This is a genomic window from Flavobacterium aquatile LMG 4008 = ATCC 11947, from assembly GCF_000757385.1.
In the GTDB taxonomy this organism is placed as follows: Bacteria; Bacteroidota; Bacteroidia; order Flavobacteriales; family Flavobacteriaceae; genus Flavobacterium; species Flavobacterium aquatile.
Map to the genome: position 1 here is coordinate 173,015 of NZ_JRHH01000005.1, position 115,343 is coordinate 288,357.

The following is a 115,343-nucleotide window of genomic DNA, read 5'->3' on the forward strand; positions in this document are numbered from 1 at the left end:
TGAATTATTTCAATTGATTTTTCAAAAATGGGATAGTTCGTCAGTAGCTATTTTGGAAAATTTGAGTCAGATTTTGCTCAAAATTAAATCCAATTTGAGTTCAGACAATGAAGAAGAAAAGATTACAAATGCTTTTGTTTATTCGATTTTCAAAGTCATAAACAAAATGATTTCTTACTTTTCGTCTAATTCAAATATAGATTCTGTAGAAACTTTATATGCCATTTACAAGCAAGTAATTGATGTTGCCGAAGTGTCATTTGAAGGAGAACCTTTGAACGGATTGCAAATTATGGGAGTTCTTGAAAGTCGAGTACTCGATTTTGAAACGGTAATTATCACATCGGTAAACGAAGGCAAATTTCCTGCTGGGAAAAGTATGAATTCGTTCATCCCTTATGATGTTAAAAAGGAATACGGTTTGCCAACTTTCAAAGAAAAAGATGCGATTTATACCTACCATTTCTATCATTTATTGCAACGCGCTAAAAACGTTTATTTGTTGTATAATTCCGATAGTGAAGGTTTGGATGCAGGAGAACGAAGTCGATTCATCACACAATTGGAAGTCGAAAAACAACCCAATCACAACTTGACATTTCAAACCTACAATGCCAATGTTCCTGAAATTGCGCATCAACCACTAGTAATTCCAAAATCGGAAAAAGTGCTATTGCGATTGAAAGAAATTGCCGAAAAAGGATTTTCTCCTTCAGCATTGACAACTTATATTCGAAATCCGATTCAGTTTTATTTCCAAAGAATATTACGTATTTCTGAAACCGATGAGGTAGAAGAAAATATTGCTGTAAATACACTCGGAACCATCATTCACGGAACTTTAGAAGAATTGTATAAACCTTTTATCGGTAAGATTTTAATTGAAAATGATATTAAAATTTGCATCAAGAATATCGATGATGAAGTGTTGAAACAATTCAAATTGGTGTACAAAGAAGGCGAAATCAAAAAAGGAAGAAATCTTCTAGCTTTTGAAGTAGCCAAACGAAATGTGTTGAATTTTCTAAAATTAGAATTGGAAGCCATTCAAAACGGTGATGAAATTCAGATTATTGCTTTAGAAAAACCTTTGGGAAGAATTCTGGAACATCCAAGTTTACCATTTCCAGTAAAAATTGCAGGAAACGTTGATAGAATCGAAAACCGAAATGGAAGAATCCGAATCATCGATTATAAAACCGGAAATGTTACCAAACCAAGTGTCACTTTGAAATCTTGGAATGGCTTAACAGAAGACATTAAAAATGATAAAATCATACAAATTCTTGCTTATGCATTCATGTATGAAGAAGACGCCAAAGGTCTAGAAATCGAAGCCGGAATTATTTCTTTCAAAAACTTAAAAAATGGATTTTTACCTTTTGGATTTAAAGAAGGTAAGGAAACATTTGAAGTAATTTCACCCGAAATAATGGAAAGTTATATTGAAGAAATTGTGGTTTTATTAAATGAGATTTTGAGTGTTGATGTGGCTTTTGAGGAGAAGATTTAAATCTTTACCACAAAATTCACAAAGTTTTTTTACAAAGAACACAAAGCTTCGTGACCTTAGTGCATTCTTCGTGTCTTCGTGGTTAAACTCTCTTTAAAAACTCACCCAAAACCACCGACAATTCTTCCTTATTTTCAATATGACTCATGTGTCCATCAGGAAAAGTGTGAAGTTTTACGTTTGTTCCTTCAATTTGGTCAACGTTTTCATCGTAATTCAAAACCGGATCTTCTTTTCCTAAAATCAATAACATTGGATAATTGGCAAAATGCAAAATCACTTCTCTATCTTTTCTAATTTTCATGCCTTCTTGACAAGCAACAATACCTTGAAGTGGCGTTTTTAAAGCTTCCAACTTCACATATTCAATTTCATCCAAAAGAATTTCACGGTTTTTCTCACTGAATAAATTGGCAACACTCATTCGGATGCAAGCCACATAATTCTTTTTTACAGCAATAATCGCTCGGTCACGATTGGCTTTTCGTTCGTCGCTATCAGCTCTTGAAGTAGAGTTTAAAAGCACCAAACCTTTCATAGCATCTGGATACAATTCGGCGAAAGCCAATGCAATATAACCGCCCATAGAGTGACCAACCAAAACCGCTTTTCTAATTTTTAATTCGTGTAATACGTGATGCACCATATCGGCTTGATCTTCCATAGAATGCACGTAACCCACACATTCGGTTTGTCCGTGACCTAGTAAATCGATAGCAATAACGCGGTGTTTTTTAGAAAACTCAGGCACAAAAGCATTCCACATTTCTTTATTTTCATAAAAACCATGCAATAAAACTACAGCCGTACCTTTTCCTTGGTCGGTGTAAGTGATTTTGGTGTTTTTGTAGATGGTGGTTTTCATGGGTGCAAAACTATGACTTTAATTTTTTTCAAACACAAAAGTCACAAAAGAAAAATAAAATTCACTCAAGAAAAACTTTTATGCCTTTTGTGTTAAAAAACATTTTATTTTTACAATGTCAATTCTAAAAACAAAATCCTATGTTCACAGTTCAACAAATAAAAGACGCGCATTCTAAAACCAAAACTGGTGCCGATTTCCCTCAATATATTCAAGATATTATTGCACTTGGAGTAACTTCGTTTGAAACCTTTGTATTTGATAATCATACCGTTTATTATGGTTCGAATGATTTTCAAACGTCATCAGTTGGTTTTTTAGAAACATTGACTATTGCCGATCAAAGCAACATCGAGCAATTCAAATTGGATTTAAAAGCACACCAACAAGGAAAAACCGATTACATGACTTTCCTAAACGACTGCGCAAAATCTGGAGTAGAAAAATGGATTGTTGTGATGGATAAAATGACTTGCAGTTATTACGACAAAGCAGGAAATGAAATGGTTGTGGAAGTAATTCCTTCGGTTTAGTTTTTAAACAAAAAAAACGGCTCACCTAAGTAAACCGTCTTTTCTCTTTCTTCTTGTATCTATTTTCTAAAATTAAGAATTCATTATCGATTCAATTTCCTCAACTTCAATAGGAATATTGCGCATCAAGTTGAATGCTTCACCTTTTTCTTGAATCACCATATCGTCTTCAATACGGATTCCGAAACCTTCTGCCGGAATATAAATTCCTGGTTCAACGGTGAATACCATATTCGCTTGCATTGGTTCGTGTAATAATCCATAATCGTGCGTGTCTAATCCCATGTGGTGAGACGTTCCGTGCATGAAATATTTTTTATACGCTGGCCAATCTGGGTTTTCATTTTGAACATCAGCTTTTTCAATTAATCCTAGGCCTAAAAGTTCTGAAGTCATGATTTTACCAACTTCTACATGATATTGTTTCCATAAAGTTCCTGGAACTAACATTTTTGTAGCTTCATTTTTCACACGTAAAACCGCGTTATAAACTTCTTTTTGTCTATCAGAAAAACGTCCCGAAACAGGAACCATTCTAGTCATATCACTTGAATAATTTGCGTATTCTGCGCCAACGTCAAGCAAAATCAAATCGCCAGCATTACATTGTTGGTTGTTTTCAATGTAATGCAACACATTAGCATTATTTCCCGAAGCAATAATTGGTGTATAAGCAAAACCTTTGGAACGATTTCTTAGAAATTCATGCGCAAATTCGGCTTCAATTTCATATTCCATTACGTTTGGTTTCACGAAATTCAAAATTCTTCTAAAACCTTTTTCAGTGATATTACATGCTTCTTGGATTAAATCCAACTCTTCGCTTTCTTTAATAGAACGAATTCGTTGCAAAATAGGATTCGATTTTTCGACTTTATGCGCTGGATAATTTTCTTTCCACCATTTGATAAAACGCGCTTCACGAGTTTCGGTTTCAATCACCGCACGATAATGTTCGTTAGTGTTGATGTAAATGGTTTCTGCATACGTCATAACTTCTTTCAATGTTTTATGAAAATCTTGCAACCAAATAACGGTTTTAATTCCGGCCACTTCAAACGCTCTTTCTTTGGTAAGTTTTTCGCCTTCCCAAATTGCAATGTGTTCGTTAGTTTCTTTTAAGAATAAAATCTCTTTCAAATGCTCATAAGGTGCATCCGGAAAAAGCAACAAAATACTTTCTTCTTGATCAACGCCCGATAAATAAAAAATATCACGATGTTGTGCAAAAGGCAAAGTAGAATCCGCAGAAACTGGGTAAATATCGTTAGAATTGAAAACGGCAACACTATTAGGTTTCATTTGTGCCGTGAATTTTGCTCTGTTTTTAATAAACAAATCACGGTCTATTTGATGGTATTTCATATGTAAGTTTTTATTGTTTTTTAATGGTCATATGCAATCGCCTAATGGCTCATGTCATTTTATTTAGTAATTAGTGAATAGTAATTAGTGAATAGCTTTATTCTATACAAAATTAAGGAATAATTGAGTTTAAGTTGTAGCCAAATGGCGTTATTTTAATCAACCGCTAATTAGCAAATTAAAAGAGCAAAAATTCTCGAATTTGCGGTAAGCATTAATTTATGTTTTTACGAATACGACTCATATGTCGCGACGAAATTCCGAGGAAAGAGGATAAATAATGCAACGGAACTTCTTGAAGTAATTTGGGTTCAGTGGTTAATAGTTTTTTGTAACGTTCCTCAGGTTTTAATGTTAGTAAATCAATTCGATAATCATCGATTAAACAAATTTGTTTTTCAATCACATTGTAATAAAATTGATGAAATGCTTTGTTGTTTTCAATTAAATCTTTGAAAGTTTTCAAATCTACAATCCACAATTTGCAATCGGCAATAGCTTTAATGCTTTTTCTGGAAGGTTTTCCAAATAAAAAACTGCTTAAGGAAGATGTAACGGAGTTTCTCAATGCTAAATAGGTCGTTTTTTCTTCGTCCAATACTTCTATAGAATGCTGTAAAATGCCACTTTCTACAAAACAGAAATATTGGCAAACTTCATTTTCTTTGACAAAGAATTCGTTTTTCTTTAAATGTAAAACTTGGAAAGTTGCTCTTGCTTTTGTAATCAATTCTTCCATAGATTGCTCATTCACATCAATAAATTGACACAAATAATTTAGAAAAGCATCATTAGATTTTGGAACTGACATCTGTAAAAGTTTCAACAAAAATATCCAAATAGTTTTCAACTCAGATTAAAATCTATATTTTTATAAAAATTTTCACAATGAAAACTACATTTCTTTCAATACTTTTTCTTTTTACCATTTGCTTTCAAGCACAAGACAAAAAATCCTACCAGCTATTTGATAAAAACGGAAAAAAAGTAACTTACGATAAATTATTAAAGTCAGCATTAAAAACCCAAATTGTACTTTTTGGAGAATACCACAACAATTCGGTTTCCCATTGGTTGCAACTTGAGTTAACTAAAGACATTGCAGCAAAAACGCCAATTGTTCTCGGTGCCGAAATGCTCGAAGCCGACAATCAAAAGCAATTAAATCAATACCTAAAAGGCGAAATCGATCAAAAAAAGTTGGATTCAACAGCAAGATTATGGCCAAATTATAAAACCGATTACAAACCTTTAGTAGATTTTGCAAAAGAAAATAAATTCAATTTCATCGCAACAAATATTCCAAGAAGATATGCTTCAATGGTTTCTAAAAAAGGTTTCGAAGCCCTAGAAACACTAACATCCGAAGAAAAATCATGGATTGCGCCACAACCAATTCCGTACGATGCCAATCTTCCGGGTTATGTAGAAATGATGAAAATGATGGGCGAACACACCAGCGTAAATATGCCCAAAGCACAAGCGAGTAAAGACGCAACAATGGCGTATTTCATCAATCAAAATCTTAAAAAAGACACCATTTTCATCCATTATAACGGCACCTATCACTCCGATAATTTTGACGGAATCAATTGGTACTTAAAGCAGTACAATCGCAATATCCAAATAATTACTATTTCAACTGTGGAGCAAAAAGATATTTCTAAATTAGAAAAGGAAAATTACAATAAAGCCAACTACATTCTCGTTATAGATGAAGATGTAACAAAAACGTATTAAAATCGTCTAAATTATTTGAAACGAATGGCTTGCGCATTTTTTGTAATCCATTTTCCCGCTTTCCGTTGCAATGTTTATTGTTTTGAAAGAACAAAACAATAAACATTTTCACTGCAATCGGGGTTAAAAACCTAAACCATAGCATGAAAAAACTACTAGTTACGACATTTTTATTAGCATTGATAATTCCGTTTTTTTCGTGTTCTACTGACGATAACGAAGAACCAATGCTTATCGTAAAATTCAAATTCGATAAAGATCAAGCTAGATTAAATAATTTAGGTCAACCTTCAACAGTAGCTTCAGGAAATGCCGCGCAATCGCCAACTTTCAATTCCATTTCAGCACATTATCTAGAATTGGCACCAAACGCAACAACACAATTAGGTAACGGAGCAATTTTATATCACGCGCCAGAAACTTCAGTTGGAGGAAGCAATGCCATCGATTTTAGTCAGTCTAAAATTGTAGGTCAAGATGAAGTTTTTCTAAAAATTCCACTTAGTCAATTGCAATCAGGAAATTACGAATGGTTACGAGTTTCATTGTCTTATCAAAATTACAGCATCAAAATTAGAAACCAAGGAGTTGACTATGAAGGAACTTTAGCAAGTTTTGTTGGTTTCAATAATTACATTGGTTCACATTCCATAGGAAATAATATTTTCCCAATAAACGGAAATCGCTCACAAGGTTATTGGGCATTTGCATTAAATAATCAACCCTATTCTTCATCAGGTCAAGCACCAGCTGGAGCAACAACAGTTCCAAATCCTATTGCATCAACTTCTCCAATTCCTGCAGGTTCTTGTGTAGTAACAGGAAAATTTCCAACTAATTTAGTGATTACAGGAAACGAAACCAAAGACGTTACCATTACACTTTCGCTATCAATCAACAACAGTTTCGAATGGAGAGAAGTAATTCAGGACGGTAAATTTGAACCTTCTCAAGAAGAAAATGTCGTCGATATGGGATTACGTGGATTAATTCCGACGTTTGTAAAATAATTTTGTTTAACAAAAAATAGCGATATTTATCTTCTTAACACTTTGAAAATCAACAAGTGTTAAACTCACTTTAAATTCATTATAAATTACACCGAAAAGGTTGTAGTTAATATCAAATAGCTGTATTTTTGTGTGATTTTTTAAAATAAATTATACAATCTTATGGCAAAATCTGCACTTTTAAAGTCATCTATCGCAAAGAAATATTGGATGGCTCTTACAGGTTTATTTTTATGCTTGTTTTTGGCAGGACATTTAGCTGGAAATCTTCAGTTAATTTTTAGTGATGCATTGCATTTCAATCAGTATGCATTGTTCATGACGTCAAATCCAGCGGTAAAATTACTTTCTTACCTAACTTACATTTCAATTCTTTTTCACGCGGTTGATGGTTTTTTACTAACTTATCAAAACATCAAAGCAAGACCAATTGGTTATGCTAAAAACAACCCGAGTAAGAACAGTAGTATTTCATCAAGAAATATGGCTGTTTTAGGGACATTAATTTTAGTGTTTATTGTTACGCACATGGTTAATTTTTGGGCAAAAATGCATTTTGACGAAAACATGCCTTTGCAAACAATAACTGTAGAAGCAATGGGGCAAAAACAAGAATTATATCTTACTACAAATGAAGGATATATGCCTGTTGCTCAAGTAGCAAAAAGCTATGAAGATGCTACAAAAACTGGAGCGCAATCGTACATTGCTAACAGAACTGAGTTCTACAATACACAAGCAAAAGTAAAAATTGGTGAAGGTTACAAGGATTTACACAAAATAACAGTTGCCTTTTTTAAAGATGCTAAATTTGGTTTAATTGCCACCATTTTATATGTAATTGCAATGGCAGTTTTAGCTTTTCACTTATTACACGGATTTAGTAGTGCTTTCCAATCTCTTGGTTTAAATAATCCAAATTGGACGCCAAAAATTAAATTCTTTGGAGCTGCTTTCGCGATTATAGTTCCAATTTTATTTGCAATTATTCCGGTTTACATTCACTTTTTCTTAAAATAATCAACATCAGATATACATTATGAAGTTAGATTCAAAAATACCAGAAGGTCATATTTCTAAAAAATGGACCGATTATAAAGATCATTTAAAATTAGTTGCTCCAAACAATAGACCAAAAATTGATATTATTGTAGTTGGAACTGGTTTAGCTGGTGCATCTGCTGCAGCTTCGCTTGGAGAAATGGGTTACAATGTGAAAGCATTTTGTTACCAAGATTCACCAAGAAGAGCGCACTCAATCGCAGCTCAAGGTGGAATAAATGCTGCTAAAAATTATCAAAATGATGGTGATAGTATCTTTAGATTATTCTATGATACTATTAAAGGTGGTGATTACAGAGCTCGTGAAGCTAACGTTCACCGTTTAGCAGAAGTTTCAGGAAATATTATCGACCAATGTGTAGCTCAAGGTGTTCCTTTTGCTCGCGAATATGGTGGATTATTAGATAACCGTTCGTTTGGTGGAACTCAAGTACAACGTACTTTTTATGCCGCTGGACAAACAGGTCAACAATTATTATTAGGTGCTTATTCGGCACTTTCTAGACAAATTGGTTTAGGTCGCGTTAAGCAATTTAACCGTCACGAAATGCTAGATTTAGTAAAAGTAGATGGTAAAGCACGCGGAATTATAGCACGTAATTTAGTTACAGGTGAACTAGAAAGACACTCGGCTCATGCTGTTGTTATTGCAACTGGTGGATATGGAAACGTATATTTCCTATCTACAAATGCAATGGGAAGTAACGTAACTGCTGGTTGGAAAATTCACAAGAAAGGTGCTGCTTTTGCAAATCCTTGTTTTGTGCAAATTCACCCAACTTGTATTCCTGTTCATGGAGTAAATCAATCTAAATTAACTTTGATGTCAGAATCATTGCGTAATTCAGGTCGTATTTGGGTTCCAAAAAAGAAAGAAGATGCAGAAGCTATTCGTGAAGGAAAATTAAAACCAACACAACTTGCTGAAGAAGATAGAGATTATTTCTTAGAAAGAAGATATCCAGCATTTGGTAACTTAGTTCCACGTGATGTGGCTTCAAGAGCTGCCAAAGAAAGATGTGACGCAGGGCATGGTATCGAAGCAAACGATACTAACGAAGGTGTTTATTTAGATTTCTCTACAGAAATTCAAAGTAAAGGTCGTCAAGCTGCTTATGCAAAAGGAAATCATAATCCTTCAGCGGAAGAAGTGACTAAATTAGGAAAACAATGGTTGGAAGAAAAATACGGTAACTTGTTTACAATGTACCAAAAAATTACAGATGAAAATCCGTATGAAACTCCAATGAAAATTTATCCAGCAGTTCACTACACAATGGGTGGTGTTTGGGTTGATTATAACTTACAATCTACAATTCCTGGTTGTTTCGTTGCTGGAGAAGCAAATTTCTCTGATCACGGTGCAAACCGACTTGGAGCTTCGGCTTTAATGCAAGGTTTAGCAGATGGATATTTTGTGCTTCCTTATACGGTTTCAAATTATTTAGCAGACGAAATTAGAACAGGTAAAATATCAACAGAATCTCAAGAATTTATCGATGCCGAAAACAACGTTAAAAATTCAATCGAGAGTTTATTGAAAAATAAAGGTTCTAAATCGGTTGACCATTTTCACAAACGTCTTGGTTTGATTATGTGGAATAAAGTTGGAATGGCGCGTAATGAAGCTGGATTAAAACAAGCTATTGAAGAAATTGCTGCTTTAAAAGAAGAATTCTATAACGATGTTTACGTTCCTGGAACGGCTGACGAATTAAATCCTGAATTAGAAAAAGCACTTCGTGTTGCCGATTTTATAGATTTAGGTCAGTTAATGGCTATGGATGCTTTGCAAAGAAACGAATCTTGTGGTGGACATTTCCGTGAAGAATATCAAGATGCTGAAGGAGAAACACTTCGTGATGACGAAAACTTCTCTTTTGTAAGTGCTTGGGAATATATGGGTTATGACATCAGCAAAGAAATTCTTAATAAAGAAGAATTGAAATACGAGTTTATCAAAATTGCAGCTAGAAATTACAAATAGTAACTAGTGAAAAGTAAAGAGTAAATAGTAATTAAAAGAATTTTTAAAGCTAATCACTACTTACTAATCACTAATCACTCAAAAAAAATACATTATGTCTTCAGCAAAAAATATAAATATAAACCTTAAAATTTGGCGTCAGAAAAACGCTAAAGCAAAAGGTAGCATGGAAACTTATAAATTAGATAATGTTTCTACTGCAAGTTCGTTTTTAGAAATGCTTGATCAATTGAACGAGCAACTAATTAACGACAAAAAAGAACCAGTAGCATTCGATCACGATTGTCGTGAAGGAATCTGCGGGATGTGTTCGCTTTACATCAACGGACGCGCTCACGGACCAGATACTGGAACCACAACATGTCAGTTACACATGCGTAAATTCAACGATGGCGATACTATTTTTATCGAACCATGGAGAAGTAAAGCGTTTCCTGTTGTAAAAGATTTAGTTGTTGATAGAAGTGCATTCGATAGAATTCAACAAGCTGGTGGTTTCGTTTCTGTAAATACATCAGGAAATACTATTGATGCTAATGCAACTCCAATTCCAAAACAAGATGCGGATAAAGCTTTCGAAGCTGCAGCATGTATTGGTTGTGGTGCGTGTGTTGCAACTTGTAAAAATGGTTCAGCAATGTTATTTGTTGGAGCAAAAGTATCGCAATATGCATTATTACCACAAGGAAAAGTAGAAGCTTCACAACGTGTTTTAAATATGGTGCGTCAAATGGACGAAGAAGGTTTCGGAAACTGTACTAATACTGGCGCATGTGAAGTAGAATGTCCGAAAGGAATTTCTCTAGAAAACATCGCTCGTATGAACAGAGAATTTTTAAAAGCAAGTATTAAGTAATTAATCACTTCTCAAAATATCTAAAACGCATTCATTTATTTGGATGCGTTTTTTTATGGCGTTACCTTTCAGGTCGGGCTTTCCGTTCCAATCTTTTATGGCAGAAAAAGCCATAAAAGGATTTCACTTCAAACGAAGTTCACTGAACTCCTATGAAAATTGAAATTATGTGAAGTAATCCCTAACGCAAAATCCGTATATTTGAGAAACCTTATTTTAAAATGAAACAACTATTTACATCAGTATTTTTTGTGATTTCAATTTTCAGTTTTGCCCAAAATCTAAAACTAATCACCTATAATATTCGTTTGGATTTGGCTAGCGATGGCGAAAATGCTTGGTCTAATAGAAAAGATTATTTCTGCTCGCAACTAGCATTTTATGAACCCGATGTTTTCGGAATTCAAGAAGCTTTACCCAATCAAGTTATTGCTATTTCATCGGCTTTGCCCAAATATAGTTATGTAGGAATTGGTAGAGATGGCATCGGAAAAGGAGAATCGTCTAATATTTTTTATAAAAAAGATAGATTTGAGTTGTTACAACAAAGTACTTTTTGGTTGTCAGAAACTCCAGAAGTGATGTCGAAAGGTTGGGATGCTGCGCTGAATAGAGTTTGCACGTATGCTTTATTGAAAGACAAAAAAACCAAGCAAATCTTCTGGGTTTTCAATACGCATTTCGATCATATTGGTGAATTGGCACGAGCAAATTCAATAAAATTAATTCTTTCAAAGATTAAAACTTTGAACACTAAAAATTATCCTGTCTTTTTCATGGGCGATTTCAATTCGGAACCATCCGAAGAACGAATTGTAAATCTAAAAAAAGAAATGTTAGATACTTATGATGTTTCTATCGAAAAACCATTTGGTCCAACTGGAACTTTCAACGCTTTTAAACACAATGAAGCAGTTATAAAACGAATTGACTATATTTTTATATCGAAAAATAATAAGCTAAAAGTAAATAAATTTGCCATTTTGAGCGATTCCAAAGACTTGAAGTATCCATCAGATCATTTGCCAGTTTATGCCGAAATAAGTTTTAATTAAAACCATTTTTTTATCTTTGGAAAACAAACAAACAACACAATGAGAAAAATTCTTTCATCACTATTTCTAATCACTTCAATAGTTTCCTTCGGACAAAATTACCACAAATACGTCAACCCAATGATTGGAACTGGCGGACACGGACATACGTATCCTGGAGCAACAGTTCCGTTTGGAATGGTGCAACTTTCTCCAGATACTAGAATTGATGGAAGTTGGGATGGATGTTCGGGTTATCATCACGACGATTCTGTGATTTACGGATTTTCTCACACGCATTTAAACGGAACTGGTTGCACCGATTATGGAGATATCATGCTAATGCCAACTATGGACGAACCAAATTTCGACCCAAAAGAATATGGTTCTAAATTCTCTCATTCGAATGAAAAAGCAACTGCTGGATTTTATTCTGTAAAGTTAGATAAGCACAATATTGATGTCAATTTAACCACTTCAACTCGTGTTGGATTTCATCAATATGTCTTTAATAATACTGGTCAAGCCAATTTAATTCTCGATTTAAATCATAGAGATAAATTGCTATATGGCGATATAAAAATTATTGATAATAAAACCATTGAAATTCTAAGAAGAAGTGAAGCTTGGGCAAAAGATCAATACGTTTATGCTCGAATAGAATTTGATAAACCGATGCAAATTTCTAAAACTGAAGCCAATCAAGAAAACAAAAAAGACTTTTATTCAGGAACTGTTGTAAAAGTGAGTTTTTCGAAGCAAGTTAAAAAAGGCGAGAAAATTTCTGTAAAAGTGTCGCTTTCGCCAACAAGTTATGAAGGAGCAAAATTGAATATGTCAGAAATAAAAGATTGGGATTTCAATAAAGTTAAAAAAGAAGCTGAACAACTTTGGGACAAGCAATTATCTAAAATAGAAATTACAGAATCTGATAAAGATAAACTAGCAATTTTCTACACGGCTTTATATCACACAATGGTTCAACCAAATATCGCTCAAGATATCGATGGAAAATACCGCGGAAGAGATAACAAAGTTCACAATGGCGAAGGATTCGATTATTATTCGGTATTCTCTCTTTGGGATACTTTTCGTGCGGCAAATCCACTTTATACTTTAATCGAAAAGAAACGTACTGCCGATTTTATAAATACGTTTCTAAAACAATACGAACAAGGCGGACGATTACCTGTTTGGGAATTAGCGTCCAATGAAACCGATTGTATGATTGGTTATCATTCGGTTTCGGTTATGGCAGATGCTATGGCAAAAGGAATTACTGGTTTCGATTACGAAAAAGCATTTGAAGCGGCCAAACATTCGGCTATGTTAGATCATTTAGGATTGGATGCTTATAAAAAACAAGGTTTTATTTCGATGGACGACGAGCACGAAAGCGTTTCTAAAACGTTGGAATATGCTTATGACGATTGGTGTATTGCCCAAATGGCCCAGATTTTAAATAAAACTGAAGACTTTAATTATTTCATGAAACGATCTCAAAGTTGGAAGAACATTTTCGATTGGAATACCGGTTTTATGCGACCAAAGAAAAATGGCGGATGGGATAAACCATTTGACCCAAGAGAAATCAATAATAATTATACCGAAGGTAATTCGTGGCAATATTCGTTTTTTGTGCCTCAAGATATTCCTGGAATGATTGATGCGTATGGTGGAAACGAAAAATTTGAAGCCAAACTTGATGAAATGTTCAACAGTGAAAGCAAAACAACAGGAAGAGAACAAGCCGATGTAACTGGATTAATAGGGCAATATGCACATGGAAACGAACCAAGTCATCACATGGCGTATTTGTACAACTACATTGGAAAACCTGAGAAAACCGCCGAAAAAGTACATTACATTTTAAATAATTTTTACAAAAATTCACCAGATGGATTAATAGGAAACGAAGACTGCGGACAAATGAGTGCGTGGTATGTTTTGAGTTCAATTGGTTTATATCAAGTGACTCCAGGACAAAAATATTTTAATACGGTTGAGCCAATTTTTAAAAATAGTAGAATATTGTTAAATGAAAGTTCAATTAAAGTAATACCAAAATTTGAGAAAGGAGAATATTTTGTAGATTTTAATCTATTAAATCCAATTAAAGCTTTAGAACATAATGCTTTTGGTTATGATTACTTAATTGTACCTGTAATTCATGCAGAAAATAAATCTTTTAAAGATAAACTTACAATTTCATTAAGTAATAAAGATAATTTAGAGATGTATTATTATATAGAAGATTTGGCAGGTAATCGAACAGATCGTTTTCAAATGTATTTAAAACCTCTTACAATTTCTAATTCATCTAAAGTATTTGCTCTTACATTGCCTAAAAGATTAGTTGAGTCTAAACCAAATAGTTCTAGTCAAATGGTAAGTGCAACCTATTTCAAAAAACCAAACAATTACACCATCAACATAAAATCTACTTACAATCCGCAATATCATGCTGGAGGAAAAGATGGTTTGTTAGACGGAATTAATGGATCCACGAACTGGAGAAAAGGCGATTGGCAAGGATATCAAAGTCAAGATTTTGAAGCCATTGTTGATTTGCAAAACCTAAAAGAAGTATCCAATTTTAGTGCAACGTTTCTACAAGACCAACGTTCTTGGATATTAATGCCAACCAAAGTTGAATATTATAGTTCGACGGATAATATCAATTTCACATTAATAACTTCGGTTGCCAATGATGTTGATACCAGAAGAGACGAAAACATTATTAAAGATTTCAATTTCAAATCAGCAAAACCAATTAATGCAAGATACATAAAAGTGAAAGCTTACAATTTCGGCAGACTTCCAGAATGGCATATTGGCTATCATGACAAAGGCGAAGCATTTATTTTTATAGACGAAATAACAATAAAATAAATTATTTAGATTTCTCAAATTTGTTTAATCTGTGTTCAAATAAAATCCGCGAGAATCCGCGTTTTCACGAAGTGAATCCGTTTCATCCGCGTCTCAAAAATCATGAAAATAGCCTTAATCCAAACCGAATTATCATGGGAAAATCCCAATGAAAACAAAGCTTTACTTCAAGAAAAGATAAATGCTATTTCGCAATATGTCGATTTGATTGTTTTGCCCGAAATGTTTACATCCGGATTTACAATGAATCCGAGAAATGTAGCACAAACCATGCAAGGCGATGCTATTTCTTGGCTAAAAGAAACTGCAAAAGATAAAAATTGTGCCATCACAGGAAGTTTGGTAATCGAAGAAAATGGCAATTATTGCAATAGATTGGTTTTTGTTTTTCCTAATGGAGAAATTCAAACGTATGACAAACGACATCTGTTTACTTTAGCTGGAGAAGATAAAGTTTACACCGCTGGAAAAGATAAATTGATAGTCGATTATAAAGGATTCAAAATCTGTCCACTTATTTGCTACGATTTGCGTTTTCCTGTTTTTGCAAGAAATGTTGAAGATTATGATGTGTTGATTTATGTTGCCAATTGGCCAAAACCACGAGTAAATGCTTGGGATATTTTGCTAAAAGCACGTGCCGTAGAAAACATGAGCTACGTAATTGGTGTCAACAGAATAGGATTTGACGAAAATAATCACGAATATGTTGGTCATTCGCAAGCAGTTGATTTTCTTGGTAATTACATTCAAGAACCACAAGAAATAGAAGGTTTTTTCATAGTAGAATTAGATAAAAATGAACTAATAGAAACCAGAGAAAAACTAAATTTTCTGACTGACAGAGATGAGTTTCAAATAAAATAAAACATTCGATACCTCGTAATTCGTAATTCGTACTTTTTATTATTTCCCAACATTAAACGGTTGCTCGACATCCCAATTTTCATTGACTCGTACACCTTCTGGAAAGTAAATAACTTCTTCACTTTGCCGTTGGTCTAAATAACTTCCTGGTGTCCATAATCCGTCGTTATTGGTGTCGTAAATTGCTCTTATCGTAAAAACATTTGCTTCTAGTAGATTGAACTCAACTGTGTTTCCTTTAGAATTATCAGTTCTAATTTCAGATGCTAAGACTTTTCCGTCTTTGTCGGTAAGTTCAATAATTACAGGATAGCGTTTTACATTTTCAAGAATAACTCTTAAATTCCCATAATTTGAGGTATTTCGTGTGTCAAGTCTATAATTTAATGTATCGTTTTGTTTATCATAGAAATCAGTTAAAGCTCCGGGTAAAAGCTGAATTGAATATTTTTCTAACGGTTGTTTTTCGAAATCAAATACTATTTGCTGATTAAAATCATCATAAGATGTTGTAAATGAAACTAATGTGGAATCTTTTCTAATGAGTTTTATTTTAGAATTATCAATCTTTTCAATCGGAATTGTCGTATTAATTTTGAATTTTTCTCTAAAAGGTAAATTTCCACTCTTCTCAGCCGAAAAACTTAACGTGTCTTTTTTCTGATCTTTTAATTTTAAAACAAAACTTTGATTGAATTTATCTTTAGATACCGCAACAGTAATAGAATCATTTTTCATTGGTTTGAACCAAATTTGTAAGGAATCTTTCTTTGGAAGTTTAGAAATTTTAAATGGAAGTACTTCCTCTCCTTTTTTTAATTCAAATTTTACGTCTTTAGGAATTCCTTCATAACCTATTACGGCTCTATTTCCTGATGCTAAGCTAGGTTTGAAAGCTTTAAATGCGATAATTTCTTTAAAAAGATTTATTTCAAAAATTGTATCGTTTGGCAAAGTAATAAAGTCTTTTTTGAACCCAATTTTATCTGTTTTTGGATCAAATTTATTGTTGTTATTTTTATCTTGAATAGCAACTAATCGGTATTTTCCTTGTTTTAAATTTTCTAATTTAACTAGTTTCAAACTGTCGAGAGAATTGGTAATGTATCTTGGAGTTTCTTTGTAAATTGTTGAATCTGTGTATTTTTCATTCACCTCATACAACATAAATGATACAAAATTTGGAGATTTTTGCTCAATCGCATCTTTAAAAGTAGCACTCAAAGCCAGTGAATCAATATAAGTTCCAGTAGAAAAAACATATTTAAATTGTGGTAAAATATTACCTTCATTATTGTCTTGAATGCTTTGACCAAAATTTAAACTGTAAGTTGTATTTTTCTGCAATGTATCTTTAAATTTTACAATTATGAATTTACTCGCATTGTAAGGCAAAACTTCTGGAGCTTTTGACATTGGAGGCGAAACAATTAGCTGCTTTCCAACGTTTTTAAGTTTTACATATTCGTCAAAATAAAGTTTTATTTCGGTTCCTTTAAAGTTTACTGTTCCGTTTTCGGGTGAACTAAATCGTAATTCTGGTGCCAAAGTATCTTTTGCTCCGCCAGTGATTGTGCCTCTTTTTGCACAGCCAATAGTAGCAATTGCCAGTAAAATAAGACAGTATTTTGAAAAACGCTTCAACATTAATATAGATTTTAACTACCGCAAAATAACAATTATATTTAGTGTAAACGAAATCTTTTTATTTATAATTAACTAAAAAACGTTACTGTGTCATTGCCATACAAACAATACTGATTTTGGCACCAGGAATTTTTAGCAATTCTCTACTACAAGCCTCGAGTGTTGAGCCAGTTGTAATCACATCATCAATCAATAAAAAATTTTTGTTATGATGATTTTCATCAAATTTTACTCCAAAAACACTCTCAATAACAGTACTTCTGCCAAGAATTGATTTTGTAGTTTGCGTTTTTGAATATACATTTCTAATTAAAATAGAATCATTATATTTAACGTTTAAAGTTTGAGATAACGATTCTCCAAATGTAGTAACCTGGTTATAACCTCTTTCTTTTAATCGTTTTTCGTGAAGTGGAACTGGAATTATGAAATCTACGTTACTAATTTCAATACATTTTTTGAGTTCTTCTGCATACCAATATCCAATTGCTGATCCAATTTCTTGATGGCCTTTGTATTTTAATTTATGAATCATCTCTTGAACAATTCCTTTTTTGTGAAAATAGAAGAATGCTGAAGCAAATTCAATCGGAATTCGACCGTAAAACTTGCTGTAAGCCTCATTATTTTTTATCTTATAATGATTGGTAAGCGGAATTTCATGTCGGCATTCGGTACAAATTACATATTCATTTTTTAATAAAAACGAATTACAACCTGCACAAGATTTTGGAAAAAATAAATTTAGTAGACTTTGAAACATATGTAGGGATTTCAACAAAATGGACTTATAAATCTATATTTTATTGGTACTACAATTTTGTAGAATGTTTACGACAAAGATTCTTTTAACAAGCATAATACTCGATGAAGTGCTTGATTTTTATAAATTTATGATTTTTATAATTTTCAACTATCGCTTTAATTGACATAAAACAAAAAAATGTTTCATTCAAAAAATGTTAATTGGCACAGTTTTTATATTTTTGCATCATTATGGCAAAACAAGAAGATAATTTTAAGAATGTAATTTCGCATGCAAAAGAATACGGATTTATTTTTCCGTCTAGTGAAATTTACGATGGTTTAAGTGCGGTTTACGATTACGCACAAAATGGAGTAGAATTAAAGAAAAACATTCGCGAATATTGGTGGAAATCAATGGTTCAGATGAACGACAATATTGTTGGGCTCGATGCCGCAATTTTAATGCATCCAACAACTTGGAAAGCTTCGGGTCACGTTGATGCCTTTAATGACCCATTAATTGATAATAAAGATTCTAAAAAAAGATATAGAGCTGATGTTTTGGTAGAAGATTATGCCGAAAAATTGAATCTGAAAGCCAAAAAAGAAATTGAAAAAGCGAGTGTTCGTTTTGGAGATGCTTTCAATGAGCAAGAATTTATCACCACCAACACTAGAGTTGTAGAATATTTAGCCAAAGAGAAAGAAATTAGAGAGCGTTTAGGTCGTTCTTTAGGAAATGGAGATTTGGCCGACGTGAAAGCGTTAATTGAAGAATTAGAAATTGCCGATCCTGAAACTGGTTCTAGAAATTGGACCGATGTGAAGCAATTTAATCTAATGTTCGGAACAAAATTGGGTGCTTCTGCAGAAAGTGCGATGGATTTATACCTTCGTCCAGAAACGGCTCAAGGAATCTTTGTGAATTTCTTGAATGTTCAAAAATCGGGTAGGATGAAAATTCCGTTTGGAATTGCTCAAACTGGTAAAGCCTTTAGAAATGAGATTGTTGCACGACAGTTTATTTTCCGTATGCGTGAATTTGAACAAATGGAAATGCAATTTTTTGTAAAACCAGGTGATGAAATGAGATGGTACGAACATTGGAAAACCACTCGTTTAAACTGGCATTTATCACTTGGTTTAGGAAAAGAAAATTACCGTTTTCATGATCATGATAAATTAGCTCATTATGCTAATGCTGCAGCAGATATCGAATTTAATTTTCCATTCGGATTTAAAGAATTGGAAGGAATTCACTCGCGAACGGATTTCGATTTAAAAGCACACGAACAATTTTCTGGTAAAAAATTACAGTATTTTGATACCGATGAAAATAAAAATTATGTTCCATACGTAGTAGAAACATCTGTTGGATTAGACCGAATGTTTTTAGCCGTTTTTGCTACTTCATTAAAAGAAGAAACGCTTGAAGATGGCTCTACACGAACAGTTTTAAGTTTACCATCAGTTTTAGCTCCAACTAAAGCGGCAGTTTTACCATTAGTTAAAAAAGATGGATTGCCAGATGTTGCTCATAAAATAATTGAAGATTTAAAGTGGGATTTCAACGTTGCTTACGACGAAAAAGATGCTGTAGGAAGACGTTACCGTCGTCAAGATGCGCTTGGAACGCCATTTTGTATAACGGTTGACCATCAAACGCTAGAAGACGAAACAGTAACCATTCGTCATAGAGATACAATGAAACAAGATCGAGTGAAAATTTCTGAATTACGCTCAATCATCAACGAAGAAGTTTCAATGAGAAATTGGTTGATGAAAACAATCTAGTAGTTTTAAAACATAAAAAAATCCCATTTTGAAATAAGTCAAAATGGGATTTTCCTTTTACAATTATATTAAAAGCGGTATCCAACCGTTATTCCTGCTCTTCCTATTAATTCGTAATCTCTGTCGTCATATTGATTATTAAATAAATTTCGACCAACACCAGCATTTATTTCCAATAACAAACCTTTTTTAGTTACCCATTTTCCACCAAGACCTATTCCCAAAGCAAAATCGGTCAACGTTTTTTGTTCGTAATTATAATCTGAAGCAGTTTCTTCATAAATGAAATCATCAACGTTATTTAACATACCAAAAGCTTCTCCAAAAAATCCTGCGGCAGTTTTTTTGCCAAAATAATAACGGTAATAACCAGTTGCAGTATAATTGATATCCCAATTTTCATTGTCAAAAGGAACACCAAGTGAAATTCCTACAGCAGATTCTTCGTTTAAAATTCGTTCATAAGAAACATCAAAACTTCCTAAAATTAAATAAAGCGCGTTTACTTTAAGTTCATTTTTATTAACAATTGGAGTTGGTTCATTATTTTGACTAAATCCGTTTGTGCAAAATAAGGATACCACTAAAAGAGTAATTATTTTTTTCATTGTTTTTTTGGGTAAATCTAATTGTTTTTTTAGTTCTGAATATAATATTAACAACAAATTAAATTTAATCTTCTTTAGGTAAATTAATTTCGGATAAAACAAAATCTTTTACTTTCTCCCAAGTTTTTATATTTAGCGAATAGTAGATGTTATTTCCTTTATTTTTTCCTTTAATAAGTTTCACTCTTTTCAGCTCAGATAAGTGTTTTGATACTGTAGATTGTGCCAAAGGCAATACTTCAATAATATCACCACATGCTGATGATGGAGAATCCATTAAAAACTGGATAATTTTTAGCCTGGCTGGATTTCCTAACGCTTTCAAAATATCTGACATTTCATTGATTTTAAAGGAGAAACCAAATGTTTTTGTAATTCCCATATCGCTATATATAATATTATTTTTTTATTATGCCATTCACTGTAAATCTGATGTATTTCTTTAAATCGTAAAGATAAATAGGTTGGTTTTGAATGAATTTAATTTTGAATACTTTTATAAAAAGTAATACGATTCAAATTTATAAAACATAATTTAAACAATGACTTAGTTTTGGCAAAAAAATTTGATAAATTAAAAATACATAAAAACTCTTTAAAGTCCCATATTATCTAGTATATTGACAATTAATACTATTTTACATATCGAAATATTACCATATTTATAATTATGCTATAAATGACTCTAAATTATGGCCTTTTTTTAAGCTTTTTCATATTTATTTTTCATAAAGTTCTATTACAATCCTGAATTTTTAAAATAAGAAAAATTTGAATTATCAAATAGAAAAAATTTCGCACTTTTAAGTAAGAAAAAACTTATATAAAAGTGTTTTTAATCGGCTATTTTTTCCGTTCAACTAAAAATCATTCAAAACTATAGTAATCACCTTGTACTACTTTCAAAATAAAAAGCAAAACACTTAATTTAGTAACGTTTTAAAAGCATTATTTTCTAATGTTTTTTTTAAATAAATTAGCCCCAAGCTACTTTAAATTAACTGGAGATTTTTTTCTCAAAAACTGATGCTTTACCCCGAAAAGTAAGGCAATTGAAGAATTTTACGTTTGTAATTATCGATGACGACCATAAAAATAGGTTGAAGACTAAAGCTACGGCCGAAAGTTTTTCAAACCTACATTTTTTGGCTATGGCAGATAATTATGATGACGGAATTGACATTGTTTTAGAACACAATCCCGATTTTATCTTCCTAGAAATAGATCCTTTAGAGAAAGAGTCCAATCTTTCATTGGGATTTATCAATGAGCTTTATCGTTATCTATCTAAAGTTCCAAAGGTTATCGTAACTACTAAAAACGATGCTCTTTGCTTAAATGCCTTTAAATATGGCGTATTCGACTATTTAATCAATCCAATTGAAACAAAAGAAGTACGCAAAACTATTTTTAGATTAGACAGGGAATTACAATCTAATGCTGCGATTCCTTCAAAACCACAGAATTCAGTTCAAGTTTCTAATATTAATCCTGTAGAAACTGATAAAAATGATTTGGTTGAAGTAGTTTCGGATGAAATTATAGAAGATTCAATTCCAGAGGATCTAATTGAAAATGATTTAATTACAGATGAAAATTCAGATGATATCATCGAATCTGAAGAAGTAATTGCTGTAGTTGAAGATAAAAACACAGATGTTGATGATAAAGCGGTTACGCTACTTCAAACCGAAAACACTAAGGAAAAACCACTTATTATTTGTGTAAAGTCCTATGGTGATTACCGTTACATCGAAGCAAAAGACATTTGTTACCTTCAAGCAGACAACAATTCTACCGACATTCACCTTAATACTGGCGAAATGATTACGGCATTCAAAACGTTAAAGCATTTTGAAGGATTGTTGACCTATCCGTTTGTTAGAATTCACAACAGTTACATCGTTAATATTGATTATGTATCTAGAATTCACACTGGTAACGCCGTTTGCCATATTAAAAATACCACTACAAAACTTCCGTTTTCTAAATCTTACAAAGAAAACATCGATGCCATAATTGCTACAATTGCATCTGGAAATTACTTGGAAATATAATATAGGTGTTGATATAAATCAGTTCCTATAATCTTCTTTAAATTTGATTTAATCTATATTACATTTGTAATTTTGATTCAAAATTATAATTTAATTAATTGATTATCAATTAATTAAATGTTTTATTTCCTTCTAAAAAGCATTCTAAAACCACTAGTTTTTTAAAAACCTCCATTCACCCAGATTTGGCATTCATTCACTATCAAACGACGTCATTCTACATTATATAGGAGTAATGATAATAATGGAACTACACTAGCGTAGTACTTTTACGACATGAAAGCCCCAAACAATTGATGTTAAGTCAATTGGCTTTAAATATAAAGTCTAACAAAAACATTAAAACATTAAAACTAGAAATCATGAAAAAATCATTAGTAATATTCAGTTTATTCTCTTTGATGATGGTATTAACATCTTTTACTGCTCCAACTGAAATTGGAGGAAGAAGTCAAGTTCCATCTTTCGAAATTGGAGGAAGAAGTCAAGTTCCATCATTTGAAATCGGAGGAAGAAGTCAAGTTCCATCATTTGAAATTGGAGGAAGAAGCCAAGTTCCATCATTTGAAATCGGAGGAAGAAGTCAAGTTCCTACCTTATAAGAAATAGTAAATTATTTACACTCATAAATAATAAAAGAACTGTCAAATTGTTGGCAGTTCTTTTTTTTTGTACTTTCGTTTTTTTAACCCCATAAAAATTGAAATATTTTACATTACTAATATTTTCATTAATCCTTTTTTCTTGTTCAAAAGAAAAGAAGAAAGTCACTATTAATAAAGGTCAAGATTCTGCAAAAATCTTTTTTAATCGATACAAAAGTAATCAAGATAAAAATGTTTTAGGAAACGAGACTAATCTTGATAAATCGTTTAGTTTATTAAAAGATCAGAACAATGAATTATCTACACGAAATTTGCTATCAAATATTGTTGTTGAATTTTACACAAACAACAATGATGAAAAATTGAATAAGTCGTCAAGACTTTTACTTCAATTATCATTGGATAGTAATGACTCCATAAATCTTGGTATGGCTTATAGATCAAGAGGAAATTATTACTTTAAAATTCAGAAGCTTGATAGTTCCTATTATTGCTATGTTCAAGCAGAAAAAATTTATGATAATTTGAAAGATGATAAAAATTATTCAAACATTTTAATGAATAAAGGTATTATTCAATATTCTATTGGTGATTATTTGGGTGCTGAATTATCATTAAACAAAGCAAATACTTTATTTAAGAAAGCAAATAATTACAATAAGATCTATGGATCACTTGATCAATTAGGTTTGGTCGCTACCGAATTAAAGGAATATGATAAAGCATTTTTTTATTTTAATAAAGCTTTAGAAGCAATTAATAATTTACCTCTTGAAGAGGATAAAATATATTACACAACTATTTGTAAAAACAATATTGGATATTTATATCTTAAATCAAGAGAATATAAAAAAGCTGTCTATTACTTTGAGGAAGCATTGCAGAATAAGCTTATTAAAAATGATGACCCTTTACTGTATTCTAATTTAATAGATAATTTAGCGTATTGTAGACTTAAATCTAATAGTTTAAAAAATCTACCAAATTTATTTTTTGAAGCTTTAAAGATTAGAGAAAATTTGGATGATTACACTGTGGTTGTTGGAAGTTATATCCACCTTTCTGAATATTATTTTTATAAGAATGATTTGAAAAATGCCATTTTATTTTCAAAAAAAGCGATTGAAATTTCTAAAAAATCGAAAATACCTTCAAATTTAGTTTTAGCTTTAAAACAAGCATCATTTATAGACAAAATTAATGCTTCTAAATATACTGAAGAATACATAAGGATTTCCGACAGTCTTCAAATTGTAGAAAGAAACTCCAAAGATCGATTTGCACGTATTCAATTAGAAACAGATGAACTTCGTGAAGAGAATTTTAATTTATTAGAAAAGAATAGAAACATTCTCAACTACTTTTTTGGTACTGTACTCTTTATTGGCGTCCTGTTCTTTATTCGTACCCAACGTTCACGTGCTCGTGTATTGGCACTCAAGCAAGCCCAGCAACAAGCCAATGAAGAAATTTATAGGTTAATTATCTCGCACCAAAACCAACTAGAACTTGGTAAAGACTTAGAGAAAAAGCGATTGTCTAAAGAATTGCACGATGGTGTTTTGGGAAGATTATTTGGTTTAAGATTAAGTCTTGATGGGTTAAATAGTTTTGATGATGAACAAGCCAAGAAAGAACGATTGGAATATTTGAATGAACTTCAATTAATAGAACAAGACCTTCGCGAAATATCGCATGAATTAAATAGAGAAACTTCGTTGCTTATCAACAACTTTGTAGCAATCATCAATAGCTTAATAGAGCAACAAGCCAAAGTAAATAATGCAAACATAAAAGTTATAATCGAAGAAACTATTGATTGGGATAAAATTTCTAATATTATAAAAATCAATTTATATCGAATTCTTCAAGAAGCATTACAAAATATAAATAAACATGCTTTGGCTAAAAATGTATCAGTTCACTTTAGAAAAGATACTAAAGAAAATTTATTATTTAACATTGAAGATGACGGAAAAGGGTTTGATACTAACATCAAGAAAAACAAAGGGATAGGAACCAAGAACATGGTTTCTAGAGTACATCAATGCAATGGGTCAATTGATATAAAATCGGAAATCGGTAAAGGTTCCAAAATAATTATTATCTTTCCACTTGAAAATTCAAACTTTAAAGTATAACGTATTATGTCCCAAAACATTAATATTTTAATTGTAGATGATCATCCTTTTATTATTATTGGCTACCAAAATGCCATCACAAGATTTCCTAATAAAAAGTATTCTTTTACAATTACAAAAGCCAGCGATTGCAAAACTGGTTATGAAGCCATAATGAATCCCGAAGGAACTGTTTTTGATATTGCCCTACTCGATATCAGTATGCCAGTTTATGAGGAAAAAAACATTCAAACTGGTGAAGACTTAGCCAAACTTCTCAAGCAAGTTTCTCCAGATTGTAAAACGGTGTTACTCACAATGCACTCAGAAGGTTTAAAAGTTCAAAAAGTTATTGAAGAAATTGATCCACTTGGATTAGTTATAAAAAATGACTTAACCTACGATAATATGATTTTGGCTTTGACTACAATTTTAAAAGGCGAGCAATATTATAGCGAATCGGTGATAAATTATCTCAACCAAATGCAAAAAGAAAAAGTGTATGTTGATGTTTTTGATAAAAAAATTCTACACTATTTAAACAAAGGAATTATTGCAGACGATGTGGCACTTTACATTCCGCTTTCATCAGCCTCGGTAAGAACAAGAGTAGAAAATATGAAAGAGCTTATTGGTAAAAAAGGTTGCACCAACGAAGAATTAATTAAGGAAGCCAAAGAAAATGGCATGATGTTAAAATAAAAAAAATCCTCTTGAATGATAAATTTAAGAGGATTTTTTAGTTTTTCTATTCTTCCAAAGCATTCCATCCACGAGCTTTCAACGGAATTTTAGTATTTGCTCGAGTTATCAAATGGGTTCCTTCGCTTTCGCCAACCATATGTCCGATTACGGTAAAATTTGGATTGGCTTTTATTTTGTCAAAATCTTCCATAGCGATCGTAAACAATAATTCGTAATCTTCACCACCATTGATTGCAACAGTTGTCGAATCGATATTGAATTCCTCACATACATTTATAAACTGTGGATCAACTGGAATTTTCTCTTCATATAAATTACAACCCACTTTTGATTGTTTACAAGTATGAATAATTTCAGATGATAATCCGTCCGAAATATCAATCATTGAAGTTGGTTTTACTTCCAATTTCGACAACAATTCTTTAATATCATGACGCGCTTCTGGACGTAATTGTCTTTCTATCAAATAAGTATACGCATCCAAATCGGGTTGGTTATTTGGGTTAACCTGAAACACTTGTTTTTCACGTTCCAAAACTTGCAATCCCATATATGCCGAACCCACATCGCCAGAAACAACTAATAAATCTCCTTCTTTTGCGCCACTTCTATATACAATTTCGTCTTCGTTTGCTTCACCAATTGCGGTGATCGAAATTATCAAACCTTTTTGTGATGAAGTCGTGTCTCCGCCAATAACATCAACATTGTAAAATTTAGATGCTAGTGAAATTCCGTCAAATAATTCTTCCAATGCTTCCAACGGAAAACGATTAGAAACTGCCACCGAAACCGTAATTTGAGTCGCTTTGGCATTCATTGCGCAAATATCAGAAATATTCACAACAACCGCTTTGTAACCCAAATGGCGTAATGGCATGTAAGCCAAGTCAAAATGTACACCTTCAATCAATAAATCTGTTGAAATAACTACTTTTTTGTCTTTAAAATCTAAAACTGCGGCATCGTCACCAATACTCTTTAAAGTTGAAGCATTTTTAACGTCAAAATTTTTCGTCAAATGATCAATCAATCCAAATTCGCCCAATTGCGAAAGTGATGTTCGTTGCGGATTTTTATCTTCTATCATTTTGCAAAGGTACGAAGGATTTTTGTTTAAGGCAAAGACAAGAATTCCTGAAGTTTTTTAATTAAATCAAATTTAAAATTTCCTACTGACAAACTGTTGTCATAAACCGTATTTAAATTTGTAGTATAAACTTAAAAAACTATATTATGAACACTACAGCAACAGCTCAAGTAATTAGCAAAGAGGATTTATTAAACCATTGGCAAGGTCACCGAAATTTAACGCGCCGAGTAATTGAAGCTTTTCCTGAAAAAGATTTTTTCGAATTTTCCATTGGCGGTATGCGACCTTTTTCTAAATTAGTAACAGAACTATTATCTATTGGCGCACCAGCTTTAAAAGCAATTGTAAACAGAGATGCAAAACCTTATTCAGAAGACATTGGTGAATTAAAAACCAAAGCAGACTTTTTACAAAAATGGGATGAAGCGACAGTTGAAATTAATTCGTATTGGAATCAAATTTCTATTGAAGATTTTAGTGAAAACTTTAATCTTTTCGGACAATATGAATTTCCAATCATTCAGAATATTTTATATTTTGTTGATAATGAAATTCATCATAGAGGTCAAGGATATGTGTACTTGCGTGCTTTAGGAATTGAACCGCCATTTTTTTGGGAACGATAAAAATGTAACAATACAATTCTAATTGAAAGATCAGATTATGACTAATAAACAGCAAATTGAATTAGTAATGACAGCCTTTGTTAAAGCCGGAGATAACAGCGATATCAATCTTTTGGATGTTGTTTTGCACGAGGACTTTCGAGTAACTAGCAACCGATTTATGGGAACTTCGGGCGTTACTGTTATTGATAAAAAACAGTATATCGCCAACGTTAGAAAAGGTGTTTTTGGTGGAATTCCTCGAAAAATGAAAATAGAAAGTATTAATTATTGTGAATCAATTGCCAATGTAACTCTTCGTTTAGAAAGTGCCGAAAATCATTTTGTTTCCTATAATTCTTTGTTTTTGGATTTTGATAACAGATGGAAATTAATACATAATCTTGCTGTTGTTAATGCAAAATAAGTAAAGATAAAATCCCGAAAACACTGTTTTGATTTCGGGATTTTTTATTTTAAAAGATGTGTTTTGTAGTTTTCTAAAAGTTCCATTATTCGATCTTTTAAACGTTGCGGTTCTACGATGGTTGTGTAATCGGCAAACATCAATAGCCAACGTGAAAAACCTTCTTCTATGTCGCGACACAAAAAGGTCATTTCTATTTTTTCACCTATTGTTTTCTGTGAAATAAATCCGTGGTATTTCTTTTCATTTGCAAGGTATTTGGAGATTTTTTTATCTACCAAAATCACTACTCGTGTTGTTGGGCATTCGTTTTGTTTTTTCAGATACGTTTCCAAAGGAAGATGTTCTTTTGAGAAAGGAAATTCCGTTTTGGTTATACCTTGAATTCGGTCTGCTCTAAATTGACGGTAATCGTTGCGTAAATGACAAAACCCAAAAACATACCAATTATTATTGTCATGAAAAATACCAACAGGTTCAATCGTCCTTTCTGAAGTTTCTTCAGCTTCAAATGCTTGATACTTTAATTTTACCTGTGTTTTGTCAGCAATGCTTTTAAAAAGAATCGTCATTGCATCGGGTACATTTTCATTGAATAAATTTCCTGATGGCGGCTGAATTAAAACCTTCGATTCGATACTAGAAACCCAATCTTTATCAGAACTTTTCATAACCGATTTCAACTTGAACATTGCCGATGCATAATGTTGTCCTAGTTCTTTATCGATGAATTTTTGCATTAATTTTTCGGCGGCAATAAAACTACTAGCTTCTTCACGAGTGAACATAACTGGCGGCAATCGGTAACCATCAACTAGCGAATAACCAATTCCAGCTTCGCCATAAACAGGAACGCCAGAAGCTTCTAGCGAACGAATATCGCGGTAGATAGTTCGTAAACTAACTTCAAATCGATCGGCCAATTCCTGAGCTTTCACAATTTTTTTAGATTGCAATTGAATCAGAATAGCGATGATGCGATCAAAACGTTTTGGAGATTCGTCGAGCATAAAAAGTCATTTGTTCAAAGATAGTATTTTCTAACAAAAGGATAAAAACAATAAATTGTTGCATCTTTACAATAACAAATTTTTTCAGGATGAAAGCACAACAGATTGTAACATTAACTATAAATCCTTCATTGGATAAATCAACTCATTTTACCGGATTTATAGCCGAACAAAAAATTCGATGCGAAAAACCACGTTATGATGCTGGCGGTGGCGGAATAAATGTGTCGAAAGCTATTTCTAAATTAGGCGGAAAATCTACTTGTGTTTGTACTTCTGGTGGTTCATCAGGCGAAATGCTGGAAGATTTAATTGCTAAAGAAAAATTAGATAGTATTGTAATAAAAACCAAAAATTGGACAAGAGAAAATTTTATAGCATTCGAAAATAAAACCAAAGCACAATACCGATTCGGATTTCCAGGAAATGAATTTTCAGAAGATGAAAAAGATAAAATTCTACAAACAATAAAAGAGTTAAAAACCGATTATTTAGTCATAAGCGGAAGTTTGAATGAAGGTGTTGCAACTGATTTTTATCAAAAAATAGCAAAAATCGCGAAAGATTCAAGTATCAAAGTAATTGTTGACACTTCTGGCGAAGCATTGAAAAAAGTTTTAGAAACTGGCGTTTATTTAATCAAACCCAACATTGGTGAATTAGCAAAATTAATTGGCGTTGGACATTTAGAATTACCTGAAGTAGAAAAAGCTGCAAAAAAACTAATTGACAATAAAAGTGCCGAAATTGTAGTAGTTTCACTTGGAGCTGACGGCGCAATTTTAGTTACAAAAAAGGAGACCCATTTAGTAAAAGCACCCAAAGTAGAAAAGAAAAGTACCGTTGGCGCAGGCGACAGCATGGTTGGCGGAATGGTTTGGGCATTATCACAAAACAAAACTTTAAAAGAAGTAATACAAATAGGAGTTTGTTGCGGAACTGCTGCCACAATGAATGAAGGAACACAACTTTTTAAAGCGGAAGATGTGGTGAAGTTGCTGGAAGAAATCGAAAAGTAAACCCGAAAATATTCGTTTTTGGGTTTAGTCTATATTTTCAAATTTCGAATTTTGTGCCTCGAACATAATAGTCGCATTCTCTTTTTGCCTTTTCATTGTATATATCATCTAAATATGTATTTTTGTTTTAGTTTGAAACATCTACAAATCAAGTTTTTATTTAAATGAAAAATAGATTTCTTTTTACAGTTATTTTTTTCGTATCTGTTTTTTTTGCAAATGCACAATCAGAATTTAAACCAATAGATACTTCATCTTCTGCATTGTGCCGTGTAAATCTTGCTGAAGAATACAAAGGAAAATTTACTTTAATCAATAAAAATATTGTATCATCTACTTCGGCTCAAAAGTCAATTATTAAAGGGATTTATAATGAAATACAAGAAAGTTTCTTTGATAAAATCAATCAAAATAATTTTATTTGTGAAGACAATTTATATACTTATCTAAACGGACTGCTTCAAGAAGTTTTAGTTAAAAACAGCATTAAAGAAAATTACCGAATACTTTTATCAAAGGATGGTGATGCAAACGCCTACAATACAGGAGATGGAACTGTTGTTATTCATTACGGATTATTTTTAACACTTGAAAATGAAGACGAATTAGTTTTTGTTATCGCGCATGAAATTGGCCATCAATTCTTAAACCATGTTAAAAGCGAGATTGAAAGTTTCGCAAAACTTTCGACTTCTGAACAAGTGATAAATAAAACAAAGGAAATCCGAAGCAAGAAATATGGTAAGGCAACAATGGCTGGAGATTTCTTGAAAAACATTCAATATCAGAATTATGCCAAGCGTAGAAAAAAAGAATTTGCTGCCGATTCAATAGCAGTAGCTTTTTATAGAAAGACACTTCGTAATCCAAAAGCAGGTGTGACTATTTTAGAAAAACTCGACTCGTCTGATTCAGAAAAAGATTCCCTAACATTTGACGATTATAAATTAATTTTGAATAAAAATGATTTTAAAGTTAGAAAATCCTGGTTTGAAGTAGAAGAAAGTCTTTTTAAAAAATATGACAACGAGAAACGCATTATAGTTGATTCTTTAAAAACGCATCCCGATTGCATAAGCAGAATAAATATGATTCGAAAATATGCTGGTAGTAATTTTACTGAAAAAACAACCATTTCTAAAGATTTTTTAAGCATTAAGCAAGCAAGCACATACCAAAATCTTATTAATTTATACGATCAAGAATTTTATGGAATTTCATTTTATGAAGCACTCAAACTGTATAAAAAAGACGCCGAAAATGTTGTTCTTAAAAACATTATTTATGTAAATCTCTCTAAAATTCTTGAAGCAAAAACGGCTTATATAATTAATCGTTACGTTCCTAAAGTCGATAATAAGAAAAACTCTGAAAGTTTAAATCGATTTATTACATTTATAAATAACTTAAAAACATCCGATCTACAATTAATCATAAACAATTTTAAATCTTAGAAATGAAAATTAAATTCCTTATTCTTTTTTGTGTTTTTTGCTTTGTAGGAAACGCTCAGATTACAAATCTCAACAAATTGTCTTCAGGAAGATTGTATGCTTCAGAGGATATAAAGGATGCAGATAATAATATTAAAGGATATTTTTTATTATTTGAAAACGATAAAGTGGCAAAAGAAACGTATCAGTTGGAATATGTCATTTTAGATGAGAATCTTACTAAAGTAACTAGCGGCATTCTAACAGAAATGAAATTTGAGTCTTTTTTAGTTGATGCAAAAAAGATTGATGTTGCATTGTGGTTAGATAAAACGAAGTTGCTTATTGAGTTTGTTGATGATTTTGGAGAAGTTAAAGCTTATCGCAGATACCGAATTTTGGATGTTGCCACAAATAAATTAAGCGAACCTTTTATTTTTAATAAAAATGCTATTCAAAAAAATCCGGCTTTCGACAGAAAAATGTCTAATTATAAAGAAAATGAATCAGATTTCATGTCTTTTTATGAAGGAGTTGGATTAATTGTACATTCAAAATTTACTGATAAAAAAGAAAAAGTTACCGAAAAGTTTTTGGCTCATTATGATAGTGACTTCAAACAAGTTTGGAAATTTATCTATGAAGATATAGAAAACACTGAAAGTAAAAGGTTTAAGAATTTAGAATACCTTAAGTCAGACAAGGATGTAATTGTAATGTTCAATCATTGTGGTAAAAAAAATGGAACTTATGTCAATGACTTTACAAGCCTGTTCATTGATGCCCAGACTGGAAAACTAATTAAAGAGTTCAATTTTCCGCTAACGGATAAATATGCCTATAAAGTTGTAGATTGTAAAATAACTGAAGATAAGATTTATTTGCTTGGAAATTATTCTGCAAAATCTGAATATGGAAACACCAATGACACAAATAATTTAGGGTTATTCAAATTTGTATTCGACAAAAAAACAGCAAAGCAAGATGTGAACAAATATTTAAGTTGGAAAGAAATTAGTGCAAAGTTGGATGTCAATGAAAAAGGATATATTAAAAAAGAGGGTTATCTTTTTATTCATAATATGCTTTTATTAGAAGATGATAAAATTGTTGTTGTTGCTGAAACATTTATTCAATCTCCAATTACAACAAATAACATGTACTTTTTTGAGCTTACGCCAAAATTTACTATCAATCAAGTATTTGAAGTTACTAAATTTAGAAATAAATTCCCAAATTCACTTGCTCATTCTAACGATATCAAGAAGTACGGATTATTTGATTTTAAAAATTATCAAAAGCTCAGTGATGATGAATATCTCTTCTATTTGAGTGATAATGAAAAAAAATCCAAAAACAGGAAAAAAAGTTTGCTCTATGGAATTGTTTCTTATTCAGATGGTCAATTTAAAAGACAAACACTCGATTTAAAAACGGAAACTAGCAGTATTTATACGATGAATGCAAAAAAAGGATACTTAGTACTGATTGAGGATTTTGATGAAAAAAATAAACCAACAGAAATTAGACTCGAAAAAATTAATTATTAAAAGGATATAATTAAAAAAGCCCAATAACTTTAGTCATTGGGCTTTTTCTATTGTCTATTTTTTATTCTAAAAAAAATTAATCATTCAATTTTAATACCGCCATAAACGCTTCTTGCGGAATTTCAACATTTCCTACCAATCGCATTCTCTTTTTACCTTTTTTCTGTTTTTCAAGTAATTTTCTTTTTCTAGAAATATCACCGCCATAACATTTGGCAGTAACGTCTTTTCTTAATGCCTTTATTGTCTCTCGAGCAATGATCTTTGCTCCAATTGCCGCCTGAATAGGAATATCAAATTGCTGTCTCGGAATCAATTCGCGTAATTTCTCACACATTTTCTTACCAATATTATAGGCATTACTTTCATGAATTAAAGCCGAAAGAGCATCAACCGATTGTGCATTTAACAACACATCAAGTTTAACTAATTTCGATTCTTTCATGCCAATTGGTGTATAATCAAATGAAGCGTAACCTTTAGAAACCGTTTTTAAGCGATCATAAAAATCGAATACAATTTCTGCCAAAGGCATATCAAAATTCAATTCCACTCTTTCAGTTGTCAAATACGTTTGATTGGTAATTACACCACGTTTTTCGATACACAAACTCATTACATTTCCAACATAATCGGCTTTTGTAATAATTGTTGCTTTTATAAATGGTTCTTCAACTCGATCTAAACGTGAAGGTTCTGGTAAGTCTGATGGATTGTTTACAACAAAAGCCGTTTCAGGTTCTTTTTTAGTATATGCCAAATACGAAACGTTGGGAACAGTTGTAATTACAGTCATATCGTATTCGCGTTCCAGTCGTTCTTGAATAATTTCCAAGTGCAACATTCCTAAAAATCCGCATCGGAAACCAAATCCTAAAGCGGCAGAACTTTCTGGAGTAAACACTAATGATGCGTCGTTCAATTGTAATTTCTCCATCGAAGCACGCAAATCTTCATAATCTTCGGTATCCACAGGATAAATTCCGGCGAAAACCATTGGTTTTACATCCTCAAATCCTGTAATCATATTGGTTGTTGGCGTTTTTGCATCCGTTAAGGTATCACCAACTTTTACTTCCTTCGCTTCTTTAATTCCAGATATTAAATATCCAACATCGCCAGTAGAAATAACGTTTTTCGGAACCTGATTTAATTTTAAAGTTCCTACTTCATCAGCAAAATATTCATTTCCGGTTGCCATGAATTTAATCTTCTGACCTTTTTTAATCTCACCATTTTTTACACGGAAAATTACTTCAATGCCACGAAACGGATTGTAATGTGAATCAAAAATCAATGCCTGTAATGGTTCGTCTTTGTTTCCTTTTGGAGCAGGAATTTTTTCAATAATTGCAGCCAAAATATTTTCTACACCAAATCCAGTTTTACCCGATGCGTGAATGATATCTTCTAGTTTACAACCTAATAAATCAATAATGTCATCGCTAACTTCTTCTGGATTGGCACTTGGTAAATCTACTTTATTCAAAACCGGAATAATTTCCAAGTCGTTTTCAAGAGCCAAATATAAATTAGAAATTGTTTGAGCCTGAATACTTTGTGCCGCATCAACAATCAATAGCGCACCTTCGCATGCAGCAATTGAACGAGAAACTTCGTAACTAAAATCTACGTGTCCTGGTGTGTCAATTAAATTCAAAATGTATTGCTCGCCTTTATAAGTGTATTCCATTTGAATGGCGTGACTTTTTATGGTAATTCCGCGTTCGCGCTCCAAGTCCATGTTGTCAAGCAATTGCGCTTTTTCTTCACGAGCTGTAACGGTTTGTGTGGCGCCAAGAAGTCTGTCGGCAAGCGTACTTTTTCCGTGGTCAATATGTGCAATAATGCAAAAATTTCTAATATTTTTCATCTTCGTTTTCTGTCAATTTTTTGGGCGTTTCCGCTGAAAAAGCGGTCGGGCTTTCCGCTACAATCTTTTACTTTTTAAAGAAAAAAGTAAAAGGATTTCCACTTCAATCCCTAACGCAATATTCCAATAATAAGGAATTAATCTGCAAATATAAAGCAAAGTTTTGATTTATAGGTCTGAAACTTGAATCCTTAAACTTGAAACCAACAAAATTTTGTATTTTTGCAAAAAATTTATCACAATGCCCAAAATAGGCAACATCATATTACCCGATTTCCCACTATTACTTGCACCGATGGAAGACGTAAGCGATCCGCCATTTCGTAGATTGTGTAAACTTCATGGTGCCGACTTAATGTATTCCGAATTTATTTCTTCTGAAGGATTGATTCGTGATGCTGTAAAGAGCAAAATGAAATTGGATATTTTTGATTATGAACGACCAGTCGGAATCCAAATATTTGGAGGCGATGAAGAAGCTATGGAAATGTCGTCAAGAATTGTTGACGCCGTTCAGCCCGATTTGGTGGATATTAATTTTGGTTGTCCAGTGAAAAAGGTTGTTTGCAAAGGCGCAGGTGCAGGAGTTTTGAAAGATGTTGATTTGATGGTGCGTTTAACAAAAGCAGTTATTAAAGGAACTAGTCTTCCGGTAACAGTAAAAACGCGTTTAGGTTGGGATGAAAGTTCTATAAATATTGATGAAGTTGCAGAACGTTTACAAGATATTGGTGTGCAAGCTTTAACGGTTCATGCAAGAACGCGTGCGCAAATGTACAAAGGTCATTCCGACTGGAGTCATATCGAACGTGTGAAAAATAATCCTAGAATTACGATGCCAATCTTTGGAAATGGTGATATCGATTCTCCAGAAAAAGCTTTGGAATATAAAAATAAATTTGGTCTTGACGGAATGATGATTGGTCGTGCTGCGATTGGTTATCCGTGGATTTTTAATGAAATCAAACATTATTTTGCAACAGGTGAACATTTGGCTAAACCAACAATAGCCGATAGAGTTGAAGCCGCAAGAAATCACTTAACGTGGTCAATGGATTGGAAAGGTGAACGCCTCGGAATTGTAGAAATGCGTCGTCATTACACGAATTATTTCAAAGGAATTGCAAATTTCAAAGAATACCGATTAAAATTAGTAACCATCGAAGATCCAGAAATTTTGTTCAAAGCTTTAGATGAAATTCAAGAAATCTATTCTGATTATCAAGTTTTTTAATCCAACAATTTTTTACTTACACGACTACTTGCAATCAAACTTGCAATAAATCCCAGTGTTACAATTGTTCCAAAAACGATAAGTACATTTTGAATCGAAAAAACGACAGGATATGCTAAACTTTCGGTAATCATAATCAATTGAAATTGCTGTTGAATTATAACAACAATAATTCCTAAAACTAGTCCGATAATTCCACCAAAAACACTCAATAAAGTTCCTTGAAGTAAGAATATTTTTCTCAAATCTTTTACTTCGGTTCCTAAATTATAAAGCGTTTTTAAATTGGCTTTTTTATCTAAAATCATCATAATCAACGCGCCAATTAAGTTGAAAAGCGCTATGATAATTACCAAAGTAAAGATGAGGTAAACCGCAATATTTTCTGTGTTTAACATTTTATATAAAGTAGCATTTAGTTCAGCGCGATTCTTAACTTCTACTTTGTTGTTAAATATTTTTGCTATTTGTGATCGAATAGCATCTTCATCAGAATTGGGTTTTGTTTTAAATTCAATTCCCGAAATTTGATTGGGTTTATATTCTAATAATTCCTGCGTTAATCCTAAATCGGCAAACACATATTTCGAATCTAACTCTTCATTAATAGCATAAATTCCAACCGGAATTATAACCGATTTATTAAAAGCTTCATCCGGATTTTCGATATTCCCTTTTCCAGGTTTTGGTACAAAAACTTCCAACTGATTATTAAAATCAAATAATCCTAACGATAATTTCTGTGAAATTCCATATCCAACAACAACCTGAACCGTTTTTGGTTTAAACCATGTACCATTAAAAAGTTTTTCAGAAGCTTTATTAACATGAATAAAATTAGAATCAACGCCTTTTATATAGGTAACTTGTTGTTTTTCGTTAAAAGAAAAAAGTACACGCTCTTCAATTATTTTACTAAAACTAACAATGCCATCAATATTTTTGAGCTCTTTTTCTTGACTGGCAGAAATTTCAAACGATTTCCCAGTTTTAGGATTCGCCTTAAAATCGGGATCAAAATCATTCGAAAATGATAAGCTAAAAACACGCAATCCACTAAAAACCGACAACACTATAAACAAAGCCATTGCTCCAACGATAATTCCACCCGAAGCAATTCGAGTAATAATATTGATAGCATTATTCTTGCTCTTACTAAAAATGTAGCGTTTGGCTATATAAAGCGGAAAATTCACTTTACGATTTTTTGCGTTTTTCTAAAAGATCACGATTTTCAATTGGATTTTCCTTGGCAGAAAGCGCATTATCAATTTTCTCGATATAATCTAACGAGTCATCAATATAAAAAGAAAGATTCGGTACTTTTCTCAATTGCAATTTCACACGTTGCGATAAATCATGCTTAATCAAAGGCATGTTAGATTTTACGGCAGCCAAAATTTCGGCAGCTCTATCTTGAGGAAAAACACTCAAATATACTCTTGCAACGCCTAAATCTGTAGTAACAATAACCTTAGAAACCGAAATTATCAAATTTGTAAGTCCGTTTTTTCTCACTTCACCTTGAAGAATATCTACCAAATCATTTTGTAGAACGCTTCCTATTTTTTTCTGTCTATTTGTTTCCATTCGGCAAAAATACGATTTTTTTAAAGCCACAAAGACTCAAAGTCACAAAGATTAAATTTTTTAAGGTTTATAAGCTGGCAATTATTGGTGTAATTAATTTTTTTGGATACATTTTCCCTTTTGATTTTAAATACTTATTTTTACCAAACCTTAGAGACTTTGCGTCTTTGTGGCAAAAAATATGAGAAAAATAGAACACATCGGTATAGCAGTAAAAAGTCTAGAAACATCCAATTTATTATTCGAAAAATTATTTGGCGCGCCAGCCTATAAACAAGAAGAAGTAGTTAGTGAAGGCGTAAAAACCTCTTTCTTTATGAACGGACCAAACAAAATCGAACTTCTTGAGGCAACCAATTCAGAAAGTCCAATTGCTAAATTTCTAGAAAAAAAAGGAGAAGGAATTCACCACATAGCATTTGATGTAAAAGACATTCTGTCAGAAATGAAACGACTACAAGACGAAGGATTTACATTATTAAATGAAGTTCCTAAAAAAGGTGCCGATAATAAATTAGTAGCATTTTTACATCCAAAAACTACCAATGGAGTATTAATAGAGTTGTGTCAAGAAATAGGAGAACAAGTTTGATTTAGAGAATATTAGAAATAATATCTAAATCCAACTGTAAAATACTTGCAATAAATTAAAAATAGTAGTAATATTGCAACCTCATAATTGGTCCTATAGCTCATTCGGTTAGAGCAACTGACTCATAATCAGTAGGTGCTTGGTTCGATTCCAAGTGGGACCACATTTTTAAAAAAAAGACTTCAATTTTGAAGTCTTTTTTTATTTGTAAAAACCAAGAGTCTAAATATTACGTTAATATTAATCATTAACTCGTTTAAGTTAACAAATTGTCGTTAAACGGCTTTATAGCAAAATTATACGACAAATTATTTTGATAAAGATTTTTTTTTTTTACTTTTACGCCCATGAGTGTTGTCCCAAGTCAGAATATTAGAATTATAGTTGGTTTTTTATCCTGCAATGTAATGTTTGCAGCACCAAATCCTCCGCCACCAATTCCGCCTCCACCAGGAACGCCAATTGATGGAGGTATCTATATATTGATCATTATTTCATTCTTTTTTGGAATGTATATTATAAATAAAAAAACAAAAAAAGCTTCAAGATAATTGAAGCTTTTTTATTGATATGTTTTTCATCTTATTGTTTCATAAGATGTAATTTAGAAACATACTTTCCAATAACATCAAATTCCAGATTTATTTTTGTGCCTACTTTAAAGTTTTTAAAATTAGTGTGCTCATATGTATAAGGAATTATAGCAACACTAAATTCATTGGTTTTCGAATTAACAACAGTTAAACTAACGCCATTAACAGTTATAGAGCCTTTTTCTATTGTAAGATTATTCAAGTCTTTATTGTATTCAAAAGTAAAGTACCAACTTCCGTTTGCTTCATAAATAGACTTACAAACACCAGTTTGATCCACATGTCCTTGAACAATGTGACCGTCCAATCGATCGCCAAGTTTCATCGCTCTTTCAAGATTTACAACTTCATCCAATTTCCATTCGCCAAGATTTGTTTTGTCGATAGTTTCTTTAATTGCAGTAACGGTATAATTGTCATTTTCAATAGCGACAACAGTTAAACAAACGCCGTTATGAGCAACGCTTTGGTCAATTTTCAACTCGTTTGTAATAGAAGAGTTTATGGTAATATGAAGGTTTTCGCCTTCTTTTTTTAAGTCTTTAATTATTCCTAGGGTTTCTATAATTCCTGTAAACATTTGTCGTTTTATTTTACTAAATTTGCACTTCAAAATTAGCAATAAATAAGAAGAAATCGCCATGAAAAAAGCAGAAAATATTATCGTTGGAATTTCAATTGGAGATTTAAATGGTATTGGAAGCGAAGTTATCCTTAAAACATTTGAAGATGCTCGAATGTTGGAGCTTTGTACTCCAGTGATTTTTGCTAATGTCAAAATTTTATCTTTTATTAAAAAAAATTTGAACTCAGAAGTTGCTCTTCACGGAATTGATAAATTGGAGCAATTAGTAAAAGGAAAAATTAATGTTTTAAATGTTTGGCGTGAAGGCGTAGATATCAATTACGGTCAAAACGACGAAAATGTTGGTAAATATGCTATAAAATCATTTGTTGCTGCAACGACTGCATTAAAGGATGGATTGGTTGATGTTTTAGTAACAGCACCAATCAATAAATACAATATTCAATCAGAAGATTTTAAATTTCCGGGACATACCGATTATTTAGACCAAGAACTTGAAGGAAATGCCTTGATGTTAATGGTTCAAGATAATTTAAGAGTAGGTTTAATCACCGATCATATTCCGGTTAACGAAGTTGCAAAACATTTGACCGAGAAATTAATAATTCAAAAAATCGAAACTATTAATACTACATTAAAACAAGATTTTAGTATCAACAAACCCAAAATTGCAGTTTTATCATTAAATCCGCATGCCGGAGATAACGGAGTAATTGGTAAAGAAGATGACGAAATTTTAAAACCTACCATAAAAAAAATATTTGAAAAAGGAATTTTAGCATTTGGCCCGTATTCTGCCGATGGATTTTTCGGAAGCGCACAATATGAAAAGTTTGATGCCGTGATTGCAACCTATCACGATCAAGGATTAATTCCGTTTAAAACATTGTCTTTTGGTAATGGCGTGAACTATACTGCTGGTTTAAATAAGATTAGAACATCGCCAGATCATGGAACTGCCTATGAAATTGCAGGAAAAGGCTTAGCCGATTTCACCTCATTCAAAGAAGCAGTTTATCTTGCAATTGACATCTATCACTCTAGAAATGAGTATTTAGACATCTCAAAAAACCCTCTAAAAGTTAAAGAAAAACAATTAGAAACAAAAAAAGGTTAATAACGCTTTTGGTTTTACAATAAATTTATATCTTTGCACTCCCAAAGCCGAATCTTCGGATTGGACAAATTGATGAAATGATGAAAGTTACAAATGAATTTTTAATTCCGTTTATAGGGTTAAAGTTAGGAAAGCATCAATTTGAGTTTCAAATAAAAAAAGCGTTCTTTGATAGCTTTGATTATCACGAATATGAAGATTGTGATATTAAAGTAAACATAGTTTTAGATAAAAAAAGCACCATGCTGGAGCTTTCTTTCAAACACAACGGAACCATTCATGTTCCATGTGATTTAACTAACGAAATGTTTGATTTACCAATAAAAGGTAAAATTAAATTGGTGGTTAATTTTGGAGAAGAGTTTAATAATGATAACGAAGAGTTATTAATATTGCCACATGGAGAACATCAAATAGATGTTTCACAATACATTTATGAAATGATTGTGCTTTCGGTTCCGTTAAAAAGAGTTCATCCAGGCATAAAAGATGGTACTTTACAGACAGAAACATTAGATAAATTATCAAAATTATCAATAAAAGAACAAAAAAAAGAGAGTAAAAAAGAAGAAGATATTGACCCACGTTGGGACAAGTTAAAACAACTATTAACGGATAAATAATATAGTAAAATGGCACATCCTAAAAGAAAAATCTCGAAAACAAGAAGAGATAAGAGAAGAACTCATTACAAAGCAACTGCTGCTACAATTGCAACTTGTCCAATTACAGGAGAAGCTCATTTATACCACAGAGCTTACTGGCATGAAGGTAAAATGTATTACAGAGGTCAAGTAGTTATTGATAAATCAGTAGCTGCCGCTTAATATATATTTAAATTTACATTTAAACTCTCACTCAGTGAGAGTTTTTTGTTTTTTGTAAATTTTAAATTATAACTAAATATTTTTTTGTAAATTCCACCTCTTTTAAATTCACTTTTTTTAAGAGATTATAAAATAGTAATATGAGTACAATTACAGCCGCAATTACCGCAGTCGGTGGTTATGTTCCCGATTTTGTTCTTTCAAATCAGGTTCTAGAAACTTTGGTTGACACCAATGACGAATGGATAACTACGCGAACCGGTATCAAAGAAAGACGGTTACTAAAAGAATCTGGGAAAGGAACTTCTTATTTAGCCATAAAAGCTGCCCAAGATTTACTTAAAAGAGGCAACATTGATCCAGCCGAAATCGATTTGGTAATTATGGCAACAGCAACTCCCGATATGCCAGTGGCAACAACTGGAGTTTATGTCGCAACCCAAATTGGAGCTGTGAATGCATTTGCATACGATCTATCTGCTGCTTGTTCTAGTTTTCTTTACGGAATGTCCGCAGCTGCAGCTTACATACAAACAGGTAGATATAAAAAGGTTCTTTTAATTGGTGCCGATAAAATGTCATCAATAATAGATTATACCGATAGAGCAACTTGTATTATCTTTGGTGATGGTGCTGGAGCCGCTTTATTTGAACCAAATTTCGAAGGTCTTGGTTTGCAAGACGAGTTTTTACGTTCAGATGGTATTGGTAGAGAATATCTAAAAATTGATGCTGGCGGTTCTATTTTACCAGCTTCGAAAGAAACTGTAGAAAATAGTCAACATTTTGTTTTTCAAGATGGTAAAACTGTTTTTAAATATGCTGTATCAGGAATGGCAGATGTTAGCGAAAAAATAATGCAACGTAACAATTTAACCAAAGACAATGTAGATTGGTTAATTGCACATCAAGCAAATAAAAGAATTATTGATGCAACCGCTTCAAGAATGAATCTTGATGAAGAAAAAGTATTGGTAAACATTCAAAAATACGGAAATACAACCTCAGGAACATTACCTTTGCTACTGAGTGATTTCGAAAACAAATTCAAAAAAGGAGATAACCTAATTTTTGCTGCTTTTGGTGGCGGATTTACTTGGGGTTCAATCTATCTTAAATGGGCATACAACAAACAATAAACTATAACTAAAACAAATAATTATGGATTTAAAAGAAATTCAAAACCTAATCAAATTTGTATCTAATTCAGGAGTTGCAGAAGTAAAGTTAGAAACTGGCGATATTAAAATCACTATCAGAACAACTTTAGAAGGAAACTCTCCGGATATCACTTATGTGCAACAAGCTCCAATGCAACAAACAATGCAACAAGCAGCTCCTGTTGCTCCAGCAGCACAAGCTCCAGTTGCTCCAGCAGTTGATGAAAATGCAAAATACATAACAATCAAATCTCCAATGATTGGTACTTTCTATAGAAAACCAGCTCCAGACAAACCATCATTTGTAGAAGTGGGAACATCAATTGGTAAAGGTGATGTACTTTGCGTAGTTGAAGCAATGAAATTATTCAACGAAATTGAAGCTGAAATTTCAGGTAAAATTGTAAAAATTCTTGTTGACGATATGTCTCCTGTTGAATTTGACCAACCTTTATTCTTAGTAGATCCATCATAATTTTAAATTCCAATATTTTAAATTCTAAATCCCAAGTTTATTTCTTAGGAATTGGAATTTGGGATTTGTTTTTTGAATTTTAAAAAAAATAAGATGTTTAAAAAAATATTAATTGCCAACAGAGGCGAAATTGCTCTTAGAGTAATTAGAACCTGCAGAGAAATGGGCATAAAGACAGTAGCTGTTTATTCTACTGCCGATGCCGAAAGTTTGCATGTTAAATTTGCAGACGAAGCCGTTTGCATCGGTCCGCCACCAAGTAATTTATCTTACTTAAAAATGTCAAATATTATTGCCGCTGCCGAAATCACTAACGCAGATGCAATTCACCCAGGATATGGTTTCTTGTCTGAAAATGCTAAATTTTCAAAAATTTGTCAAGAACACGGAATAAAATTTATTGGTGCTTCACCAGAAATGATTGATAGAATGGGAGATAAAGCTTCGGCTAAATCAACTATGATTGAAGCTGGAGTTCCATGTGTACCTGGTTCAGTTGGGATTTTAGAATCGTATGAACAAGCCGAAAAATTAGCCGAAGAATTTGGTTATCCAGTAATGCTTAAAGCAACTGCTGGTGGAGGTGGAAAAGGTATGCGTGCCGTTTGGAAACATGAAGAATTACTAAAAGCTTGGGAAAGTGCACGTCAAGAATCGGCTGCAGCTTTTGGAAATGACGGAATGTATCTAGAGAAATTAATCGAAGAACCACGTCATATCGAAATCCAAATTGTTGGAGATTCTTACGGAAAAGCATGTCACCTTTCAGAAAGAGATTGCTCTGTTCAAAGACGTCACCAAAAATTAACCGAAGAAACGCCATCACCATTCATGACCGATGAATTGCGTGAAAAAATGGGACAAGCAGCTGTAAAAGCAGCAGAATATATTCAATATGAAGGTGCTGGAACTGTAGAATTCTTGGTTGATAAACATAGAAATTTCTACTTCATGGAAATGAATACTCGTATCCAAGTAGAACACCCAATTACAGAACAAGTTGTAGATTACGATTTAATTCGTGAGCAAATTCTAGTTGCTGCTGGAGTGCCAATTTCTGGAAAAAATTACTATCCAAATCTGCACGCAATAGAATGCCGTATCAACGCCGAAGATCCATACAATGATTTCCGTCCTTCACCAGGAAAAATCACTGTGCTTCACGCGCCAGGCGGACATGGAGTGCGTCTAGATACACACGTTTACGCAGGTTACACGATTCCGCCAAATTACGACTCAATGATTGCCAAGTTAATTACAACGGCGCAAACAAGAGAAGAAGCAATTAGCAAAATGAAACGCGCACTAGACGAGTTTTATATAGAAGGAATAAAAACCACAATACCATTCCATAGACAATTAATGGACGAACCCGATTATGTTGCCGGAAATTACACCACAAAATTCATGGAGTCATTCAAAATGAAAGACATCGAAGAATAAAAACAGAAACCATTCGTTAATTCGGATGGTTTTTTTTGGAGCTATTTCCAGCTATCCATTGCAATCTTGCTCAACAACCACCATTTTTCTATGACAAAAAAGGAGCTTCTTTGGTCGCTCTTTTTTGTCAAGAAAAATTGGCGCTTCTTTTCACAAGGATTTCCATTGCTATCTGGGCTAGGGCAATAGTTTTATAGGAAGTTTTGATTAAATTTTCACTTTTGTTTTCTAATTCTAAAATTAAGAAAGAGCTTTGTTGAAATTCTGATTTTACAAAAGACAAAACCAATCTAGCCCTGATAGTAGTGGCATCTCGTCTTTTGGGACGAGATAGAACGGATAGCAGGAATAGGGAAGCCAAAAAGAACCAAGCCATTCGCTCCTAAATAATTTAATGAGATTGCTTCGTGCCTCGCAATGATTAAAAACAAAAAAACCGTTCATCACTGAACGGTTTTTTTTAAATCTAAACTAAATTTAGATTATGCTTCAAAAGGAATAATAGAAACAAACGACTTATCGCCAGCTTTTTTCTGAAATTTCACTACTCCATCAACTCTTGCATGTAAAGTGTGATCTTTACTAATGTAAACGTTTTCTCCTGGATTGTGTTTTGAACCTCTTTGTCTTACGATAATGTTTCCAGCAATTGCAGCTTGACCACCATATATCTTAACGCCTAAACGTTTAGAATGTGATTCTCTACCATTCTTCGAACTACCGACACCTTTCTTGTGAGCCATGATGTTTGGGTTTTATAAGTTAATACTAAAATTAAACAGCTTTTCCACCGTTTAACTCATCTTGTAATTTTTTTAATTCATCCATTTTACCATCAGCAGCAAGTTGTGCTTGTTGCGCCCAAGTAGTTGGATCTAAATGTTGTACTTTGTTAGTTGATGCGTCTAAAATTTCTTTTACAGAATCAGCAGATGCTTTTGCTAATTTAGCAAATGTATCAATTCCAGCAGCAACTAATGCTTCAGCAGCTTTTGGACCAATCCCTTCAATAATTACTAGATCATCACCTTTTTTAGATGCTTTTGGAGCTTTTGGAGCTTTTTCTTCAACTGCTTCTACAAGTTTCTCAGCTTTTGGAGCTGCTTCTTTTTTTGGAGCTGGAGTAGCTTTTTTCCCACCAGTAGCACTAATTCCTTCAATAAGAATTTGTGTTAAATACTGACGGTGACCGTTTCTCTTTTTGTAACCTTTTCTTCTTTTCTTTTTGAAAACGATTACTTTATCACCTTTTAAGTGTTGTAACACTTTTGCTTCTACTGAAGCACCTTCTATAGCTGGGGCGCCTAAAGTGATTGATCCATTGTCATCTAAAAGAAGAACTTTGTCAAAAGAAACTTTTGAACCTTCTTCGTTTGTCAAACGGTGAACATAAACCTTTAAGTCTTTGCTTACTTTAAATTGTTGCCCTGCTATCTCTACGATTGCGTACATAACAAATTGTTTAGTTAATTTTTTTAAGGTTGCAAATATACAAATTAATATTTCTCTTGCAACGCATTTTTGAAAAAGTTTTTCATTAAAAATCAATGGGTTATACTTGATTGTGATATAGTGTTAATTACTTTTCCTAAAACCGATAAAAAAATCTATTTTTGTGTAACAATTATGGAAATTCCATACTTATAACTCTATCAACTAAAAATTTATAGTTTTTTATGAAAAAATCTTTAATCGCTTTAAGTTTATTGCTTATGCTTGGAGGAACAGCTCATGCCCAGAAGGTCGCTTTTGAGGAATATGATTTAGCTAATGGAATGCATGTTATCTTGCATAATGATCCATCTGCGCCAGTAGTTATTACATCCGTAATGTATCACGTTGGGGCCAAAGACGAAAATCCTGAAAGAACAGGTTTTGCTCACTTTTTTGAACATTTATTGTTTGAAGGAACTCAAAATATTAAAAGAGGAGAATGGTTTAAAATTGTTACAGGAAATGGTGGAACTAACAACGCCAACACTTCTGACGATAGAACATACTATTTTGAAGTTTTCCCATCTAACAATTTAGAATTAGGTTTATGGATGGAATCAGAAAGATTGATGCATCCAGTTATTAACCAAATTGGTGTTGATACTCAAAACGAAGTGGTAAAAGAAGAAAAACGTTTAAGAGTTGACAATTCGCCTTATGGTAACTTAATTGGTCAAGTTAAGAAAAACATGTTTGTAAAGCATCCATATCGTTGGGCAACAATTGGTTCTATGGAACATCTTGATGCTGCAACATTAGAAGAATTTCAAGCTTTCAATAAAAAATTCTACGCTCCAAATAACGCAGTTTTAGTAATTGCAGGTCAAATGGATATTGCGAAAACTAAAGAATGGGTTCAAAAATACTTCGGGCCAATTCCAAGAGGTCAAGAAATTAAAAGAGAGAAATTTGTTGAAGATCCAATTACAACGCAAATTAATGCGACTTACGAAGATCCAAACATTCAAAAACCAATGATTGTTGCTTCTTACAGAACACCATCAATGAAAACTCGTGATGCTAGAGTTTTAGATATGATTTCTACTATTTTATCTGACGGAAAAAGTTCAAGATTGTACAAGAAAATTGTTGATGATAAGAAAATGGCATTACAAATTGGTGCTTTTAGTTTCAATCAAGAAGATTACGGAATGTACATTCTTTACGGAATGCCTCAAGGAGAAAACACTGCAAAAGACGTTTTAAGAGAAATGGATGAAGAAATTGTTAAACTTCAAACCGAGTTAATATCTGAAAATGATTTGCAAAAATTAAAAAACAAATACGATAATACTTACGTTAACAGCAATTCATCTGTAGAAGGTGTTGCAGAAAATTTAGCTTCGTTCTATCTATTATATGGTGATGTAAATTTAATTAACACGGAAATTGAAATGTACCGTTCAATCACTCGTGAAGAAATTAGAGATATTGCTAAGAAATATTTAAATCCAAATCAACGATTGATTTTAGATTACGTTCCTGCAAAAGATAAAGCTGAAAATAAACAATAAGACATCATGAGAAAATCACTAATTATATTATCAAGCTTGTTTTTAACTATCACTATGCAAGCACAAGACAGACCACAACCAAAACCAGGACCAGCGCCGGTTATCAATATTAAAAAACCAGTTTCATTTGTATTACCAAACGGACTAAAAGTATTAGTTGTAGAAGATCACAAATTGCCAAGAGTTTCTTTCAGTTTATCTATCGATAACGCACCATACGCAGAAGGAAACAAAAAAGGTGTTGACGATTTAACAAGTAGCTTAATTGGAAACGGATCTCAAAAAATTGCAAAAGATGCATTTAATGAAGAAGTTGACTTTTTAGGTGCTGATATTAATTTCAGTTCAAATGGAGCTTTTGCTAGCGGATTATCTAAATATTCGAAAAGAATTTTGGAGTTAATGGCTGATGGAGCTTTAAATCCAAACTTTACTCAAGCAGAATTTGATAAAGAAAAAGAAAAATTAATTGAAGGTTTAAAAACACAAGAAAAAAGCGTTCCTGCTGTTGCTGGACGTGTAGAAAACGTTCTTGTTTATGGTAAAAGTCATCCAGCTGGAGAATATTTAGCAGAAGAAACTATCAATAATGTAACACTTGCCGATGTAAAAAATAACTACACAACGTATTTTCTTCCTGAGAAAGCATATTTAGTTATTATTGGTGATGTAAAATACAAAGACACTAAAAAATTAGTAGAAAAATTATTTGGAACTTGGGTAAAAGGAAAAGCGCCACAACAAACTTATTCTGACCCAAGTAATGTTCAATACACACAAATCAATTTCGTGGACATGCCAAATGCAGTTCAATCTGAAATATCTTTGGTGAATACAGTAAAACTGAAATTATCAGATCCAGATTTCTTTCCAGTAATTGTAGCAAATCAAGTTCTTGGTGGTGATTTTAATAGTTACCTAAACATGAATTTACGTGAAGCTCATGGTTGGACATATGGTGCACGTTCAAGTGTAGGGTCAAATAGATTTATGGCAAGTAAATTTAAAGCCAATTCTCAAGTAAGAAATTCAGTTACCGACAGTGCTGTTGTTGAGTTTATGAAAGAAATTAAAAGAATTAGAACCGAAAAAGTATCTGATGAAACTTTAAATAACGTAAAAGCTGGTTATATTGGACGATTTGTTATGCAAGTTGAAAAACCTCAAACTGTTGCTCGTTATGCATTGAATATTGAAACAGAAGGTTTACCATCAGATTTCTACGAAAATTATATCAAAAACATCCAAGCAGTTACTGCTGATGACGTAATGAGAGTAATGAATAAATATGTTCTTGAAAATAATTTAAGAATTATTGTTACTGGTAAAGGAAGCGAAGTTATTCCTGCTTTGGAAAAATTGAAAATTCCGATGTTTTATTTCGATAAATTCGGAAATCCTACAGAGAAACCTAAAATGAAAAAGCCTACTCCAGCTGGAGTTTCTGTAAAAACAGTTATGGATAGTTACATCAAAGCTATTGGCGGAGATAAAGCCGTTGCTACTGTAAAAACTATAGTTGTTATTGGTTCGGGTTCAATTCCGCAAGCGCCAGCTCCATTAAAATTAACATCTAAAAGAGATGCAAAAGGAAGAACTTCTTCTGTAATGGAAATGGAAGGAATGGGCGAATTATCTAAACAAGTAATTGGTGATAAAGCAGGTTATACAACATCTCAAGGTCAAAGAAAAGAAATGTCTGCTGATGAGTACACTGAGAAAAAAGCTACTGCAACTACTTTTGAAGAATTACTACTTGCTAAAAAAGCGGATGTAACTATTGATGGAATTGAAGAAATGAATGGTGTTGAAGCTTATGTTATCAAAAACGGAAAAACTACATTATATTATGATGTAAAAACTGGTTTAAAAGTTGCCGATGCTAAAATTGTAGAACGAGGCGAAAATAAAATGACTATTACAACAATGTTTAATGATTACAAAGAAGTTAAAGGTGTGAAAGTTCCATATAATTTAATTGTAAACCAAGGTTTTGAACTAGACATTAAAATGAGTGAAGTAAAAATCAACGAAGGTGTTACTGATGCTGACTTTCAATAATTAGAAAGAAAAACTAAATAAAAAAAGACCGTTTCATGTTATGTGAAACGGTCTTTTTGGTTTAATTTACATATTAGTTTATTTTATTATATTTATAACCTACTACAGCATCTGTTCCACAAAATTCATTTGAATTCACTTTGGTTTCAAGTGTAGTTTCGTTTAATAAAGAAATTTCTACAAATTCGCTATAATTTGGCTCAGTTGGAAAGTTTCGGGTATAATTTAATGTTAATACATTATCATAAGATACATTGTAAGTTCCATGATGATTTACACTTCCTACAATTTGACTAAAAGTGTTATTAGTGTTAAAAGTTATTTCATTAATATTATCAATAAGATGAAAATTATCAGTTGGTGGTTGTGCGTCTATATCAAAAGTTGTATAATAACCCATTATTTTCCAGGAACCAATTAAGTTTTCTGGTGTATCAACAATATTTGAGCTTTCATCATTTGATGAACAGCCCAAAACAGCTATTAAGCTTGTTAGCATTAAAAATATTTTTCTCATACATAATAAATTAAAGGATAATATGTTGCAATGATAAATAAATTATTATTCGGAATTACATTTGTAGAAATCATTCTACAGCAACATAGATTAATTCTTACTTTTTTTAAAGAATTTTAAAAACTATACATTATTTCTTACTCGAAAGATAAACGCCAATTAAAATAATAAAAGCTCCAATGAACTGAATAGGAGTTAACATTTCATTATCTAATAATCCCCAAAAGAAAGCCACAACCGGGATTAAATAAGTAACCGATGTTGCAAAAACTGGTGAGGACATTTGAATTAATTTAAAGAAAATAATATTCGCAATTCCGGTTCCAACAACGCCCAGAATTACAATGTAAATCATCGAATTTTGAACTTCGGCATTTGCTACAACATTCATAAAATCGGTTGAAAGTAACACAATCAAAGCTGGAATTAGCATCACAACGAAATTCCCTGTAGAAATACTCAACGGCTTTACATCGGATAAATATTTTTTGAGCAAATTCACATTTGTAGCATAACAAATAGACGCAATTAAAACCAAAATAGTGTACCAATAATTCTGATTTGGATGATTTAATGCTCCATTGATTATTAACAATAAAGTTCCAATTAACCCAATGATTACGCCAATAATTTGCGAACGCTTGAAAGTTAAACCAAAGGCAAATCCGCCAATAATTAAGGTATTTAATGGTGTAAGTGAGTTTAGAATAGAACTCACCGAACTGCTTATTTGTGTTTGCGCTACCGCAAATAAAAATGCTGGTATAAACGTGCCAAAAAGTGAGGTTAAAGCAATGTATTTCCATTGGTATTGCTTAATTTGAGTTAAGCTTTTAAATCCGATGATCAGTAAAAATAAAGCGGAAAATATAATTCTTAACGAACCCAGTTGCATTGGTGATAAACCAACCAATCCTTTCTTTATTAAGATAAAAGAACTTCCCCAAATTAATGCCAAAATGGTGAGTAGAAACCATTTTAATGTTGCTGTTTGCATAAGTTTTATTTAGTACAAATTTGACATAATTTTATGAATTGACATAGTATATTTATTGTAATTTTGTCCTTGCAGAATTATTTGTAAATTTTCGAACTCAAATTTTTAAAATATATAATTTATGAAATTTTTAAAATCAATTGCCGTTTTAGCTTTATCATCAATATTATTCATTGGATGCAAAGATGCTTCAACTAAAACTGAAGAAGTAAAAGGAAAGAAAGAAATTGTTGCAGCAGTAAAACCAGAAACAGCTTCGTTTAAAATTGAAGGAATGACTTGTGCCATGGGTTGTGCTAAAACAATTGAAGAAAAATTAGCCGATATGGATGGCGTTCAAAGTGCAAAAGTAGATTTTGAAACAAAAATGGCAACCGTGAATTTTGATTTAGACAAATTAAAATCAGAAGATTTAGTAAAAGCCACAGAATCTTGTGCAGACGGAAAAACGTATAAAGTTACCGAGGTGAAACTTGGAAATAAAGCTTAATCATTTTTTTTAAAAAGGTTAATTCATAAAAAAAAACCGCTACAAGATAATTGTAGCGGTTTTTTCATTTTGAATTAATAATTATTTAGGCATTACAACCGTGTCAATTGCGTGAATTACACCGTTTGAAGCCGCGACATCTGCAATAGCAACTGTAGAAGTTGATCCGTTAGCGTCTGTTAAAACTACGTTTCCGTCTTTCAAGCTTAAATCAATTTTTCCGCCTTGAACAGTAGTAACTGTATATTTTCCGTTTCCTTTTGTGATTGCGTCTGTAACTGCAGCAGCATCAAATTTTCCTGCAACGACATGATACGTAAGTAAACCTTTTAATTTTTCTAAATTTTCTGGTTTTAATAATCCGTCAACTGTTCCAGCTGGTAATTTTTCGAATGCTGCATTGGTCGGCGCAAATACTGTAAACGGACCTTCACCACTTAAAGTTTCTGCAAGTCCAGCGGCTTTCACTGCTGCTACCAATGTTGTAAAATTTGGATTTCCTACGGCAACATCTACAATTGTAGTTGAAGCAACTGTTTCAGTAGAATCTACAGTGACTGCTGTTGAGTCGGCAATTACTTCTTCAGATTCTTTTTTCTTACCATCACCACATGAAACTGCTATTAAAGCAATCATCGAAAGTGCACTAATTTTTTTTACTAAATTCATAACTATTGTTTTTTAAATTTTTATAAAGATACTTCAAACTTAGTCTTGTTTAACTTTTTTAACAAATAATTAAACAAAGTTTGACGATTTATAAACAATTGAAAATAAGACAATAGTAGTTATGAATTACTTCCACTTTAGCGATTCCATCAAGGTTTGCATGTCGTTTTTAATGTAATCTGCGGCAGGCATTATGGAGTCAAAATTAGGTTTTGCGTAGAAATAAACCGATCCCGTTACAAAGTGTTTGATGCTATCAGTTGCATAAAATTGGTTGTTGGTAGCAGCATTTCCACCTACTTGATAGAACATTCCGTACACTTTTTGGTCGGTGTTTATAAAGGGTTGTTCGAGAATATCATCGGCTTTAATAACGTGTTCGTAAGTTAGTTTTTGCGCATCTTTTAGTAATTTCTCAATATCTCCATTTACTGTTTTATAAGTTAAATAAATGGTAGCCTTCATTTTAGGATAAGTTATCGTAAAACCACAATCGGTTTTCTCAGTAATTACAGCATCCGAATTGATATTGAACGTAAACGGACAATGATTTTCGAATGCGGCATATTTGGCAATTTTATAATCCAATCGCAATTGGCTCGTTGGTTTTGGTAAAACTTCGTCTTTGCAACTTGTAAAAAGCAATAGGCTTAAAACTAATGTTATTCCAATTATATATTTAAAATTTTTAAGCATCAATGGTTACTTTTATTTGTTTAACTCTTTTTTTATCAACTACTTCAATGGTAAAAAGACAATTTTCAAAATTAATTTTTTGCCCTTTTTTAGGAAAATTACCTAATATTTCTAAAATAAATCCGGCCAATGTTTCGGCTTCTCCTTTTCTTATTTCAAATAAATTTTCGTCAACATCAATAATTCGATAAAAATCTTTCAAATTAATTTTACCTTCAAAAAGGAAATTTTTATCATCGATTTGAGAATAATTAATGTTTTCATCGTCAAATTCATCACTAATATCACCAACAATTTCTTCAATTACATCTTCAAGCGATACAATTCCAGATGTTCCGCCATATTCGTCAACTACAATGGCTAAGTGACTTTTCATGCTTTGAAAATCTTTCAACAAATCGTCCAACTTTTTATTTTCTGGAACAAAAAACGGTTCGCGAAGCAATGTTTTCCAATCAAATTCTTTTTTGTTTATATGCGGAATCAAATCTTTAATAAACAAAACGCCTTCTATATGATCTATATTGTCTCTGTAAACTGGAATTCGTGAATATTCTTTAGCAACAATCTTAGGATAAATTTCTGCAAAAGTTTCTTCGATGTCTAAAGCAAATAAATCTATCCTCGGACTCATAACTTGCTTCGTATCGGTGCTTCCAAATGATACAATGCCTTCTAATAGTTTTTGTTCTTCTTGAGTGGTATCTTCAGAGGAAGTTAATTCTAACGCTTGCGATAGTTGATCTACAGAAAAGTTGGTTTTTTGTTTGCCTAATTTCTCCTGAATATAATTGGTGCAAGCACGCATTGGCAAACTTATCGGCGAAAGCAATTTATCTAAAACAGATAATGGATAGGTTATTAAAAGCGCAAATTTTATATTGTTTCTACTGGCATATACTTTAGGTAAAACTTCTCCAAAAAGTAAAAGTAAAAAAGTAACGAGAATTACTTCGACAATAAATTTTATAAGTGTAGATTGAATTACAGAGAAAACACTATTTAAAGAATAGGAAAAAAGGATAACAACGCCAATATTTATGAAATTATTGGCCACTAATATGGTAGCCAATAATTTTTTAGGTTTTGCTAGTAATTCATTTATTATGTTTGCTTTTGAGGAATTTTTCGAGTTTAATTCATCTAAATCGGATTGACTTAAGGAGAAAAGTGCGACTTCTGAGCCAGATATCATGGCCGAAAAAAAGAGCAAAACTATAATTCCAATAATGCCAAAAAGCAAGTTGGTGTCAATTGTAGCTAATAATTGAAAACTGGGCTCTGGGTCCAAATTTTATTTTATTTGTTAAACATAATCATTTTCGATTCCCGAATTTGATCCGTCAAAGTTAGGGTTTTTTGAATCAGAACCAGAAATTTGTTTGTTTCCTTCAGTATCTTTTTTAACATTTAGAAAAGTAAATTCAGTAACTTGAATTTCTGTTGTGTATTTTGTAGTTCCGTCTTCGGCTTGCCATTGACGTGATTTTATTCTACCTTCAACATAAATTTTATCGCCTTTTGTTAAGTATTTTTCACAAATTTCGGCAGCTTTATTTCGCACAACAAGATTATGCCACTCTGTAGAAGTGATTTTCTCATTGGTACTTTTGTTGATGTAAATTTCATTTGTAGCTAGTGGAAATCTACCAATACAATTTCCGCCTTCAAAATAGTGCATTTTAATATCATCACCTAGATGACCAATTAGCATAACTTTATTCAATGTTCCGTTCATGATTTAGCAATTTGTGAAATTCAAAATTACGAATTAAATAGAATACTTTTCAATAAAATTGTAAATTACTACTGGAAAAGGATAATTTTTTAATGCGTCTAATTGTGTTTCGCCTGTAATTTCAAGTATTACATCGACTTTGTAAAAATTTATATGTAATTTCTGATGTGATAATTTATGGATAATTTGTACTTCATTATATTTTGACACCGATTCGATACTCAAATTTGAGTATTTTTCTTCAATTTTACTAACGATTAGGTCAAAATCTAGTTCTTCGTCACTTTCAATAACTGGAAATTCATATAAATTATGCCAAATGCCTTTTTCAATTCGCTTTTTAATAATGGTATTGTTATAATTGTCTAAAAAGATTAAATAGTTAAAAAACCGATTAGTGACTTTGGTTTTCTTCAATTTAACAGGAAGTTCGTTCACTTTTTTCTTTTGTAAAGCGGCGCAACTCGAGTTGAAAATACAAATTTCGCAATTCGGATTTTTAGGAACACATTGCAATGCTCCAAACTCCATTATCGCTTGATTAAATAGTGCAGGATTGTTTTTTGGAATCAATTCTTTCGCCAAAGTAGAAAATTCTTTTTTGGCTGTAGCCGATGCAATATCGGTTTCAACATTAAAATATCTCGACAAAACTCTAAAAACATTTCCATCAACTACTGGAACAACTTCGTTAAAAGCGAATGAAGCAATTGCGGCTGCGGTATATTCGCCAACACCTTTTAATTTCAATAAATCGGAATAGTTATTTGGAAAATTTCCGCCGAGTTCAAATGCAATAATTTGAGCCGTTTTGTGCATGTTTCTTGCACGAGAATAATAACCTAATCCTTGCCATAATTTTAAAACTTGTTCTTCATCGGCTTTCGCCAAATCAAAAACAGTAGGAAAAGCTTCCATAAAAGCATGAAAATAAGGCATTCCTTGAGCAACACGCGTTTGTTGAAGCATGATTTCTGATAGCCAAATTGGATATGGGTTGGTCGTATTTCGCCAAGGCAAATCGCGTTTATTTTGTAAATACCAATGCAATAATGAGTTAGAAAAATCCATAAATAATTTTAGGTTAGCAAAAGTAAATCTTTATGTGATTAAATTTTAATCAATTATCCTTGAAATATTGTTTTTTTAATTCCTATATTTGCACTCTCAAAAAAATACACATAATTAATAAATACGAAAGAAAATGACGAAAGCAGATATCGTAGCAAAAATTTCAGAAAAATTAGGTCTTGAAAAAGGAGATGTTCAATCAACAGTTGAAGCATTAATGGAAGAAGTAAAAACTTCATTAGAAAATGGAGATAATGTTTACTTAAGAGGTTTTGGTAGTTTTATCATCAAGACAAGAGCTGAAAAAACAGGTAGAAACATTTCGAAAAATACAACAATTAAAATTCCAGCTCACAATATTCCAGCATTTAAACCTGCAAAAGTATTTGTTGAAGGAGTAAAAACTAAAACTGAAGTAGCAGTTTAAAAAATAATTTATTAATCACAAAATAATCAACCTATGCCAAGCGGTAAAAAAAGAAAAAGACATAAGGTAGCCACTCACAAACGTAAGAAAAGAGCGAGAGCTAACCGTCACAAAAAGAAAAAGTAGTTTTAAACTACTTTTTTCTTTTTAAACGTTCATTGAAATTGAAAGTAGATAGCAGTTTTCAGAATTCAGATAGCAGTATTAAACTATTTTCTGCGGCCTAAAAACTAAAATCTAATTTCTTCGGGTTACTAAACCTGTAAAAAATGTTTAATCCATCTGTGTTAAAGTTGGAAGTTGGAAGTTTAAAGTTGGAAGTTTGACTCAATTGTCAAACTGAAATCTGAAATCTGAAATCTGAAACCTTGAAACATGGATAAAAATTTACAACATGAATAAAGAACTTATCATCCGAAAGGATGAGAATGCTGTAGATTTTGCCTTATTAAAAGATGGAAAACTAATTGAATTACACAAAGAAGAAGAAAAAGTAAACAAGTTTCTAGTAGGTGATATTTTTATCGCCAAAATTAGAAAACCTGTTGCCGGACTTAACGCTGCCTTTGTAAATGTTGGCTTCGAGAAAGATGCCTTTTTACATTATCATGATTTAGGTCCACAACTAGCTTCTTATTTGAAATTCATTAAACTTGTAAGCGCAGGTAAAATAAAAGATTTCTCCCTAAAAAACTTTCAGTTTGAAAAAGAAATTGATAAAGATGGTGCCATTTCAGATATTCTGAGCGCCAATCAATCAATTTTAGTGCAAGTGGTTAAGGAACCAATCTCTACTAAAGGTCCAAGAATAAGCTCTGAGCTTTCTTTTGCCGGTAGATTTTTAGTTCTTGTCCCTTTTTCGGATCGCGTTTCTGTTTCTCAAAAAATAGAAGACAAAGCCGAAAAAGACCGATTGAAAAAATTGGTACAAGCAGTCAAACCAAAAGGATTTGGTGTTATTGTGAGAACAGTAGCAGAAGGCAAAAAAACAGCCGAACTAGAAAAAGATTTGCAAAACCTCAATGATAGATGGCTTGCAATGTGTAAAAAATTACCAACTGCTCATCATCCGTCCAAAGTATTAGGCGAACTTAACAAAGTTTCCTCAATGCTTAGAGACATATTTAACGATACTTTCACCGGTATTCAAGTAGATGATGAAGAGTTGTTTCAAGAAACGAAGGACTATATAGCCGAGATAGCACCTTCAAAACAAAATATGGTGAAGCTTTATCAACATAAAGACACTCCCATTTTTGAGAAATACAATATAGAACGTCAAATAAAAACCTCATTCGGACGAACAGTTTCCATGAGTAAAGGTGCTTATTTGATTATAGAACATACAGAAGCTTTACACGTTATAGACGTAAACAGCGGAAACCGTTCTAACAAAGCTACTAATCAGGAAGATACAGCTCTTGAAGTAAACATGATTGCCGCCGCAGAAATTGCACGTCAGTTACGTCTTCGCGACATGGGTGGAATCATTGTTATCGATTTTATCGACATGCAAAACCCTGATAATCGCCAAGTTCTATTCAATTTCTTACGAGATGAAATGAGTGACGATAAAGCAAAACACAAGATCTTACCGCCAAGTAAGTTTGGACTAGTTCAAATAACACGACAACGCGTAAGACCAGAAGTAAATATTGAAACAAGAGAAGAAAATCCTAACAATTTGGCAAGCGATATAGACGCGCCAATCCAAATTATCGACAAGATTACCTTTGCTCTTGAAAAAATCATGAAAGACCACAAGAAAGTAAAACTTAACGTTCATCCTTTCGTGGCAGCATACCTTAAAAAAGGTTTTCCATCAATACGTTCAAAGTGGTTCTTTGAGCATAAAAAATGGGTGAAAATTATACCTCGTGACGCTTACACGTACCTTGAATATCATTTTTATGATAAACAAGGAAAAGAAATTAAATAAAAACAAACCGTTATTCTTAATTGAGTAGCGGTTTTTTTTATACCTGAAGTCCACTGGACTTCCTCCTCTTAATATCAAATCTCGTGACGCTTACACGTACCTTGAATATCATTTTTATGATAAACAAGGAAAAGAAATTAAATAAAAACAAACCGTTATTCTTAATTGAGTAACGGTTTTTTTTATACCTGAAGTCCACTGGACTTTCTCCTCTTAATATCAAATCTCGTGACGCTTACACGTACCTTGAATATCATTTTTATGACAAACAAGGAAAAGAAATTAAATAAAAACAAACCGCCTTTCGTGAGATAGGCGGTTTTTTTGTGTCTTGTCATTGCGAGGCACGAAGCAATCTCATCTTAGATTTACTCTGAATTTTTCCGATTTTTTGAAGCTATTTCCAGCTTTTCACTACAATCTTGCTCAATAAACACCATTTTTCTATGCCAAAAATAAGCTTCTTTGGTGGCTCATTTTTGTCATGAAAAATTGGTATTTCTTTTCACAAGGATTTCCGTTGCAAACAAAGTTCACTGAACTCAAATGAAAATTAACAAATAGTGAAGTAATCTGGGCTAGGGCATTTGTCTTTTAAAGGACTTCTATATAATTTATTATAATCTTGTTATTTTATAAAGATATAAAAACCAAAAACTCTTGTTATGAGTACTTTTTGTTTTGTTATAACTACTTTATGTACTGTTATAAATACTTTTTGTACTGTTATAAGTACTTTATGTCTTGTTATTAATACTTTATGTACTGTTATAAGTACTTTGTATGTTGAGATTACTACTTTGTCTATTGTAATTGCTATTTTTGTAGTATTAAATATGGTTTTTGATAGATTTTATTGTAAGTAGTTATTTAGACTGAAGTCGCTTTTTATACTATATTTCACAAAAGATCATTACTATCTAGCCCTGATTGTAGAGGAAATAAAAAATGCTTCCATTTGTATGGAAGCATTTTTTATTGTAACGAAAAGCAGGAATAAGGAAACCAAGAAAGCGCAAACCATTCGCTCCTAATCTCTCACAAACTCCACTTTTCTATTAATTTCATTTCCAAATTCATCTACAACCGTGATGTAATGAGAACCGGTGTTGGCTTCAATTTGCATTTCGTGAAACGTTTGGGTTTCGCCTTTGTAAACGTTGTCAACATACCAAAAAAGTTTGGCTTCTTTATTGGAATGCGCCACTTTTAGAATTACTGGTTGTACTTTACTTTGAAAGTTTTTGGTGAGGTATATTTTACTATTCGTTTTAGGATAAATAAAATCCATCGACGCTTGTTGCGTTTGTTGACAATCGGCTCTAAATGGTGGCAATGGCATGTAATCTATGTGCTGACTTTTGTAATACCATTCCATAACTGGCGGCAAAACAAACCATTTTTTGGCAACAATATTATCTACATTTTCACAACTGCTGTTTACTCTGTATTGTTGTGAAGCATCCAAATGCACCAATTTATGATACGGACAAATACTGGTTTTTTTACCATTTTTAGGAATTAACTGATTGGTTTTCGGGCAATCATCTTGTGCTAAATGACCACTTTTAGTACAAACATCGGCATATTCTAAATCATTCAATGGCGGACTGAAGAATGCTTTTCGTGGCAATAAATTAAAAACATCAAACAGAATTGGAGCCGCACTATCAACACCTGTCAATTGTGGTCTTCCCTCACCAGAAGCATTGCCAACCCAAACGCCAACGACGTATCTCGAATTGGTTCCAATTGCCCAAGCATCACGATTTCCAAAACTGGTTCCTGTTTTCCATGCGATGTCTAAAGATGAATCATAGAATCGCCAAGCTTCATCGCCTTCTGGTCGGTTGACTTCTTTCATAGCGTTGTAAGTCAGGTAAATCGATCCTGCGCCAAGTATGGGTTTTTGATTGGTTTCATCGCCATAATCTTGTTCAAATCCGTTCAAGTAATTCAATTCGGCAAATTCATTATTTCTATATTTTCCTTTTGTTTTATTGAAATAATTTACAGTTGAAGAAAGATTAGCATACGTTCGACACAAATCCCAAAGGTTACTTTCGGCACCACCAAGAATTAAAGATAATCCATAATGATCTGGTCTTTTATTGATGTTTTTCAATTGGAATTTTTGAAGTAATTCATAAAAATTATTCACGCCGTGTTCTTGCAACATCAAAACCGCTGGAATATTCAACGAACGAGACAAAGCTCTTTGTGCTGGAACTGCGCCGTCAAAAGTCAAATTAAAATTTTGTGGTGCATAACCCGAAATTTGTGTAGGAATATCAGCAACCAAAGTGTTTGGAAGAAGTTCTCCCGAATCTAACATCGATGCATAAAGCAAGGGTTTCAAAATACTTCCTGTGCTTCTCGGAGCCGAAATAATATCAACATCTTTATCGTGATCTTTGTCTGTTGGAGCATTTCCAACATAACTAATTACGTTACGATTTTGAATGTCAATTACCATAATCGCCAAGTTGTGCACTTCGTTTTGCTTGTATTGATTGTAGTAATAAGCAGCAATTTGATTCACACGATTTTGTAACGAAATATCAACGGTAGTTTTGATGCGTTTTCCTTCATCAGATTTGGCAACTCGTTGTAATAAATGTGGTGCAATTTGCGGAACGTTATAAGGTTTTTGAGGCAAAGGTTCTTCAATTGACAACTGATAAGTCATTTTATCAATAACTTTTTCATTGTATAGTTTCAACAAAAGCGTATTACGTTTTTTAAGTAATTTTTGTTGATTTTTACCCGGATAAATCAAACTTGGAGCATTAGGTAAAACTGCTAAAGTAGCCGTTTCTGCCCAAGATAATTGATGCGATTGCACACCAAAATAACGCCAAGAAGCCATTTCGAGTCCAACTACATTTCCGCCGTAAGGTGCATGTGCTGCGTATAATTCTAAAATTTTTTCTTTAGAATTACGAAACTCTAATCTGGTGGCGAGAATGATTTCGATTACTTTTTCAAAATAGGTACGTTTTTTATTTTTTCGAGATAAACGAATGACTTGTTGCGTCAAGGTACTTCCACCACGAACTACTTTTCCTGCGCTTCGATTTTGTTGAATAGCTTTTACCATCGCCACAGGATTAAATCCCCAATGGTAATTGAAATGCTCGTCCTCAAAATACGTTATACATTTCTTGAATTTATCTGGAATGCTATCCTTGGCAGGAAAACGCCATTGTCCATCGCGTGCAATTTTGGCTGCTAAAAGTTCGCCATCGTTACTTTCAATTACTGTGGAATAAGGTTCTTCAAAAAGTGTTCTAGGCAAAGAAAAATAGTAAACGACAAGAAGAATAAATGCAATTGCAGATTTCTTTTTGTTGGTTTTTATATATTTTAAAATGCGTTGAAGAAACGCTTGGATTTTTTGTTTCATTTTTTGTTTTACCGCAAAGGCACAAAGTTTTTTCGCAAGGTTCACTAAGATTAGTTGATTAACCGTAAAGTTGATTTTTTTTACACTTGATTCTCAAGCCTATTGAAATAAACTTTGCGAACCTTGCGCTTTCTTGGCGCCTTTGCGGTTAATAATTTACTTCACTACTTCAACCCACTGACCTTTAGTTCGAGCCAAGAATTCATTGTCATACATGGCTTCACATTGCAATCCAGGCAAATAATATTTACCTAAATACGAAGCGTTTAATAAGATTTTGAACGTTCTTGTTTCGCCACCACGAAGACTGAAATAGTAATTGGCTCTATCATCACGGATGTCAATATAATCAGCAACATTGGAAGTTGATTCACCAAATTCAGTATAACGTGTATTTACAATTTCGAATCCTGAAGGTAGAATTTGCGAAAGCGCAATGTTATCAACTCGTTCATTTTTACGATTGGTTAGCGTAACTTCTGCAATGAATTCGGTTCCTTGAGCGATTTTGGTTACTGAAATTGCTTTGCCTTTTCGGTCTTTGAAAACTACATTGGCAGTCAAGTTGTTTTGAACCACATTTTCTTTTCCAACAGGAAGAATTCCGCTATTCAAGACACGAACGAATATCGTATTGTTTTTATTGTTCTTTATAGTAACCGAATTTTTACCAGATACTAAAGCAAGATTTCTTTGAGCAATAGTTTTATTGGTATTAATTACAACTGATTTTCCACCATTAGTATATTGAACAGAAACGCCTTTGCTACCATTACTTTGAGCAAATTTTGACATTGCGTATAATCCATAAGCGGTTGTTTGTGTGCTCATCCATTGGTTGCTTGAAAGATTTTTTGCCAATTTAGTTGCCATTGCAAAAGCTTTTTGTTTTTGACCTAATAAAACTAAAGTTTCTAAAGCCATCGCACGATTTCTTTCGTTTGAACCATAATAATAGTAATAACCATCTTCGTTTTGTTCGTCAATCATTGATTTGCTCAATAAGGCCAAACCTGCCGAATTTTGTTTGATAATAGCATAAGTTGCAGCCAAACGCAATTTACTTTCATTAGAAATCCCAACCGTTTCACGAAGTCTATTCATCGACGCTAAATCAGCTGAACCTGCAATAGCTAAGGTGTAAAGACGATACGCTTGTGCAAAATCGTTACCATATTGTTTTTCAAAACGCCATTGTTTTGCCATTTTCTTTTGATAGGAAATCCATTTATTTTTGAAAGAAATTGGTAAAACATATCCTTTTTTCTCAGCCTCAATCAAGAAATGTCCTGCGTAAGAAGTTCCCCAATCGTCTGCTTCAGCATTGCCTGGCCAATAAGCAAATCCGCCATTTGCAACTTGGAAATTTCCTAATTTTTGGATTCCTGCGGTTACATTTTTCTGAATTCTTTGTTTGTAAGTGGCGTCTAAATCCATTACATCATTCAAATACAATTGTGGGAAAACAGAAGATGTAGTTTGTTCAACACAACCGTGAGGATATTGAATCAAATAATCCAATCTTCGGCTAAAATCAACTGTTGGAACTGATGAAACTTCCATTTTAGATTTGTTGCTTCCGGTTACACCAAATAAATCCCAAGAGATTTTTTTAGAGCTGTTTGGTTCGATAATTATATCAGTGTAAGTTGTTGTTACAGGATTTGGATTCATCACATCAATTTCTACATCATAAGTAGATTTCTCTTTTCCTGATGTGGCGATGATTTGCACTTTTCCAATTCCGGTTATATTTCCAACACTTAAATTGAAATACGCCATTTTTTCGTCTGGTTCTGTGAATTTTACAATTTGACTTGCTTTTCCAAGAACTCTAACAGCATTATTAGTTTTAATTTGAAGTGTTACATTTTTAATATTTTTCTCAGTTGCAAAAAGCGTTACCGGAATTGTAACATTTTCTGAAGGAGAAATTTTTCGTGGCAACGAAGCCAAAACCATCAACGGACTTTTTACTTGAGTTGCTTTTTCAGCCATTCCGTAAGCGCTATTTTCTTTATTGGCAGCCACAACCATAGTACGAACCGAACCAATGTATTTTGGAAGTTTAATTTGATGCGTTTTGGAATCACCTTTTCCTAATTCAAATGGTCCGAAATACATTACGACTGGTTTGAAACGATTGGCTTTTTTAGCTTTTCCGCCACCTAAATCGGCATCACCACCAATAGCGAAAACCTGATTAACTTTTCCGCCATACGCACCAATTACATCATCATAAATATCCCAAGTTCTAACGCCTAATGCTTCTCGAGTATAGAAATTATCCCAAGCATTTGGAGTTTTGAAACGCGTTAAATCCAACAAACCTTCATCAACTACAGCAATTGTATAAGTCATCGCTTTGCCTTGTTTTTCAGATACTTTTACATTCACTGTTTGCTCGGGACGAAGTACATCTGGCATCGAAATTTGTGGTTCTAAAACCGTATTTTTATCGACAACTTCTATTGGAACAATTCCGTACATTCTTATTGGCGAATCATTTTTAGTAGAAGCATGTGGTTGTAATAAAGTCACATTGATGTAAACATTTGGTGCCATTTCACCAGTAATTGGTAATTCGACAGAAGTTTCACCTTTTTTGGTTTTTGCCCAAAGCGTTTTTACTACTTTAGTTCCGTTTTCTACAGAAATTAAAGCTCTTCCGCCTTCACTTGATGGGAAAAATATTTTAGCAGTTTCACCAACAGCATATTTCTCTTTATCAGTTGAAAAACGTAACATTGTCGCGGCTTTTCCATCTTCATTTTTAGAACGTGCTGACCAATATGGCGAATCGATGTAAACTCTTGTTCCTGTGGCGTGACCATCATTTGGATCGGAAACACGAACTAAATAATTACCCCAATCGTTTTCTGGAACGACAAATGAAACACTTGCTTTTCCTGAATAATCCGTTGAAACTCTAAAGTTTTTGTAAGCAATTGTTGAGGTTGACGAACTATAATTCGACAAATTATCATTTGAAGCATCCCACCACCAACGTGATTCTAACTTGTAAACACGAACATCCAAATTTTGAACTGACTTTGGTTTTCCATTTTCCGAAACTGCAACAATATCAAAACGGTTGGTTTTTCCTGTTTCTAATAAACCATATTTGTTAGGTTGTGGAGCTTTTACACCAATATAAGTTTGGTATGGAGAATACGTAGTTGAAGCCACATCGGTTGAAACATCTCCACCTTGTTCGTAAACTTTTGTTATGAAAGCTGCTTTCAACATTCCTGGTGCTTGACCTTGCAATGTTGGTTTTATCGGAATGGATGCACGACCATTTCCATCAACTTTTCCTGAGAAAATATTGATTTCTTCAGTTGAAAAACTTCTTGTTGGATCATCAAAAACGTATTTGTCAAATCCTTTGAACGTTGTAACTTGTTGGGAGAATTTAGCTTGAACTTCGGTTTTTAAATCTTTTGCCACAGCACCATGAAGCCATAAAACTTGAATATTATTGACGTTGTTTTTGCTTGTAGAAAGCACGGCATCATTGAAACTATTTTTGATTTTTAAACGATTAGGTTTGATAGTTTCAATTTTCAAACTTTTGTAAAAACGAGCGCCACCAACACTTACAACGGCTTCCCAATTTCCTGTTGGCGCACTTGATTGCGTTGGAACAATAAATTTATAATGACTTAAAGCTGTTCCTTTTTGAACCGATTGATAAACCGTTTTTCCACTTGGATCGTTTACTCTAATTTTTATCGGATGATTTTCTGGCAATTTATTGGCATTATCGTTTAATATAAAAGACAAAAACAATGTATCGCCTGGACGCCAAACGCCACGCTCACCATATAAATATCCTTTCAAACCTTTTTGCAAAGTTTCGCCTGAAACATCAAAATCACTTATAGATAAAGACAATTCGTCGTCTAACTTCACGTAAGTGCTTTGGTCACCTTTGGTAACAATTGCGAAATAAGCAATTTTTTCTAATTGAAATGAAGCCATTCCATCACCATCAGTACTTGAATCGGCAATTTTTTGTTGTTGGTAATTGTATAAAGTAACCGTTGCACCTGAAACTGGATCAGTAGAAACGATATCGCTAACTGCAATAACTACAGATTTATCAGTTCCTCGTTTTGCAATTACACCTAAATCAGTTGCTAAAATATTGGTTCCAATGGTTGTGTTGTTGTAATAATAATAGTCGGTGCATGGATCAAGACTTTCTCTATAATCATAATCTTCTTCGTAGTAATAATAGTCGTAATTGTTGCCACTATAATTTACGTCGTCTTCATTTTCTTCTTCTGAATCATCGTTTTCTTCTTCGTTACTTGAAGTTTCATTTCCGCATTTGTAAAGCGAATATTTCTTTTTGAATGAAAATTCTACACGATAAATCGCACCTGGTTCTGGAGTTACAATTTTGGAAATATCTAAGGCATAGGTATTCCATTTTGTATAATCGAGAAGATTATTTTGTTTTAATTCGATGGTTTTTTTGGCGACCGATTGTCCTACTTGTTTTAGATTTCGTGTTCCGTTAAGTTCATTATTTTGCAAGAATTGCATGATGTTGTTTTTGTAAATTTTATACACTTTTACATCAACAGCATTCAGATTGGCAGCTTGAAAATTGATTTTTAAATTGTTTGAACTTGGTAAAATCGTTCCGCTTTTTAGTAATCGTACGGCTGGTTTTATTTGTTCAAATTGTAATTTTTCGGAATAATTTTGCTTCATTTTGTAGCCGTATTCGTTTTCAATTCCTTGAAAAACTTCGACTAATTTTGTTCCGGCAAACGATTGAATATTGGATTCTTCTTCAACAACTTCAACTACTGGTGCGACATAAGCTGCAACTGAATCTACAGCAACCGCAGCAGTATCAACAGCAACAGATGTTGAGTCAACGGCAGCTGCTACACTTTCGGTTATAGTTTCAGTTGAATTTCCTTTGTCAACTTCTGAATTTTTGGCTTCATTACTAAAGAATACTTTCAAAACGTTGCCCATTGTGGCAAATTTCAAATTATTAGTATTTTCAATTGCGATTAATCCTTTAAAATCTTGATCTCTTTTTAATGGATCGGAGAAATTGATAAGTAAAGATTGGTTGTTTTCGTCACCAATTTTAATATCTAAAACTTTGAATTGATTTTTACCTGGAATTGGATATTTCACTTCGCCTTCTTGTTCAATATCAGCATCATTGCCATCCCAAGCAATGGTGATTTCGCTGTCGTCATCGAAACGTTTTATTTTGTCAATTGTGAATTTGAATTCAGTTGAAGTACTTGTAGCTTTGTCGAAAATTATCTTTAAATCATCGCCATTTTGAGTTGCTTTTAACAATTTTTGAGCGTCTTCAAATGACAAATTATCTGCTGTCTTTATAGTTCCATTCAAATAATAGGTGTCTGGATCATACGATTGCAAGTCTAAAGTGTTGACAATAAAATCTTGCTTGATTGTTTTAATCGAAAACTTAAAATCCTCCAATTCTTTAGGAGTCTTATCATTGATTTGCGAAAGGTGAAGTGTAATTTGATACAAAGTATTTTGTTCCAATTTGTCTTTTGGAATAAAAGCAATGGTATTATTAGAAAGTGCCACGACTTTTCCTGAAACACTTGGAGAAATATCGAACAAATCTTCGTCTAATTCTTGGTTGGGTTTCCAATCACTTTTATTGAATGCCAATTGCACGCGAATATCGGAACTGACCGATACAAAACCAGAAGAAAAACTCGATATATAATCCTTGTATAACGAGAAGTCGGAATCAAAATCGGCAGCCGATTTTTTAGAACAAGAATGCAATACAAAGATTGCAAGAAACAAACCGATTAACTTGCTGGTTTTCATAAAGTAATGGAATTATTGATTAGAACTTTTTGTCTTGAAAAGATGCTTTTTCACACTTTCAATTAATGCTATAACAGAAATAAATTTTAAATATTGTAGTAAAAGTAAAATAAATTTTTGGACTATTTTTCTTGTAAAAAAACTAATGCTGCTACTTTCTTTTTTCGGCAAAAAAACGTTTCATTAATTCGCCACATTCTTGAGCCATAATGCCTTGGTTTACTTGAGTTTTTGGATGTAGTTTAGTTCCTAAAGTTAGAAATCCGCGTTGTTCATCACGAGCACCAAAAACAATTTTAGAAATCTGACTCCAATATAAAGCACCGGCGCACATTTGACACGGTTCGATCGTAACATATAAAGTACAATCTTTCAAGTATTTTCCGCCAAGGAAATTGGCAGCGGCAGTTATCGATTGCATTTCGGCGTGCGCTGTTACATCGTTTAATAATTCAGTAAGATTATGACTTCTAGCAATGACTTTGTTGTCAATTACAATGATGGCACCAACTGGAATTTCACCTTTTTCAAAAGCAGTTTCGGCTTCTTGCAAAGCTTTTTTCATAAAGTATTCGTCGGTGAAAATGTTTTCCATAGAACAAAAATAGGAATTCAATTCGTACATTTGCTACATGTCAGAAAATTTACTTCAAAACATCAATAATCCATCCGATTTAAAAAAATTGGGAACATCGCAATTGCCTCAATTGGCTAAAGAGTTGCGTGATTTTATTATTGATGTGGTTTCTGTAAAAGAAGGTCATCTTGGCGCAAGTCTTGGTGTGATTGAACTGACAATTGCTTTGCATTATGTTTTTGACACGCCAAATGATTTGCTAGTTTGGGATGTTGGTCATCAAGCTTATGGTCATAAAATTCTAACTGAAAGAAAAGAAAATTTTCATACCAATCGTCAACTTGGCGGTATTTCTGGATTTCCAAAACGTAGTGAAAGTATTTATGATACTTTTGGTGTTGGACATTCTTCAACCTCTATTTCTGCCGCTTTGGGAATGGCGATTGCGTCTCAATTGAAAGGCGAAAATAAACATCATATTGCGGTAATTGGCGATGCTTCAATTGCAAGCGGAATGGCTTTTGAAGGATTAAATCACGCTGGAGTTACTGATGCCAATTTGTTGGTAATTTTGAATGATAATGCTATCGGAATTGATCCAAGTGTTGGTGCTTTGAAAAATTATTTGACATCGGTTAAAGAAGGGAAAAATCCGAAGCAGAATAATATGATTAAATCGTTGAATTTTGATTATTCTGGACCGATTGACGGACATGATTTTAAAGCTTTGATTTCAGAATTAGAGCGACTGAAAAAAGTAAAAGGACCAAAATTTCTTCACATAATTACTACCAAAGGTAAAGGTTTACAACAAGCTGAAGAAGACCAAGTGAAATATCACGCACCTGGAAAATTTGATAAAAATACAGGTGAAATTCATCCAAAATCGGAAGAAAATTTACCTCCAAAATTTCAAGATGTTTTTGGATTGACTTTAGTCGAATTGGCTACAAATAATCCGAAAATTATCGGAATTACTCCTGCAATGCCTAGTGGAAGTTCATTAAAATTTATGATGGATGCTTTTCCCGAAAGAGCTTTTGATGTTGGAATTGCCGAACAACATGCAGTAACTCTTGCAGCCGGAATGGCAACGCAAGGAATGGTGGTTTTTTGCAATATCTATTCTACTTTTTTGCAACGTGCTTATGACCAAGTGATTCATGATGTGGCTTTGCAGAATTTACCCGTGATATTTTGCTTGGATAGAGCAGGATTAGTTGGTGAAGATGGCGCAACGCATCATGGAGTTTTTGATTTGGCATATTTACGATGCATTCCAAACATGATAATTTATGCTCCAAAAGACGAAATTGATTTGCGAAACATTTTATTTACAGCTTCTTTAGGATTAAATCATCCGATTGCAATTCGTTATCCTAGAGGAAGAGGAAAATATTCAAATTCCAAATTTCAAATTTCAAATTCCAAATTTGAGAGAATTGAAATGGGGAAGGCTCATTTGCTGAAAAGTGGTACTAAAATAGCCGTTTTATCAACTGGATTTATTGGTAATAATGTGAGTTTTGCCTTGGATAAAATTTCAAATACTGATGCAATTGCTCACTATGATTTTGGATTTGTAAAACCATTAGATGAAAATTTGTTGCATGAAATATTCAATTCATTTGAATCCATAATTACTATTGAAGATGGTGTAATCAAAGGCGGATTTGGTTCTGCAATTATTGAATTTGCATCTGAAAATAATTATAAAAACAGCATAAAAACGCTCGGAATTCCGGATAATTTTATCGAACATGGAACGGTAGAAGAGTTGCAACAAATGTGCAAAATTGACGTTAAAAGTTTAGAAAAGCTTTTTTCTACTATTTGATTTTACGACTTTTGCGCAACTTTAACTTTTTATACCATGAGATTCTTCCTCAAATCTTCTGTAATTTTATTTTTATTAGTCACACAAATATCTTTTTCGCAAGAAATTCAAACCAAGTTACCCGATACTATTTCGAATTGGGAAGGCAAAAACACTATTGGATTTGACATTAGCCAGATTGCATTTATGAATTGGAATGCTGGTGGGAATAGTTCAGTTTCAGGCTTGTTGAAAGGCAATTTTATCAGAAAATATTCTACTGATAAAATGAAATGGGTTAATGAACTTATTGTACGATATGGCGTTAATAAACAAGACGGCGTTGAGTTACGAAAAACAGATGATGCTTTTCAGTTTAACTCAACTTTTGGTTATAGAAAAGACACGATTTCTAATTGGTATCATTCGGCAAAATTTAATTTTAACACCCAATTTACCAACGGATATGCGTATCCAAATACCGACAAAGCAATTTCCAAACCATTTGCACCAGCATACATTTTTACAGGTATTGGAGCAGAATATTCTAATAAAGAAAAGAAAATCAACGTTTATTTGTCGCCATTAACTCAGAAAACTACTTTGGTTCTCGATCAACGGTTGGCGAATGAAGGTGCGTTTGGAGTTCAGAAAGCAGAATATGATTTGGATGGAAATCTAATTAAAGAAGGCAAGAAGTCAAGAACAGAACTCGGAGTTTTGGTGACAGGTCATCATAAAAAAGAAGTTTGGAAAAACATCAATCTTGAAAACAGATTGAGTTTGTATTCTGATTATATCAATAATTTTGGAAATGTTGATGTTGATTGGCAAATACAATTGGATTTGGTTGTTAATGAATATGTTAGAGCTAATATTGGAGCACATTTAATATATGATGACGATATTAAAGCTAAAGAAGAAGTTGCTGGAGAACAAATAACATTAGGTCCAAAACTTCAATTAAAACAAGTTTTAGGAATTGGATTGGTTTACAATTTTAAATAAAAAAGCTCCGAAATATTTCGGAGCTTTTTAGTTTAATCAATAATTATTTTATTCTTCGATAGCAAGTTTTCTTGATTCTCTTCTATCTCTTAATTTATATTTTACTCGTTTTACCAAGTAGAACATAACTGGAACCATTACTAAAGTTAGCACAGTTGCATAAGTCAATCCGAAGATGATTGTCCAGGCTAATGGACCCCAAAATATTACGTTATCTCCACCAATAAATAAGTGCGGATTTAAATCGGTAATTAATCCGAAGAAGTCAAAGTTTAATCCGATTGCTAATGGAATTAATCCAAGAACGGCAGTTAAAGCAGTTAATAATACCGGACGTAAACGTGATTTTCCAGATTCGATAATTACTTCTTTTATTTCTTCTAACGATAAATCATCGTGACTTTGCAGTTTATTATCGGCTACTTTTTTGTCTAATAAAAGTACGAAGAAGTCCATTAATACGATTCCGTTTTTCACCACAATTCCGGCGAGAGAAATAATTCCCATCATCGTCATTAGGATTACGAAATCCATTCCGGCGATAACATATCCGTAGAAAACACCGCTAAAACTTAATATTACGGTGAACAAAATCACCATTGTTTTAGAAACTGAGTTAAATTGTAAAACGATAATAATTGTAATTCCTGCCAAGGCTAAGAATAATGCATACATCAAGAAACTTTGGTTTTTACCTTGTTCTTCTTGAACTCCAGAGAACGAATAAGTAACTGTTTTTGGCAATTCGTATCCTTTTAATTCGGTTTGAATTTGTTTTGTAATTTCATCACCATTAAAACCAGTCAATACATTAGAATAAACCGTCATAATTCTTTTTTGGTTTTTTCTTTTGATTTGATTGTAAGTTGTCGTTTTCTCTGTTTGTGAAACAGCAGAAATCGGCACTTGCATCATTTGACCATTGTTCTGATTTCTAAATGTTATGGATTGATTGAACAATACATTTTCATTTTTACGTTGGTCATCTTGCATACGCATTGTGATGTTATAGTCATCGTCACCTTCTTTATAGGTAGAAATTTCTTGACCATAAACCGAACGACGTAAATTGAATCCTAATTGACCAGTAGAAACACCCAAACTTCCGGCGCTTACTCTATCTACTTTTACTTCAAGTTCTGGACTTTCTTTGTTTACATCAACACTTAATCTTTCAATTCCAGGGATATTTTTGGCATTGATGAAAGCGATCATTTTATCGGCTTCTTTCAACATTACATCATAATCAATACCAGTTAACTGAATACTAATTGGATAACCTGCTGGCGGACCATTTGAATCTTTTTCAACCGTAACCGTTGCTCCAGCAATTCCTTTTACTTTGGCACGAATTTCTTCTAAAACATCGGCTGTATTTACTCCTTTTCTAAATTTGAATTCAGAGAAATTGACCGTAACCTTTCCTTTGTAAGGAGTTTCAGAAGCTGAACCTGCGTCAACATTTGGATTTCCTGCACCAACACCAACTTGAGAAACAATAGATTCTGCTAAGTAGTTTTCTTTTTCACTTCCGTCAACATATTTGCTTAAAATTCCAATTACTTGTTTTTCTACAAATAACGTAGCTTTGTTAGTTTTAGAAATATCTGTTCCTTGAGGATATTCAATATAAGCGATAACTTGATTTGGAATATTATCAGGGAAAAACAATACTTTTCTTGGGAAAATTCCAAGTAAGATAAAAGAGAAAAATAACAATCCAATAATTCCTACTAAGGCAAACCATGCTCTTTTTCCGGTTAAGATTTTGGCTAAGAAATTCTTGTATTTGTTTTCCATTTTTGGGAAGAAACTGTACTGAAAATCTTGTGTCCATTGGTATAATTTTAATTTATACAGCCACATTAATCCTAAAGAAATTAAAGCTAGGTGACCAATTGCTCTCGATAATTTAGAATCATAAATATTTCCGATAAGAACAAAAATTACCGCAATTACTGTAAAAATAATTGAATATAATTTGGCCGATCTTTTAGATACATTTTTATCAGAAGTATCCATTGAACCACCAGTCATGGCTGCATTTACAACCATTGCAACGAATAATGAAGCAGTCAATGTTACAGTTAATGTAATTGGGAAATATTTCATGAATTTACCCATTGTTCCTGGCCATAAAAGAAACGGTAAAAATGCCATTAACGTAGTCGCTGTTGATGATATTACAGGCCAAGCAATTTCTCCAATTCCAATTTTAGAAGCGGTAATTCTGTCCATTCCTTTTTGCATGTTGGCAAATACGTTGTCGACAACCACAATTCCGTCATCAACAAGCATACCTAATCCCATTACTAATCCGAATAGAACCATCGTGTTCAAGGTTAAGCCGAAGGCAGAAAGAATACTAAACGCCATCAACATTGATAATGGTATTGCTGCTCCAACAAATAGTGAATTTCTTAATCCCATGGTAAACATTAACACAATCATTACTAGTACAATACCAAAAATGATGTGGTTAGAAAGTTCGTCTACTTGGTGTTCTACTCTTGATGATTGGTCGTTAGTTAACTGCAATTCAAGATTTGAAGGCAAATAGGATGATTTAGCTTTTTCTAATTTTTCTTTCACTTGTTCAATGGCAGAAATCATGTTTTGATTAGAACGTTTTTTAACGTTAAGCATCACCACTTCCTTGCCAGATTCACGAGCGTAGGTTGTTTTTTCTTTTTCTTTAAAGCTAACAACAGCAATGTCTTTTAAGTAAACCGTTCCGCCGTAAGATTTTACAATTACATTTTCTAGTTCTTTTGGATCTTTTATTTCACCAACAATTCTGATGTTGTTTCTTGAGCCTTGAGAAATTAGATTTCCGCCCGAAAGCGTCATGTTTTCATACTTCACAGCATTTTGAATTTCATCAAATGAAACTTGTGCTGCAGTCATTTTGAAAATATCGACTGCAATTTCTACCTCTTTATCATCAACACCTAAAATGTCTACTTTTTTAACTTCTGGGATTTCTTCAATATCATCTTGAAGCAATTCGCCGTATTTTTTAAGTTGTTGCGTTGTATAATTTCCTTTTAAGTTGATATTCAAAATAGGCACTTCTTCCGAAATGTTTAATTCAAATACATTAGGTTCTACTTTACTTCCATTGTCTAGATTTGGCCAATCGGTATCGGCTTTTACTACATCAACTTTGTCTTTGATTTTAGTTTTAGCTTCTTCAATTCCTACTTTATCGCCAAATTCAACGATGATCATTCCGTAATCTTGAAACGAACTAGAAGTAATTTTATCGATACCAGAAATGTTCTTAAACTCTTTTTCTAAAGGTTTAACGATTAATTTTTCAACATCTTCGGCTGAGTTTCCTGGGAAAACAGACGAGATGTAAACTTTATTTTCGATAATTTCTGGAAAATCTTCACGCGGCATTGTTATGTAGGCAATTACACCGGTTATAACAATTAACAAGGTCAAGATATAAACAGTAACACGATTGTCTACTGCCCAACTTGATATTCCGAATTCTTTATTTTGATGACTCATATAAATTTTAGATTTTAGATTTTAGATATTAAATTTGATATTTAAAATCTAATATTTGATATTAAAAGTTCAATTTCATTCCGTCAGAAATAGTGTTTACACCTTCTGTTACAATTACATCATTAGAAGATAATCCGCTTAAAATTTCGGTTACGTTATCTGATGATTGTCCTACTTTAACTAGTACTTTTTTAGCAGTTCCAGTTTTTCCGTTGATGTTTATCGCAGTAAATACAAATTTGTCTCCTTTTCCATCTTCTTGAACTACATTGGTAGGAACAACAATTGCATTTTTAGTAGTATAATCGATAATTTTAAGTTTGGCTACTTGATTAGGACGTAATAAATTATCCGGATTTGGAACTCCAACTTCAATACCAAAACTTCTATTGTTAGGATTGATGAAATTTCCAACCTGACGTACTTTTCCTTTGTATGTTTTATTTAGAGAAGTTAAGAAAACATCTACTTCAGTTCCTACTTTTAATTTTCCAATATAAGTTTCTGGAACCGATGTTGAAACATACATATTTCCTAAGTTTACTATTCGCATTAAACCTTGTTGACTAGCAGCAACTACTTGACCTCTTTCTACAAATACTTCGTCAATTGTTCCAGAAAATGGCGCTCTAATAACAGTTTTAGACAATTGTGCTTTGGCTTGAGCAACCGATTTTTGCAAACTAATCATCTGTGTTTGAGCTTGTAAATATTGAATTTCTGATCCAATTTTTTGATTCCAAAGATTTTTCTGTCTTTCGAATGTTGTTTTTGCTAATTGATATTGTGTTTCTAAATTAGCTACTTGTTGGCTAGAACCACCATCATCTACACGACCAAGAATTTGACCTTTAGAAACTTTTTGTCCCGCTTTTACATTCAGTGAAACTAATGTTCCAGGCATTTCTGGTTGAATTAAGATGTTTTCTTTAGTGTCAACACTTCCTTGAATTTCAAGATAATGATTGAAAGTAGTGTCTTTTACAGCGATAACAGAAACTAATGCTTCGTCAACTTTTACATCTAATGTTGCTAAAGCTTCATCAATTTTTGCTAAATCTGCTTGGATTAGAGCTTTCTTAGCTTGAAGTTCTTTTACATTCTTAGCGTTTATTAAATCATCTATACTTGCTGTATTTTCTTTCTTAGAACATGAAAATAATGTCAGCGATAAAACGGTTATTAAAAGTATTTTTCTCATCTTATTTTGGATTATTCTGTTTGTTATTGGTTACCTATTATTTTTTCTAATGCTGCTTTTTTATTGATTACATCAACCATAGCTTGCAAATAATTTTGTTGTGATGTATAAAGTTGTCGTTGCGCTTCAGTAAAATCAAAGCTGCTAGAAAGTCCTTCTTTAAATTTTATTTGTTGTTTGTTTTCGATGCGTTCTGCCAATCCCAAACTTTCTTTAGAACTATTATATTGCTCAATGCTGTATTCATAATCGCTTTTAGCATTTTGATACGCAAGTTTTAATTTTTGTTCTGTTTCTGTTAAATCAGTTTTAGCTTTTTCTAAAGCAATTTGAGCTTGTTGTGTCCTTGCACTTCTTGCAAAACTGCTAAAAATTGGAACGTTTAAAGTAATTCCCAAATTAGAATAATTAAAGTATTTTTGGTCTGAGTTGAAGAATGTGAATTTATCTCCAAAAGAATTATAACCAAAATTAACTCCAGCTGATAATGAAGGTAATGCTTTGCTTTTTTCAAGCTTCATCTCAAGATTACGTTGTTCTACAAAATTTTGAGTAATAACATAATTGATGTTGCTTGTTGCATTAAAATCGGTGCTTTTAAGAGCTAAATCTAGATTTTTCTGAGTTAAATCGTCCAATTTATCGGTCAATGTTAATTCGTCTTCAATTTCAATTCCTAAATTTACTTTCAACATTTTTAGACTAATGTCTTTAAGTCTTGTAACATAATTTAAATTATTATTTACAGAGGCTAGAGTAATTTTTAGTTGCTCAACATTTTCTTCTTCGATAAGTCCGTTTTTAAATGTTTGGTCAGTATCAAACAAAGTTTTCTCTAAAACGGTTTTATTTTTTTGAAGAATTTGAACGCTTTCATCAGCCAATAAAACACTTCCGTATGCATTGATAATCATCTCTCTAACATCAATATCGGTTTTCTTTTTGCTATTTTCATAAAATTGAAGATAGGTTTTAGAAGCTTGTAACGCCACAATATAAGAACCATCAAATAACAATTGAGTTAAAGATAAATTTCCTGTAGCATTGTGTTTTGTTCCAAAAGCTACTTCTTGAAAAGTTCCTGGTGTTCCTCCAAAAATTTCAGCTGGAATTAATGATTTTTGAATTTCAAAGTTGTTTTGATAACTAATCGATCCATTAATTTGAGGCAATCCAGAAGCTGTAGTTTCCCACTTTTTCTTTTTAGCCATTTCTATATCTCGATTTGCATTGATTGCCGATCGATTATTGGTTGTAGCATGCGTTATAGCTTGATCTAGGCTAAACGTGTAGCTTTTTTTCTCTTCTTGTGCTTGCATGATTGATGCAAAAAGAAGTAAGGTTAGTATTATTTTGTTTTTCATTGATTGATAATTATTTATTAAGATTAAGTAAGTTTTTTTCTAGTTCTACAAGTCCTTCAGCTGTTGCAATTGCTCTTGTATGGTATTCCAATGCTTTGGCTTCAAGTTCGTACGCTTCTTTTTCTAATCGAGTATTTTCGTTGATTGAAAAAATTAAGGTGTAATAAAATTTTACTGCTGCTTCAATATCTGTTTCTGGACGATATAAACCTTGTTTAATCCCTTTTTCAATATTTTGTCGAAACATTTGACTGCAGTCTTCAATCTCATTTTCCATCATTTTTTGATAAATTTCGGGATAATGTTTTTTTAGTTGATATGCTGGAGATTGGTCAAATGCTTGAAACATTTCTTGAAACATTTCACGTAGTTGAAAATTTTCGGCAATGGCATTATGATTTTCAGAAACCACTTTATCCATTAAAGCATGTATTTTTTGATGAACAACTTCTGTTCCTTCCTCAATAAGCATTTCTTTGTTGCTGAAATATTTGTAAATCGTTTTTTTTGAAATACACATTTCTCCGGCAATATCATCCATAGTTACGCTTTTGAAACCAAGTTTCAAAAACATGTCGGTCGCTTTTTTAATGATTTTCTCTTTCATTTTTTTAATTTATTTGAAAATAAACTTTTCTAATCTAATCTATTTTCGGGTGCAAATATATATTGGAAACTCTGAATACTAAAATAGTTTCCAAATTATTTACATAAATTTAACATTTATTTAATTAATGATTTCAAATTCTAAATTGGCTGTAATATTAATATTTGAACCAATTAACAATCCATTACTTTCTTGATTTGAATTAGAATATAATCCAAAATCCTTGCGATTAATTTCTCCTATAATTTCTAAAAGTACTTTTGATGATTGGTTATTCGATTCTAATGCAGCAATTTTAGCATCGAGTTCAACCACTTTTGTAATGTTGTTTATTGTTAAATTTCCTTTTACAAAATTGATGTCGTTATTTATTTTTTCAAAAGAAGTTGATTTAAAAGTTACCAATGGATATTGATTGGAATTAATGAAATCTTTCAAATTTAAATTACTATCAACATGTTCTAGTTTGCCTTCTTTTTTATTTACATCCAAAACAAATTCGACATTAGCATTAATAAGTTGATTGTTTACAATGTCAATTGTACTCGAAAGTTTATTGAATGAACTGTCTAGATAGGCAATAATTGAGTTTTTCGCTCTAATCATGAAATCAGATTGATTGGTGTTCAAATTCCATTTAGTTATTGTCATTTTCAGTAGATTAAGGTTGAATTATTTGACAAATGTATATTGGAAACTTTAGATACCAAAATAGTTTCCAAAGTATTTACATAAATTTAACATTTCGATAAAAATTCACTTTTGTAATCCTGTTGGAATAACGTAAATTAGCCAAAAATTACTTTTATGCATTCTATTTATCAGTACCAAGAATTTATTTCCGATTATTTACAGTCGCAATATGAAACTAAAGAGCCTAGAAATCTTTATGAGCCAATTCATTATATTTTAGATCTTGGCGGAAAAAGAATGCGTCCTGTTCTGACATTGATGAGCGCAGAAGTATTTGATGCCGATTTTAAACTAGCACTTCCAGCAGCATTGGCAGTTGAGGTTTTTCATAATTTTTCACTAGTTCATGATGATATTATGGATGATGCACCGTTGCGAAGAGGAAATGAAACGGTACATGAGAAATGGAATGTCAATACCGCAATTTTATCTGGTGATGCTATGTTGATTTTGGCGTATCAATATTTTGAACAATACAATACCGAAGTTTTTAGAGATTTGGCAAAGCTTTTTAGCAAAACTGCGCTTGAAGTTTGCGAAGGACAACAATACGACGTAGATTTTGAAACTCGTGATGATGTTACTATTCCTGAATATCTAAAAATGATTGAATATAAAACCGCAGTTTTAGTTGCGGCAGCAATGAAAATGGGTGCTATTGTAGCCGAAACTTCTAAAGAAAATGCTGATTTAATTTATGATTTCGGATTGAATTTAGGATTGGCTTTTCAATTACAGGACGATTATTTGGACGCTTTTGGAAATCCAGAAACCTTCGGAAAACAAGTTGGTGGTGATATTATTGAAAACAAAAAAACCTACTTATATCTAAAAGCAATCGAATTTTCGAATGATAATCAAAAGGAACAATTGTTGCATTTATTTTCAATTCAACCCGATGATAATTCGGATAAAATAGAATCTGTAAAATCTATTTTTAATGAATCTGGTGCGTCTGATGCAACTAAAAAAGCCATTCAAGATTATACTTTAAAAGCATTTGATACCTTACAAAATATAGGAATTGACAACGAGAAAAAAGATATCTTACGATCTTTTGGAGAAAATTTAATGGGTAGAAAAGTATAATGTTCATTGCTCCAATAAATACTGACCAATTACTTTCTGAAGCAGAAAAAGAAAATTTATACCTCAAATTAATTGAGCAAATAAACAAGGATTTCAATTTGGCCAATGAACCAGTAGATTTTCATAGTAGTACAACTCCGGACGAATTGAAAATTCAACTTCATGAGAAAATTTACCGACTAATTCAATATAAGTTTGCCGAATATTTAAACCTACTTTACATCATTGATGTTCCTGAAGATCAAGTAAAAAAGTTAGATGGTTCTGATATTTCTGAACTTTCTGGGCAAGTAGCTTTTTTGGTTTTAAAACGTGAATGGATGAAAGTTTGGTTTAGAAATAGGTATTAAAGTATTTCTAAAATTGAAGTAATTGCGCCAAAAATAAACGCACTTCCCAAATCTTTTGTGCCACTTGGATTGAATGAATCAATGCGTTGTCCTTCAAATCCGTAAACAGAGAAAGTTTTGGTATTACTCATTCTGTAACTTTTACCAAGAACATAGTAATTGTCGTTTAAATTGGTAATGGGATTGTAAAGTGAAAGGTTACCTTTTTTAGAAAGAAAGTTATTTTTATTCAAATTAATTTGAAAGGAAACAGGCTTTAAATTTACTGATGCTAAACTTGGCAAAAATCTATAATTAATTGTGTTGTTTTGCCCAAAACTTACAACACAAACAAACAAAAACGAAATGTAAAATAATTTCTTCATAGTTTAAAAATAAACCCTTACAAAAGGCATTAATGCATCACCATAAACATTTTTATCTTCATTGAACAATACATTGTATCGTGCGCCAATAGTAATATTTTCCATGCGATAACCTGCGCCTAAAAATAAACCGGTGTTCCAGAATTTATCGGAAAAATTGGTATCTTCATAATTTACATTCACACGCAATTGTTCTAACTCAACCGATAATTGTATTTCAGGAATTGGATTTACTAAACCAATTAAACTTCCACCATATTGACTTGACGAATAAAAATCTCTTTGTCTTAAATAACTGTATTGCAGTCCAGCTCCAAACGCTAAATATTCATTAACATTATAAATCGCACTTGGTGCAATGGAAATATTTGTAAATCCAGAACCAAAACCTAATCCTAATCCACCTCCAAATTGCACACGACTCCAAAAATCACTTTTTGCATTATTTTCTGGCATTTGTTGCGCCGAAATTGTAAAACTTAAACCGATAAAAAACAGAAATGTTAATCTTTTTGTTAAAATCTGTAAAGTATTCTTTTTCATGCTTCTATATATAGTTAATTAGCGATATAAAAGTAGTAAAAACATTGAAAGATTGTTATAATTATTTTACTTTTGCATAAATTTTTTTAACACAACGAATATTTTATCTAAATTATGGATAGGTTTTCCTTTTTAAACGCAGCACACACCGAATTTTTCGCGCAAACATACGATCAATATTTACTTAATCCAGATTCTGTTGAACCTAGTTGGAGAGCTTTCTTTCAAGGTTTCGATTTTGGAATGACAACTTACAATGAAGAGAATGTTGGGCAACAGTTGGCAAATTTTGCATCTGAGAATCAAGATTGTTCTATAGTTTCCGATAAAATTCAAAAAGAGTTCAATGTTCTCAAACTAATTGATGGTTACAGAACACGTGGTCACCTTTTTACCCAAACCAATCCGGTACGTGAAAGAAGAACTTACGAACCAAATTTGGATTTATCTAATTTCGGATTATCAGACGCCGATTTAAATACCGTTTTTGATGCTGCCAAAATACTTGGTCATCAACCAAAAACACTTAAAGAAATTATAGCTCATTTAAAGAATGTATACTGCCAACATATTGGTATTGAGTACATGTACATGAGAAAACCAGAAGTTATTCAGTGGATTCAAGATCGAATTAATATTAACGATAATCTTCCAAATTTCAATCCAGAACAAAAGAAGCATATTCTTGGAAAATTAAATGAAGCCGTTTCTTTCGAAAATTTCCTTCATACAAAATACGTAGGTCAAAAACGTTTTTCTCTTGAAGGAGGCGAAAGTATCATTCCAGCATTAGATTCATTAATTGAAGCTGCTGCTGAAAAAGGTGTAGAGCATTTCGTAATGGGAATGGCACACCGTGGAAGATTGAATATTTTAGCCAATATCTTCGGAAAAGCTACACAAGATATCTTCTCAGAATTTGACGGAAAAGATTATGATAAAGAATATTTTGATGGAGACGTAAAATACCACTTGGGTTTAACTTCTGAAAGAAAAACAACTTCTGGTAAAAAAATCAATATCAATTTAGCTCCAAATCCTTCGCATCTTGAAACAGTTGGTGCTGTTATTGAAGGAATTGCTCGTGCTAAACAAGATAAATATTTTCCAGACGATTTCTCTAAAGTATTGCCGATTGCCGTTCACGGTGATGCTGCAGTTGCCGGACAGGGAATTGTGTACGAAATTGTTCAAATGGCGCAACTTGACGGATACAAAACTGGAGGAACAATCCATATTGTAATCAACAACCAAGTTGGATTTACCACTAATTACCAAGATGCACGTTCATCTGTTTACTGTACTGATGTAGCTAAAGTTACATTATCGCCAGTACTTCACGTAAATGCTGACGATACTGAAGCTGTCGTTCATGCTATGTTGTTTGCGTTAGATTTCCGTATGCAATTTGGTCGTGACGTATTTATCGACTTATTAGGATACAGAAAATACGGTCACAACGAAGGTGATGAACCTCGTTTTACACAACCAGTTTTATATAAAATTATTGCAAAGCACCAAAATCCAAGAGAGATTTACGCAGAAAAATTAATTACTGCAGGAATTATCGATGCGGCATATATAACCAAAATTGAAAACGAATACAAAGATAAATTAGATGAGAATCTACAAGCTTCTCGTAAAAAAGATTTAACGATAATCAAACCTTTCTTGCAAGATGCATGGGAAGGATTTGAACAAGTTTCTGACGATGAAATGCTTAAAAAATTCGATACTAAATTCGATAAAAAGAAACTAGATCAAATAGCAAAAGAAATTTCAACACTTCCAGCAGACAAGAAATTCATCAACAAAATTTCTAAAATTGTTACCGATAGAAAAACAATGTATGATAACAATGTTATCGATTGGGGAACAGCTGAATCATTGGCTTATGGTTCGCTTTTAACAGAAGGTTACGATGTTAGAATTTCTGGTCAAGACGTAGAAAGAGGTACATTCTCACACCGTCATGCTGTTGTAAAAGTAGAAGATAGCGAAGAAGAAGTAATTCTTTTAAATTCGATTTCAAATAAAAAAGGAAAGTTCAATGTGTTCAATTCCTTCCTTTCAGAATATGGGGTTTTAGGTTTCGATTATGGATATGCTTTGGCAAATCCGAATGCGTTGACAATTTGGGAAGCACAATTTGGAGATTTCTCTAATGGTGCACAAATTATGATTGACCAATACATTTCATGTGGTGAAGACAAATGGAACAACCAAAACGGAATCGTACTTTTATTACCTCACGGATACGAAGGTCAAGGTGCCGAACATTCATCAGCTAGAATGGAGCGTTATTTGCAACTGTGTGCACGTCATAATATGTATGTTGCCGATTGTACAACGCCAGCCAATTTCTATCACTTGTTGAGAAGACAAATGAAAACGAAATTCCGTAAACCATTGGTAGTATTCTCACCAAAAAGTTTATTACGTCATCCATTATGTGTTTCAACGCAAGATGAATTAGCCAATGGTGAATTCCAAGAAACTATCGACGACAATTTAGTAGATAAGAAAAAAGTAAAAACAGTAGTTTTTGTAACAGGAAAATTCTATTATGATATTCTTGCCGAAAGAGAAAATAACGGTAGAAATGACGTAGCTTTGGTACGTATTGAGCAATTATTTCCATTGCCAGTAGAGCAATTAAAAGCAATTATCGCTAGTTATCCAAACGCAGACGATTATGTTTGGGCACAAGAAGAACCAAAAAATATGGGAGCTTACAGCTTTATGTTAATGAATTTCGATTTGGTAAAATGGAGATTAGCATCATTAAAAGCCTACGCAGCACCAGCAGCAGGAAGTCACACTAGAGATAGAAGACGTCACGCCGATGCAATAAGAATGGTTTTTGACAAAAATTTGTTTAGATAGTCATTGCGAGGAACGAAGCAATCTCAAATTCTTAATAAGTTTAATTAGGAGCTATTTCCTGCTTTACGCTATATCTTTTCCTTTTTAAAGAAAAAAGAAAAAGGATGTCGCTTCAATCAGGGCTAGAACATAGAAGTAACAACACGAATAATTTAAAATATAAAATTCATCATTTAAAATAAATACAATGATTTTAGAAATGAAAGTGCCTTCACCAGGCGAATCAATAAAAGAAGTAGAAATCGCAACTTGGTTAGTAAAAGACGGCGATTATGTAGAAAAAGATCAAGCAATTGCTGAAGTAGATTCAGACAAAGCAACACTAGAATTACCTGCAGAAGCAAGCGGAATAATTACGCTAAAAGCAGAAGAAGGTGATGCAGTTGCTGTTGGTGCAGTAGTTTGTTTAATCGATACTGGCGCTGCAAAGCCAGCAGGTGATGCTCCAACTCCAGCAAAAGAAGAAGCAAAACCAGTTGCAGAAGCTCCAAAACCAGAAGCTCCAAAGGCGGCTCCAGTTGCAGAGAAGACTTATGCAGCAAGTACGCCATCTCCAGCAGCTAAAAAAATATTAGACGAAAAAAACATCAAACCTTCTGACGTTGTTGGAACTGGTAAAGATGGAAGAATTACTAAAGATGATGCTGTAAATGCAACACCATCAATGGGAACTCCAACTGGTGGAAATCGTGGGTCAGAGAGAACTAAACTTTCAATGTTACGTCGTAAAGTAGCTGAAAGATTAGTTGCTGCTAAAAACGAAACGGCTATGTTAACTACATTCAATGAAGTTAATATGACACCAATCAACTTAATTCGTAACGAGTACAAAGATGCTTTCAAAGCTAAACATAACGGATTAGGATTAGGTTACATGTCATTTTTTACAAAAGCGGTTACAAGAGCTTTGGCTTTATTTCCTGATGTAAACTCAATGATTGACGGTGATTTTAAAACAGCTTACGATTTCTGCGATATTTCAATTGCAGTTTCTGGACCAAAAGGTTTAATGGTTCCTGTTGTTCGCAACGCAGAAACATTATCTTTCCGTGGAATTGAGGCTGAAATTAAAAGACTTGCAATTAAATCTCGTGACGGTCAAATCACTGTTGATGATATGACTGGTGGAACATTCACAATTACAAATGGTGGTGTTTTCGGAAGTATGTTATCTACTCCAATTATCAATCCTCCGCAATCAGGAATTTTAGGAATGCACAATATTATTGAGCGTCCAATTGCCGTAAATGGTAAAGTTGAAATTCACCCAATGATGTACGTGGCACTTTCTTATGACCACAGAATTATTGATGGTCGTGAGTCTGTTGGTTTCTTAGTAGCTGTTAAAGAAGCATTAGAAAATCCATTAGAATTATTGATGAATGGCGATGCTAAAAAAGCATTGGAACTATAGTCAAAACCAATTTTTGTTAACACAGAAATTGTTTATATAAATTAAATCCCGAATGGAAATATCTATTCGGGATTTTTCGTTTATTTGTATCTCAATTATTTCTATGAAAAAAAGTAAAAAGTCAGCAGCAATAGGTTTTATATTCATCACGATGTTGATTGACATCACAGGTTGGGGAATTATAATTCCTGTAATTCCTAAGTTGATTAAAGAATTGATTCATGGAGATATTAGTGAAGCTGCTAAAATTGGTGGCTGGTTAACTTTTGCTTACGCAATAACACAATTTATTTTTGCACCATTAATAGGAAATCTAAGTGATAAATTTGGACGCCGACCAATTATTCTAATTTCACTTTTTGCCTTTTCACTAGATTATTTACTGCTGGCATTTGCTCCAACTATAACTTGGTTATTTATTGGAAGAATAATTGCCGGAATTTCGGGCGCAAGTATCACAACAGCTTCTGCCTATATTGCCGATGTAAGTACGCACGAAAATAGAGCCAAAAACTTCGGAATGATTGGTGCAGCATTCGGACTTGGATTTATAATTGGACCCGTAATTGGCGGACTTCTTGGTCAATATGGTTCGAGAGTGCCATTTTATGCAGCAGCCGTTTTATGTTTGCTAAATTTCCTTTACGGATATTTTATTTTGCCCGAATCACTTTCTAAAGAGAACAGACGAGAATTTAATATTAAAAGAGCTAATCCCATTGGAGCATTTTTAAACTTAAAAAAGTATCCACAGTTAATCGGATTGGTGATTTCAATTTTCTTATTGTATGTTGCTTCGCATGCGGTTCACAGTAATTGGAGTTATTTTACGATGTACAAATTCAATTGGGATGAAAAAATGGTAGGAATTTCACTTGGAGTAATCGGACTTTTAGTTGGAATTGTTCAAGGTGGATTAATTCGCTGGATCAATCCAAAATTAGGAAATGAGAAGAGTATTTATGTTGGAATGGCTTTGTATACAATAGGAATGTTTTTGTTTGCAACAGCTACCCAAAGTTGGATGATGTTTGTGTTTTTAATTCCGTATTGCCTTGGTGGAATTGCTGGTCCAGCGATGCAAGCCGTTATTTCTAGTCAGGTTCAAGCAAATGAACAAGGTGAAATTCAAGGAACACTTTCTAGTTTAATGAGCGCATCGGCTATTGTTGGTCCGCCAATGATGAGTACCGTTTTCTATTTTTTCACTCATAAAGAAGCACCGTTTCAGTTTGCTGGCGCGCCATTTGTTTTGGGTGGATTTCTGATGTTTTTAAGTACGATTATTGCCTATTTTTCTTTTAGAAAAAGATAATTTTACAAAAGACAATTACTATCTAGCCCTGATGCAAGGGAAAAGCTCCCGATTTTTATCGGGACTTTGGAAAGGCAGCAGGAAAAAGGATTGCAAAAATGCGCTTACCATTCGCTCCTAATTCTTTTATTTCAAATACAAACAATGGTTGTAATAATCGATAATTGCTTTTCCATTTAGCAAAATATCGGCGCCAATAATTCCGTGAACTGGTTTGGCTTTATGTTGAATGAGTGCCAAATTTACGTGGGTTAAATCGAAAATCACCAAGTGAAATTCGTTGTTTTTCCATTTGCCAAGTTGGAGTTTGTTGTCTTTTGCAAGTAGAGTTTCCATGCCATTTGCGCCAGCTCCAGAAGCTTTGGTTTTGGATTTTCCAGCTTTTAATTGAAATAAACTGATGCTTTCAAATCCGACACAACTGTTGCTTGCGCCAGTATCGAGAATGAAACTTCCTTTAATTCCGTTGATGCGTGCTTTTATTAAAAGGTGTTGCGTTTTGGAAACTTTGAAATTTATTTTTTTATATTTTTCTTTTTTAAGAATCTCTTGGAACTTTTTCATAGTTTATTTGTTTTCTTCTTCGTCGAATGAACAAAAATAGCGAAACTAAAGCAAAAACAACTACGCATCCGATAATTGAAATCCACAAAAAATTATTGTTTGCAGATTGATTTTCTAATGATCCATAATAAACGAATGATGCCCAATAATAAGGCGATTTTTTAGCATTGGAAATGGTTTCATCATTTAAAAAATCGAGTTTGGCTTGATGGTTGGATTCGAAAAAAGAATTACCTTTTTTTACCTTTTTATAAAATTTTTCCATTAAAACCGAAGTGGTAAAATCGTTTACCTTCCAAAGTGAAAATAGTAAATTTTGTGCTCCAGCAAACTGAAATCCGCGTGCCACACTCATTGCGCCTTCTGATTTGTAGAGCTTTCCAATTCCGGTTTCACAGGCAGATAAAACTACTAAATTGGGATTTAAATTTAGATTATAAAGTTCAGAATAAAGAATTTCTTGATCTATAAATCGAATGCTTGCGGGTTCAATTATATCGCCAGATGACGCGTGTGTAGAAAGATGAATGATTGAATAATTTTCAGCATTTTTTTTGAAATTTTCGAAAGAGGCTTCTTGTTTATCTAAGTATTTTCCTGAGAAATTGGCTTGTAAATTTTTGAGTTCATTTTTGGAGAAAGCCAGTTCTAAGTTGGAGTTTTCAAATAGTGGAAAAACACCTAAAATGGTTTCTTTTTTGTGGTAAAATGGAATTGAGTTCAAGTAAAAATCTGCCGAATTGCTGTATCCAATTTTGAAATCATTTAATAGATAACTCATTTTAGCAAAATTTGTAGTCTTACTTTCTTTCGTAATTAAAGCCTCAAAAGGCAAAAATGTTAGCAAGCCATCGGGAATGATGATGAGGTTTTTGTGGTTTGACTTTTTAGGAAGTTGTAATGTTTGGTACAATAAAAAACTTGATGTATTATATTTAGAAATCGACTTTGCAATCTTCTCACTATCTGAAAAATAGTCTAGGAATGAAACGATTTTAGAATTTGTATTGTCAGTTTTTATAGAGCTTAATTTTATCGAATTGTTTTCAATTGTAAAAATATAGACATTTTCAATTCCCATAAAATATTCCACCAAAACGGCATTTTCTTTTTCTAATTTAAAATATAAATCGGCTAAATTCAAATCTTTTTCTGATGTTTTTGCTCTTTTATTTTGTTTCGATTTTAACAAAAGCATCAACTCGTTTTGTTTTTTAATGGCTTCGTTGATAATTGAAATATCGGCTCGATCTGATTTTTGTTGTTCTTTAATAATGGTTGTATTCCAGTTTTGAAGTTGTTCTGTAATTAGTTTTTCTTCTCGAGAAAAATTCTTTTTATCAAAAAACGATTGTTTTAAAACAGCCGATTTTGTTTTTTCTGAAAGTAAAAAGGCACTTTCTAAGTGACTAATTTTAGCTTCGCTCAGTTCGCCTTTGGCTCGGGTCTTTTCTCTTTGATATAATGAATTGTAAATTTCGATACATTTCTCAGTGCGATTTCGGTTTCTAATTTGCGTGATGATTTTCGAATTTTCATACACCAAAAGCAATTGTAATAATTCTTCAATATGAAACGATAGCGCATAACTTTCGAGTGCTTTTTTGGGCTTATTTTGGGTTAAAAATAATTTTGCTTGCAAGTCGAATGCATCCAACAATGTGGTTTCGGCATAAAGGGAATTGGCTTTTGGAAGAATAGATTTAGAACTTGAATAACTCGGAATTAAAGTTTTGAAAACACGATTTACAGCATTTTTAGATTCAATAATTTGGTCGTTTTGAAAGAATAAAAAAGCTTCGTCATAATAGAGTTTTGCAATCGAACGTGACGAATTATTTTTGTTTTTTAGAAAGGTTTCTTTTGCTTGTTCGAATAATTGTAAGTTGTTATTTAGCAGTGCTAAATTTCTATAAGCATTTGATAATGATTCATTTTCATTTGAATTTTTCAGAAGATTTATTGAAATTTTATAGCTAGTTGCTGCTTTTTGATTGTTGTTGGAAGCCAAATAATTATTTCCTAAATTATTCCATAACATACCTTTTTGCGTATTTGATAATTTTTCAGAAGCAATGGTTTTTTCTAGTAAATTGACAGCATCTAAATGTTTTCCAGAATACTGATAAACATTTGATAAATTAAGAATTGAAGCAAATTTTTGTTGCTGATTATTTTCAAGATTGGCTATGAAATAATACTGTTTTATTACATTTTCGGCATTTTCATAATCGCCAATAATGGTGTATAAATTTCCTAAAGGTTTTAAACAAGATTCAGTAATATCATAATTAGACAACTTATTTTTTTGAAACAATTGCCAAGCTTTTTCATAACTTTTTATCGCTTTTTGTGTCTGTCCAAATAGGTTTTGATAATACGCTTTATTGCAATTTAAAATCACAAATGCTAAAAGTTCTGGTTTATTTTTTGTCACATCCAGCGCAGTCGAGATGCTTCTTTCAAACGACTCTAATTTTCTTAAGGACTCTTCATTTGGATTGGCTACTAATTTATCAATGGCAACATAGATTTTTTCTTCTAATGGCAAAGCCTTACTTTGTGAAAAAGCAAGTTGCGTGAGTAGAAATAGAATAAATAGTTTTCGCATAAAATCTTAATACTTAATACTCAAATCTTAATACTAAAACTTCCAAATACCATAAAATTGCCAGTAACTAAAATCTTTTTCAAAGTTGGCGTAATAACGAATTCCAACGCTTGGACCAATTCTTGCAAAACCAAAAGTAACATCGGCAAAAACACTGGTTTGCATTTTTTCAAAAGCTTTTGTTTTAAAAGATTCCGATGAATCTTCTCTCAAAGAAGTGATTTCATTGCCTGGTCTTGGCGGCGTTGTTGCATCAAAAATGGGTTCATAATAACGTTTAGTTCGAGTATTTTCTGTTGTTTGATTTAATAAAACCGAAAATTGTGGTCCAACGCCAACACCAATATAATTGTTTAAATTATATCGCAATGAAATTGGAACAACATCGGCAGAATTTCTCGTAAATGTTGTTGATGTTGTGGTTTGTGTGAATCCAATGTCGAGTACAGTTCCGTTGTTTATGACTATTGGTGGCGTAAAATTTTCAAGCTCGAACGGAGTTTGTGATGTCGAAGTTCCGCTTTCTAATCGGCTGTAATACAATTCGGATTGCCAGTAGAATTTATAGGATTTGTAAGGCGAAATTGTTGCACCAAGAAAGTAACTTTTTGATCCTTTTTGGTCTGGAAATAAATTGTAACCTGTTCTTACTCCAACAGAAGTTCCAGGTCTAAATCTAGTTACAGCGTAATTGGTAATTACGGGTTCGTTTTTGTCAAAAATAATGGCTGTTCGGCTTCTGGTTTTTTGTTTGTGAAAATCTTTGGCAAATTTCATTGTGTATTTTACAAAGCCTTTGGTAGAATCTTTTTCGGTAACATTTTTTTGATTGCTTCCCGGAATGTAAATGTTTTTAAAAGTAAAATGAATTTGTTTTTGTTTAATTAAGGTATCCAAACAACTGTAATTTACTTCTTCATCTTTTGGACAAATGGGACATTTCGGATAACTATCAACTATTTTTAAAGTTTTTTTATCGAACATATCTGGAATGTCGGTTTCCAATCGAATCATTCTCGCCGGACCTTCACCATCGTTTTGAAAACGTGTTTTGAAATTTAGGGTTTTCAATCTTACGATTCTATAATTCATAAAAGTTCCGTTGCTCGACATTTTATTTGGATCATGTGACGTTACAATTTCCATTTCGAGGGTTTTCTTTTTGTAGTTTTTATAATTTCTATCAGGAACATAAACGCCTCGCATTTTAACCGTTGCGCTTGTGTCTTTAATCATTTCTGGTGTGGTTTTGAAAGTCATAAAAACATTGCGAGTTTCTTTCGGATTCATTTCGTCAAACTCAAATACTTTCGAATCTGTAAATAAACTTTTGCATTGAGCAAGAGTAACATCCAAGTCTTCTTCTGCATCGAAAGTGTCTGTTAACGGCGGAGTACCATTTGCGGAAGCGTAATTTTCGAATGAATTATTAAAGTCTCCCACCATCGCAATTCCGTTTTCCATAATTTCTCTTTCACCAAAGTGAGTTCGAGTTTCTAGTAATTCGAAATTTTTATTTTTGAATTCTTTGTCGTTGTAAAATAAATACAGTTTGCCATTAGCGACATAATCTAAAAGATTTTGATAACTAACCACAATCACCAATTCTTCCTCTGGAACTGGTTCGCGATTGTTAAAGATTTTTAAAGAAATACTATCCAATAATGATGCGATTTCGGTGTAATTAGTGTCGGAAATTTCGTTGATAGCAACAGTTTTTGGTCGGGTTTTAGGTGGTTTTCCATTATCGTAATTGTTGGTAACAGATAAATTTACTTTGTAATCGCCTTTCTTTTTGTAAACTTTTTTAGGTTCGATTTCTTTGCTGTAACTGCCATCGCCCATTTCCCAAAAATAACTGTAATTGGCTTTTGGAGCGCCAGCAATTTGAATTAATGGCGGTGTTTGGGGTTTAAATGAGACTAGATTTCCTTTTTTATCATAACCAATTGTAGCTCTTCGGGTTATGGTATCTTTTACTTTTGTTTGCGAAAAGGAAAATGTAGTTGCTAAAATAGCAAGTAAAACTAATTTTCTCATAATCAAAGGGTTTTGGTTAGGTTATATAAAAGTAAGAAAAAGTGACGAACTAGCCGTCACTTTCTCTAAAAACTAAATTAACCTTTTTCATAATTTTGTTATGGTAGCGCATTTATAGCAGCTACTAATTGGGCTTGGCTTCCAACTGTTGTTTCGGATAATGTGAAAGTATAAACATCATCGGCAGCAATAGTAACACCTTTTATAGCATAACGCCATTGACCATCTTCTTCGGTTACAAAAATAACGTGGCATTCTAAACCAATTGGAATTTGACCGTAATGTTCAGAGAACTGATTAGTTGCATCATTGTAAGTATCTAATTTTGCTAAAGTACTTGCTTCACCATCATAATGTAAGTAAACCGCACTGTTTTCAAAATCGTATCCATTTGGAGCTTCGGCTAAAATCATAGTTCTTGGTCTTGGGTCGCTGTAAAAACGATCTACATTTGTCCATCCAAAACTATCGAAGAAAGCATAATAAGGTGCATTTACTCCAGTTCCTTCAACGAAAACTCCGCCTTGTCCTGCAGGATTTTGTTCTTGTTCGTCCCATTCTAGATTTCCATCTTCGTCTATAGTTCCGTCCCAAAGTGTCATTCCAGTATCGGCACCGCCAGTTAATGTTGATGGAATTAACAATTGCATTGGGCAAGTTATGTCTAAATCAACTCCGCCTTGCGATGCGTTGATGTAAAATTCTCCTCCAGAAACTAATAATGTCATGTCGCCGTTAGGCATTCTTCCCATTGTAGTTTTGTCAGTTACAAGCATGTTTCCAGCATCGAATAATTCTACATATTCAATAGCAACACTTCCAGTTACAGGATTTCCGTTTTTTAATAAGCAGTTACCATTGATGCTAAATTGTACGCCTTTATCTGATGTAAAAGTGGTTACGCCATCTTCTGCAACTAAAGTAAAGTTTTGCGTAAGGTTGTCTAATGCTGTTTGTCTAACATTGTCAAATTCAGCTGCACTTGGAGCTTGATTTCCTTCTACAGGATTGTCGTCTGAACAACTTACAAATGCTAATGTAGCTAATACTACTAATCCGATGTTTTTAAAATTTGTTTTCATGATTTCTGTTTTTTAAGATGCAAAAACTTAAGTGTGTTTGCGTTGATTATTAAATTTACTTTTGTTTTATATTATTATATCAACTGAATTTTAATTTTGTTACCCTAGTTTTAATTTTTTTTTCATCTACTAGTAATAAGCAAAGTCAATGTAAGGAATTCCCATGTTTACAAGCGGACCACCATTTTGATAAAAATTGGCTCCAGTAATAGTCATGATTCCAAAGTTTTGTGGAAAACTAACCAATGCACCAGGCTGATTTACAACTCGACCTATAATGTTTCCAAAATTATTTGAGGCATTTGCTACAAGAATTGTTCTTCTTATTTTATACGGTTGATTGGCAACGATTAAGGTTGGAGTTACCGTCACATAACTTGTATTCGCTGATGAAAAAACGTGATTTCCAGAATAAATAACGGTGTTGGTATTTACATCTACAATTTCCATCAGATAAGGAACGGCGGCAACGGCTGGTTGACTTTGATAACCAATACTACAAATGGTTTTGGTTTGAGAAAGAGTAAAAGTATATTCGTGAATTTCAGTATCAAATGTATTGGTGTTTTGATGTCCAGGAAGTGCAACCACGTTGGTGTACAATTGATTGAAAATAGTGTTGGTGGAGTTACATGGTGGAACTGGAATTGGATTTGTTCCGTTAGAGCAACTGCTAATTATTATTCCTAATATGAATAATGTTACGATGTTTTTTAGTGTTGTTTTCATGATTTCTGAGTTTTTAAATGTTATTTATAATGTTATATCAACTGGGCAACTAATTTGTTACCCAGTTGATTAATTTATTTTTCAAAATCGGCACTTTGTATGATTTTATAGTTCAAAATGTCACCTGTGCTCACTAATTCTATCATTCGTTTGGCTTGACTTTCAGAGCTTGAAAACCCTTTTGCAGTTCCAGAATTGGTAGTTACTTCCCAAAAGTATAATCTCACTGTATTTGAAGAAACCGTTTCTTTTACTTGAAAGAAGCTTTCAATTTTTCTGTCAAGGACAATTTCTCCTATTGATGATAATTCGATCATTCTTTTTGCTTCTTCCAATGAATTGGCTGTTCCTGAATAATTACCTTGATTCGTTCTTACGTTCCAATCATAAACTTCTGTAATTTGATCTCTTGTAAGAGTTGAAGTTGTTTCGATTGTGTTTGAAGTTGATGTTACTTCTTTAGCATTAATGTTTGAAAATGATAATGCTACGATTGCTAATGTTAAAATTGTTGTTTTCATGATTTCTAATTTTTTTATTAATTGTTGTGATTTTGTTTTCTATTGTTATATCAATTAGTGTTTTAATTTGTTACCCTATTTTTTCAAATTTCTTTTCAGGAATTTTAACTCTCAATTGATGTGCTTTTCTTTATATCAATTGTCATTTAAATTTGTTACCCTTCCATTCAAATTATTTTAGTTAACTTTTAAAAACACTATTTCAATGAACTTTATATCACTATATCAACTCACTTTTAAATTTGTTACCTCAATTGTTAAATTTTTTCTACATTAGCAGTAAATAAGGTAGTTATGGTAGATAAAAATCTTCATCCCGATCAGTTGTATATTGATGGATTGCTCCAAAATAATTCTAGTATTATCCAATCTATATATAAGAAGTTTGTTCCAAAAGTTAAAAACTACATTCGAACCAATAGTGGTGACGATGATCAAGCTCAAGATGTTATCCAAGAAGTTTTAATAACTATTTACAATCAGGCAAAAACAAATGGTTTGCAATTAAGTTGTCCGTTTGATGCCTACTTTTTTTTACTTTGTAAAAGGCGTTGGCTTAATGAATTAAAAAAATCATCCAATAAAGAGGTAACATTAATGGATGAAAATGTATCTATAGAGGAATCGGTTCAAGAAATGACTTTTCAAACCGAAGCTTTCGACGAAAAACAATCATTATTTGACGAAATGTTTCAAAAGCTAGGAGAGAAATGTCAAGAAGTACTCAAACTAAGTTTTGTAACCAAAACGATGGAAGAAGTAGCCGAAAAACTGAACGTTACGTATGGTTATGTGCGCAAAAAGAAATCGCTTTGCACTGGTCAGTTAACCGAAATGATTCAGCAATCAAATAGATACAAATCTTTAAAATACTAAAGTCATGAGCGAGCAATTGTACATAACATTCGAAAATTATTTCAGCAACGAAATGTCGCAAGAAGAGAAATTGGAATTCGAAAACCAACTTCAAAATGACATAGAATTGCGAGAAAAATTTGAACTATATAAAGAAACTACAAAGTTTCTAGCAACCAAATTTGATTCGGAAACCATTGCTTTCAAAGAAAATTTGAAGTCAATTTCTAAAGAAAATTTTGCAGAAAAAGAAGTTAAGAAATCAAAAGTTATTGCGTTCAAACCATTTTATTATGCTGTTGCAGCATCGGTTGTTTTGGCACTTGGAACTTGGTTTATGATGCAAGGAACTCCAGAATATGGTGATTTTAATCAACACGAAAATGCCTTTTTTGTTGAACGTAGCGTTGGTGATACTAATTTAAATGAAGCACAAAAAGCGTTCAATGAAAAAGACTATAAAAAAACAGTTTTAGCATTTGAAAAAGTTCAAAATCTAACTAATCCAGAGTTGCAATATTTTTATGCAATCGCATTAATTGAAACCAATGATTTTACCAAAGCCGAAATTTTATTGAATACTATAAAATCGGGAAGTTCGGTTTATAAAGAAAAAGCAGTTTGGTATTTGGCATTATCCAATTTAAAACAAAATAAAATAGACGAATGTAAAATTTATTTGAATCAACTTTCACCTGATGCCGAAGATTATCAAAAAGCACAGAAATTATTGAAAAAAATAGATTAAAGTAATTTCACAAAGATTCGCAAAAGTCTTCACAAAGTCACACAAAGAAATTTAAAAAACTTCGTGTGACTTTGTGCATTTTTAGTGAAACTTTGCTTAATAATTGTAGTTTTGCAATTTAAATTTGCAATAAGATGATTCTCACCGATACACATACCCATTTATATTCTTCCCAATTTCAAGATGATAGAAACGAAATGATTCAACGTGCTATTGATGCTGGTGTTTCACGATTTTTTATTCCGTCGATTGATTCAACTTATACTCAGAAAATGTATGATTTGGAAAGTCAATTTCCAGACAATGTTTTCTTAATGATGGGATTGCATCCGTGTTATGTGAAAGAAAATTATTTAGATGAGTTGGCGCATGTAGAAGCCGAATTATCAAAAAGAAAATTCTACGCTATTGGTGAAATTGGTGTCGATTTGTTTTGGGATAAAACTACGTTAGCCATTCAGCAACATGCTTTTAAACATCAAATTCAATTAGCTAAAAAATATAAATTAGCAATAAACATTCACTGTCGTGATGCATTTGACGAAACCTTTGAAGTTTTAGAAAGTGAAAAAAGCGATGATTTATTCGGAATTTTTCATTGTTTTACAGGTGACTTTGCTCAAGCAGAAAAAGCAATATCATTAGGATTAAAACTCGGAATTGGCGGTGTTGCGACATTTAAAAACGGAAAAATAGATCAATTTTTAGATAAAATCGATTTAAAGCATATCGTTCTAGAAACAGATTCGCCTTATTTGGCTCCAGTTCCGCATCGTGGCAAGCGAAATGAAAGCAGTTACACGCTTTTGGTTGCTCAAAAATTAGCCGAGATTTATAAACTTCCAATAGAAGAAATAGCACAAACTACGACTGAAAATTCTAAAGCAATTTTTGGAGTTTAACCTTTAAATATTCAATAAGTCATATTTTTTTTGTTCTTTTGTTCCTCTTAAAATAAAAACCAAAATGCAGAAATTTGACGCAATTCGTCCGTTCTACGATACCGAGGTAAATGAAGCCATTCGTGCATCGTTAAATCATCCGATGATGAAAGCAATTATGGATTTTACATTTCCAGACGTTGATGATGAGGTTTGGAAAGAACAATTGAGACGAACGCATTCGATAAGAGATTTTCAATGTAATTTTATTTATCAAGCGGTTCAAAAAGTTTTAGAAAAATCGTCGGAAGGTTTGACTACTTCAGGATTTGAAAAATTACATAAAAACACATCGTACTTATTTATATCCAATCACAGAGATATCATTTTAGATACATCATTGTTAAATACTTGTCTTTTCGAACATGGTTTGGTGATGACGGCTTCTGCAATTGGCGACAATTTAGTGAAGCGTGATTTCATGAATACTCTAGCTAAATTAAATAGAAATTTCTTAGTTCAAAGAGGTTTGTCACCACGTGAATTATTGCAAAGTTCTAAATTAATGGCAGAATATATTGGACAATTATTGCTTCGCGAAAATCGTTCGGTTTGGATTGCACAACGCGAAGGAAGAACTAAAGATGGTAATGACGCCACACATTCGGGAGTACTAAAAATGCTTGGAATGGGTTCGGATGAGAAAAATTTAATGGACTATTTTAAGAAATTAAAAATTGTACCCGTTTCTATTTCTTACGAATATGATCCAACCGATGCTTTGAAGATGCCACAATTAATGGCCGAAGCAAAAGCCGAAACCTACGTTAAAGAAAAAAACGAAGATTTTATAACGTTACTAAGCGGAATTATTGGTCAGAAGAAACGAATTCACATTCATGTTGGAGATGTTTTGGATACAGAATTGGATGTAATTGCACAAGAAAATGACAATACGAACAAACAAGTTCAAGCATTAGCACAAGCAATAGACGATTCTATTTTGCAATCGTATAAATTGTGGCCAACCAATTACATTGCCTACGATTTATTGAATAAAACCGATAAATACAAAGGTCATTATACAGAAGACGAGAAATCATTATTCGAAAGAAGATTGGAAATGAAGATTGATGTAACGAATGATTTTATGGTTGAAAGTTTCTTGAATATGTATGCCAATCCTGTGGTAAATAAATCAAAATACGAGAATGCAATCTAAACCTAACATACTTTTAATTTATACTGGTGGAACAATTGGTATGATGAAAGACTTTGAAACTGGAGCTTTAAAAGCATTCAATTTCAATAAGTTGTTGCAAAAAATACCAGAATTAAAGCAGTTGGATTGTCAAATTGAAACGATTTCTTTCGAAAAACCTATTGATTCTTCGAATATGAATCCAGAGAAATGGATGAAAATTGCTACAATTATTGAAGAGAATTACACGCTTTTTGATGGTTTTGTGGTTTTGCACGGCTCAGATACTATGTCGTATTCGGCATCGGCATTGAGTTTTATGTTAGAAAATTTATCAAAACCGGTAGTTTTCACTGGTTCACAATTACCAATTGGAGATTTACGAACTGACGCTAAAGAGAATTTAATTACAGCGATACAAATTGCTTCTTTACAGCAAAAAGGAAAACCTGTAGTTCTCGAAGTTTGCCTATATTTTGAATACAAATTATACCGTGGTAACCGAACTACAAAAATAAATGCCGAACATTTTAATGCTTTTGCTTCGCCCAATTATACTGATTTGGCAGAATCTGGAGTTCATTTGAAAATAAATTCGGCAGCACTTTTTCCTAAGCAAACAAAAAAGTTTATTGTTCACAGAGAAATGGACGATAATGTAGTTATAGTTAAAATGTTTCCTGGAATTAACGAAAATGTCCTTTCTGCGATAATGGCGATTCCAAATTTAAAAGGAATTGTTCTAGAAACTTACGGTTCTGGAAATGCACCAACAGAAGATTGGCTGATTCAAATTTTGAAAAAAGCGATCAAAAACGGTTTGCATGTTATCAATGTGACGCAATGTTCGGGAGGAAGTGTTAGTATGGGACAATATGAAACGAGTACGATGCTCAAGAAAATTGGTGTAATTTCTGGAAAAGATATTACAACCGAGGCTGCGATTACCAAATTGATGTATTTATTAGGTCAGAATGTTTCTCCAAATGTTTTTAAAACCATTTTTGAAACGCCGTTACGTGGTGAAATGGTTTAATATTTCCTTTGTTTATTCCTTATTTTTATAGTTATTTGCATAACAATTAGAGAGGTGGCCGAGTGGCTGAAGGCGCACGCTTGGAAAGCGTGTATATGGCAACATATCGAGGGTTCGAATCCCTTCCTCTCTGCTAAAAATGTAAAAAATGCGTTTTCTACAATCAATAGTTTTATTTTTGTTTGGATTGAGTGCTTTTGCTCAAGAAAAAACTATTGACTTTGATGCACCCGATTCACTTTATAGAGAAGATCAATTCTACATTGGTTTAACGTACAATAAGTTACAGAACACACCAGCGGATTTGAGGCAAAACAAATTTTCATCTGGAATATCTTTCGGATTTCTTCGTGATATGCCTTTTAATAAATCTAGGACTTGGGCGATCGCTACTGGTATAGGATATTCACTGAATATTTTCAATGATAATTTGTTTATCAATCAACCAAATACAATTCCAACTTCAGAAAACAGTTATAGTTTTATTTCAGATTTGAGTTATAGTAAAAACAAAATGACATTGCATTACATTGATTTGCCAATTGAGTTGAGATGGCGAACGTCAACACCAGAAAGTCATCGGTTTTGGAGGATTTACGCTGGATTTAAATTCAGTTATTTGATTTATGATTATTACAAATTTGTTGGTTCTGGAGAAATAATCAAAGTCTCAGGAAATGATGATTTTAATAAATTGCAATATGGTGTTTATATCTCTACAGGATGGAATACATGGAATTTTCATGCTTATTACGGATTAAGTCCATTGTTCAAGAATACTCAGGTTAATGGTCAATCTATTGATATGAATACCTTAAATCTTGGTGTAATGTTTTACATTCTATAACCAAAAATACCACGAAGCTATTTGCGGTACAATTCCAATTGCCATTCCAATAATTAATTCTGACATGGAATGCGCTTTCATGTAAAGTCTTGAACTTGCGACCAAACCAATAAGTAAAAAAAGCATTGCAATAGTGTAAATGATATTCAGTTGATTGTGAATACTTAAACCCACAATGAAGAAAGTCAAGGCACACAAACCAATCATGTGAATACTAGCTTTTATTTTTGCAAAGAGTAAAACAAATGCTAGAAAAGTACTCAATAATCCTGCAAGAAAGAAGAAATAAAGTTCGGGTAATCTATCGATGGTCACGGTTTCTCTAATTAAAATTACGGTTAAAGCCATTTGTAAAAGTAAGGGCATTTTTCTTTGTTGCGTGTCAGAAAGCATGATGCTGTCTACTTTTCCAAAGGTTCGTAGCAAATAGAAAAACGACATAGGTAGAAAAAAAGTGATGATTATTACTTGAAGAACTAATAAGTAATTTTGCGGTGCTGTTAAGTAATTTTCACCAAATAACAAATACAATAAGGTACCAATTAGCGGAATAAAAATAGGATGAAAGAGGTACGAAAAAAAAGGAAGTGCTTTTTTCAAAGGAAATATTTTTTACACAAATATAGTTGTTTTGAAACTTTAATTTTACAAAAGACAATTACAATCTAGCCCTGATAGAAATGAAAATAAAAAAACTTCCAGTGTTTGGAAGTTTTTTTATTGTAATGAATAGCAGGAAAATGGATGGCAAGAAAGCCCAAACCATTCGCTCTAGATTACTTCGTGCCTCGTAATGACCTTATATTTTCTTCCTCATTCTAGCCACTGGAATATCAAGCTGTTCACGGTATTTTGCAATAGTTCTTCGCGCAATTGGATAGCCTTTTTCTTTAAGAATTTCGGCCAATTGATCGTCTGGAAGTGGTTTGCTTTTGTCTTCGTCTTCAATTGTATTTTGAAGAATTTTCTTTATTTCTAAAGTTGAAACATCCTCGCCTTGATCGTTTTTCATGGCTTCTGAGAAGAATTCTTTTATCAATTTTGTGCCATAAGGAGTGTCAACATATTTGCTATTGGCAACACGTGAAACAGTAGAGATATCAAGTCCAACCATATCGGCAATGTCTTTAAGAATCATTGGTTTCATTGATGTTTCTTCGCCGTCTAGGAAATATTCTTCTTGAAAATGCATAATGGCATTCATGGTTACAAACAGCGTTTCTTGACGTTGTTTTATGGCGTCGATGAACCATTTTGCCGAGTCTAATTTTTGTTTGATAAATTGAACTGCATCTTTTTGTGCATTCGATTTATCTCTTGAATCCTTGTAGGTTTGCATCATTTCTTGGTAATCTTTCGACACGTGAAGTGATGGTGCATTTCGTCCGTTTAGGGTTAATTCTAGTTCGCCATCGTTGATTCTGATAGCAAAATCGGGAACAATATTTTCTGTAATTTTATTGTTTCCTGTGAATGAACCGCCTGGTTTTGGGTTTAATTTTTCAATTTCGTGAATGGCTTTTTTAAGTTGCTCATTAGAAACCGCATATTTTTGAAGTAATTTATCGTAGTGTTTTTTGGTAAATGCATCAAATTGGTTTTCGATAATATCAATCGCCAAATCTACATTTTCGGTTGGTGTTTTGTGCTTTAATTGCAACAATAAACACTCTTGTAAGTCGCGCGCACCAACGCCTGATGGTTCTAATTCGTGAATAACATTTAGCATTCGTTCTACATTTTTCTCATCGGTATAGATACCTTGAGTAAATGCCATATCGTCAACAATATCTTGAATTGTACGTCGAATGTAACCCATATCATCAATGCTTCCAACAAGAAATTCAGCAATTTCTCTATCGGAATCAGTTAAAATAAAAGTATTCAACTGATTGATTAAATCTTGATGAAAACTTACATTTTGAACCAAAGGCGATTCGCGGTCGTCATCATCGTCACTGTAATTACTGGTTTGCGTTTTATAATCTGGAGTTTCGTCGTCACTTAAATATTCGTCGATGTTGATGTCGTCTGCTTCTATATTGTCGCTTCCTTCATAATCATCATATTCGTCATTGTTGTCGAACTCGTCTTTTTCAAAAACCTCTTCCTCATCTTTACCAGTTTCTAAAGCTGGATTCTCATTCATTTCTTCCAACAATCGTTGTTCAAAAGCCAACGTAGGCAATTGAATCAACTTCATCAACTGAATTTGTTGAGGAGATAATTTTTGAGATAATTTGAATTGTAAGTTTTGTTTTAACATGATAAGGCACTATTTTTTTGCCACGAAGGCACTAAGTCACAAAGTTTCTATTATACTATATTAAAGTGAAGTAACAAAGGTCATTTTTCTTTGTGTCCTAGAGACTTTGTGGCTACTCTATTGTATTTATAAATCTTTTTATTCCATTTTTAATTAAAGGAACATTAAAATTAATTAAAAATCCTAATTCGTTATTTGTTAATCGTAAATGGCTAATAATTTGAGCTTGCCAAACAGGATTGACAATTTCAACTGCTTTAGTTTCAACAATAATTAAATTTTCTACTATTAAATCTAATCTTAAGCATTCTTTTAACATTACTCCATCATATATGATTGGAATATCAACTTGTCTTTTTACAATTAATCCTGCTTTCTCAATTTCATAGGCAAGACAAGCTTCGTATACTTTTTCTAATAATCCTGGACCAAGTTCTTTGTGAACTTTAAAAGCAGAGTTTACAATAACTTTTGCAATTTCTTCAATTCTTTCTGATGGCATATATAAATGTATTAGTTGCTTATAAAATATTTACAAAAAAACTTTGCGACTTAGCGTCTTTGTGGCAAAAGTTTTTTTGTGTCTTAAAACTCTGCGTTTTGCGGTGTTCTTGGAAAAGGAATTACGTCGCGAATGTTTGACATTCCAGTTACAAATAATACCAATCTTTCAAATCCTAATCCGAAACCTGAGTGAACAGCCGAACCAAATCTTCTAGTGTCTAAATACCACCAAAGTTCTTCTTCGTCAATTCCTAAAGCTTTCATTTTTTCAACTAATACATCGTAACGTTCTTCTCTTTGCGATCCACCAACGATTTCTCCAATTCCTGGGAAAAGGATGTCCATGGCGCGAACTGTTTTTCCATCTTCGTTTAATCGCATGTAAAATGCTTTGATGTTTGCTGGATAATCAAACAAAATTACCGGACATTTGAAGTGTTTTTCAACTAAATAGCGTTCGTGTTCGCTTTGCAAATCGGCACCCCATTCGTTGATGATATAATTGAATTTTTTCTTTTTATTTGGAGTTGATTCTCTTAAAATATCAATAGCTTCGGTATAAGAAACACGTTTGAAATTGTTTTCTAAAACGAAGTTTAATTTTTCTAACAAAGCCATTTCGCTTCTGTCGGCTTGTGGTTTTGATTTTTCTTCTTCTAATAAACGACCTTCTAAAAATTTCAAATCGTCTTGGCATTTATCCATCGTATATTTAATTACATACTGAATAAAATCTTCTGCCAAATCCATGTTATCGTCTAAATCGTTAAACGCAACTTCTGGTTCAATCATCCAAAACTCTGCAAGGTGACGAGAAGTATTAGAGTTTTCAGCTCTAAATGTTGGTCCGAATGTATAAATCTGACCTAATGCCATTGCAAAAGTTTCTCCTTCTAATTGACCAGAAACGGTAAGATTGGTTTCTTTTCCGAAGAAATCTTCTTTATAATTTACTTTTCCGTCTTCGGTTCTTGGCGTGTTGTCAAATGGTAAAGCCGTAACTTTAAACATTTCTCCAGCACCTTCAGCATCAGAACCTGTTATGATTGGCGTATTTACATACACAAATCCTTTTTCTTGAAAATACGTATGAACCGCATGAGCAAGAACAGAACGCACTCTCATAATTGCTCCAAAAGCATTGGTTCTAACTCTTAAATGTGCGTTTTCACGAAGAAATTCAAGTGAATGTTTTTTTGGTTGCATCGGAAATTTCTCAGCATCGGAATCTCCAAGAATTTCTAATTTAGAAACCTGAATCTCATATTTTTGACCAGCACCTTTGCTTTCTACCAATTCTCCAGTTACAGAAATAGCAGCACCAGTTGTTATTCTTTTTAAAGTTTCTTCGGGTGTATTTTCAAAATCTACAACACACTGAATATTATTAATTGTTGAACCATCGTTCAATGCAATAAATTGATTATTTCTAAAAGTTCTAACCCAACCTTTTGCATTTACTTCGTGAAGTGTTTTGGTACTGTTTAATAAGTCTTTAACTTTTGTATGTTTCATTGTAAATATTAGATTTTAAATTTTAAATATTAGATATGAATCTAATTGCAAATATAAATTATTCTACTGATTTAGCCCAGATAGAAGTGGCATCCTTTTAATTTTTTTCCTTTAAAAAAATTAAAAGATAGAACGGATAGCTGGATTAGCTTCTAAAAAATATTATTTATTTCTTTCTAATTCGTCTAATTTTTCATCAGATTGTTCTAGAATGTCTATTGTTGGTTCTAAAAATTCTTGTTCGTTGGCCAATGTTTTATTTAGCGTTAAAACCAATGCTGGAAGTAAAACCAAATTGGATAACATTCCGAAACATAAGGTTATAGAAACCAATCCGCCAAGTGCAACTGTGCCGCCAAAACTTGATAGCATGAAAACCGAGAAGCCAAAAAACAATACAATTGAGGTGTAAAACATACTGATTCCGGCATCGTTAAATGTCGCAAATACTGATTTTTTTATCTTCCAATCGTTTCTTGCCAACTCTAATCGGTATTGTGCCAAGAATCGTAACGTGTCGTCAACAGATAATCCAAAGGCAATTCCGAACACCAATAATGTAGATGGTTTTAATGGTATTCCTAAAAATCCCATAATTCCAGCAGTCATAATTAACGGTAATAAGTTGGGTATAATTGCAACCAAAACCATTTTGAATGATCGAAACATTATGGCAACCAATCCGCCAGTTAGTAAAAAGGCAAATAATAAGGAAGAAAGTAAATTGTCTAACAAATATTTAGTTCCTTTCTGAAAAACCGATGCTTTACCAGTAATAATCACTTCATATCTTTCTGATGGAAACAATTTGTTTACTTTTTTACGAATTTGCGCTTCAATGTCTTCCATTTTTTCGCCGTTTTCGTCTTTGATGAACGTGGTCATTCGAGCAATACTTCCGTCGTCATTGATGTAACTTTTAAGCTGATTGTCTTTGCCGTTTTTAAGCGAATTTTTAATATAAGGAATTAAGAAAGCTTCTTCTTGTGATGATGGTAAAAGATAAAATTCGGGATTTCCGTTATAATACGCTTGAGTGAAATTTTTGGCAACGTTGACAATGGATAATGGCTTAGATAGCTCAGGAATTTCGATAATAGTTTCTTCAAGTTCTTCCATTCTTCGAAGATTAGTAAGCTTCATTGCTCCATTTTTCTTCTTTGTGTCAATCATTATTTCGAGTGGCATAACACCATCAAATTCTTTTTCGAAAAAGCGAATGTCTTCAAAAAATTCGGTCTTTTTAGGCATGTCTTCAATGATGCTTCCGGAAATTTTTATTTCATAAATTCCGATAATTCCGAAGACTAATAAAACAACCGCTGTGGTGTAAATTCCGAAGCGTCTAAATTTTACTGTGTTTACAATCCAATCAAAGAAAAATGTTAACGATTTTCGTTCTAAATGTCCTAAATGTCTAGCATTTGGTGGCGGAATATAACTGAAGAATATTGGAATAATCAATAAACTTAACGTGTAAATTGCAATAATATTAATAGTTGTAACCACACCAAATTCTTGCAGTAAATCATTATTTGTAATGATAAACGTAGCAAAACCTACAGCTGTGGTAATGTTGGTCATTAAAGTTGCTGTGCCGGTTTTGGTAATTACACGTTGTAATGCTTTGGCTTTATTAGAATGTTTATGGTATTCTTGATGGTATTTATTAATGAAGAAAATACAGTTTGGAATTCCGATTACGATTACTAAAGTTGGAACCAATGCGGTTAAAACCGTGATTTGATAACCCATCGCGCCCATGATTCCGAACGACCACATTACGCCAATAATTACTACTAATAATGCTACGACAGTTGCTCTAAAGGATCTAAAAAAGTAGAAAAAAATTAGTGAAGTAATCAATAAAGCAGCGCCAATAAATAATCCAATTTCGTCTATAATCGTTTTGGCATTTAACGTTCGAATGTACGGCATTCCAGAAACATGCGGTTTAATTCCAGTTTCTTTTAAGAATTTATCAATTTCGGGAATGAATTTATTTAGGATATATTCTTTTCGTGCTTTGGTATTGACAATTTTTTTATCAATATAAACAGCAGAACGAATGGCCTTTGTTTCTTTGTTGAATAATAATCCTTGATAAAATGGGAATTTATTAAAAAAATCAGATTTAAGTTCGTCTAAATATTTCTGGTCATTTAATTTACTGGGATTTACAAAAGGTTTTAATTCAAAGGATTGTAACGTATCATTTTTAACCAATTCTTGAAGATTGTCAACCGAAATCACCAAACTAACCTCTTTGTCACTTTTCAGTTTATGCATTAAATTGCTCCAAGCCTGAAATACTTTTGGCGTGAATAATTTTTCATCTTTCGTCGCAATTACAATAAGATTTCCTTCTTCTCCAAAGTTTTTCAGAAAATGATTGTAGTCAACATTTACTTTGTCATCGGCCGGAATTAAGTTGGCTTCGGTTTGAGTAAACTTCACATTTTTCCATTGCAAAGCAAGAAGAACCGTGATTAAAACAATTCCGCATAAAATTACAATTCTATTTCTAAGGATAATTCGAGCAATAAATTCCCAAATACCGATACCTGACATCTTTTTCATAAAAACCTAAAATGGGTTGCAAAGGTAATCAAAACGGCTCAAAACCAAAGAACTTAATGGTTTCTTTTATATAGAATTTTAACCATATTATGGTAATGTAAAATTCATTTCATAATTGGATTTTTTAACACATTTTTTACCATATTTGTATGATAAAAGGAACTGATTTTTTTGGGATGAATAAATTTAAAAATACTATTTTTTATATTGCTGTAACAGGCGGATTTACTGCATTAATTTTTTGGATAGTTTCTAAAGGAAAAATCTTAGAATCTGGAAGAAATGTTGTGTCTCCAACTTCTAATGGAGATTATTTTAAACAATTTACAGATTCGTTAATACACAATTTACAACATCCTTTAGCAATATTATTACTGCAAATAATAACTATAATTATTGTTGCGAGAGTATTTGGTTGGATTTTTAGAAAAATTGGTCAGCCATCGGTTATTGGTGAAATTATTGCTGGTATTTTTCTTGGTCCATCTCTTGTTGGAATGTATTTTCCCGAATATTCAGCACTGCTTTTTCCGAAAGAATCACTCGGAAATCTTCAGTTTTTAAGTCAGATTGGATTGATTTTATTCATGTTTGTTGTTGGAATGGAACTGGATTTGAAGGTTCTTAAAAATAAAGCTAACGATGCTGTTGTGATTAGTCACGCAAGTATTATTTTTCCTTTTGCACTCGGAATTGGTTTGTCTTATTTCGTCTACAATCAATTTGCGCCCGAAGGAGTTGAGTTTTTATCCTTCAGTTTGTTCATGGGAATTGCTATGAGTATTACTGCTTTTCCGGTTTTGGCTCGAATTGTTCAAGAACGTGGTATTCATAAAACTAAACTTGGTGCCATCGTAATAACTTGCGCTGCAGCCGATGATATTACGGCTTGGTGTATTCTTGCAGCCGTAATTGCAATTGTAAAAGCAGGAACTTTTGCAAGTTCAATGTATGTGATTTTACTAGCATTGGCCTATGTTTTAGCTATGTTATTTGTAGTAAAACCATTTTTGAAAAAAGTAGGAGATTTGTATGCAACTCGAGATAATCTGAGTAAACCTGTTGTTGCGATATTTTTATTGACATTAATAATTTCTTCTTATTTGTCAGAAGTTATAGGAATTCATGCTTTGTTTGGAGCCTTTTTGACTGGTGCCATTATGCCCGATATTACTAAAATTAGGAATATAATTATCGAGAAAGTCGAAGACATTGCCTTGATTTTATTATTGCCATTATTCTTTGTTTTTACTGGTCTACGTACGCAAATCGGATTAATAAACGATCCGTATTTATGGAAAATTACTGGATTTATTATTTTGGTTGCCGTAGTTGGAAAGTTCTTCGGAAGCGCTTTGGCAGCAAAATTTGTGGGTCAGAATTGGCGCGATAGTTTAACTATTGGCGCATTGATGAATACCAGAGGTTTGATGGAATTGGTCGTGCTAAATATTGGTTATGATTTGGGCGTTTTATCGTCAGAAATCTTTACAATGATGGTGATTATGGCTTTGGTTACCACATTTATGACTGGTCCAGCAATTGATTTAATTAATTATATTTTCAAACGAAAAGAAGTAATTATTCCGAAGGAAATTAGCAACAGCGCTTTTAAAATATTGATTTCATTTGGTAATAATGAAAAAGGAAAATCACTTTTGCGATTGGCAAATAGTTTTGTAAAAAAGCAAAAAGACAACACTAACATTACCGCTTTACATTTGTCATTATCCGATGAAATGCATGCTTACAATTTGGAAGAGTACGAACAAGAAGCGTTCGAACCTATTTTAGTAGAATCTAAAACTATCAATCAAGAAATTACAACCATTTTCAAGGCAACCGTCGATATCGAAACCGATATTACTGATATTGCCACAAGAGGAAATTTTGATTTGGTTTTGGTAGGTTTAGGGAAATCAATTTTTGAAGGAACATTACTTGGAAAAGTACTTGGATTTACAACAAGAATTATCAATCCAGATCGATTGTTAGACAAATTCACAGGTAAAGAAGGTCTGTTTCATAACTCGCCATTTGATGATAGAACAAGATTGATTATATCCAAAAGTAAAATGCCACTCGGAATTCTAATCGATAAAGATTTTAGTGATGTGAACGATGTTTTTGTCCCGATTTTTTCATCTGAAGATGCTTTTTTAATTGATTATGCTGAGAAATTGATTTACAACAGTAATTCGAAAATCACCGTTTTAGACATTGAAGATCAGGTGAAAAATAATGCCGAAATTGAAACCGAAATCAAAACTTTAAAACACACTTATCCAGAAAACATAGCAGTTCTGAACGAAAGCAACATGAAAGCCGGATTTTTAGCACAACAAAATCTTATGATTATTTCGCTAGAAAGTTGGAAGAAATTAGTCGATTCTCAAAGTGTTTGGTTGAGTACAGTTCCATCGGTTTTGATTATTAAGCCGTAGCTTTTTCTAAAACCCTAAATCCAAAACATAACTCAATTTTAAAGCAAAATTGTCTTCAAATTTTGGTAAAGCATTTGGTCCATATCTCATGAAGAACGTCAATCCGAAACCTTTAAATATTTGATTGGCTTCGACACCACTTTCGAAGAAACCGCGTTCCATAGTTTTGTATTCAAATCCTAAATGGCTTTCACGATTATCCATATTTCCCCAAGCCATTCTGGTAACTACAGAAATTAGAGGTTTTATTTTGTAAGCCACTTTCACTTTGTTGAACGTATGTTTTACGTGAAAACTTACGTATTTGCTTGAGAAAAATTCGTTGAAAAACATCGTTTCAAAACTGTTTTTACCAGCAAAAGTAATTCGTTGAAATAACGTTTCTCTATTCAAATTATTCGGAGCAATACTATACAAATGCGTTAATGGCGTATCGCCAACAGCATATCCGCTTTGAAGAAGAAACGCCGTATTCTGTCCCGACAAATACGGAATTTCATGTATGATTTTGAAATCTACTTTGGTAAAATCAAAGTCGCTTCCTATGATATTGTTGAACGATTTTGTAAGTTGTAATGAGAATTTTGGAAACCTTTTTTCAATTTCTAATCTTCCAGTAGAAGTTTGCATGTAACCACTAAAAGGATTCCACTGAATGGCAAATTGTGCCGTTGTCAAGTTGAAATTTTGATACAATCTATCGTTTGGTGCAAAGGCATAATCAAACAACGGAAGCACTTCACTACGAGAAATTCCGAAGTAACTTGTCGTTTTCGGGATGTATTGACTTTCTATAAATCCGGAGAACGTTTTATGATTGTAAAACGTTGAAATGTTTATTGGTCGCGGATCGTAAATTTTAAAACGTCGCGCTTGTGTTGCAAATTGAATCTGACCAATTTCACTCAAATCATCAACATACGAAGCATTAACCCAAGTGTTGGTTTCTTTGTTTAAAAGATACGATGGTGTGATTCCGTATTTGAATTTTTCATCTTTAAATCCGAACGCTACATAACCACTAATTTTATATTGTTCAGATAATTTATTGTTGGTTACACCACCAATTCCTAGTCTAAAACCTTCGTAATTATTGTATTTGAATAAGGTTTTTAAATCGACATCAATTATGCTTACTGGCAAATATCCGTTAATAATTTTCCGTCCAAATAGTAATTTTTGTTCGATATTTTCAGAAACCGAAAGACTGTCTAAATTGGTGTACGTACGAATTCTTCTAACATCAAGTGTATCTTTTCTGATGGGTTTCCAATACGAATCGGGTTTAGTCATGCTCGCTTCTGGAACATCAATTTTAATGCTTGGCATTTTAAACGAAACTGGTTCGTTTATTTTGACGTCGTAAGGTGTCGATTCTAATTTTAAATACAATTGATCGGAAGCATCTTTCTTAATTCCTTCAAGACTTGAATTGAATTTTATCGTACCACCAAAAATCTTCAAATCTTCGCTATTGTTCCCTTTTACAACGGTGAATTTTCTTTTTTCGGGAAACCAAATTCGGTGTTCTTTCATGTAATTAAACGTGAAAGTGGCATTGATGTTTATGATTCCGTAAATGCGATAAAATGCTTTTGCGATACCAAAATTCTCGGCGTCAACAAATAATAATCCGCGTAATTTATCGGAATTTAATTTTTTCGGTTGGAAGTAAATTCTATAAACAGTACGATTATCGATTTTTACAGTATCAATTAATTTGAAAACAAACAATTTTCGACCATAAGTTGACAATGGATTTCTAACAGGAATTTCCAAAATATCCAACTGATTTTCGTACAACGAATAGGAAACCAAATTCAATCCCAAATATTCGTACAACGGTTTTTTAAATCCAGCCATTCGCGATGCCAAAACGGTTTCTTTTGTTCCTTGGTCGTTAAACTGAATTAGATTTACCTTTTCGGTTTGATAAATATGCTGATTTTCAACTAACTTTTTCAGCTTATAATTGGTAGAATCCAACACGATTTTCTTTCTTCCAAAAATCGATTTTTTATAAGTGGTATCAATTTTACTTGAAATAGAATCCGGATTCGCAGTAACTAAAAGGTGTTCGTAATTTTTATATTCAAAACTTTTAAAGACTTTTTCGGGTTGGTTTTTGTACTTATTATCGATTATTTTTTTGACAATTAAATTCACTTCGTTTTCACTGTAAATTTCTTTTTCCTTCATGGTGTTATCGTTCACCATTTTGATAATTAGAAACTTGGCGCCTTCAGTAAAATAATGTGTTTTATCGTAATAGCCTTTGTATTTGAAAATTATTGGCTTTTTGTCGTCTTTAACATCTATAGAGAATTTTCCTTCCCAATCAGAAATTATAGTTTTGTTGTTGTAGTTAATTTTGGCAAAAGCTATTGGAACGGTTGTGTCAAAATCAATAACTTGACCTTGCATTGTTTTTTGCGAAAAAGCAAAATTGCAAATTAAAATAAAAAGGAACGTCCAAAAATTTTTCATCAAATAGATTTTGTTTGTAGTTCATTGTAAAACAAGTACGACAAAAATAACAATAAAAAAATCCGTTCGGCATTTCAAACGGATTTTAATTTATAATTAACGTGTAATTTATTGATTTAGTATTTATTCTATTTTTTTAAGTTTTAAATTCAATTTTCATCATATCCTTCGAGAGAAATTGTTGGATATTCATCATTACTGCATTTAGCAGATGATTTAATTTGCTGTTTTAATTTCTCTATTTCTTCGGTTGCAATTATTGTCTTTCCGCTATCGTCAAATAATTTGTAATCAAGGATTAGTATATTCTTTTAATTCAATTTTTTAATATACCCGTGTGATTAGTTTCGTTTGGATAAAAGTTATTATAATCAATTATATCATAATCATTAACATTTAGTTTTGACATTACTTTCTCAAGTTTGCTTTCATTTTTCTATTATTTTATCTGAGCTAATATTAATAATTTCGATGTTCTTTTCTATGCCAATTTTCAAAACCCCTGTAAAATCTTTTATTCAAGGATGAAAATATGGTAATCAAAAATGGATAATAGTTTTTTGTTAATTTTCTTTTTATGTCTAAATATTTTTCAAGCGTAATTTTTACAATATTCGGTTTGCTATTTTGATATTTACAATTTATAAATATTATAATTTTAAATAAAAAAATAATTTTTTCGTATATCATTTTGTAAGGTTTTCTCAACCGTTTCTTGGGCTTTACTTCTATGAGCGGACTAAAGAAGCCGAAAAATTCATTTTTTACTGACTCATGGATACAAAATAAACTTTAAAATAAGCCCAAAACCAGCAATAGTATTAAACCTGCGTTATCAGATGCCTTATTTTCTTTTTAATAAATAACTTATTGAGCTGTTGCAGTTTCTATATATATCTGTGGATAGGCTATATCTAGTGAAGTACAGTTCATTATTTCTGAATCTGTAGGAAGTCTGAACGTTACATATACAGGAAGATTATTAACTTTATATTGGTTTGGTAAATTTATTTCATAAAAAACATTATTTGTTGAGTTTGCAGGGACATTAGCAACACCGTTGTTAAACTTAATTAAATATGCATTACCGCAATCGACACCTTGGTTAACTACTGTTGCGTTAGCAAAGAATGGTGGTGTTGGATTTTCATTTTTACTACAACTAATTATTGAAAAAATAAAAATTGAAAATATTAGTGTTTTCATATTATATAATTTAAGATTAAAACCTGCGAATTTTTCTCGCAGGATATTTTATTGTTTAATTTTTGATTAAAGTTTTTGCATCTACAATTTGTCCGTTGCAGACTAATGCAATAGTGTAAAAACCATTTTGATAGTTTGATAAATCAAGATCTGTGTTTGTACTATTGATATCTAAAATATAATTATTTGAAGTGCCAGTAGTACCATAACTACCTAAAACCATTAAATATGCAGAATTTACATCATTTAATTTGTAATTAATATTTACAAAACTTGATGCTGGATTAGGCAATATTATTTCTAGAGTGCTTGGTTTAAAATTGACATTAACCTCTGCATAATCCTTAAATCCATCAATTGTAGCTATAACTTCTAATTTGTATTTTATTGCAACATCGGTAGAAATTGTTAAGTCTTTACCAGTAAATATCAAATTACCCTCAGTATCATACCAATTATAAATTGCAGATTCACTAATCTGCAAAGCATTGATAGTTATGGTTTCGTTTTTATCAACTAATTTATCTTCACCAGCATCAGCAAAAAAAGGTTCTCTTACTTGTTTTTTTATTATAAAGGTTTCGCCGCCAACTACAGTACCTGTGAATGCATCTTTTTGAATTAAGTGGTAAGTAAATTTTGATTTTTCTGTAAGTTCTTGAGTTAAAAAATTGAATTTTAAATTTAAGATTCCGATTTCGTTTGGATTGAAAATAATATTATCTAATAAAGCATTATTTCCTTTTATAATTTTTATTTTTTCATCAAAAGTTTCTTCAATTCTTAGTGCATGTTGACCACCACGCGACCATGCATCAAATAGAGCTGCGTCCATTTTTATAACAACTTCAGCTTCATCATAAATTGGCTTACCAGTTTCTATATCTTCTTTAATAAGTACAAGGCTAAAAGTTTTTATTTCATTGAAAGGATTACTTATCGCAACAGTCCCTGTCATGATCTCATTTACAGATGGATTTGGTAATGGATTAATTATAGGAGTTGGAGGACTGACAACTGTTACATTTTTCCATGCAATGTTATTGTTATTTCCAGTATTTAAATTTATATATCCAGTCTCAGTAAAAGTCATTGGATCATTTGAGGTTTCTATTCTTGATAGTAGACAAAAATGCCAATTATCAATATTTCCATAGTCGGCTGGGTTAGGAACAATCCAATTAAAATTTAGAATTCTTTCTTCTCCTGGTTGTAAAATTGGTATATTTTGAACCCCAATTATCCCTCCTAATGATGCGTTGGACGCAGGAAAAATGACGCCTCCATTCCATGGATTTGGCCATGCCAAGCCTGTTCCTGCCTTAGCCCAATAAACTTTTAATTGTTCAGCACCTGTAGAAGTTATACAAGAATTATTTTTTACCCTTACTCTAACCTTATTAGGTGAGTTATCAGCATAATAAATTGGATTTTGATGTTCAACAGTCATCGCTTGTAAATCACTTCTTATCCAAATATTTGGACTATTCCACATATGCTGTGTTACATTATTTGGCTCCATTCCGCTATCATCATATGAATCTTTTACTATAAGGTCAAAACTCGTAATTTGCTGCGCCAACTGAACAGCTTTAAACGCATTAACTTTTCCATATCCTAATTCAGCTGAAATACCAGATTGCAAATTATAAAAATTATAATTAAAGCCACCAATTTTGTCTGCTGTTGATTGTAAAATATCTTTCATTTGAGATACACTAGCGCATGTGTTTACAGATTTCATTAAAGCTAAAACGCCAGCTACTTGAGGACAAGAAGCAGATGTGCCACCCATTCTTCCAGTATACGAAGAAAAATTTGTACCTGACGAAGGAAGAAGTTCACCAACCGCAGGTAATCCCGTCGAGCTTTCTTTCCAACTATTATAACCATAATTTGCGCCTGGTGTATCAATAGTACATATATTGAAACTTTCACCGGGAATTTGAGAATTGTAAGCAGAATGAGAAGGTGCGCAAACTGTTATTCTGTATCTAAAATTACTATTTCCTGCAAAAACAAACCCATTAGGGCTATAATTTGCTACTGTATTATTTCTATCAGATGCTCCTACAGTTATTAAACTTGGAATTTCAGCACTTGCAGGAAATGTAATATGTCCAGTTGTAACGCCAGTCCAAGAACCTCCTATTCTATCAGCTCTATTTCCAGCTGCAAAAACTACAATTTTATTATTATTGATTGCATTGTTTATTGCCGAAATGATTACGGGATGTAAGTTTGAGTTTGTACTATTGTAACCCCAACTATTTGAGAGAATGTCTGCATTATTGGTTACAGCAAAGTTTATTGCATCCGCATAAACATTAGCAGGTATTGATCCATAAGGAATTTTTATTGGCATAATTTTGCAAAGTGGTGCAACACCTGTTATACCCTGATTATTATCTTGAGTTGCAGCAATAATTCCTGCACAAGCATTTCCGTGATTATTTCCTGATGTGGTTGATACAGTAGGAGATGGATCATTTGCATTATTTGTACCATCATATGGTGAAGCAAAATTACTACCATTTAATCTTACTTGTCTTGTGTTTGGTAAATCAAAATGATTACTTGTTACACCTTCGTCTATTACTGCAACTATTATATTTGGATTACCTTTTGTAATATCCCAAGCTTCTGGAGCATCAATATCTGCATCAATTGTGGTAGCTTTTCCGTCATTTGTTCCTTGCCCCGTATTGTGTAAATACCATTGATTATTAAAATAAGGATCGTTTGGAATGTAGTCTAATTTGTCAACTCTTGAAATAAAGTTTGGGGTGCAAAATTCAACTTGTCCAGTTAAGTAAACATTTTTTGAAATTTGTAACGCATCACCTGTAACTTTATACATTTCATAAGAAATTGTTGATTTAATTAAAGTTAAATTATTTGTAGAAATTATACTTTCTTTTAATGAAGTTGAAATATTACTTTTGTATTTTAATAAAATTTCATTTCCATAATTTA

At 32.5% G+C, this 115,343-nt stretch carries 94 protein-coding genes and 2 tRNA genes (2 of these 96 running past the window's edge); 50 read left to right on the plus strand and 46 right to left on the minus strand.

What is annotated here, in order from left to right; genetic code table 11:
- Window positions 1-1,513, plus strand: the 3' portion of a protein-coding gene (locus tag LG45_RS12665; RefSeq protein ID WP_035127741.1) for a PD-(D/E)XK nuclease family protein. Its footprint begins 1,244 nt before the window's first position; 1,513 of the gene's 2,757 nt are visible here — the last part of the coding sequence; its start codon lies off the left edge, out of view; it ends in the stop codon at window positions 1,511-1,513.
- Window positions 1,514-1,595: 82 nt separating this feature from the next.
- Here the strand turns inward: LG45_RS12665 and LG45_RS12670 are convergent, their stop codons facing one another.
- Entirely contained in the window at window positions 1,596-2,378 is a 783-nt protein-coding gene (locus LG45_RS12670; protein ID WP_035127744.1) for an alpha/beta fold hydrolase, read from the minus strand.
- Between the two features lie 140 nt (window positions 2,379-2,518).
- Between LG45_RS12670 and LG45_RS12675 the strand changes: the two genes are divergently transcribed.
- Complete coding sequence (locus tag LG45_RS12675) at window positions 2,519-2,911, plus strand: DUF1398 domain-containing protein (RefSeq protein WP_035127746.1); 393 nt, start codon at window positions 2,519-2,521, stop codon at window positions 2,909-2,911.
- A gap of 72 nt (window positions 2,912-2,983) precedes the next feature.
- Here the strand turns inward: LG45_RS12675 and LG45_RS12680 are convergent, their stop codons facing one another.
- Together LG45_RS12680 and LG45_RS12685 are read right to left on the minus strand one after the other, a co-directional pair.
- Entirely contained in the window at window positions 2,984-4,276 is a 1,293-nt protein-coding gene (locus tag LG45_RS12680; protein ID WP_035127749.1) for an aminopeptidase P family protein, read from the minus strand.
- Between the two features lie 214 nt (window positions 4,277-4,490).
- Complete coding sequence (locus LG45_RS12685; protein ID WP_035127751.1) at window positions 4,491-5,087, minus strand: Crp/Fnr family transcriptional regulator; 597 nt, start codon at window positions 5,085-5,087, stop codon at window positions 4,491-4,493.
- 77 nt (window positions 5,088-5,164) lie between these two features.
- On the opposite strand from LG45_RS12685, the gene LG45_RS12690 reads away from it, so the two are divergent.
- The 8 genes from LG45_RS12690 (at window position 5,165) to LG45_RS12725 (ending at window position 15,724) form a co-directional block, all read left to right on the plus strand.
- Window positions 5,165-6,016, plus strand: a complete 852-nt coding sequence (locus LG45_RS12690) for a ChaN family lipoprotein (RefSeq protein WP_035127753.1) — start codon at window positions 5,165-5,167, stop codon at window positions 6,014-6,016.
- 143 nt (window positions 6,017-6,159) lie between these two features.
- Window positions 6,160-7,026, plus strand: a complete 867-nt coding sequence (locus tag LG45_RS12695; RefSeq protein WP_035127756.1) for a hypothetical protein — start codon at window positions 6,160-6,162, stop codon at window positions 7,024-7,026.
- Window positions 7,027-7,188: 162 nt separating this feature from the next.
- Window positions 7,189-8,046 carry a succinate dehydrogenase cytochrome b subunit gene (locus LG45_RS12700; RefSeq protein WP_035127759.1) on the plus strand — a complete coding sequence of 286 codons (858 nt, stop codon included), beginning with the start codon at window positions 7,189-7,191 and terminating at the stop codon, window positions 8,044-8,046.
- A gap of 19 nt (window positions 8,047-8,065) precedes the next feature.
- Window positions 8,066-10,075 carry a fumarate reductase/succinate dehydrogenase flavoprotein subunit gene (locus tag LG45_RS12705; RefSeq protein ID WP_035127762.1) on the plus strand — a complete coding sequence of 670 codons (2,010 nt, stop codon included), beginning with the start codon at window positions 8,066-8,068 and terminating at the stop codon, window positions 10,073-10,075.
- A 94-nt stretch (window positions 10,076-10,169) separates the two neighbouring features.
- Window positions 10,170-10,931: a succinate dehydrogenase/fumarate reductase iron-sulfur subunit gene (locus tag LG45_RS12710; protein ID WP_035127765.1), complete on the plus strand. Its 762-nt coding sequence runs from the start codon at window positions 10,170-10,172 to the stop codon at window positions 10,929-10,931.
- A gap of 221 nt (window positions 10,932-11,152) precedes the next feature.
- A complete protein-coding gene (locus LG45_RS12715) occupies window positions 11,153-11,986 on the plus strand; it encodes an endonuclease/exonuclease/phosphatase family protein (protein WP_035127768.1) in 834 nt (277 codons plus the stop codon).
- A gap of 39 nt (window positions 11,987-12,025) precedes the next feature.
- Window positions 12,026-14,857: a GH92 family glycosyl hydrolase gene (locus LG45_RS12720; RefSeq protein WP_035127771.1), complete on the plus strand. Its 2,832-nt coding sequence runs from the start codon at window positions 12,026-12,028 to the stop codon at window positions 14,855-14,857.
- 102 nt (window positions 14,858-14,959) lie between these two features.
- The gene (locus tag LG45_RS12725) at window positions 14,960-15,724 is read left to right on the plus strand and encodes an amidohydrolase (protein ID WP_035127773.1); all 765 of its coding nucleotides are present in this window, start codon (window positions 14,960-14,962) and stop codon (window positions 15,722-15,724) included.
- 39 nt (window positions 15,725-15,763) lie between these two features.
- Here the strand turns inward: LG45_RS12725 and LG45_RS12730 are convergent, their stop codons facing one another.
- Entirely contained in the window at window positions 15,764-17,371 is a 1,608-nt protein-coding gene (locus LG45_RS12730) for an Ig-like domain-containing protein (protein WP_035127776.1), read from the minus strand.
- A gap of 82 nt (window positions 17,372-17,453) precedes the next feature.
- Complete coding sequence (locus LG45_RS12735) at window positions 17,454-18,134, minus strand: ComF family protein (protein WP_035127778.1); 681 nt, start codon at window positions 18,132-18,134, stop codon at window positions 17,454-17,456.
- Between the two features lie 233 nt (window positions 18,135-18,367).
- Here LG45_RS12735 and LG45_RS12740 point away from each other — a divergent pair, with 233 nt between their 5' ends.
- Window positions 18,368-19,912, plus strand: coding sequence for a glycine--tRNA ligase (locus tag LG45_RS12740; protein WP_035127781.1), 1,545 nt, complete (start codon window positions 18,368-18,370; stop codon window positions 19,910-19,912).
- A gap of 68 nt (window positions 19,913-19,980) precedes the next feature.
- Here the strand turns inward: LG45_RS12740 and LG45_RS12745 are convergent, their stop codons facing one another.
- Window positions 19,981-20,520 carry a DUF3575 domain-containing protein gene (locus LG45_RS12745; RefSeq protein ID WP_035128413.1) on the minus strand — a complete coding sequence of 180 codons (540 nt, stop codon included), beginning with the start codon at window positions 20,518-20,520 and terminating at the stop codon, window positions 19,981-19,983.
- A gap of 64 nt (window positions 20,521-20,584) precedes the next feature.
- Complete coding sequence (locus tag LG45_RS12750) at window positions 20,585-20,857, minus strand: ArsR/SmtB family transcription factor (protein ID WP_240471881.1); 273 nt, start codon at window positions 20,855-20,857, stop codon at window positions 20,585-20,587.
- 814 nt (window positions 20,858-21,671) lie between these two features.
- On the opposite strand from LG45_RS12750, the gene LG45_RS16670 reads away from it, so the two are divergent.
- The 4 genes from LG45_RS16670 to LG45_RS12770 all read left to right on the plus strand — a co-directional run bounded on the left by LG45_RS16670 (window position 21,672) and on the right by LG45_RS12770 (window position 26,004).
- Window positions 21,672-22,577 carry a DNA-binding response regulator gene (locus LG45_RS16670; protein ID WP_052087615.1) on the plus strand — a complete coding sequence of 302 codons (906 nt, stop codon included), beginning with the start codon at window positions 21,672-21,674 and terminating at the stop codon, window positions 22,575-22,577.
- Between the two features lie 362 nt (window positions 22,578-22,939).
- The gene (locus tag LG45_RS12760) at window positions 22,940-23,179 is read left to right on the plus strand and encodes a hypothetical protein (RefSeq protein WP_131494666.1); all 240 of its coding nucleotides are present in this window, start codon (window positions 22,940-22,942) and stop codon (window positions 23,177-23,179) included.
- 98 nt (window positions 23,180-23,277) lie between these two features.
- On the plus strand, window positions 23,278-25,323 hold the full coding sequence (locus LG45_RS12765) for a tetratricopeptide repeat protein (protein ID WP_052087588.1): 2,046 nt from the start codon (window positions 23,278-23,280) through the stop codon (window positions 25,321-25,323).
- Window positions 25,324-25,329: 6 nt separating this feature from the next.
- Complete coding sequence (locus tag LG45_RS12770) at window positions 25,330-26,004, plus strand: response regulator (protein WP_035127791.1); 675 nt, start codon at window positions 25,330-25,332, stop codon at window positions 26,002-26,004.
- 46 nt (window positions 26,005-26,050) lie between these two features.
- Here the strand turns inward: LG45_RS12770 and thiL are convergent, their stop codons facing one another.
- The gene (gene thiL, locus LG45_RS12775; protein WP_035127794.1) at window positions 26,051-27,097 is read right to left on the minus strand and encodes a thiamine-phosphate kinase; all 1,047 of its coding nucleotides are present in this window, start codon (window positions 27,095-27,097) and stop codon (window positions 26,051-26,053) included.
- A 146-nt stretch (window positions 27,098-27,243) separates the two neighbouring features.
- On the opposite strand from thiL, the gene LG45_RS12780 reads away from it, so the two are divergent.
- Together LG45_RS12780 and LG45_RS12785 are read left to right on the plus strand one after the other, a co-directional pair.
- Window positions 27,244-27,726, plus strand: a complete 483-nt coding sequence (locus LG45_RS12780; protein ID WP_035127797.1) for a DinB family protein — start codon at window positions 27,244-27,246, stop codon at window positions 27,724-27,726.
- 37 nt (window positions 27,727-27,763) lie between these two features.
- The gene (locus LG45_RS12785) at window positions 27,764-28,132 is read left to right on the plus strand and encodes a nuclear transport factor 2 family protein (RefSeq protein WP_035127798.1); all 369 of its coding nucleotides are present in this window, start codon (window positions 27,764-27,766) and stop codon (window positions 28,130-28,132) included.
- A 44-nt stretch (window positions 28,133-28,176) separates the two neighbouring features.
- On the opposite strand, the gene LG45_RS12790 is transcribed toward LG45_RS12785, so the two are convergent.
- Window positions 28,177-29,142 (minus strand): helix-turn-helix transcriptional regulator, encoded by a 966-nt coding sequence (locus tag LG45_RS12790; RefSeq protein WP_035127799.1) that lies wholly within the window; start codon window positions 29,140-29,142, stop codon window positions 28,177-28,179.
- 89 nt (window positions 29,143-29,231) lie between these two features.
- Between LG45_RS12790 and LG45_RS12795 the strand changes: the two genes are divergently transcribed.
- The 3 genes from LG45_RS12795 to LG45_RS12805 all read left to right on the plus strand — a co-directional run bounded on the left by LG45_RS12795 (window position 29,232) and on the right by LG45_RS12805 (window position 33,144).
- Window positions 29,232-30,161, plus strand: coding sequence for a 1-phosphofructokinase family hexose kinase (locus tag LG45_RS12795; RefSeq protein WP_035127801.1), 930 nt, complete (start codon window positions 29,232-29,234; stop codon window positions 30,159-30,161).
- Window positions 30,162-30,325: 164 nt separating this feature from the next.
- On the plus strand, window positions 30,326-31,615 hold the full coding sequence (locus LG45_RS12800) for a M48 family metallopeptidase (protein ID WP_035127803.1): 1,290 nt from the start codon (window positions 30,326-30,328) through the stop codon (window positions 31,613-31,615).
- A gap of 2 nt (window positions 31,616-31,617) precedes the next feature.
- On the plus strand, window positions 31,618-33,144 hold the full coding sequence (locus LG45_RS12805; RefSeq protein WP_035127805.1) for a DUF6770 family protein: 1,527 nt from the start codon (window positions 31,618-31,620) through the stop codon (window positions 33,142-33,144).
- A 76-nt stretch (window positions 33,145-33,220) separates the two neighbouring features.
- Here the strand turns inward: LG45_RS12805 and lepA are convergent, their stop codons facing one another.
- A complete protein-coding gene (gene lepA, locus LG45_RS12810; protein ID WP_035127806.1) occupies window positions 33,221-35,017 on the minus strand; it encodes a translation elongation factor 4 in 1,797 nt (598 codons plus the stop codon).
- A 241-nt stretch (window positions 35,018-35,258) separates the two neighbouring features.
- Between lepA and dusB the strand changes: the two genes are divergently transcribed.
- Window positions 35,259-36,251: a tRNA dihydrouridine synthase DusB gene (gene dusB, locus LG45_RS12815; protein WP_035127808.1), complete on the plus strand. Its 993-nt coding sequence runs from the start codon at window positions 35,259-35,261 to the stop codon at window positions 36,249-36,251.
- On the opposite strand, the gene LG45_RS12820 is transcribed toward dusB, so the two are convergent.
- Entirely contained in the window at window positions 36,248-37,447 is a 1,200-nt protein-coding gene (locus tag LG45_RS12820) for an ABC transporter permease (protein ID WP_035127809.1), read from the minus strand. The genes dusB and LG45_RS12820 overlap by 4 nt on opposite strands.
- A 1-nt stretch (window position 37,448) precedes the next feature.
- Window positions 37,449-37,841 (minus strand): 30S ribosome-binding factor RbfA, encoded by a 393-nt coding sequence (rbfA, locus tag LG45_RS12825; RefSeq protein WP_035127810.1) that lies wholly within the window; start codon window positions 37,839-37,841, stop codon window positions 37,449-37,451.
- Window positions 37,842-38,022: 181 nt separating this feature from the next.
- On the opposite strand from rbfA, the gene mce reads away from it, so the two are divergent.
- The 3 genes from mce to LG45_RS12845 all read left to right on the plus strand — a co-directional run bounded on the left by mce (window position 38,023) and on the right by LG45_RS12845 (window position 38,984).
- Complete coding sequence (mce, locus tag LG45_RS12835; RefSeq protein ID WP_035127815.1) at window positions 38,023-38,433, plus strand: methylmalonyl-CoA epimerase; 411 nt, start codon at window positions 38,023-38,025, stop codon at window positions 38,431-38,433.
- Window positions 38,434-38,522: 89 nt separating this feature from the next.
- Window positions 38,523-38,596 (plus strand) — tRNA-Ile (locus tag LG45_RS12840).
- A 184-nt stretch (window positions 38,597-38,780) separates the two neighbouring features.
- Window positions 38,781-38,984: a hypothetical protein gene (locus LG45_RS12845; protein ID WP_035127817.1), complete on the plus strand. Its 204-nt coding sequence runs from the start codon at window positions 38,781-38,783 to the stop codon at window positions 38,982-38,984.
- 31 nt (window positions 38,985-39,015) lie between these two features.
- Here the strand turns inward: LG45_RS12845 and LG45_RS12850 are convergent, their stop codons facing one another.
- Window positions 39,016-39,606 (minus strand): riboflavin synthase, encoded by a 591-nt coding sequence (locus tag LG45_RS12850; RefSeq protein ID WP_035127819.1) that lies wholly within the window; start codon window positions 39,604-39,606, stop codon window positions 39,016-39,018.
- A gap of 61 nt (window positions 39,607-39,667) precedes the next feature.
- On the opposite strand from LG45_RS12850, the gene pdxA reads away from it, so the two are divergent.
- The 6 genes from pdxA to accC all read left to right on the plus strand — a co-directional run bounded on the left by pdxA (window position 39,668) and on the right by accC (window position 44,634).
- Window positions 39,668-40,729, plus strand: coding sequence for a 4-hydroxythreonine-4-phosphate dehydrogenase PdxA (pdxA, locus tag LG45_RS12855; RefSeq protein ID WP_035127821.1), 1,062 nt, complete (start codon window positions 39,668-39,670; stop codon window positions 40,727-40,729).
- 80 nt (window positions 40,730-40,809) lie between these two features.
- Window positions 40,810-41,352, plus strand: coding sequence for a YceD family protein (locus LG45_RS12860; protein ID WP_035127822.1), 543 nt, complete (start codon window positions 40,810-40,812; stop codon window positions 41,350-41,352).
- Between the two features lie 9 nt (window positions 41,353-41,361).
- On the plus strand, window positions 41,362-41,556 hold the full coding sequence (gene rpmF / locus LG45_RS12865) for a 50S ribosomal protein L32 (RefSeq protein WP_035127823.1): 195 nt from the start codon (window positions 41,362-41,364) through the stop codon (window positions 41,554-41,556).
- Window positions 41,557-41,696: 140 nt separating this feature from the next.
- Window positions 41,697-42,695, plus strand: a complete 999-nt coding sequence (locus LG45_RS12870; protein ID WP_035127824.1) for a beta-ketoacyl-ACP synthase III — start codon at window positions 41,697-41,699, stop codon at window positions 42,693-42,695.
- 22 nt (window positions 42,696-42,717) lie between these two features.
- Complete coding sequence (gene accB / locus LG45_RS12875; RefSeq protein WP_035127826.1) at window positions 42,718-43,191, plus strand: acetyl-CoA carboxylase biotin carboxyl carrier protein; 474 nt, start codon at window positions 42,718-42,720, stop codon at window positions 43,189-43,191.
- Between the two features lie 93 nt (window positions 43,192-43,284).
- A complete protein-coding gene (accC, locus tag LG45_RS12880) occupies window positions 43,285-44,634 on the plus strand; it encodes an acetyl-CoA carboxylase biotin carboxylase subunit (protein WP_035127828.1) in 1,350 nt (449 codons plus the stop codon).
- A 482-nt stretch (window positions 44,635-45,116) separates the two neighbouring features.
- Here accC and rpmA read toward each other — a convergent pair whose 3' ends face one another.
- Window positions 45,117-45,377 carry a 50S ribosomal protein L27 gene (rpmA, locus tag LG45_RS12885; protein WP_035127829.1) on the minus strand — a complete coding sequence of 87 codons (261 nt, stop codon included), beginning with the start codon at window positions 45,375-45,377 and terminating at the stop codon, window positions 45,117-45,119.
- A gap of 31 nt (window positions 45,378-45,408) precedes the next feature.
- On the minus strand, window positions 45,409-46,086 hold the full coding sequence (rplU, locus tag LG45_RS12890; RefSeq protein WP_035127831.1) for a 50S ribosomal protein L21: 678 nt from the start codon (window positions 46,084-46,086) through the stop codon (window positions 45,409-45,411).
- Between the two features lie 224 nt (window positions 46,087-46,310).
- Between rplU and LG45_RS12895 the strand changes: the two genes are divergently transcribed.
- Window positions 46,311-47,642, plus strand: coding sequence for a M16 family metallopeptidase (locus LG45_RS12895; protein ID WP_035127833.1), 1,332 nt, complete (start codon window positions 46,311-46,313; stop codon window positions 47,640-47,642).
- 6 nt (window positions 47,643-47,648) lie between these two features.
- Window positions 47,649-49,703, plus strand: coding sequence for a M16 family metallopeptidase (locus tag LG45_RS12900; RefSeq protein ID WP_035127835.1), 2,055 nt, complete (start codon window positions 47,649-47,651; stop codon window positions 49,701-49,703).
- A 73-nt stretch (window positions 49,704-49,776) separates the two neighbouring features.
- On the opposite strand, the gene LG45_RS12905 is transcribed toward LG45_RS12900, so the two are convergent.
- Together LG45_RS12905 and LG45_RS12910 are read right to left on the minus strand one after the other, a co-directional pair.
- The gene (locus tag LG45_RS12905) at window positions 49,777-50,220 is read right to left on the minus strand and encodes a hypothetical protein (protein ID WP_035127836.1); all 444 of its coding nucleotides are present in this window, start codon (window positions 50,218-50,220) and stop codon (window positions 49,777-49,779) included.
- Window positions 50,221-50,350: 130 nt separating this feature from the next.
- Complete coding sequence (locus LG45_RS12910) at window positions 50,351-51,217, minus strand: DMT family transporter (RefSeq protein ID WP_035127838.1); 867 nt, start codon at window positions 51,215-51,217, stop codon at window positions 50,351-50,353.
- A 121-nt stretch (window positions 51,218-51,338) separates the two neighbouring features.
- Between LG45_RS12910 and LG45_RS12915 the strand changes: the two genes are divergently transcribed.
- Window positions 51,339-51,707, plus strand: coding sequence for a heavy-metal-associated domain-containing protein (locus tag LG45_RS12915; protein WP_035127839.1), 369 nt, complete (start codon window positions 51,339-51,341; stop codon window positions 51,705-51,707).
- An 81-nt stretch (window positions 51,708-51,788) separates the two neighbouring features.
- Here LG45_RS12915 and LG45_RS12920 read toward each other — a convergent pair whose 3' ends face one another.
- From LG45_RS12920 to mutY, 5 genes are all read right to left on the minus strand, one after another.
- Window positions 51,789-52,376, minus strand: a complete 588-nt coding sequence (locus tag LG45_RS12920) for a fasciclin domain-containing protein (RefSeq protein ID WP_081932082.1) — start codon at window positions 52,374-52,376, stop codon at window positions 51,789-51,791.
- A gap of 126 nt (window positions 52,377-52,502) precedes the next feature.
- Window positions 52,503-53,072 (minus strand): gliding motility lipoprotein GldD, encoded by a 570-nt coding sequence (gene gldD, locus LG45_RS12925; RefSeq protein WP_035127841.1) that lies wholly within the window; start codon window positions 53,070-53,072, stop codon window positions 52,503-52,505.
- Window positions 53,065-54,363 carry a gliding motility-associated protein GldE gene (locus LG45_RS12930; protein ID WP_035127843.1) on the minus strand — a complete coding sequence of 433 codons (1,299 nt, stop codon included), beginning with the start codon at window positions 54,361-54,363 and terminating at the stop codon, window positions 53,065-53,067. The genes gldD and LG45_RS12930 overlap by 8 nt, the downstream gene beginning before the upstream one ends.
- Window positions 54,364-54,378: 15 nt before the next feature.
- Window positions 54,379-54,810 carry a single-stranded DNA-binding protein gene (locus LG45_RS12935; protein ID WP_035127845.1) on the minus strand — a complete coding sequence of 144 codons (432 nt, stop codon included), beginning with the start codon at window positions 54,808-54,810 and terminating at the stop codon, window positions 54,379-54,381.
- 33 nt (window positions 54,811-54,843) lie between these two features.
- A complete protein-coding gene (gene mutY / locus LG45_RS12940; protein WP_035127847.1) occupies window positions 54,844-55,881 on the minus strand; it encodes an A/G-specific adenine glycosylase in 1,038 nt (345 codons plus the stop codon).
- A 133-nt stretch (window positions 55,882-56,014) separates the two neighbouring features.
- Between mutY and LG45_RS12945 the strand changes: the two genes are divergently transcribed.
- Window positions 56,015-56,308, plus strand: a complete 294-nt coding sequence (locus LG45_RS12945) for an HU family DNA-binding protein (RefSeq protein ID WP_035127849.1) — start codon at window positions 56,015-56,017, stop codon at window positions 56,306-56,308.
- A gap of 394 nt (window positions 56,309-56,702) precedes the next feature.
- Window positions 56,703-58,247, plus strand: a complete 1,545-nt coding sequence (locus tag LG45_RS12950; RefSeq protein WP_035127851.1) for an Rne/Rng family ribonuclease — start codon at window positions 56,703-56,705, stop codon at window positions 58,245-58,247.
- Window positions 58,248-59,277: 1,030 nt separating this feature from the next.
- On the opposite strand, the gene pbpC is transcribed toward LG45_RS12950, so the two are convergent.
- The 3 genes from pbpC to LG45_RS12965 all read right to left on the minus strand — a co-directional run bounded on the left by pbpC (window position 59,278) and on the right by LG45_RS12965 (window position 68,098).
- A complete protein-coding gene (gene pbpC, locus LG45_RS12955; RefSeq protein WP_035127853.1) occupies window positions 59,278-61,653 on the minus strand; it encodes a penicillin-binding protein 1C in 2,376 nt (791 codons plus the stop codon).
- A 156-nt stretch (window positions 61,654-61,809) separates the two neighbouring features.
- On the minus strand, window positions 61,810-67,503 hold the full coding sequence (locus LG45_RS12960) for an alpha-2-macroglobulin family protein (RefSeq protein ID WP_035127855.1): 5,694 nt from the start codon (window positions 67,501-67,503) through the stop codon (window positions 61,810-61,812).
- Window positions 67,504-67,654: 151 nt separating this feature from the next.
- On the minus strand, window positions 67,655-68,098 hold the full coding sequence (locus LG45_RS12965) for a nucleoside deaminase (RefSeq protein WP_035128419.1): 444 nt from the start codon (window positions 68,096-68,098) through the stop codon (window positions 67,655-67,657).
- Window positions 68,099-68,135: 37 nt separating this feature from the next.
- Here LG45_RS12965 and LG45_RS12970 point away from each other — a divergent pair, with 37 nt between their 5' ends.
- Window positions 68,136-69,917: a 1-deoxy-D-xylulose-5-phosphate synthase gene (locus LG45_RS12970; RefSeq protein WP_035127857.1), complete on the plus strand. Its 1,782-nt coding sequence runs from the start codon at window positions 68,136-68,138 to the stop codon at window positions 69,915-69,917.
- Window positions 69,918-69,953: 36 nt separating this feature from the next.
- Window positions 69,954-70,904: a DUF3078 domain-containing protein gene (locus LG45_RS12975; RefSeq protein ID WP_035127860.1), complete on the plus strand. Its 951-nt coding sequence runs from the start codon at window positions 69,954-69,956 to the stop codon at window positions 70,902-70,904.
- A gap of 48 nt (window positions 70,905-70,952) precedes the next feature.
- Here LG45_RS12975 and LG45_RS12980 read toward each other — a convergent pair whose 3' ends face one another.
- The 5 genes from LG45_RS12980 to LG45_RS13000 form a co-directional block, all read right to left on the minus strand.
- On the minus strand, window positions 70,953-74,423 hold the full coding sequence (locus tag LG45_RS12980) for an efflux RND transporter permease subunit (protein ID WP_035127862.1): 3,471 nt from the start codon (window positions 74,421-74,423) through the stop codon (window positions 70,953-70,955).
- A 61-nt stretch (window positions 74,424-74,484) separates the two neighbouring features.
- The gene (locus LG45_RS12985) at window positions 74,485-75,624 is read right to left on the minus strand and encodes an efflux RND transporter periplasmic adaptor subunit (protein WP_035127863.1); all 1,140 of its coding nucleotides are present in this window, start codon (window positions 75,622-75,624) and stop codon (window positions 74,485-74,487) included.
- Window positions 75,625-75,647: 23 nt separating this feature from the next.
- Window positions 75,648-76,988, minus strand: a complete 1,341-nt coding sequence (locus LG45_RS12990) for a TolC family protein (RefSeq protein ID WP_035127864.1) — start codon at window positions 76,986-76,988, stop codon at window positions 75,648-75,650.
- A 10-nt stretch (window positions 76,989-76,998) separates the two neighbouring features.
- A complete protein-coding gene (locus tag LG45_RS12995; RefSeq protein ID WP_035127865.1) occupies window positions 76,999-77,595 on the minus strand; it encodes a TetR/AcrR family transcriptional regulator in 597 nt (198 codons plus the stop codon).
- Window positions 77,596-77,715: 120 nt separating this feature from the next.
- Window positions 77,716-78,246, minus strand: coding sequence for a YceI family protein (locus tag LG45_RS13000; protein ID WP_035127866.1), 531 nt, complete (start codon window positions 78,244-78,246; stop codon window positions 77,716-77,718).
- Between the two features lie 156 nt (window positions 78,247-78,402).
- Between LG45_RS13000 and LG45_RS13005 the strand changes: the two genes are divergently transcribed.
- Both LG45_RS13005 and LG45_RS13010 read left to right on the plus strand, forming a co-directional pair.
- Window positions 78,403-79,377: a polyprenyl synthetase family protein gene (locus LG45_RS13005; RefSeq protein WP_035127868.1), complete on the plus strand. Its 975-nt coding sequence runs from the start codon at window positions 78,403-78,405 to the stop codon at window positions 79,375-79,377.
- Complete coding sequence (locus LG45_RS13010; RefSeq protein ID WP_035127869.1) at window positions 79,377-79,727, plus strand: hypothetical protein; 351 nt, start codon at window positions 79,377-79,379, stop codon at window positions 79,725-79,727. The genes LG45_RS13005 and LG45_RS13010 overlap by 1 nt, the downstream gene beginning before the upstream one ends.
- Here LG45_RS13010 and LG45_RS13015 read toward each other — a convergent pair.
- Both LG45_RS13015 and LG45_RS13020 read right to left on the minus strand, forming a co-directional pair.
- Window positions 79,724-80,092 (minus strand): hypothetical protein, encoded by a 369-nt coding sequence (locus tag LG45_RS13015; protein WP_035127871.1) that lies wholly within the window; start codon window positions 80,090-80,092, stop codon window positions 79,724-79,726. The genes LG45_RS13010 and LG45_RS13015 overlap by 4 nt on opposite strands.
- A gap of 3 nt (window positions 80,093-80,095) precedes the next feature.
- Window positions 80,096-80,635, minus strand: a complete 540-nt coding sequence (locus LG45_RS13020) for a hypothetical protein (protein ID WP_035127872.1) — start codon at window positions 80,633-80,635, stop codon at window positions 80,096-80,098.
- A 114-nt stretch (window positions 80,636-80,749) separates the two neighbouring features.
- On the opposite strand from LG45_RS13020, the gene LG45_RS13025 reads away from it, so the two are divergent.
- The 3 genes from LG45_RS13025 (at window position 80,750) to LG45_RS13035 (ending at window position 86,250) form a co-directional block, all read left to right on the plus strand.
- Window positions 80,750-83,521 (plus strand): 2-oxoglutarate dehydrogenase E1 component, encoded by a 2,772-nt coding sequence (locus LG45_RS13025; protein ID WP_035127874.1) that lies wholly within the window; start codon window positions 80,750-80,752, stop codon window positions 83,519-83,521.
- 187 nt (window positions 83,522-83,708) lie between these two features.
- The gene (gene odhB, locus LG45_RS13030) at window positions 83,709-84,935 is read left to right on the plus strand and encodes a 2-oxoglutarate dehydrogenase complex dihydrolipoyllysine-residue succinyltransferase (RefSeq protein ID WP_035127879.1); all 1,227 of its coding nucleotides are present in this window, start codon (window positions 83,709-83,711) and stop codon (window positions 84,933-84,935) included.
- 103 nt (window positions 84,936-85,038) lie between these two features.
- Window positions 85,039-86,250 carry a TCR/Tet family MFS transporter gene (locus tag LG45_RS13035; RefSeq protein WP_035127881.1) on the plus strand — a complete coding sequence of 404 codons (1,212 nt, stop codon included), beginning with the start codon at window positions 85,039-85,041 and terminating at the stop codon, window positions 86,248-86,250.
- 126 nt (window positions 86,251-86,376) lie between these two features.
- Here the strand turns inward: LG45_RS13035 and LG45_RS13040 are convergent, their stop codons facing one another.
- The 6 genes from LG45_RS13040 to LG45_RS13065 all read right to left on the minus strand — a co-directional run bounded on the left by LG45_RS13040 (window position 86,377) and on the right by LG45_RS13065 (window position 93,797).
- A complete protein-coding gene (locus LG45_RS13040) occupies window positions 86,377-86,814 on the minus strand; it encodes a retropepsin-like aspartic protease (RefSeq protein ID WP_035127883.1) in 438 nt (145 codons plus the stop codon).
- The gene (locus LG45_RS13045) at window positions 86,789-89,425 is read right to left on the minus strand and encodes a CHAT domain-containing protein (protein WP_035127885.1); all 2,637 of its coding nucleotides are present in this window, start codon (window positions 89,423-89,425) and stop codon (window positions 86,789-86,791) included. Before LG45_RS13045 ends, LG45_RS13040 begins: the two co-directional genes overlap by 26 nt.
- A 33-nt stretch (window positions 89,426-89,458) precedes the next feature.
- Window positions 89,459-91,465, minus strand: a complete 2,007-nt coding sequence (locus LG45_RS13050; RefSeq protein ID WP_035127888.1) for a DUF7849 domain-containing protein — start codon at window positions 91,463-91,465, stop codon at window positions 89,459-89,461.
- A 98-nt stretch (window positions 91,466-91,563) separates the two neighbouring features.
- Entirely contained in the window at window positions 91,564-92,547 is a 984-nt protein-coding gene (locus tag LG45_RS13055) for a hypothetical protein (RefSeq protein WP_035127891.1), read from the minus strand.
- A gap of 129 nt (window positions 92,548-92,676) precedes the next feature.
- Complete coding sequence (locus LG45_RS13060; RefSeq protein ID WP_035127893.1) at window positions 92,677-93,276, minus strand: hypothetical protein; 600 nt, start codon at window positions 93,274-93,276, stop codon at window positions 92,677-92,679.
- Window positions 93,277-93,350: 74 nt separating this feature from the next.
- Window positions 93,351-93,797 (minus strand): hypothetical protein, encoded by a 447-nt coding sequence (locus tag LG45_RS13065; RefSeq protein ID WP_035127894.1) that lies wholly within the window; start codon window positions 93,795-93,797, stop codon window positions 93,351-93,353.
- Window positions 93,798-94,091: 294 nt separating this feature from the next.
- On the opposite strand from LG45_RS13065, the gene LG45_RS13070 reads away from it, so the two are divergent.
- From LG45_RS13070 to LG45_RS13100, 7 genes are all read left to right on the plus strand, one after another.
- Window positions 94,092-94,673, plus strand: a complete 582-nt coding sequence (locus tag LG45_RS13070; protein ID WP_035127895.1) for an RNA polymerase sigma factor — start codon at window positions 94,092-94,094, stop codon at window positions 94,671-94,673.
- Window positions 94,674-94,677: 4 nt separating this feature from the next.
- A complete protein-coding gene (locus LG45_RS13075) occupies window positions 94,678-95,400 on the plus strand; it encodes a tetratricopeptide repeat protein (protein ID WP_035127896.1) in 723 nt (240 codons plus the stop codon).
- A gap of 134 nt (window positions 95,401-95,534) precedes the next feature.
- Window positions 95,535-96,302 carry a TatD family hydrolase gene (locus tag LG45_RS13080; RefSeq protein ID WP_035127898.1) on the plus strand — a complete coding sequence of 256 codons (768 nt, stop codon included), beginning with the start codon at window positions 95,535-95,537 and terminating at the stop codon, window positions 96,300-96,302.
- A gap of 64 nt (window positions 96,303-96,366) precedes the next feature.
- Window positions 96,367-97,503, plus strand: a complete 1,137-nt coding sequence (locus tag LG45_RS13085; protein WP_035127899.1) for a 1-acyl-sn-glycerol-3-phosphate acyltransferase — start codon at window positions 96,367-96,369, stop codon at window positions 97,501-97,503.
- Window positions 97,493-98,518, plus strand: a complete 1,026-nt coding sequence (locus LG45_RS13090; RefSeq protein ID WP_035127901.1) for an asparaginase — start codon at window positions 97,493-97,495, stop codon at window positions 98,516-98,518. The genes LG45_RS13085 and LG45_RS13090 overlap by 11 nt, the downstream gene beginning before the upstream one ends.
- A gap of 48 nt (window positions 98,519-98,566) precedes the next feature.
- Window positions 98,567-98,651 (plus strand) — tRNA-Ser (locus LG45_RS13095).
- A 15-nt stretch (window positions 98,652-98,666) separates the two neighbouring features.
- Window positions 98,667-99,365: a porin family protein gene (locus LG45_RS13100; protein WP_035127903.1), complete on the plus strand. Its 699-nt coding sequence runs from the start codon at window positions 98,667-98,669 to the stop codon at window positions 99,363-99,365.
- Here the strand turns inward: LG45_RS13100 and LG45_RS13105 are convergent.
- From LG45_RS13105 to LG45_RS13125, 5 genes are all read right to left on the minus strand, one after another.
- Window positions 99,360-99,965, minus strand: a complete 606-nt coding sequence (locus LG45_RS13105) for a hypothetical protein (protein WP_035127904.1) — start codon at window positions 99,963-99,965, stop codon at window positions 99,360-99,362. The genes LG45_RS13100 and LG45_RS13105 overlap by 6 nt on opposite strands.
- Before the next feature lie 199 nt (window positions 99,966-100,164).
- The gene (gene rpoN, locus LG45_RS13110) at window positions 100,165-101,631 is read right to left on the minus strand and encodes an RNA polymerase factor sigma-54 (protein WP_035127905.1); all 1,467 of its coding nucleotides are present in this window, start codon (window positions 101,629-101,631) and stop codon (window positions 100,165-100,167) included.
- Window positions 101,632-101,743: 112 nt separating this feature from the next.
- Window positions 101,744-102,133 (minus strand): GxxExxY protein, encoded by a 390-nt coding sequence (locus LG45_RS13115; protein WP_035127907.1) that lies wholly within the window; start codon window positions 102,131-102,133, stop codon window positions 101,744-101,746.
- Window positions 102,134-102,216: 83 nt separating this feature from the next.
- Window positions 102,217-103,650 (minus strand): asparagine--tRNA ligase, encoded by a 1,434-nt coding sequence (gene asnS / locus LG45_RS13120; RefSeq protein WP_035127909.1) that lies wholly within the window; start codon window positions 103,648-103,650, stop codon window positions 102,217-102,219.
- 162 nt (window positions 103,651-103,812) lie between these two features.
- Window positions 103,813-106,230, minus strand: coding sequence for an efflux RND transporter permease subunit (locus tag LG45_RS13125; protein ID WP_035127912.1), 2,418 nt, complete (start codon window positions 106,228-106,230; stop codon window positions 103,813-103,815).
- A gap of 176 nt (window positions 106,231-106,406) precedes the next feature.
- Here LG45_RS13125 and LG45_RS13130 point away from each other — a divergent pair, with 176 nt between their 5' ends.
- Window positions 106,407-108,674, plus strand: coding sequence for a cation:proton antiporter domain-containing protein (locus LG45_RS13130; RefSeq protein WP_035128422.1), 2,268 nt, complete (start codon window positions 106,407-106,409; stop codon window positions 108,672-108,674).
- 6 nt (window positions 108,675-108,680) lie between these two features.
- Here LG45_RS13130 and LG45_RS13135 read toward each other — a convergent pair whose 3' ends face one another.
- From LG45_RS13135 to LG45_RS13145, 3 genes are all read right to left on the minus strand, one after another.
- Entirely contained in the window at window positions 108,681-111,161 is a 2,481-nt protein-coding gene (locus tag LG45_RS13135; protein WP_035127914.1) for a DUF5686 family protein, read from the minus strand.
- A gap of 867 nt (window positions 111,162-112,028) precedes the next feature.
- Window positions 112,029-112,367, minus strand: coding sequence for a hypothetical protein (locus LG45_RS13140; RefSeq protein WP_035127917.1), 339 nt, complete (start codon window positions 112,365-112,367; stop codon window positions 112,029-112,031).
- Window positions 112,368-112,422: 55 nt separating this feature from the next.
- Window positions 112,423-115,343 carry the 3' portion of a S8 family serine peptidase gene (locus LG45_RS13145; RefSeq protein WP_035127920.1) on the minus strand. The gene runs 307 nt beyond the window's last position, so 2,921 of the gene's 3,228 nt are visible here — the last part of the coding sequence; the start codon falls outside the window, past its right edge — the gene reads right to left on this strand; its stop codon occupies window positions 112,423-112,425.

What these genes read in the sequence shown, in the direction of transcription:
- LG45_RS12670 (WP_035127744.1), bottom strand. Translation starts at nt 2,378, where the DNA reads ATGAAAACCACCATCTACAAAAACACCAAAATCACTTACACCGACCAA.
- LG45_RS12675 (WP_035127746.1), top strand. Translation starts at nt 2,519, where the DNA reads ATGTTCACAGTTCAACAAATAAAAGACGCGCATTCTAAAACCAAAACT.
- LG45_RS12680 (WP_035127749.1), bottom strand. Translation starts at nt 4,276, where the DNA reads ATGAAATACCATCAAATAGACCGTGATTTGTTTATTAAAAACAGAGCA.
- LG45_RS12685 (WP_035127751.1), bottom strand. Translation starts at nt 5,087, where the DNA reads ATGTCAGTTCCAAAATCTAATGATGCTTTTCTAAATTATTTGTGTCAA.
- LG45_RS12690 (WP_035127753.1), top strand. Translation starts at nt 5,165, where the DNA reads ATGAAAACTACATTTCTTTCAATACTTTTTCTTTTTACCATTTGCTTT.
- LG45_RS12695 (WP_035127756.1), top strand. Translation starts at nt 6,160, where the DNA reads ATGAAAAAACTACTAGTTACGACATTTTTATTAGCATTGATAATTCCG.
- LG45_RS12700 (WP_035127759.1), top strand. Translation starts at nt 7,189, where the DNA reads ATGGCAAAATCTGCACTTTTAAAGTCATCTATCGCAAAGAAATATTGG.
- LG45_RS12705 (WP_035127762.1), top strand. Translation starts at nt 8,066, where the DNA reads ATGAAGTTAGATTCAAAAATACCAGAAGGTCATATTTCTAAAAAATGG.
- LG45_RS12710 (WP_035127765.1), top strand. Translation starts at nt 10,170, where the DNA reads ATGTCTTCAGCAAAAAATATAAATATAAACCTTAAAATTTGGCGTCAG.
- LG45_RS12715 (WP_035127768.1), top strand. Translation starts at nt 11,153, where the DNA reads ATGAAACAACTATTTACATCAGTATTTTTTGTGATTTCAATTTTCAGT.
- LG45_RS12720 (WP_035127771.1), top strand. Translation starts at nt 12,026, where the DNA reads ATGAGAAAAATTCTTTCATCACTATTTCTAATCACTTCAATAGTTTCC.
- LG45_RS12725 (WP_035127773.1), top strand. Translation starts at nt 14,960, where the DNA reads ATGAAAATAGCCTTAATCCAAACCGAATTATCATGGGAAAATCCCAAT.
- LG45_RS12730 (WP_035127776.1), bottom strand. Translation starts at nt 17,371, where the DNA reads ATGTTGAAGCGTTTTTCAAAATACTGTCTTATTTTACTGGCAATTGCT.
- LG45_RS12735 (WP_035127778.1), bottom strand. Translation starts at nt 18,134, where the DNA reads ATGTTTCAAAGTCTACTAAATTTATTTTTTCCAAAATCTTGTGCAGGT.
- LG45_RS12740 (WP_035127781.1), top strand. Translation starts at nt 18,368, where the DNA reads ATGGCAAAACAAGAAGATAATTTTAAGAATGTAATTTCGCATGCAAAA.
- LG45_RS12745 (WP_035128413.1), bottom strand. Translation starts at nt 20,520, where the DNA reads ATGAAAAAAATAATTACTCTTTTAGTGGTATCCTTATTTTGCACAAAC.
- LG45_RS12750 (WP_240471881.1), bottom strand. Translation starts at nt 20,857, where the DNA reads ATGTCAGATATTTTGAAAGCGTTAGGAAATCCAGCCAGGCTAAAAATT.
- LG45_RS16670 (WP_052087615.1), top strand. Translation starts at nt 21,672, where the DNA reads ATGGCAGATAATTATGATGACGGAATTGACATTGTTTTAGAACACAAT.
- LG45_RS12760 (WP_131494666.1), top strand. Translation starts at nt 22,940, where the DNA reads ATGAAAAAATCATTAGTAATATTCAGTTTATTCTCTTTGATGATGGTA.
- LG45_RS12770 (WP_035127791.1), top strand. Translation starts at nt 25,330, where the DNA reads ATGTCCCAAAACATTAATATTTTAATTGTAGATGATCATCCTTTTATT.
- thiL (WP_035127794.1), bottom strand. Translation starts at nt 27,097, where the DNA reads ATGATAGAAGATAAAAATCCGCAACGAACATCACTTTCGCAATTGGGC.
- LG45_RS12780 (WP_035127797.1), top strand. Translation starts at nt 27,244, where the DNA reads ATGAACACTACAGCAACAGCTCAAGTAATTAGCAAAGAGGATTTATTA.
- LG45_RS12785 (WP_035127798.1), top strand. Translation starts at nt 27,764, where the DNA reads ATGACTAATAAACAGCAAATTGAATTAGTAATGACAGCCTTTGTTAAA.
- LG45_RS12790 (WP_035127799.1), bottom strand. Translation starts at nt 29,142, where the DNA reads ATGCTCGACGAATCTCCAAAACGTTTTGATCGCATCATCGCTATTCTG.
- LG45_RS12795 (WP_035127801.1), top strand. Translation starts at nt 29,232, where the DNA reads ATGAAAGCACAACAGATTGTAACATTAACTATAAATCCTTCATTGGAT.
- LG45_RS12800 (WP_035127803.1), top strand. Translation starts at nt 30,326, where the DNA reads ATGAAAAATAGATTTCTTTTTACAGTTATTTTTTTCGTATCTGTTTTT.
- LG45_RS12805 (WP_035127805.1), top strand. Translation starts at nt 31,618, where the DNA reads ATGAAAATTAAATTCCTTATTCTTTTTTGTGTTTTTTGCTTTGTAGGA.
- lepA (WP_035127806.1), bottom strand. Translation starts at nt 35,017, where the DNA reads ATGAAAAATATTAGAAATTTTTGCATTATTGCACATATTGACCACGGA.
- dusB (WP_035127808.1), top strand. Translation starts at nt 35,259, where the DNA reads ATGCCCAAAATAGGCAACATCATATTACCCGATTTCCCACTATTACTT.
- rbfA (WP_035127810.1), bottom strand. Translation starts at nt 37,841, where the DNA reads ATGGAAACAAATAGACAGAAAAAAATAGGAAGCGTTCTACAAAATGAT.
- mce (WP_035127815.1), top strand. Translation starts at nt 38,023, where the DNA reads ATGAGAAAAATAGAACACATCGGTATAGCAGTAAAAAGTCTAGAAACA.
- LG45_RS12845 (WP_035127817.1), top strand. Translation starts at nt 38,781, where the DNA reads ATGAGTGTTGTCCCAAGTCAGAATATTAGAATTATAGTTGGTTTTTTA.
- LG45_RS12850 (WP_035127819.1), bottom strand. Translation starts at nt 39,606, where the DNA reads ATGTTTACAGGAATTATAGAAACCCTAGGAATAATTAAAGACTTAAAA.
- pdxA (WP_035127821.1), top strand. Translation starts at nt 39,668, where the DNA reads ATGAAAAAAGCAGAAAATATTATCGTTGGAATTTCAATTGGAGATTTA.
- LG45_RS12860 (WP_035127822.1), top strand. Translation starts at nt 40,810, where the DNA reads ATGAAAGTTACAAATGAATTTTTAATTCCGTTTATAGGGTTAAAGTTA.
- rpmF (WP_035127823.1), top strand. Translation starts at nt 41,362, where the DNA reads ATGGCACATCCTAAAAGAAAAATCTCGAAAACAAGAAGAGATAAGAGA.
- LG45_RS12870 (WP_035127824.1), top strand. Translation starts at nt 41,697, where the DNA reads ATGAGTACAATTACAGCCGCAATTACCGCAGTCGGTGGTTATGTTCCC.
- accB (WP_035127826.1), top strand. Translation starts at nt 42,718, where the DNA reads ATGGATTTAAAAGAAATTCAAAACCTAATCAAATTTGTATCTAATTCA.
- accC (WP_035127828.1), top strand. Translation starts at nt 43,285, where the DNA reads ATGTTTAAAAAAATATTAATTGCCAACAGAGGCGAAATTGCTCTTAGA.
- rpmA (WP_035127829.1), bottom strand. Translation starts at nt 45,377, where the DNA reads ATGGCTCACAAGAAAGGTGTCGGTAGTTCGAAGAATGGTAGAGAATCA.
- rplU (WP_035127831.1), bottom strand. Translation starts at nt 46,086, where the DNA reads ATGTACGCAATCGTAGAGATAGCAGGGCAACAATTTAAAGTAAGCAAA.
- LG45_RS12895 (WP_035127833.1), top strand. Translation starts at nt 46,311, where the DNA reads ATGAAAAAATCTTTAATCGCTTTAAGTTTATTGCTTATGCTTGGAGGA.
- LG45_RS12900 (WP_035127835.1), top strand. Translation starts at nt 47,649, where the DNA reads ATGAGAAAATCACTAATTATATTATCAAGCTTGTTTTTAACTATCACT.
- LG45_RS12905 (WP_035127836.1), bottom strand. Translation starts at nt 50,220, where the DNA reads ATGAGAAAAATATTTTTAATGCTAACAAGCTTAATAGCTGTTTTGGGC.
- LG45_RS12910 (WP_035127838.1), bottom strand. Translation starts at nt 51,217, where the DNA reads ATGCAAACAGCAACATTAAAATGGTTTCTACTCACCATTTTGGCATTA.
- LG45_RS12915 (WP_035127839.1), top strand. Translation starts at nt 51,339, where the DNA reads ATGAAATTTTTAAAATCAATTGCCGTTTTAGCTTTATCATCAATATTA.
- LG45_RS12920 (WP_081932082.1), bottom strand. Translation starts at nt 52,376, where the DNA reads ATGAATTTAGTAAAAAAAATTAGTGCACTTTCGATGATTGCTTTAATA.
- gldD (WP_035127841.1), bottom strand. Translation starts at nt 53,072, where the DNA reads ATGCTTAAAAATTTTAAATATATAATTGGAATAACATTAGTTTTAAGC.
- LG45_RS12935 (WP_035127845.1), bottom strand. Translation starts at nt 54,810, where the DNA reads ATGAACGGAACATTGAATAAAGTTATGCTAATTGGTCATCTAGGTGAT.
- mutY (WP_035127847.1), bottom strand. Translation starts at nt 55,881, where the DNA reads ATGGATTTTTCTAACTCATTATTGCATTGGTATTTACAAAATAAACGC.
- LG45_RS12945 (WP_035127849.1), top strand. Translation starts at nt 56,015, where the DNA reads ATGACGAAAGCAGATATCGTAGCAAAAATTTCAGAAAAATTAGGTCTT.
- LG45_RS12950 (WP_035127851.1), top strand. Translation starts at nt 56,703, where the DNA reads ATGAATAAAGAACTTATCATCCGAAAGGATGAGAATGCTGTAGATTTT.
- pbpC (WP_035127853.1), bottom strand. Translation starts at nt 61,653, where the DNA reads ATGAAACAAAAAATCCAAGCGTTTCTTCAACGCATTTTAAAATATATA.
- LG45_RS12960 (WP_035127855.1), bottom strand. Translation starts at nt 67,503, where the DNA reads ATGAAAACCAGCAAGTTAATCGGTTTGTTTCTTGCAATCTTTGTATTG.
- LG45_RS12965 (WP_035128419.1), bottom strand. Translation starts at nt 68,098, where the DNA reads ATGGAAAACATTTTCACCGACGAATACTTTATGAAAAAAGCTTTGCAA.
- LG45_RS12970 (WP_035127857.1), top strand. Translation starts at nt 68,136, where the DNA reads ATGTCAGAAAATTTACTTCAAAACATCAATAATCCATCCGATTTAAAA.
- LG45_RS12975 (WP_035127860.1), top strand. Translation starts at nt 69,954, where the DNA reads ATGAGATTCTTCCTCAAATCTTCTGTAATTTTATTTTTATTAGTCACA.
- LG45_RS12980 (WP_035127862.1), bottom strand. Translation starts at nt 74,423, where the DNA reads ATGAGTCATCAAAATAAAGAATTCGGAATATCAAGTTGGGCAGTAGAC.
- LG45_RS12985 (WP_035127863.1), bottom strand. Translation starts at nt 75,624, where the DNA reads ATGAGAAAAATACTTTTAATAACCGTTTTATCGCTGACATTATTTTCA.
- LG45_RS12990 (WP_035127864.1), bottom strand. Translation starts at nt 76,988, where the DNA reads ATGAAAAACAAAATAATACTAACCTTACTTCTTTTTGCATCAATCATG.
- LG45_RS12995 (WP_035127865.1), bottom strand. Translation starts at nt 77,595, where the DNA reads ATGAAAGAGAAAATCATTAAAAAAGCGACCGACATGTTTTTGAAACTT.
- LG45_RS13000 (WP_035127866.1), bottom strand. Translation starts at nt 78,246, where the DNA reads ATGACAATAACTAAATGGAATTTGAACACCAATCAATCTGATTTCATG.
- LG45_RS13005 (WP_035127868.1), top strand. Translation starts at nt 78,403, where the DNA reads ATGCATTCTATTTATCAGTACCAAGAATTTATTTCCGATTATTTACAG.
- LG45_RS13010 (WP_035127869.1), top strand. Translation starts at nt 79,377, where the DNA reads ATGTTCATTGCTCCAATAAATACTGACCAATTACTTTCTGAAGCAGAA.
- LG45_RS13015 (WP_035127871.1), bottom strand. Translation starts at nt 80,092, where the DNA reads ATGAAGAAATTATTTTACATTTCGTTTTTGTTTGTTTGTGTTGTAAGT.
- LG45_RS13020 (WP_035127872.1), bottom strand. Translation starts at nt 80,635, where the DNA reads ATGAAAAAGAATACTTTACAGATTTTAACAAAAAGATTAACATTTCTG.
- LG45_RS13025 (WP_035127874.1), top strand. Translation starts at nt 80,750, where the DNA reads ATGGATAGGTTTTCCTTTTTAAACGCAGCACACACCGAATTTTTCGCG.
- odhB (WP_035127879.1), top strand. Translation starts at nt 83,709, where the DNA reads ATGATTTTAGAAATGAAAGTGCCTTCACCAGGCGAATCAATAAAAGAA.
- LG45_RS13035 (WP_035127881.1), top strand. Translation starts at nt 85,039, where the DNA reads ATGAAAAAAAGTAAAAAGTCAGCAGCAATAGGTTTTATATTCATCACG.
- LG45_RS13040 (WP_035127883.1), bottom strand. Translation starts at nt 86,814, where the DNA reads ATGAAAAAGTTCCAAGAGATTCTTAAAAAAGAAAAATATAAAAAAATA.
- LG45_RS13045 (WP_035127885.1), bottom strand. Translation starts at nt 89,425, where the DNA reads ATGCGAAAACTATTTATTCTATTTCTACTCACGCAACTTGCTTTTTCA.
- LG45_RS13050 (WP_035127888.1), bottom strand. Translation starts at nt 91,465, where the DNA reads ATGAGAAAATTAGTTTTACTTGCTATTTTAGCAACTACATTTTCCTTT.
- LG45_RS13055 (WP_035127891.1), bottom strand. Translation starts at nt 92,547, where the DNA reads ATGAAAACAAATTTTAAAAACATCGGATTAGTAGTATTAGCTACATTA.
- LG45_RS13060 (WP_035127893.1), bottom strand. Translation starts at nt 93,276, where the DNA reads ATGAAAACAACACTAAAAAACATCGTAACATTATTCATATTAGGAATA.
- LG45_RS13065 (WP_035127894.1), bottom strand. Translation starts at nt 93,797, where the DNA reads ATGAAAACAACAATTTTAACATTAGCAATCGTAGCATTATCATTTTCA.
- LG45_RS13070 (WP_035127895.1), top strand. Translation starts at nt 94,092, where the DNA reads ATGGTAGATAAAAATCTTCATCCCGATCAGTTGTATATTGATGGATTG.
- LG45_RS13075 (WP_035127896.1), top strand. Translation starts at nt 94,678, where the DNA reads ATGAGCGAGCAATTGTACATAACATTCGAAAATTATTTCAGCAACGAA.
- LG45_RS13080 (WP_035127898.1), top strand. Translation starts at nt 95,535, where the DNA reads ATGATTCTCACCGATACACATACCCATTTATATTCTTCCCAATTTCAA.
- LG45_RS13085 (WP_035127899.1), top strand. Translation starts at nt 96,367, where the DNA reads ATGCAGAAATTTGACGCAATTCGTCCGTTCTACGATACCGAGGTAAAT.
- LG45_RS13090 (WP_035127901.1), top strand. Translation starts at nt 97,493, where the DNA reads ATGCAATCTAAACCTAACATACTTTTAATTTATACTGGTGGAACAATT.
- LG45_RS13100 (WP_035127903.1), top strand. Translation starts at nt 98,667, where the DNA reads ATGCGTTTTCTACAATCAATAGTTTTATTTTTGTTTGGATTGAGTGCT.
- rpoN (WP_035127905.1), bottom strand. Translation starts at nt 101,631, where the DNA reads ATGTTAAAACAAAACTTACAATTCAAATTATCTCAAAAATTATCTCCT.
- LG45_RS13115 (WP_035127907.1), bottom strand. Translation starts at nt 102,133, where the DNA reads ATGCCATCAGAAAGAATTGAAGAAATTGCAAAAGTTATTGTAAACTCT.
- asnS (WP_035127909.1), bottom strand. Translation starts at nt 103,650, where the DNA reads ATGAAACATACAAAAGTTAAAGACTTATTAAACAGTACCAAAACACTT.
- LG45_RS13125 (WP_035127912.1), bottom strand. Translation starts at nt 106,230, where the DNA reads ATGAAAAAGATGTCAGGTATCGGTATTTGGGAATTTATTGCTCGAATT.
- LG45_RS13130 (WP_035128422.1), top strand. Translation starts at nt 106,407, where the DNA reads ATGAATAAATTTAAAAATACTATTTTTTATATTGCTGTAACAGGCGGA.
- LG45_RS13135 (WP_035127914.1), bottom strand. Translation starts at nt 111,161, where the DNA reads ATGAAAAATTTTTGGACGTTCCTTTTTATTTTAATTTGCAATTTTGCT.
- LG45_RS13140 (WP_035127917.1), bottom strand. Translation starts at nt 112,367, where the DNA reads ATGAAAACACTAATATTTTCAATTTTTATTTTTTCAATAATTAGTTGT.